This window comes from Mesorhizobium sp. WSM4819 (genome assembly GCF_055811215.1).
The window spans coordinates 1-113,482 of record NZ_JBVVQO010000015.1; the positions used below are offsets into that span (position 1 = coordinate 1).

Below are 113,482 nucleotides of genomic sequence, written 5' to 3' on the forward strand. Positions count from 1 at the left end.
AAGCCTTTCGGATCACGTGAGGGTCAATCGGATCGCCCTCCAGTGCTGACAGGCAGAGGGTCCACGCCTTGTGCCAGCGAGGTCCTCTCCGGGTCCACGTCTTGAGCTGCTCAAGGGCTGCCCTCGCATTATTGCAGCCATGCCTGGCACCTGCCGTTTCAGTCTTCACGAACACCGGAGGGACGAACCAAAGGGTCGCCATGATATCTCCTACTCAGGCGAGAGATATACGCTCGCCTCCTTGGCCGCCGCCTCAAAGGCTTCACGGCCCTCTTGGGGCGACACTACGTCAACGCTTGATTGGACCGCTTTCGTCCATCTTGGCCCCTTTGTGTCCCACGCCACAGTTCCTCGGGCGGCTCGCTCGACGGCTGACCCCATGGCGAATGACCGGACGGTCGCCTTCACTTAGACAGGGGGAGAAAACCAGAGAAGATGAGGGGCAAATTAGGGGGTGCTCAGATGTTGGTAGAGGGCGAGGACAACTGGCGCCGTAGATTGGACGGCGACTACTCGCCTGCATCGGAAGTCCCGCCGCACCTTTCGGCACGGGCCTATCAGGTGCGGCCCCAAGGAGTCGGTAAACCGCAATTTAGTATGCGCTTAATTAGTTCCGATTTTAACGAATCGTTGACCGCGCTGTCCCAAAATAGGACGGCGCGGTCACCCCAAGGGCTGCGCAGGCGGCTCCGGCAATTCGCCACCCCGCGCTACTGTCGGAGCCGCTATCACACTCGCCAAAATACCAGCAATGGTTGAATCAACTGTTACCGCACGTGCTTTCCGGTGCGTGTTCCCAGTCGTTAGACTTTGATGGAACGGGGCCTCGCCTCGTCCGGCCCTCCTGCCTTCATGGAAACTCAAGGCGCTATAGAAAATACCTGCCAGCGAGGGCGTACCACGCCAAGCCCAACATTGAGAGCACATACAGAACCAGGAACGGCACCACGGACGGAACCACGGACGGAACCACGGACGGATGGCTGTCGAGGGCGGCGTCAGCTTCTTCCCATTCCTCAACCAGATTGCGATCCCGCCTGGCCTCCTTGACCGCCAAACCGTCCGGCCCAATTTTACCCTCGGTCTCTCTCGAAATTCTTTTCTTGATATCGGCTAGGATCACTGGATCCTCGGGCAGGTTGCCCGGAAACCACTCAGGAAGTTTGTCGCCATCGTTCTTGTCCATGGCGCCAACAATGTTCTCTGCCTCACTTATGTTCCAAGCTTCTAATGTAAATTTTGACCAAGACCCGACCCCAACGGCGCGGGAAGGGAAAGGGCGGCTGTCGGGGAGCGACACAATCAACCGTCAACCAGCCACCCAGACAAGCAGTGCGACGCCGATGGCGTAAGGAACCAGAACAACTGCCACCGCGACCCAAAAAGCCTGGATCTGCCAAAGCGGCCACTTCGCTGAGAAGTTGCTTCATGCCCGCGAAACGCGCACTTGCGCCCCTGGTGTTCCGTGCGAGTAATAAAGTCCGCGCCTCTGGCGGAGAGCGCGGGCCCCGATCGGTGCATCTCCGATCTGCAGCAATCTTGAGAGGGAACCAAGACCATACTGCACGTCCCGAACTTCCGGCCATATGTTCCCCTTGCAGGCTCACCAGTTCGCCAATTCCGGATTTCACTTCGCTGAGAGGCGCGGCTTGAGCCGCAAGAGCTGCGGTCGCTGATCTCAGCTCGGGTCATGCGGCCTTCCGCTTCTGCGCTTCCCGCGGCCAGTGCTTGGCAGCCGCTGGCGTAATTAGGCGCCACGGACTCCCTCGTGCTTAGCTTCTTGATCAGCCGCCGCTGCTTCCAATTCAAGCCGCGCCAAATGGGCTTTGATCTCCTCAGGCTCGGCGTGCTCCAGCCCGACGACATTGTTCCTCGTTTCCTTCAATGCAACGATGATCTCGTCGAGCTTCGCATGGATGGCAGCGGTGTCGCGGTAACCCTGGATCAGTACGACCCCGGTAATCACTATCGCAGCTACAGAAAGCGCATAGGTGATTACGTTTGTTAGCCCAAACGGAACCATCGCAGTGCAGGCTATCATCGCGGCGATCAGCACATAGAAGCCAGGCGGACGGGACAGAAAGTCGGCGATCACAAAGAGAAATCGGTTCATGCGAATCCCCCAACAAACCACGTAATCCCGATTGGGGCTGCATTTCGGGTGCCCGTCAAGGCGCCCTGCTGATGGCCATATTCGTCGTCACGCCATCCTGATCTGCGGCGGGCCAGATTCTGCCTGTTGCCTGCAGAGCGTGGAACCACGGCAGACGCGCGGCGTTTGGCGTTCTCACAGGAGAGAAGTCATGCCCGACAACGATGAGGAATTCAAAAGCAAGTTTTGGGATTCGATCCGTTCCGACATGACGGCAATGATCGGCGTCCCGGGCGTCCACCCTCGACCGATGACAGCGCAGTTCGATGGTGACCGCAACGTTATATACTTCTTCACAGCGAAGGACACCGACTTGGCCGAGGCCGTTGCATCTGCAAAGGAAGCAACACTGGTCTACACCGCCAAGGGACACGACCTGTTCGCCACCGTCGAAGGCACACTGAGGATCGACGATGATCGGGCAGTCATCGACCGATTGTGGAATCGCTTCGTCGCCGCTTGGTTCGAAGGAGGCAAGGAAGATCCAAAACTCTGCTTACTCAGGTTCGATCCTGCGGACGCCGAAATCTGGAAAGATGCATCGAGCATCGTCGCCGGGGTGAAACTTTTCCTTGGGATGGGCGACCCGAAAGCGGACTACAGGGACAGCGTGGCACAGGTTCGCATGAAGTAACCGGGCCTCTAGAACGGGACCTAGGCGAGGAGTGCGCGGCGTTCCTTTTCACTGCCGACCGTGAGCAGCCATTCATGCAGCGCACCATTCGGCAACAGCTTTCACGTGTCTGCGGACAGGGAGTGGTCCGAGGGAGGAGTGAGGATAGTGGTCGAAGTGCCAAACGTCGCTTCCGCACGGTAGCGAGTGGCTGCACCTACACGTTCTAAATCGTCGGGCTCCAACAGGATGTCTTTCTCGGGTAGCTTAGGCGCCCTGTCCGGAGAAAGGCGTGTCGCTCATCCTCGCAGGATGGCAAGGAGCGCCGGGCCACTCGCTGGCAACAATGCCTATCACGACTGACTTAGACGTATCCTGTTTTCAGTGTGGGTAGAAAGACTCCCAGTGAGCGGCGCAATCTCTTCCTCTCCCCAGTTGGCTTTGGTGGCTATGATAGGCAGCATCGGCAGATTTGATTCCTCTGCGGATAACCGTCCCTCTTTGAGCGCCGTAATCTCGTCATCGCGTCTTTCGATGCGGCTTTCCAGATTGGCGATGCGCTCGGTCAAAAGTAGCGCCCGACAAGGAGCCTCCTCCTGCAAAAAGGACGGCGAACGTAGCAAAAGCTATTGGGTTCGCCAGCACCAGAGCCGAGTTGATTTGTAGAAAATCGATTAGGTCCTGCATCCTTCACATCCTTTCAGTTCCTCGGAAGCTTATGAATCTCCAGCCGAACCGGCCCTCCCCGCTCGCAACTCGTGCAGAAAAGTGCCCTTTCGACCGTGCTGAACAGCGCGTCCCTGCCGTAGCGCCTGATGAGGGCCGGCGCCTTTACCACCGCATGGTGCGAGCAGTTTCTGCACCAGGCGCGTAACGTGTGCCATCCGCGGAGATCACCCAGCGATACGTCCAGCCCGGCATGTATACTGCCCTCAACGATGGTCTGCGGCGGCACTGTCGGCTCGCCGGGGGTGATGATCTTTTCCACCACATGCCGGCTGTTGTAGTGGATCAGGAGCATGCCGGGTCGACGCCGGATGGCGGTTTGCCAGGCCGCTTGGCTGACAAATGAGTCCGGCGATCGACAGATGGTCTCGACAAGCGCTTTCTCCTCGCGGTCCCAAACCTCGATCCGGAAATTGTCCTCCGCTGTTGTTGCCATGGCTAGGGTCGCGCCTTATGCCAGCCACGAGAAAAGCCACTCGAGACCGCTGCCCGCGACAAGGCAAGCTCGCGCTCGAGTTCGGCATTCCGGACAAGCACGTTCAGCAGGGCAATCACGGCATCGCCTCCTGCCGCAGCTATGGCCTGCTGGGCAACCAGTTCCAATTCAGAAATAGCTTTCCCGGCTGGCGCGTTTTGGCGCTTTCCCATAGCCCATCCTGCTCTGATGCATCTGAATAAGGAACATATTCCTCGTCAGTCAAGGCGGTCAAGCGTGGCATAATGCTGCGAGAGCTGTGGGGCGATGTTTAACGCCAGGATCGAAAGAAGCAGCAAAACAGCTGCTCGATCTCAACCTGGATGGCCAACTGCAGTTCTATCGGGTGAGTCGGGACGTAAACGCGACCGTCAAAGACGAGAAATCGAACCACAGCCAGCACATGATCGATCCGATAGCACTGCTATGAGCGAAGAACTGATCCGCGTCCCCGTTGTAATGGAGCCCGTCACGCGCCCTGGCATTCAACACCATCGGTGCGAGCATACCGGCTGCGGCAAGAATGCAGGATGGGGATTTGCCAGGCCGAGGCAGACGCCGCACTGGTTCTGTTTCGAACACCGCGGCGAAGGGAGCGGTATCTTTGACGAGGAAAGCAACCGCGATGTATCCTGTGAGATGACTTCAAATCCACTCGTTTCCAAACTTGAGTACGGTACCACGCTGAGCGATGAGGACCGCGCGCGGCTGGAAAAGCTTTGCGAGCACACGGTAGAGGTTTCGGCGCGCAAATCTATCATCGAAGAGGGAGATAAGCCCGACAATGTGCATCTCGTTATGGAAGGTCTGGGCTGCCGCTACACGCTGCTGGAGAACGGCAATCGTTCTATAACGGCGTTGCTGCTTCCGGGAGACTTCTGCAACCTGCATGTCGCTATCCTTGGTCAGATGGATCACGGCATCGCAACGTTGGCGTCGTCTCGCATTGTGAAAATTCCCCGGGCAACGATCGAAGACTTGATCAACAACCCGCGGATCGTGCGAGCTCTATGGTGGTCGACTCTGGTTGACGAGGGAACGATGCGCGCATGGCTGGTCGGCTCGGGCCGCAGGCAGGCCAATCGCCAGATGGCGCATCTTTTTTGCGAATTGCTGGCACGCCTGGAGGCGGTCGGCCTTGCCGACGAAGGAAAATTCGACTTTCCCGTCACGCAGGAGGATCTCGGGGATATACTTGGAGCTTCAACTGTGCACGTGAACAAAACGCTCAAGGCACTGCGGGAGAATGGGCTTGTCCTTTTCGATGGCAAGCGTGTGACGATACCCGATCCGACCAGACTGGCCGAGTTTGCCGAATTCGACCCCTTATATCTACATCTGAGAAAACGCCACACCCAAGAGACCGTCGCGCCTTCGGCGTACTTAGCGGATCGTGCGTGAATCCCACGACTTGAGATGCCCGCGGTCATAGCACCTAGCAAGGTCGAGACGCAGCTCGCGATCGCGCGCGCAATGATCCAGGCCGGCCGGCCGTTTTAGGTGCGTGATAGTCGACTGCAGGGAAAGCCTAGATCACGGCGCAAGAGACGCGCTTCTCTCAGGATCGAGGCACGATCAAGCCCGATCAGCGATGCAATGTCTACGTGCGGCGGATCAGCCTTCTTCGCCGAGCTCCTGAAAGCCCTTTTGAATGGCTTCGATCAGCATCGCTGTCGAGTAGGGTTTCTGAACCCACCCGAGTGGTCTTGCCGCTTCGGCCCGAAGCTTTACGTCGCGGTCAGCGTGCGCGGTCGCAAAGACGCATCGTATACCGTAATCCCGGTATAGTTCCAACGCCGTATCTATTCCGTCCAGCTTGCCAAGCAAGCGGATATCCATCAGGGCAATCGCAGGCCGAGCCGAACGCGCAATTGTGATGGCCTCCTCGGCTGTGCTGGCTATCCCAGCCAGCACGAACCCGGCGTCGCTGAGGCCTGCCTCGACGTCAAGCGCAATCAGGTAGTCGTCTTCGACGATCATTATAGATGGCTTGCCGGAAAATCTCGCTTCTGAACCGATCTCATCTTCTCTGGAGAAGACCAACCGAGGTCTGAAAGTCCCGCTGGAATCCCCCGTTCGGCTCGTCTCAAATATTGCCGTTCTTGACTTCAATGCCGTTCTCCCCCGGGGCCTGAGAAAAAATCACCACGCAGCGAGACGGATCTCGTGCCACTTCCAACGTTCCACGAATCTGTCGCGCCAAACCCTGAACGAGCCGCAAGCCCGACGAGGAATGACGCACGGCACCCAGATCGAAACCTGGACCTTCATCCTCGACCGTCAACACCTGCTTTCGACCATTCTGCCTAATGCCAACCCGAATGGTCGCGCTTGCCTTGGCCGTTGATCCATGTTTGACCGCGTTGATCAAAAGCTCATTGACGATAAGGGCAAGCGGCATCGCGATATCGTTCGGCAATTGGATGGGATCGGCGTTGCAAACTAATTGAATGTCCGCTGGAAACATGAGCTTCGCGGTTTCGCAGATCGCCTTGAGGAACAGCGGTGCGCTGAAATTGGAGGCGTCTGGCGTGTCATACAGTACGCGTTGGGCCGCAGCCATGGTTGCGACCCGTTTGCTTGCCTCCTCCAGCGTCTTGCGGGCTTCGGAATTTTGGCTCTCTCTCGCCGCCACCGAAAGCAAGGACCTCAACATCATCATGTTGTTTTTAACGCGATGGTTGAGTTCGTTGAGCAGGACTCGCTGTTGTGTTTCGGCTTGCTTGCGCTCGCTTACGTCGACAAGCATGTTAATGCCGCCAATGATTTTGCCAGCGGCATCACGCATCGGCGTCGGATAAGGAATGAACGGAATCCGGGTGCCGTCCGGCCGCTCGGCGATCGCCTCAACTCCCCGAACCGGTCGCCCTTCGCGAAGGGAAACAGCCATTGGGCACTGGTCGTGAGGAAGCGGCGTTCCATCAGGCCAATAAAGCTTCCAAGTGACGCACCATTGATCACTGCCGATCACCGGTGTGCGGCCCGCGAGGTGCACCGCGGCTTCATTGAAATATGTGATCTTGCCGTGCTGATCGGTTGTATAGATTGCAGCGGGGATGGCGGCGAGCAAATCCTGAAGGTGGCGTTGACTGTCGCGCACCTTTGCTTCGGCGATTTTTTGCTCAGTTATATCCCGAGCAATTTTGGAAGCACCCACGATACGGCCCGTTGCATCTCGCACCGGCGATATTGTGAGAGAAATATCCACCAGGGACCCGTCCTTGCGGCGCCGGATCGTTTCAAAATGATCGACAAGCTCACCGTTGCGTATGCGACCCAGAATTAAGGGTTCCTCCGCCCGTCGGTCCTGGGGGATGATTATTGTAATGGGCTTGCCTACTACCTCGGAGGCTGAATAGCCGAACAGGCGCTCAGCACCCTGATTCCACGTTAATATGATTCCATTTAAATCCTTGCTGACGATCGCGTCATGGGAAGACTCCACGATCGCCGCCAGCCTTTGAGCGGCATTTTCGCCCTTTATGCGCTCAATGCCGAAACCGAGCTGACGAGCGATGGTTCGGGCCACTTCAATCTGCTCTTCCGAATAATTCTGCGGCTGATCGAAGTAGGCCATGAACTTGCCGAGGAGTCTTCCACCTTCCATAATCGGAACGAAGCAGACCGCGCCTATACCTTCAGCCCGGATTGCCTGTTTTAACTGTTCCGGAAAATCCGCTTTCTCTGCATCGCCGACACAGATGGGCTGCGGATTTTGGCTCTCCGTTGACCAAGGCGAGTGTCCTTCTACCGCTACGCGATAAGTCTCCGATAGGCCGCGCCAGGCCTCAAACCTCATGTGTCCGTTGCTATCTAACAGCAGTATCGAAGCACGCTGGCATTGAAGCGCGCGTTGGATTGCATCGAGCGCCGGCTCATACATGTCCTCTCGCGTGCGTGCATGCTGCAGCATTTCGGTGAATTGATGTATCGCGGCCTGTTGCTCGGCCCGTTTGGCAAGAGCTGCCTCAATCCGCTTGCGCTCGCTGATATCGTGCTGCACCCGTACGGCATAGCGAAACTGCCCGTTGCCGTCGTGAACGCTTGAGGAATTCACAACAGCCCAAACAATTGACCCATTCTTGCAGACAAACCGCTTTTCCATCGTGTAGCTGTCAATTTCGCCAGCCACTTGCCGTCGATACTTCTCGCGATCTGCTTCAACGTCGGCGGGAAAGGTGCGATCGAAAATGGATCGTCCAATCAGCTCTTCCGGTGTGTAGCCCAATAGTTTGCATAGATGGGAATTTACCCGCAACAACTGGCCTTCGGCGTCTGCTTCCACGATTCCTGTGCCAGCGTTCTCATAAGTGATGGCAAGTCGCTGCTCCTGTTCGCGCATCAGCTCTTGCGCCTTGACCTTTTCGGTCACATCGATGGTGATACAACGCGTATTGAGGAAGCGGTCGCCTGCTGCGCGAACGTTGGATGTTATTTCTACCCAGCGGATCGAACCATTTTTGGCGCGCAGCCGTGCGCGGTAGTGTTGAATTTGCTCCCGCCGGGCAAAGCGGTTCAATATGTCTTCGATCGCTTCCGAATCCGCATGAAATTCGCGAATGTTGCGGCCTACATATTCCTCGGCCCTATATCCTAAAGTTTCCAGCTCTGCACGATTGGCGCGCAGAATGGTCCCGTCTTTCCCCACCAAGTGGAGTGCGAGTGCGGCATTCTCGAAGAAATCTTCGAACTCATTGGTGAGGAAGGGATCATCCGAAGCCTGGAATTCGCAGCCCCTCTCGTCCAAGAGCGATCCTGCTTCACCAAGATCATCAGGAAAAAACCCCTGTTTCATGTATTGCCTTACTCCCAAGCGATCAGGAATGTTCGGAGCCAAGAAAAGTTCCCAGAAACTCGGCCTTCGAGTAGTCCCAGGCTGTTGCGAAATGTACAGCTTATCTAGACTCGGGAGCACGACGCCCGAGCAACTCCGGAGAGATTGCGCCTGCGGCAATCGGCCTCCTTATGTTGAGGTGTCCGTCGGCATTGAGGAGCGTGTTTCTTTCGCCGCCGCCCCTCGCGGTCTGCAGGCCGGCGCGCTGGCAAGCAGCTGGCCTCCACCATCGAAGATGACACCGTGGAGGCCATCGCCTGCCGCCTCAATTCCGGAGAGGCAAGTAGGCACCGGATGATCGAGGTCGGCACTGGATTATCGACGGGCTGGCGGAATGCGCCGCGTATCGGCAGACTCTCAGGGGAAATCGTGCGTGGAAGTGATACCACTTAATAACGAACTCAGCCCCGCCAACGACAGTTGGCGGGGCTTCTCGATTAAATTCGGTTGTTGTTCAGGGCGCGGTCACGCTCGATTTCATCGGCAGTATAGTCCTCGGCGGCGGCGTCAAACCCGGTCCAACCGGCCGCCTCATAGTCCCTGCGGCGTTCGGCTAAGTCGACCGATCTGGATTGATTGAGGATTTGCTCGGCGCTCGGCACAAGCTCGTCCGCAACTTTGGCCGTAACCAAAGTCCCGCCACGGCGGACGCCCTCTGCGTAAACATGGGCATCGCTTTCGGGCACGCCGGAATCCGTGAGTGCTCCGATGATCCCTCCGGCAGCACCGCCGACCGCAGCGCCAGCAAGTGCCCCCGCGGCTGTGGCAGCAAGCCATCCCGCCGCGACCACCGGTCCGACGCCTGGAATGGCCATGATGCCCAGCCCTGTCAACAATCCGCCGGTGCCACCTACCACTGCTCCGACTCCCGCGCCACTGGCGGCATCCTCACCGGCCTCGGAGCGATCGTCATCGTACCAATCGTTAGAATTGCTTGCCACGATGCTGATATCGGCAGCCGGGACTCCCGTTGCTTCCAATTCACCGACGGCTTTGGAGGCGTCGTCGTAGTTGTCGAACAGTCCAGTTACTGTTTTCATCTCGGTCTCTCCCTTGAAATGTTCAGTTGCTGCCGGCAATGACGTTGCCTTGGAAGTCGAGCGCCACTGCGGTGTTTTTCCCATCCTTGCTCGCCTGACCGCGCCAGATGCCATGGTCATCCTTGGTGAGCTTGGATACGTTCGAATAACCTGCATCCTGGATGCGACTCTTGGCCTGGTCCTCGGTAAAGCTATTGGCGCCGGGAATAGGAGCGGCGGCATTGGGCGTGTCCGTCGGTTTGACAGCCGGCGTTGTTGAACTCGTTGCCGAGGAAGGGTCGGTGCCGATTGTTGTGGCGATCTTTTCGATCATTTCCTTGTGCATTTTGAGCGTCGGCAGTGTCTCCTCGGCGAACGCTTTAAGCGGAGCGTTGTCGCCGTCTTTCGCATATTCCTCGAACAAGGAAACCGCGTCGGCATGAGCGCTACGCTGCATCTCGACGTAAGACTGATCGAGCGGTGCGTTGCCGTCCTGAAGTTTCTGCAAATCGGTCCGATGGGGGGCGTCCAGATCGGCGGGGATCTGCAGCTTCTGCTCGCCTGCAATCGACTCTAGCTTGGCGTTAGCCGCACCGTGGTCGTCGATCATCTTTTGTGCGAAGTCCTTGACGTTTTGGGCACTTACCTTGTCTTGGGCGACCTTGCTTGAATCAACCTCGAACATCCCGCCGACAGCGGCCTTGGTGACGAAATCCTGCGCTTTTTCCGCCGTGAAGGCGGGCGTTGCGAATGCGATAGCAGTAGCGGTGGCCAAGCAGGCCAAGTAACTCGTTTTCATGAAATCTGTCCTTTTAAGCACGGCTGTGCGATCGCGGACTAACTACGGCACACGGGCTTTGTTCCGACGAAAAAGCGATATAGCGGGAAAGATTGGATCAAGGTGATCGGCATGCCTGCCTGAAAAGCTAGCGCATCTGCAGCCCCTGCTAGGTTTTCTCGCCGTTCCGGGTTGTCTTCGCTTTTGATGCCGGCGCCGCAGGAAGAGCAGCCTTCAGTCGCTGCTCCCGGAGCCGAGCTGTCTTTGCGTCTCGTGCCGTGCGCTCGACCTCGATCAATTCCCGCGCAGCATCTGACGTGCGCTCCTTTCTGTCTTGTTTTTCTTTATCGGTGAAGGTTTGCCTTTCCCGCATTGTTGTCCTCTTCTGACGGAACGGCGCGGTGTTGCCGCCCCGAACGATTGTCGCCCATATCGTGTTCCATCCGGACGACAAAAAAGCCCGCCGCACTTTTCAGCACGGCGGGCTGTGCTCCCAGTCGCTTAGATCATTCGATGACTTTGACGATCTTGCGTGTGCCCGGGTCAACGACAACTGTCCGGCTGTCGACGACAACGGTGCGTTGGTGTTGGGGACTTCATGAAGTTCGACAGTCTCGGGCAGGGTTGAGCCGAGATTGAGCTCCACTCCAGGGATTTTGACTGATGCGAGCGGCTGCTGTTTCACGTATTCCCTAATGACCGTCTCCTGTTCAGGCGCGATGACAACGTCCTGAGCGATAGCGGTGCCGATACCTGCCAGCAGCAGAAATCCCGCGGCGAAAGTGGAAAGATGCATTCTCATAAGTGCCTCCCTGCCGGCAGTTCATTGCGATGGCCAAAACTGCTTTCCACCAGCCGACAACCCTGTCGAGGAATGCAAGGGGCAAGATTGCACGCCGGCTCCGCCGGTCGACCAGGTCCGGCGACTGAAGCATCAGCCGAACACCCCAACTACGAAGGTGATCGCAGATTCGTGGAGAAGGTTGGATTTCAGGTCCTCTCCCTCCGCCATCTGCCGTTGATATATCTAAGTGGGGTAGCTTACGCGATCAGGCTTGACGCTCTGCCCTGCCGCGCGATGCTGAGTACGGCTTGGGGGATCATTTGCTTACCCGCGGTGGGGGGAACATGACTCCTGAGTTCTTTGGGAGTTGGCTGCTCCAAGTAGCCGTGATGCTTTGCGTCGTTGCGGGATCGGCAATGACCATCGTTGCGGTTCGCACTGGATGGAGCTCCATTGGTTTCGTGATGATCGGCTTTGCCAAGGCGAGGCCGATACGAGTACATGCTGTCATCGATGGTCGAGAAGATCCTGACCACGTATCTGCGGGAAAAGGGCTACCTGCCGAAAGGCGCAGCAGAATAGCTATGCTCGTCACCGTCAGCCGGGAGGAGTGTAGAGCGGCTCTCTGCATCGATGAACCAAGCACTGGCCATCGAGCGTCGGCACAAACCCTACCGCCGGGATTTCCGACCAGTCGCACGCATTGCTGTACCGGCGGACGTAGAGGGCATAGGTGTTCGGGCCGGTGGTCAGCACCGCCGAGCCATGGCTCTGGATTAGCGCCTGCGTCTGTTGGCAGGTCATGGCGCGGGTGTCCGGCCTGGCCTGGGCGAGGGTTGTGAAGGCAAGCGTGACCGCTGCCGAGGTCAACGCAATCCGGCGAATGGACATGACGAGACTCCCATGATGAGCCATTTGGTAGACAAACTCGCATGTCGCAGGGCAGCTGTGCAATGGCGGCCTCCAAATCGGAATTTCCGGACTGGAGCAAACCGCCCGCCCCGTGCGAATTGACGGCGTGCCGCTGGAACTCGCAACCAAGGTTTCGATTGCATCAGCTTTAATTCTCAGCCAAGTGGAGCACGCCCCCGAAGGCTCGCCAGGCCCAGCGACCTCCTCCGCAACCAAAGCCGCAGGGCCGCCCCGCTCCGCCAGTCCGGCTAGAGCTTCCCTTTGAACCGATCTCCATTCAAGGGGCTGGGCAGCCACATCACAGGCGAACGAATCCTATAAGCGGCAGATGATCGGAGGCGACCCGCGAAAGCGGCGTGTCATGGGCTTCGACGGATGAGATCATTCCGTGTCGATTTGCCATGATCCGGTCGAGCGACAGCAGCGGCAGACTCGATGGAAAGGTGGGGACGGCCGGTGGCGCGGGACCGAAAGTCGTGTGCAGCGTATTCAGCGCGGAACGGTTTCCGAGTCGCCATTCGTTCAAATCGCCGAGCAGCAGTGTTGGTTTTTCGTCCGGTCTGTTCATGATTTCGAGCACGACACGGGCCTGTTCGGAGCGCGATCGGCGCAGCAAGCCGAGATGGGCGGCGATAATGCGCAGAGTTCGTTTCTCGTCCAGATCGATTTCGGCAACCAGGGCTCCGCGCGGCTCCAACCCCGGGAGCTTTATCTGATGGACATTGCGAACGATGCCCCGCTTGAAAAGCAGAACGTTGCCGTGCCAGCCGTGTCCTTTGCCGTTTCCGGACACCGGCACCGGCACCAGGCCTGTTTCCAATTCGAGACGCAGCAGATCCAGAAGGCCGGCACGATCTCCAAAGCGATTGTCCGCTTCCTGCAACGCAATGACATCCGGGCCGATTTCCCGGATGACGCGAACGATTCGTTCGGGATCGAACTTTCTGTCGACGCCCACGCATTTGTGAACGTTGTAAGATGCGACCAGAGTCCCCGCAGGGCGTGTCCCTTCGGACGGCGCAGCCTTCGCCTTCTGCTTCTTTCTGTCGCGAATGGATTTGAGCACACTTGCAGGAAAGCTCTGTCCAGTTCTTTGCATGAGTCTGCTGCTCGTCCTCACTACCTTCAAGACTTAGCTTTGTCTCACTCAAACAGGATCTGCAATCGCTGCTTCCTGCCCTGACGAGATGCGGCGCTCGAAAGGAGCGATGGCTGCGTCGCCCGAATTGCCGCGGGCAGAACGAGAAAGCCTCTAAAGGTAGGGCGATCCCAGCCACAACACTCGGTCGAACAGGCGAACGATGAATGGCCGGGCTCTCAAGGTTTCGATCGTTACAGACGTGGCGGAGGCGATTGCCGATCCGATCCGCGCTTCAATCTCCGCGACAAAGCCTGCATCAAGAACCTCTACATCAATTTCAAAATTCAGCCGCAGGGACCGGGCGTCAAGATTGGAGGATCCTATAAAAGCCCAAACTCCATCGACCGACAGCAGCTTCGAATGATCGAACGAGCCCTGCGTGCGCCATACGCGGCAATAGTGCTTCAGGACCTGATCGAATTGCGCCGTCATCGCCCGGTCGATAAGGAAAAGATTGTTCATCGCCGGTACCACGATGTCGATCTCGACGCCTCGCCTGGCTGCGGTCGTCAGCGCGCTGATCAGTTCCCGATCCGGCAGGAAATAGGGCGACATGATGCGGATCGATTTGCGGGCGACGGAAAATGCCCCGATCAGCAAGTTGTGGTTCGTTTCGATGCTGGCATCCGGCCCGGATGCAACCGCCCGCGCCAGCATCGGTTGACCGGGAGCCGCGGGAAGCGTGGCCACTTGCCAGGTGTCGCCTTTCAGGAGTTCGCCGCTCACGAAGCGCCAATCTTCGGCGGCAACCGAAAAAAGGTCCGCTACGACCGGCCCGGTGACCTGAAAATGCGTGTCCCTCGCGCTGGAGGAGCCGGCGAACTCGGCTGAGAATCCCTTTCGGATGTTCATCCCTCCGGTGAACGCAATCGTGCCGTCGACGACCAGGATCTTCCGGTGCGTTCTGAGGTTGGCGTAGGGAAGACGCAGGCCCATGACAATGTTGCCGTTGAAGAGGTCTGCTGTGATTCCTGCCTCTCGCAGGCGCCCAAGAATGCTGGGGACGGAGTAACGCGCCCCGACGGCATCGATCAGCACGCGAACGCTGACACCCCGCTGGACGGCTCCGGCGAGAGATTCCACGAAAAGCCGCCCGACATCGTCATTGTCGAAGATGTAGGTCTCGAGCAGGATAGCGCGTTGAGCACCATCAATCGCTCGGCACATTGCGGCATAGGCCTCGTCACCTGTCTCCAATATCGCAATCGCGTTTCCCGAGGTCAGGGCAAGCCGGGCCACCCTGTCGCCCAATGTCTTCAGGCCGGTGAAGCGTTGGCCGTACCGCTCAGCAATCAATTCCTCGGCAGCAAAGTTGCGCTCATGTTTTGCGGAAGCCGCCTCGCTGGAAGGGGGCCGCATGGCGCTGATCGTGGCACGACGGATGCGGTTTATGCCGGCAACGGCGTAGATGATCGCGCCGAGGAATGGCGACAGGAACATCACGCCGACCCAACCTGTGGCGGCGCGGACGTCTTCCTTCGTCATTATGGCGTGGACGATGCCGATGGCCGCCATCAGCACCGAAATGATCGCGAGGATCTGGGGCCAATGAGTCATTAAGGTCTGCAACATCGCCAAGACTATCCAGCGAGCGGTTGCAGAACGCAATGCAACTCATTCCCGGCGTTGATACTCAACAGACCCAGAGCGAAGAGCGCTGTCTCCTATGGTGGTAATCTTGCACGATCCACAAATCGGTGAGGACGCCCCATGAGCAGCGATCAGGGCCATTGGAGCCGTACCTGGCTCGTAAACCCCCGCAACTCGGGAGTCGGCTTCTTCGAATTATTTGGCCTTCAGCCATGTGTTCGACAGTCCGCTCCTGTAGCGGCTGTCGGCACGCTTCGAGATGATTCCCTTGAGCCCGATCTTCTCGACGGTGCGGAAGAGCGCCAGCGCACTGCCCTCGAAGTGCTCACTGTATTGGATCTTGCCGAGGCCAGGCTCAACCAGTTGCCATAGCGCCTGCTTGCGCTGCAGTAGCGGCAAGGAGACTAGATCGCGGCCGTCGAGATGGAGGATATCGAAAGTGACGAACACCAGCCGGCTCGGCTCGTTCCAGATCGCGGCTTCCAGCGCAGGGCAATCGGAAGCGCCCTGCTCGCCGGGAACAATGACTTCGCCGTCGAGAATGGCAGTCCGGCATGGCAGATCGACGGCTAGTGCAATGGGCCAGTATTTCGGGGTCCAGTCACGGCCGTTCTTGCTGTAAAGACGCACGCCGGCATTATCGATGATGATCTGGGTTCGATAGCCGTCGAGATTGGCCTCGTGGACCCAGCCCTCATCTTCAGGCGGCCGCTCGACCCGAGTCGGGATTTGCGGCGGAAGAAACTCCAGCCGGCCGCCATTGACCTTGGCACGCTTACTCAATGACGCCACCTTGGGCCGCGCGGCGGCGGCTAATCGGCACAGGCAGCACGACATCACCCCAACATGATGCCTGCCACCTGTGCCGAGCCCCCGCCAAGCCGCCGAGCCCCCGCCAAGCATTGCAAGCATCTACGCACGAGCCCGATCTGTCGTTGGCTTTGCATCCTAATACTTATCCCGGCGTACATATCTTGCTCGGCGCGGCGCTCTTGCACCGTTCCCGACCGGCTAATTGCTGTCCGGGATCGCCGCCAGCCTACGCAGCCCTTTGCTGGTGAGATAATCCGGGCTAGAGCGGTTCGTCATTTCAAGGAACCGCAGAACCGCTCTATCTCTTTGTTTCTTGACTTGGCAAGCATACGACGCGCGGTCTCAACAAGTGTCTTATGCTGCGTAGTTGCAATGTATGCTCCGCTGTGATGCGCGGCGACATCGATGAACAGTCGGTTGATAAATCGGGGATCGGCTATAATTGATGGCGCGGTGAACGCGACACGAAAATAAAATATTCTGGTTCATGAGGCGGCGGATCTTCCCCGCCCTGCTTTAAGCCCGCCCCACTTCAACCATTCCCGATCTGTACTCAGCTTCCGAGCGCTTTGAGCCAATGTTCAAAGGAAGAGGCCTCCTCGTGTCCGGCATGCGAAACAGAGTGGGCGGGGCGCGGTAACACCACGGAGCTTCGGACTTCGCGGGGGCTGTAGCCGAATTCCTTGCTAAAAGCTCGGCTGAAATTAGCCGCTGAACTAAACCCGACGGCTACGGCAATATTAACAATGCGCCGGCTGTCCGCCGGATCGCTAAGCGCAACATGGGCTGCCAGAAGTCGGCGACTTTGTATGTAGTGGAGAACACCACCGCTCGGTTCGAACAACTGATAAAGTCGAGTACGCGAGACGCCGAGCGCCCGGCACATTGAATCCGGCGTCAGATGAGCCGCATCCAGATTGTTGTGGACGTATCGACGGGCTCGCTCCATCAGCGCGACACTCACCAATTGTTCGGTGGCCGCGGCATGTTCCGCCGGGGGCGAGAGGCAGGCAATGATCATGCTGCGTGTTGCGTGCACGATGCGGGGCAGATCGTCAGCCGTGAGACTGCGCAGTCTTGCTTCGATGTTCTTGAGGTAGTCGAGCAAAAGGTTGGCAAAGTTGCCGGACAGAATTGAATTATTCTTTGCGTCCAGGGTTGCCGCCGAATCGGCGAACAAATCACGCGGCAAATAGAGAAAGAGACTTTGGGATTCCGTTGCCCTCCCCCGAAACGGGTAGCCAAGCGATCTAATCTCGAATTTGCCCGGCTGGTTTTCCGCTACGCGGCGATCGACCTCCGTCCACGACCGGCCAGTATGCGGCAAAGCGATATACCAGTGATCGATCGAGCTGGACCGAAGCTTCGCAGCAGAACGCATATAACTATGTGCCGGTGCGCGCTGTTGAACGATCAGCATGCCACCGAGGTTCCAGGCCGTGTGGTCGGCGGGAAAGCCATCGTCGAGCGATTTGTCATCCGGCAACTTGATCTCGACAAGCGGAGCCATATGCGCCTGCCAAGCGACGAATTGATCTTCTGGCGCCAGTTCGAGCGTCGAAAAGGGCAAAGGTTCGAGCGCCGGCGCAAGTGACGGGGCAGCCTCATTGTCAGGTTGAGCTTCGCGCGGCCAACGACGTCGATCGCGCTCAAGCGCCTGCCTCGCAAGCGCCTTGTCCTGCCTCTTAGCGTCCATCGCGTAGTGCCGTATCCGATTCCGGTATGCCCATCGCCACCGCAATCATGTCGTGTATCACAGCCATCTGGCAAGACCAGCTGAACGCGAGTCCACAGAGCGCCATCACGCTGGGTTACAGCAAGAAATGCATTCCGAGATAAGTTTCTGGATGCGACGATAACGACACTCTTCAACCTAGCGCGTATAGAGTCTGGCACGGTGAAAGCGTAGTTGAAGAGACAACGAAATGAACGCAAAGCTCAAAGCAGAAGCTCGTCGCAAGATAATTCTTGATGGATATTTTAATAATGAACCTTTGAAAGATATTGCAGCCAAGGTCGGATGCTCACTGGCGAGTTTGAAAGTCACCGCCAGTAGACTCGGTTGCACTCGAGCTCCGAAAGACGCGGCGGAATTTCGGCGAGGATTTCATGTCCCAGAACAAAAACTGCGGGATTACCGACAACTTATGATTGCTGGACAGTATAGAGCTCGCGAGTGCGCGCTGATCTTGGGACTATTGAAAGGCCAATAATCAGTCAGCGAGCAAACTTATTCCAATCACGCCTCAGCGGTTCATCGGCAAAAAAAGTCCGCCGCAAACACTGGCAACAGGCCCTGAAAGGTTCGCACAGATGCCGCGTCGGCGTTTCAATCGCACCTGCCTCAGCCCTCATGATCTGGCTATTTGCGAACACGTGTTCGATCAGGTTTGCGCAGATGAACACATGGACTCTTCAAGCCGGGATGCCGAGGCCTTAGCGGTGGCGATTGTCGCAATCTTCCGAAACATTACGACCAAGGAGCGCGAACTGCTGGATGAATTGAGGTCTCTTCGTCTCTCAAAGGGCGCAGAGAAGGCGCACTAGCTTGGCGGCTTTCCCTGACGAATTGTTCGCGTTAGCCCAGCCGGATTGGCATCTGCATTGCCCCATTGAGTCCCACCAGAGTGTAGCAACAGCGCTTGCGAAGGAGATGGAAATGGGTTTAGCCCAAGACTTGTCTGATGTTGCGCTCACATTCGATTGTCCGGATTGCTCGCATCCGGCGGTAAGGAAGGGCTCTGCGCTAAGAACGATCGCGCACTTCAGATGCGACGGGTGCAACGCCAAGGTACGGATCACCTATCCGCAGAAGCTGGCGATCTTCGAAAAGTACAGGTCATTAGCCGCCCAAGGGGCATTGCGATAAGACGATCCGGAAACGCGTCGCCAATGGCGGTGACGCGGACCAGATGCAAAAGGTCGATGCCCTGGTGGGTCTCGCTAAAGAAATGGCCCACCGGCAACTGGCCGGGTTAGAAAGCCCGGCAGATAAAGCGTGGTCGTGGTTGTGGTCGTGGAGGTCTCGCCCGAAGTTCCGCTCGTCGTCTGGGCAAAGGAAGGGCCGGCGGAAGGCGCCAACACGGCCGAGGTCAGAACGATTCGTTTCGTATTCCTTTCTCCTGTCTTAAGCGCACGACGCGCTCACAAACCAGCATGCAGACTGAAGGAATGTTCCACTGATGGGGCTCACCCTCGGAATCGTTCCGCGTGCCAGTGGATCTTGCCGTCAGGCCAGCGTGATCGTGAGATCCTCGCTTACTCGAACATGATCCGAGAGGTTCCTCTTTCTGCGATCGACATTCTCCGAGCTTCTTGGATCCGCTCGGCCTGTTGTTTGGTATAGGGACCCATCGGCCGGGTCTTTTCATGGCCGCGGCGAACCCGACAGTACCAGTGGCCGCTGTCAGAGAAGATCTCAACCGAGGTCGGTGCATCGTTGGCCGCCGCCTTGGCGACTTCGCTGATGAATTTCACGACCTTTGAATGGTGCCGGGCGGGTGCAACCGTGCGCAAACCACTGGTGACGCTAAGTTCCTGCTGCACTGGGGACATGGTCGAACTCCTGTCGGTCATTTGCTTGCGCTCCCTCCCACCGGCGCTGCGCAGCATTCAGCGCAGAGCTGGGTGGATAATCTCGAAGCCTATTGCTCTGACTAGCTATCTAGCAAACGAAATTGATTGACATTTAAACGCAATTTTTATGCTATATGTTTTATGGACATTGAACTCGCCCGGACTTTCATCGAGATCGTTTCGACAGGGAGTTTCATTCGGGCATCGGAGCGCTTGAATGTCGCCCAGACGACCGTAAGCGCACGGATTCGCAACCTCGAGCAGCAATTGGGCCGCGCGCTTTTTGTTCGCCACAAAGGCGGAGCTTCTCTCACCCCGGCCGGTGAGCAATTTCTGCGCCACGCCCCGATGTTCGTCCAACTATGGCAACGCACCCTTCACCAGGTTGCCGTGCCCCCGGGACGTCGAGCTGTTCTGACGGTCGGCAGCGAAGTCAGCCTAGCGCAACCTCTTCTGCTCGATTGGGTCCGATGGATGCGCGGGCCGCTTCAGGACATTGCACTTCGAGTACACGTCGATGTGCCGAAGGATTTGATCAATCAGGTCGCGTCAGGAATGGTCGACTTGGCTATCATGTACGCGCCCCCCCACAGACCGGGTTTGAAGATCGATCTGCTTCTGGAGGAAAAACTCGTCCTCGTGACGACCAATTCCGAAGCGCGCCTCCTGGACGAATCCGATTATGTTTATATGGATTGGGGGCCGGATTTTGAACTTCACCACGGGATGAATTTCCCGAGTGCTGCGCCGGATCTTTCTTTCGATCTCGGTCCGCTCGCACTGAGCTATGTTCTTGCGACTGGCGGCTCCGGATATTTCAGGATGAGTTCTGTGCGGCCTCACATGGGGGCCGGCCGGCTGCACCTTGTGCCTGAAATGCCGCAGTTCTCCTATCCGGTTTACGCGGTGCAATCCGCAAGTGCGGACGAGAGCGTGGTAGGTCCTGCCCTGGCAGGATTGCATTCCGTCGCGAGCGCCGACATCAAATTGTAGGAGTTGTTGGGTGTCTAAAGGTCCGCTTGGATTGACGGGAACAGAAGGTCGACCGTTGTTCCAATCCCTCGCTCACTCTTTATCCGGATCCGACCACCAACCATTTGCGCCAATGCCTGCACTTGCAACATCCCTATCCCGGTGCCCTTCTCACCCTTCGTCGTGAAGAAAGGATCGAACACCTTTCGCAAGACTTCCGGAGCCATGCCGCAACCACCGTCCTTGACGCGAACGCATGCGTAGGTTTCGGGCCCGGGCAGGTCAGGCGTCGGGGCCGTCTGCACCAATCGCTCAGTGGTGACGCGGATCTCCCCGCCACTTGGCATCGCATCTCGTGCGTTCATTACGAGATTAAGCACTGCAGAGTCGAACAGCGCCGGGTCGATCAAGCAGTTCGGGATATCGGAACCAAGCTCCAGCTTGACGCGGACATCGGGGCCTGCGCCATATCTCAGGAAAGGCTCAAAAGACCTGAGGAATTCATTCAAATTGCCAGCGTGGATTTCGAGTTCCTGATGTTTTGCGAAGGCCAGTACCAGTGACGTCAGTTCGATACCTCGATCGATTCCCTGCCGCGCTGCAGCAATGTAGGTCCTCGCGCTTTCGGGCTCCTCGGCTCTTATTTCGGCAAGCCTCAGGCCGGATCCGATGACTGCCAGGAGGTTTCTGAAATCATGGGCAATACCGCCAGTCATCTCGCCTAAGGCGGCAAGCCGATGTGTGGCACGCTCACGTTGTTGGGCTGCGGCCCGAGCACCGAGAGGCATATCTACCTGACGCTCGTCGCGCTTCGCTCGTGTTTCATTATCGTATGGAAACGCGCTGCCGGTCATGATGGTCGCCCCTATCAATCATTGACGACAAACAGGAAACTCGGGCTCCCATTCGCATCGTCGTTTGGGTTCTCCTGTTGCTGGTGTCATGCATCCTGCACGCATGCCTAGGCGCGCCGCACGATCCCTTTCGTCATGATGTCTTCGACCATCGGAAAGGCCTTGACGGCCTCTTCCGGTAGGTCTCCCTTCGCTCCGGTTAGCTCCGTCCAGTCATGCGCCTCGGGCTTGCCGACGACGATACGACCGACCATTCCAGCATGCTCATGCGGAATGCAGTAATAGTCATAGACCCCCTGCTCGGTGAAAGTAACCGAAAAGCTTTCGTTGGGCAGTAGATAGTCAGAATCCCAAGATTTTGCCGCTTTGGGCATGCGGAGCGGCCGCTCGAAGTTTGTGGGATTGTATGCCGTCGTCGTGTGCGAATTGCCGGGATTGAGATTGGTCCAGCGGATCGTCTGTCCTGGTTTGATCAGAATGCCTATCGGGTCGAACCAGACGTGTGAACCGTCGTCGCGCCCTTGCATCTTGACTTCGATCATCTCGCCACCCAACACGGCCAGAGAAGAGAGGGAAAGGGCGGCGGCGAGCCCGCCGCCAGCGCCCAGTATCTCACGACGCGTCAGTGTCATTTGGCGACCTGTGCCTCGTCAGCCGCCGAAACATGCCACAGCACGACATGGACATGCGGCTCTTCTACCCCCGGATGGCCGGCATTGTAGTAGACGTCCACATGGTCGACATTGCCGCCGGGTGAAGCGAGGTCGTCAAAACGCTTGTCCGGATTGAGGTCTTTGATCGGCAGCATGTAAATCGTGCTGACAAGCTCGCCATCGTGGTCATAGGCAAGGAATGGTCCGGCAGGCAATGTCGTCGGATCGACGAAAAGTTGGCCCATGCCCGGCAGGAAGTCGGGCAGTTTCACACGCTTGCTGACCTGTTCGTAAGGAGCGGCTGGCGGAGCTTTGGTGACCTCATTCGCCGCCATGGCGCAAAGCGAACTGCCCACTGTCAAGGCAACTGCGAGGACGAGTTTTTTCATCACGGCATCTCCTGGTTGAAATAAAAATTGCGACGGCTGAAGATCTGGAAGTCCGTCTAAAAATTCGATTTTCACTTTCTGACACAACATGTTCGCGCCCAGCTAGCAAGCAGGAGACTGTTCTGTTCGTCAAACGAAAATAACTGGCATTTAAAAGCATTATTTCTGCTAGTCAGGCCCATACCTGTTTTGCTTGATTTCAAAAAATCTTCCACTACCTCTGAATTGCTATGAATATTTTCAGCCTCAATTTCCGGCGGGAGCCTAAACGCCTCAAACGGGCCATCAGCCCGGACGCGAGAGAGTTCGCGTCCGGGACAGCCAGCCTCATCTCCACTCCTCAGTCCACTGAGAATTCTGTCCTGCTTGACCAGTGCGGCTGAACGCTCATTTGCGATCGCGTCTGGATCGACACGGAGGTTGACCCTGATGATCTCCCCCATCCTGTCAGAAGAAGACATTTCGCTTGATCTTGTGACGAAGGGAAAGCAATCAGCCTTGTCAAAAATTGCGATCAGGATTGCTCGGAGAAATGGGCTTGACGAGCAGATGGTTATCCGTGGTCTTTTCGACCGTGAGTGTCTCGGCTCGACGGGCACCGGTCGTGGCGTCGCCATCCCCCACGCTCTGCTCGGTATGATCTCTTCGCCTGCCGCGTCTTTGACACGTTTGGCTCAGCCTATCGATTTCGACGGCCCGGACGACGATCCCGTCGACCTCATTTACACTATACTTTGGCCGGCCTCTGCCACGTCCGCCTTCCTCCCTGCCCTTTCCCAAATATGCCGGCTGCTTCGGGCATCTCAGGTTCGGGCGCTGCTCCGACAGGCACGGACATCCGATGAGGCGTTGGCGATTCTCGAAGCTAAGCCGGTTCCGGCAATTTCCACCAATTTGCATACTTGCTGCTTCGAGCCTGGCGTTCTGGTGTCCAGGCACCTGAGCAATGCCTAGTCAGATGGCCCTGCTCGACCAGCGCCTTCAGTTGGTCCTTGATCGTGTTGCGGCTCGCGCCGCTGACCCTCGCGGTCTCGGCCACCGTAGCCCGGCCATGCTCACTCGCCAGTTCGAGGATCGGGACCGATGACTCCGGCAGCGCAGCGAGCATGACCTGCTCGCGCTCCATCTTCTTCTCGAGGTGCTGTTTTTGGCGCTGCAAGGCCCGCAGGTAGAACTCCAGCCATGGGTTCCAGTCCGGCGCATCCATCCGGATCGTCCCCTGCGTCCGCCGAAGCGACAGGTAATAACTTCCTTGTTCTGCTCGATCACGCTCTCCAGCGAGCTTGTAGGGCACGTAGGCATAGCCCGCGCGCAGCAGCAGCGTCGTCAGGTGATGCCGCCATGGCCGTTTGTCCACCTGTTTCCATCCAATTGTCGTTCTGCGCAACGCTCCTAACAGAGGATGGCCGGAAGGGGCCGTAGCGTAATCCAAGCGCACCTCCGCGCACATCGCTGGCAAGCATCGCACAGCGCGGAATCGCCAGATATACAGTAAGCGTTTGTTAGCCTTGCGCTTTGTGAGTTGTGGCCTTTCTGTTCCAAACTCCGTTTCTAACCTCCACAAACGATGAAGCTCGGCCATCGTGCCGCGCTGCTCAGTCTCCTTTGACACGTGCGGTGAACGGCGAGCGACCGCACCCCTAAAGTTTGGAAAGACTGCTCCAGAACAAAGACTGCTCCAGATTGGTATCGAGTTCGTGGCGTCGCCCGCGCATGCGGGTTGCGCCGACGTATCTTGCACGGCAAGCTGCCTCGAAGCACTCCAGCGATCGCACGTGGCCGCTCCAATGAGGCTATTCTGGATCTTCAGGTTCTGGCGTTCCTTCTCAGCCGCTGGCTTGCTGATCGGAACACTCTTCTTTGCGGCCTCGCTCACCCCTTCCCTGCTTCCACGCACCTTTGTAACGCAAGGCGTTCTATCCGGATGCTCTTTCGCGGCCGGATATGGGCTTGGCGTGTTCGGGCGCTGGCTGGCCGACTACCTGGAGTTGCCCAAGCCCACCGGCCGCATCTTGCGGGCCATCAAACTCGTCGCTGCGGCCACCTGCATCCTGGTTGCCGTGGCGTTTCTCTGGCAGGCTTCGGAATGGCAAAATTCGATCCGGCAGCTCATGAGGCTCGAGCCGGTAGACACTGCGCACCCCCTGAAGGTCGGTCTGATCGCGTTGCTGACCTTCGTGCTCTTGATCCTCTTGGCGCGATTGTTTCAGGTCACGTTCCTGTTCATCTCGCGAATGCTTGGCCGGATCGTGCCGAAACGCGTGTCATACGTGATCGGCATTGCCGCTGCGGCTGCGTTATTCTGGACGGTGGTCAACGGCGTTTTCTTCAGGTTTGCGCTCCATGCCGCGGATTCGTCCTTCCAGGCATTCGATGAGCTGATCGAGCCCGAGACCCAACAGCCGGCCGACCCCAGCAAGACCGGAAGCGATTCCTCGCTGATCGAGTGGGATGAGCTAGGAAGGGCGGGACGGGAGTTCATCGCGACCGGACCGACGAGCAAGGGTTTAGGCTCGTTCCTGGGGATGGATGCGCGTGAGCCGATCCGCGTCTATGTCGGATTGCGGTCTGCGGAGACAGCCGAGGAGCGCGCAAAGCTCGCCCTCGAGGAGCTCAAGCGCGTCGGCGGATTCGATCGCTCGGTGCTGATCGTGGTGATGCCAACAGGCACCGGTTGGATAGACCCTGCTGCAATGGACACCGTCGAATATCTCCACGGCGGCGACGTCGCGAGCGTCGCCATGCAGTATTCGTATCTCACAAGCTGGCTGTCCCTCCTGGTCGAGCCCGGCTATGGCGCCGAGGCAGCTCGCGCCCTGTTTGCGGAAGTCTATGCGCATTGGACCACGCTTCCCAAGGAAAGGCGCCCCAGGCTCTATTTGCATGGGCTGAGCCTTGGCGCCTTAAGCTCCGAGCAATCCGCCGAGTTGTTCGAAGTGATCGGCGACCCGTATCAGGGGGCACTTTGGAGCGGTCCGCCATTTCCGAGCAGGATCTGGCGTTCCGTCACCGACGACCGCGAGCGAGGATCGCCAGCCTGGCTGCCACGCTTCAGGGACGGGTCGTATGTGCGGTTCACGAGCCAGGAGAACGGCCTGGCGATCCCGGACGCACATTGGGGACCGATGCGGATCGTCTATCTTCAATATGCGAGCGACCCGGTGACGTTCTTCGACTACCGGTCCCTGTACCGACAGCCGGAATGGATGGCGGGGCCGCGCGGTTCCGACGTGTCTCCCGAGCTCAAATGGTATCCGGTCGTGACGCTTCTCCAACTCACCGTCGACATGGCGATGGCCACAACGGCCCCGATGGGGCACGGGCATGTGTATGCGCCGGAGCATTACATCGATGCCTGGATCGAAGTAACTGACGTTGGGGGATGGACCGCGGAGCAGATCGACCGGCTGAAGCTGGAATTTTCGCGACGGCGGTGAAGGGGCGCGGCTGGCGAAGGCCAAGCGCCTGGGCGTATGCCGTTCACGACCATCCCAGGCGTTCGAAGGCGGTGAAGCCTCACGGCACGGCAGCGAAAAACAAGAACACTGCGAAGATGACCAGGTGTACGATGCCCTGAAGCACCGTGGTCCGGCCGGTACCCAACGTGATCACGCTGACGATCAGCGTCAGCGTCAGCAGGACCTGGTCCTTCTCGTGCAGACCGAGCTCTAGCGGCTGGCCAAGCACTATCGAAACGAGCGCAACTGCGGGAATGGTCAGGCCGATTGCCGCCAGTATCGACCCCAACGCCAGGTTCAGACTGGTCTACAGTCGGTTGGCCCGGGCCGCTCTAAGCGCTGCCAGTAGTTCCGGAAGCAGCACCACCGCCGCAATTACGATCCCCACCACGGCTTTTGGCACCCCGAGCCGGGCGATTCCCGCCTCCACCGTTGGCGTCAGGGATTTCGCAAGCGCCACGACCGCAACGAGGCAGACGAGCAGCAATCCTGCGCTGATGGCTGCCGTCCGGTTGGAGGGCGGCGACGCGTGCGCCTCCTCATCGCCCGCCTCAGCCGGCAGAAAGTAGTCGCGGTGCCGCACGGTCTGGACGAAGACGAATGAACCATAGAGAACCAGCGAGACCATGCCCACGAAGACAAGCTGCGACGTGCTGAACATCGGACCGACTGAGGTCGCGACGACGTTTGGCACAACCAGCGTCAGTGTGGTGAGCGCGGCCAGGACGGCCAAGGCGGCGCTCGCTCCCTGGAGCTGAAATCCCTGTTCGTGATGGCGCACGCCGCCCCACAGCAGGCACAGGCCGACGATGCCGTTCATCACGATCATGACAGCGGCGAACACCGTGTCGCGCGCCAGCCCCGCTTTTTCGACCGGAGCAGAGATCATCACCGAGACGATTAGTGCCACTTCGATAACCGTGACGGCAACGGCCAGCACAAGCGTGCCGAAGGGCTCGCCGGTGCGGTGCGCGACGATCTCAGCGTGGTATACGGCTGCAAAAACTGTGGCGATCAGGACCGCTCCCGCCACGGCAGCAATGAAGCCCCCGGTGCCTGCAAAGAATGTCGTCAACAGGATAGCCCAGGCCACTGCTGGCCAAGTCCATGCCCACCAGGGAGTTTGTGCTGCAGCCATGCCGACAAGACCTCATCGTTCTGCAGGTGAGGCTAGCACACTCCAGGGTCTCTGGAGACAAACTTCCGACCGCTTGCAGTTTCTGAGCCCAGACGGCTCGCTTACGTTGGGCCAGCTGTTGTAATCTGTTCGTCATCAGTGGCGTGCCCCATGTAAATGAGCGCGCCCCGGGGGATCAGATGATCGATTTCGATGCTCAGCAGGTGCTGCACGTGCGCCCGTTTCTATCGGTCACCGCAGGCGTCGTTGTGCTCTTCGCCGGCAAGGCGCTCAACCAGCGTTCCGCGGTCCTGCGCAAGTACAACATCCCGGAACCGGTGGCCGGAGGCCTTCTTTTCTCCGTTGCGATCGGGCTGGTCTATCTCTTCTCCGGCATCAAGGTCGATTTCGACTTGACGGCGCGCGATATCCTGCTCGTCTACTTCTTCACCGTGATCGGCCTCAACGCCAATGTCGGCGATCTCGCAAGGGGCGGCAGGCCGCTGGCGATGCTGCTGGCGGTCACCGTGGCTTTCATGCTGGTGGCGAACGTGGTCGGCATTGGCGCAGCCGGCATCCTTGGGCTGGACCCGTCTGTCGGGCTGCTTGCCGCCAGCATCTCGATGACCGGAGGGCACGGCACCGCGATCGCCTGGGCGCCTGTCATCGCCGAGACGCGCGGCGTCGCCAACGCCATGGAAATCGGCATCGTCTGCGCGACGATGGGGCTCGTCCTGGCGAGCCTCGCCGGCGGGCCCGTCGCCCGCTACCTTATCCAGCGCAATCGGCTCGAGGCGCAGCCGGAACCGTCGTATGACGTGGGCGTGAGCGCGGACGCCGAGCTTCCTGAGATCGACTACTTCTCTTTCCTGCACGCGATCCTGGCCATCCATGTCGCCGGCATCATCGGCATCATCGGCCACTCGTGGCTCGAGAGCGTCGGGGTGAAGCTGCCACTCTTCCTGCCCTGCCTTGCCGCCGGGATCGTGCTCTCGAACCTCGTGCCCCGCGTGCTGCCGGACGGCGTCTGGCCGAGCCGGACAGCGGCGCTGGCGCTGATCGCCGAGGTGTCGCTCGGCGTGTTCCTCGCGATGTCGCTGATGAGCATGAAGCTGTGGACGCTGACCGACCTTGCCGGTCCGCTCTCGGTGCTGCTCGCGCTGCAGCTGGTCCTGGCGGTGCTGTTTGCGGTCTATATCTGCTTCCCAGCGCTCGGGCGGAATTACGACGCGGCGGTGGCGACGGCCGGCTTCATCGGCTTCGGCCTCGGCGCGACGCCGACCGCAATGGCCAACATGACCGCCGTGACCCAGCGTCACGGGCCTTCGCACGTGGCGTTCCTCGTCGTGCCGCTGGTCGGCGCGTTCTTCATCGACATCGCCAACGCCATTGTGATCAAGCTGTTCCTCGCGGCGCTTTGATAGCCCGCGAGGCAGCGATACCGCTGATCCAGGCCAGCAGGGTGACCTGTCCGCTGGCGATGTCGTAGCCGGCCGGCACGACCTTCAGCTTGCCCCCTTGACCGCCTCGGCGATGATGGGGAGGCTTGGCTGAGCCGGGCGCCCGGGTTGCTGCTCAGCCTTTCTCAGTGCCCGGAGAGGACAAGCGTCTGTACCGGAAGGAGCAGCGCCTGAATTCGAAGGATGACGGCGTGCACGACCCCGACCGTGTCTATGACGTGGAAAAACAGCCATTTCGAGGTGCTCAGTCCTTCTTCGGACAGCCGGTCGTGATTGTTGGTATACGCATTGGCAATACAGCTGCTTCCCGGCGGAACGCCTTCGAACCCACCCTGGAAAAGCGGTTCCAGAAAGACGGTGATCGTCCCGGGCCTGATCACTTGCTGAGCGTCGATCAGTTGATCCGACGCGCGCACTTGGCCGGTTGCGATAAGACCCTGCACCTCGGTCACAACCATCGGGATGATGGTCATCGGCATGGAGATGCAGGTGGCCTCGGCAACCATGCCTACCTTCATGACCTGCGCCTCCAACTGGCCGAAGCCCGCCACAAGCGCCCGCCTGCCTGCCTTCGCGGGAACCAGCACTCCCGCGGGCCGCAAGATAGGATTGACTATATCTCCCTTGCGTAGCGTGAACTGCTCAAGCGTTCCGTCCACTCCCGCATAGACGACCGTCTTGTCCAGTTCGACCTGCGCCTGGGCAAGTGCAGCCTCGGCGCTGGCCTTCTGCGCCGGCAGTACCGAAGCGATCTGGGCTTCGACGGACTGCTTGCTGGCCAGGACGGCAGACACCGCGGCTAGGCGACCATCGACGATATTCTGAAGTTTCTCGATCTCCCGTTGCGCAACCGTACCGGAGTTTCGCCTCTGAAGTTCGGTTCTGGTCGCGAGTTCGTCCACGGCCTGCTGATAGGCGCTCCGCGCTTCCTGGATCCGGGCATCGGCCGTCACCAACTCGGTCTTCGCCAACACCAGCGCCGCATCTATCTCCGACACACGCAGCCGCGCAGTTTCAAGCGCGGCTTTCTGGGTCGAACTGTCGAGCTTGAAGAGCCGCTGTCCCGATTTCACCTTTTCCCCGAGACCCACATAGACCTCTTCAACGCGGCCGGAGCCTTCGGGAAGAATGGGCACCGTGCGAAAGAAAGAAACGGCGCTGGATGTCGATGGATGGTAATAAAGGATCAGCGTCAGGAGTACGATGGTGAGTCCCAGGCAGGCGGTTATGCCATAACGGAGTTCATACCACACCGAATAGAGCGTGATCTCACGTCCGATCTTCTTTCCCTGGACAAAACGCCGGACGAGAAAATCGGGCAGGATCGTCACGACTGAGCATAGCAGTAACTCGATCATGGCCGGCGCTCCTCGTTTGCTGGAACCCGGTGTTGGTCATCGGGCGGCGTGGATGGAGCCTCGAACTCCACAACCCGCACCTGGGATAATGGCGCGTCGTTCACCGACAGCGGCGATCCCGCAGCAATTGCTTCCGGCGCAGATGCTGCAGGTGCGGGCGCCTGGCGCCTGTCGGCGGCCATCCTGGCAAGCGATTCAGCCATGGTGGACAACGGCGTCCAGAAGTCGGGAATGGGAACGATCGCAAGCAGCAATGCCGCAACCCAGAACACATTGATGTGAGTGAACAGCGCGAGCAACGCCAGAACCGCCACCAACTGAAACTGGACCTGGCTGGCCCCATGCGCGATGCGCTCAGGCAGCGAATGGAGCCAGAAATACAGGCTGCCAAGCATCATGAGCAGCACGATGATGAATATTACCGTTCCGGTGAAGAGAACATCGGTCTCTCCCGGAGCCACAATAAACCCCGGCAGATGATGGGGTGCTAGGGGATGCATCGCTTCGGACATTGCCATCACTCCAAAATATCAGGCGCTGCCTGATGATCGCCGCTTCCTGTTCGCCACCCTGTGCGGTCTGGGCGGCTTTCTGCTGGGCGCCGCCCGACGACGGACTGGTGGCCGGGCTTGGCCATGAATGAGAAGCTCAGTTCCATACGACCTCTTCTGCCACAGCGCAGGGTTTTGCCGATCGACTCGAAAATAACCCGGCTTTTGATCCATTTCTCTCAGTCGGCCACGACTTGCCACGTATCGTTCGGATTGAAGCGTTCGATGTATGTCACGATGGCGTCCGTTGCTGGCCCGAGATCGGTCTCGTAGACGACGCCGTGCTGGTTGACGGCGAAGGTTTTTGCGCCTGTCTCGCCATATTTGGCCGGCCAGGCGATAAGGCCAAAGCCGGCGATCATGTTGCCGTTTATGACGTAGTCGTAGGCGCCGCCGGCGATCTGGTCGCCCTGGCCGGTCAGGATCTTGTATTTGTAGCCGAAATAGCCTTCGCCCTTGGCCGCGTCCTCGAGCTCGGCCTGATCGATATTGCCGCCAGCCGGGCTCTCGCCGTTGATGTCGTCTGTCGGCCAGTAGAGTCCGTCGATCGCGCCTTCCGAGCTGATCAGCTTCTGCGCGAACTCCTCCACGCCATCCTCGTCGCGGTCCCGCGACGCATAGTCCTCTTGCGCATCGACATAGGCGCGCATCGTCTCGATCGCGGTGAGCTCGTTTTCGCCGACATACCGGTTCACGATCTCTTCGAGCCCGGCATAGGTGTCGAAAGCCCACTTGCCGTCCTCGCCCTTGACGAGCGGAAACGGCAGCGGCCACAGCTTGTCGCCGATCTGCAGCGTGCGGCGGTCACCCTCGCCATCGAGGACAAGCTGCTTGGCCACACCCTCCTTGATCGCCGCCAGCGTCTCCTCCGCGTTCTCGTCAGCTTTCAGCTTTTCCGCATCGAGGCCGAGAAGGGTCGCAACCGAACCGTTGCCGGCGTCTTTCAGGGCCTGCTTGAATGCATCGACCGCTGCCTCGGGCGTATCGAAGACGGGCGGGTCGGCGGCGGCCGCAAAGGCGGTGATCTCCGGCGCGTCCGGCGCATCCTGTGCAGATGCTGGCTGCGAGACAGCGAAGCCCACTGCAAGCGCCACGGCGCAGACAGAGCCGAGAAGGATCGTATGCAAAAGTCCCGTGTGACGGGTGGTGCTGAACATCTGTATCATGATCCGGTCCTCCCGTTCCGTTAACGCCGGCGTCCGCCGCCGCCGCGCTTGATCTGCTTGTGGCCGCCACCACGGCTGCCGCCACCCATCGATTGGTGGCCGCGGTTGGAGCTGACCTTGGTCACCTTTCCGCGATCGACGTTGCCAAGCCCCGAAGGCTTCTTCGGCCGATTGTCGACCCTTGCCGCCGGTTTCGGCTTGCCGGCCGGGCGGTTGACCTTTGCCGGTTTGGCGGTTGGGCGGTTGGCGGTCGGGCGGTCGGCGACGGCGGGCCTGGCTTCTGGGCGTTTGACGTTCGGCCTGTTGCCCGGCCTGTTTGCCGCCTGACCGCCCTGGCCCTTCAGCCCGTCGAGCGTGCTCTTGCGGATGTCTCTCGTTGCGGCCGTCTTGCCCGGCGCCCTATTGGCGAGCTTGTCGTTCTTCTTGATGTCGCGGGCGCGGTCGCGGATTGCGTTGTCGCCGTTCTTTTCGATCCGGTTCTTGATATTGTTCCGGTCGAACTTGGTGAACTGGTCGCGGTCGATCTTGATCTTGTTGCGGTCGATGTTCTTCCAGTCGACGTCGTTCAAGTTGATCTTGCCGCTGAAGTCGCGGTTGTTGAAGCAATTGTTGCAATCGATATTGATGTCGTTGCCGTTCCAGCGGCCGCCCCATACGCCCCAGTCGTTCCAGTCGACGGCGGCGGCCCAGATGGCGCCGGTCACCGCCCCGGCGAAAAAGGTCGCTCCCGGATACCAGTAATAGGGGTAAGGATCGGGATAATAGCGGATCGGTTCCCACACGTAACCCGGCTCATAAAACATCTGCGGCGGATATTGCGGGACGTAGATCACTTCGGAGCTCGCCGACTTGATGACAAAATTGTCGTTCTCCTTGACCACCTGGATCTTGTCGTCGGTCTTGATCACGCCCTTGGCGACTGCCTCGTCGCGCAGCTGCTGGATGGCAACCAGCACGTCCTTCTGCTGGTAGGCAATGGCGTCGCCGAGCGTCTGCGTCCATTCGAGGTCGTCGCTCATCATCTTGACGATGCCCGGATAATTGAGCAGCGAAACCACGGAGCCGTCCCAGCTCTCCTTCGGCTTCAGGCCCTTGTCCTTCTCGTACCGCTCGAGAAAGCGCGCCGCCTCGACGATCTCCAGCGGATAAAGCGCTGCCGCGGTGATCACCGCGATCAGTTCGTCCGGATAGAGCGCAATCCGCGCAACCAGGACCTCCATCTCGTCGGCGCTCAGCGGCTCCGGCGAAGTCGTCGCATCACCCGAAGCGGCAGCCGCCGCGACCTGTTCTTGTGCAAGGACAGGATGCGCCGAGCCAAGCCCGGCAAGCAGCAGCGCCAGCGCCGCAGCGCCGACCTTCAACATGTCATTGCCCGTCATGCTTCGATCCTCCCTGCTTGTCGTCGTCCCGGCAGGCCTTTGCGCCGGGCGGCTTTTTTGGAAATGGGAACGTCACCACGCCGCGGAGAGCAACGACAGTGGCAAGAAAGGCCTTCAACTCATCTCCTCCTGGCCGGCAGAAAGGGCTTTGAGGGCCGGCGCCAACGAGGACGCCTGTCCGCAGGCTGAAACGATGCGCCAATAGGCCCTGCTGCACCAGCGACTCTATGTAATTTACGTCGAACGCGAGCAGCCAAATGCGGGCGCCCGCACAATTGGCGGTGAGCGGAAAACTGCACCTCGCCGGTGCCTACTCTGGATCCAATGCTCGACATATCGCGCCGAGACTGCGTGCAATGCAGCGGAAACCCAAATGGCACGTCGACGTATCGATCGGCTGCGCCATTCGGGCGGCCGGGCGGTAGCGCCGGCAATAGTTGGGCGCGCAAAGATGCGAGCCGCCTTTCATCACCTTGCGCGGGATTCTGATCTGCGGCTGCCGTGGATCGAGGCTGTCGTCCCGTTTGGCACCGCGGGGGTTGTCAACCGTGCAGCACGGGCTGTCGATCTTGCCGTGTTCCTGGTACCAGTCCGTGGTCCACTGCCAGACATTGCCAGCCATGTCGTAGAGGCCGTAGCCGTTGGCGGCAAAGGAGGCGACGGGTGACGTCCCCTCGTAGCCGTCCTCGCAGAGATTCTGCCATGGGAACTCGCCTTGCCAGGTATTGGCCATGTGTCGGCCATCGGGCGCCATTTCATCGCCCCAGACAAATTCGGCCGCGTCGAGCCCGCCCCGCGCCGCGAATTCCCACTCAGCCTCGGTGGGCAATTCCTTGCCCGCCCACGATGCGTAGGCTTCGGCGTCCTCAAAGTTCACATGCACGACCGGATGGTCGGCCAGCCGCTTGATCGAACTCGCCGGCCCGCGCGGATGGCGCCAATTGGCGCCGCGCACGTAGACCCACCAATTGTAGTGGTCGCGAAGGTCGACACGCTGTTTGGCCTTGCTGAACACCACGGACGATGGCGCCAGCATGTCCGGCTTCGCTCCGGGATAATCATCGGGATTTACGGGACGTTCGGCCGAGGTGACGTAACCAGTTGCGTCGACGAAGCGAGCGAACTCGCGGTTGGTGACGGGGCAGGCGTCCATCCAGAAGCCGCCCACTGCCACCCTATGCGCCGGCGCCTCTTCGGGATAGTGCTTGTCCGATCCCATGAGGAATGTACCGCCGGGAATCCACACCATGTTCAGGATTGGCTCTTCGACCTGTGTAGATTGAGCCTGGTGTTCCACAACTTGGCGCATCGTCTTGCTCCGAATCCTTACTTCTCGAAGGCGAACACCCGATTCCAATCCTTCTTCATATCGATAACCGTCCAACCAGAATCGGCTGCGGCGTCGAGACCCTTGTCGAGATGGCCGATGTGCGACTCGCGGTCGTAGGCCCATTCCCGCTCACCGTCGGTGTGGTGCACATAAAGGCAAAAGTGCGGGCCAGGTCCCGAGCATGTCCATTGCAGCATCTGCAGGTCGCCGTCCGAATTGCCGAACGCCGCGATGGGCCGGCGACCGATGTGCTGGTGGATGCCGACAGGCTTGCCCGCCTTGTCGTCAATGAAGTTGATTTCCGGCAACTTCATGAGCAGTGGCACCCCGTCGCGCATCTCAAAACTGGTCTTGCCACTGCTGCCAACGATCTGCTCGGGTGGAATGCCGTAAACGTCTTCGCTGAAGACCCGCATGAAATCGATCCCGCCGCCTGATACGATGAAAGTCTTGAAGCCGTTGGCCCGCAGATAGCTCAACACCTCCAGCATCGGCTGGTAGGCCATCTCCGTGTAAGGCCGGCCGGTCTTCGGATGCTTGGCGCTGGCAACCCAATCGCGGACGATCTGATCGAATTCCTCCGTCGTCATGCCGGAATGCGTGGCCATGACGATCTGCATGATGGCCGGCTCGCCGCCAGCAAGTGCTGCTTTCACGTCGCCCCTCAGCAAAGAGGCAAACGGCTCCTTCTCCTTCCACTCCGGATGTTGCGGGGCGAGCGCTTTGATCCGATCGAGCGCGAATAGGAGTTGGAAGTAGAGCGGCTGTTCGCCCCACAGCGTCCCGTCATTGTCGAAAACAGCGACGCGCTCTGCTTCGGGCACGAAGTCCGCCGCGCCTTCAGCGGTCACGCGGTCGACGAACGCGACGATGGCCTGCTTGGCCTGGACATCATTCCAGGAAGGTAGCTGATCGGCGCCCTGCGCAGTGGCAGAGCCTGCGGCCCCCAGCAACAGGAGGATGGACACCAGGTAGCGCTTCGCGGCGCAAGCAAGATTGGTCATGATCTGATGTCTCCTCTGCGTCGCGCTCATCCGGAGCGCCATCATCAAAAAGCGATCACTGGTAAGGGTGATCGCTCGGGTTCGTTGGACCTGACTCTCTCGCGGTAGCTGCCAGACCGGCTGACCGAGGTCCGTCGCGGCGTTCGAGCAGCAGGGTCCAGAGCCTGCCTTCGCCAAGGGCGACATTCAGTTCCCTGGACGCCAAATAGGGGATCAATATCAGCAGCATGATCAGGCTTGTCGCCAGCGTCTGCGGCAGCTTGGCGCCTCCGAACTCGGCGAGCGAGGCGGCGACCGATCGCCCATGAATCAAACCGACGACGACTTCCTCGATGACCGAGAGAACGAGAAGCAGGATCAGATAGAGCAAGGCCTTGTAGGCTATGACGTAGGCGATTCTGCCTGCTCCGCGCCGGTCACCCAATCGGATCATTTGACCGAGCATTATGAACTTCGCCAGGATCAGTGCCTTGATGGCCGCCAGGCCTGATGGCAGATAGCTGATGCCCTCCTCGCCAAGGATCGCTGCCTTGTAGAGAATGAGCGCACCAAAGCAGACGAATAGATACAAAGACAGGAGCGCGTACTCGCGCAATTCGTTCTTTGCCCGCTGAGCAATGGTCTCGGTCGAGGGATTGTTGTTCGCGACGGCCATTGACCTGCTTCCGAGTTGGCTTGGAGGCCGCGCCTGCCGATAGTGCGAGCGCGGCCTGTTCAGAGCGAAGACTCAGTGTCTGCCACCCTCCTGCAGTTTCGCCAGGACCTGGTCGAGCGCGAAGCTGCCGGGGCTCTGCCGCGGCGGGAACTCGACATAGGTCTGCAGGTGTTTGGCGACATAAGCCTGCGCCGGCACGAGCGCGAAGGCGTGCTCGACACGCCATCTGTCATATTCCCCGGCGTCCGTCTGCGCCCGTTCGAACGGGTCACCCTTGATGTCGAAGAGCTTCGGGAACCGCAGCGGAATCAGCGGATTCTCCCACACGGCAAGCCCCTCCTCGCGCTGCTCGAGGAAGACCATCTTCCAGCGTTCGTAACGCAAGGCGGCGAGATTGCCGTCATCGGTCCAGTAGAAGTATTCGTGGCGCTTGCCTTCGCCTTCGCCAGCCAGCACATCGCGTTGGTTGTAGCCATCCAGATGCACCTTGAAGCTCTTGCCAGCGGCTTCGTATCCGCTCAACAGCTTGGCCGTCACGTCTGGCTCGCCTGCGGCGGCGACAAGCGTTGGCACGAAGTCTTCATGTGACGTTATGTGATTGATTTCGGTTCCGGGCTTGATGACGCCGGGCCAGCGCATCATGCACGGCACGCGGTAGCCACCTTCCCAGTTTGTGTTCTTCTCGCCTTTGAAAGGCGTGGTGCCGCCGTCCGGCCACGAGAAAACCTCCGCACCGTTGTCGGTCGTCCAAAGGACGATGGTGTTGTCGGCGATGCCGAGGTCATCGAGCTTGCCCAGAAGCTGGCCAACCATGCCGTCCATCTCCACCATGGCGTCCGCATAGATGCCCAAGCCGGTTTTGCCCTTCGAGGCCTCCTTGAGAAACGTGTAGATGTGGGTCCGGGTCGAATTGAACCAGCAGAAGAACGGCTTCCCGTCGGCGTTCGAGCGGTCGATGAAGTTGAGCGCGCTGCCGAGGAACTCTTCGTCTACGGTTTCCATGCGCTTCTTCGTCAGCGGACCGGTGTCCTCGATCTCCTGTTTGCCCACCCGCCCGAAGCGCGGATCCTCGGTAGGATCGTCGGTTGCACTGGCCTTGCATTTCATCACGCCGCGTGGACCGAACTTGGCCTTGAACTCGGGGTTCTTCGGGTAGTCGGGATGCTCCGGCTCGTCCTCGGCATTGAGGTGATAGAGATTGCCGAAGAATTCATCGAAGCCGTGAACGGTGGGCAGATGCTCGTTGCGGTCGCCGAGATGGTTCTTGCCGAATTGCCCGGTAACATAGCCCTGCGGCTTGAGCAGTTCCGCAAGTGTCGGGTCCTTCTCCGACAGCCCTTCCTTGGCACCCGGCAGGCCTACCTTCAGCAGGCCGGTGCGGAAGCAGGATTGGCCGGTAATGAATGCGGCGCGCCCGGCTGTGCAGGACTGCTGGGCGTAGTGGTCGGTGAAGATCGCCCCCTCTTTGGCGATGCGATCGATGTTCGGCGTGCGATAGCCCATCATCCCCCGGTTGTAGGCGCTGAGGTTCCAATAACCGACGTCATCGCCGAAAATGACGAGGATGTTGGGTTTTGCACCCGCTGCTTGAGCTTTCGCGCTCGTGGCTATTCCGGATGCGACAGCTGAAATGGCAAGCACAGATCCTCCGGTCAGCAAAATGTCGCGCCGGTTCGGTTGTCGGTCTGGATTCGCCTGCTTGTCACTCATCTGACGTCCTCCTTTGCCTGTACCGCTTTCCAAAATGAGCCGGGTTTTCGGTTCCTTGGCGAGAAAAACATGCTCCGCGTTCTGTCGATGAGACGAAACTCGTGGCAGGACGGTTCAACCATGCCCTCGACAAAATCGTCCTTCGTGAGGTTCGCCTATTGCCGCTCGGGGCGGAAGGTAATTAACGGTAACCTACGGGCAAAATCCGCTCGGTTGCATCGAAAGCGGGGCTATCCAGGATACGGTCGAGCTCGACGGACAAATGACCGTAGGGAGATCCAATTCCCGGCGCCGATATATCGCGCCATAGCCTTGGGTTGGATCGGGAAGACATTGCGGGTTCTTTGGGAACCGCTGCCACAGGCGTGTCAATCCTCGGCCATCGGCGGATACAGCTTCACCAAGCAACAGTTCGTCTACGTAACTTACATACCGATACTGGCACCATCAAAAAGACTATGCGCATTCTAGCGCATAAGGAATGGCGCTATGGCAGCAAACGGCAAAACTCCTGGCAGGGAGCAGTGATATTCGGCGGCAAGCGACGCCTGCCGCATGCCGAACTTGCGATCCGCAAATGAGGCATTCCGCGACAGTAGGGTGTGGACGGTCGACACCGACTTCTCCTTCAGTGAAGCGACGGCGCAGCCTGGGTGGATGCCATGGCCGGTTTCGTGGAAACTATTCGGTCAGGCCCGAGGTCGACCGGTGGGGCTCGTCGGCGCCGGCGAAGACCGACATCGACTGGGATGTCGCCGGGGCGATCGGCTATCGTTTCAACGATCGCACCTCATCGGTCATCGGGTACCGGGCACTGGGCGTCGACTACAGCAACGACGACGGTTTCCTCGATGTCGTGCAGCAAGGTCCGATTCTGGGACTCGTTGTCCGGTTTTATGGGCACAAAGAGTCCGATGGATTTTGACTGCGCCCTTAACTTGCAGCGACTCTGCCCGGAGACGTAGCATGCAGCCAGAACAGGGCCCATAAAAGGGGCGAGGAGCCAATATGTGCAGCTGCGGCATTCAAAACTCGAGGCACTCATGAATTACAAGCTACGGCTCGGGTTCCTGCCAGTTGTCGTCGTGCTCTTGCTAGCGCTCTTGCAAGGAACTTCGCTAGCTCAACAGCCCTCCCCCGACCTTCCGCCCGAAAAGGCAAAGCAGTTCCTCGAGCTTTTGTCCGATCCGCAACTAAAGGCATGGCTCGAGGGAAAGATTCCAGCGGCCACGGACGAGCCCGGCCTGTCCATTTCCGAGGACATCTTGAGCGTGGAGACGGGTATTCGTGCCCGTATCGGTGCGCTCGGCGCCGCGATCCCGCGCCTGCCGGAAGAATTTTCGCGAGCCGCCGAAATTGTCTCGCATGACGTGAACTCCGGCAGGCCAGGGCTGGTCATGGGCATCCTGGCGGTCCTGATCGCGGTCGGTTTCGGAGCCGAGTGGGCGGTCCGACGAGCGCTCGCCAGGACGATGAGCGCGGTTGCTCAGGAAGACGCCGGACAAGCGGTCCTCTTCGAGACTGTCGCCCTGCTGACTTTTGCTCTCGCCAGCGCCGGTTCGTTCCTGGCACTCGGATGGCCACCCTTGCTCCGCAGGATCATTCTGACCCTGCTTCTTGCGTTCATCGCGTTCCGTATCGTTCGCGCGGCAGCCCGATTGCTGTTTGCGTTCGGCGGTGCGACAAGCGCCCCCTCGGACAAGCCGACTCGGCTTTTCGAAAGTGAGGCTTCGACCCATTTCTGGCGGTGGCGTGTCAGCCTTGTGGCCGGGTTCCTGTTGTTCGGCTGGGCCATCGCCAGCCTCATGCCTGGCTTGGGCTTCTCTCAAGAGGCTGCGGAGCTCGCCGCCTTCCTGTTCGGGCTTGGCGTTCTGGCGACCGCAATCGAGGTCGTCTGGCAACGGCCCGACGGGCGAGGCTCTCTGGTCAAGCAATGGTTTCTCACCTTGTCCCTGATCGTGCTCTGGATGGCTTGGGTCGCCGGCCTGCTCGGCGTCCTGTGGCTTGGGATTTTCGCCCTGGTGCTGCCGACAGCCTTGCGCGGCGTCGGCGCCGCGGCACAGGCCTTCGCCGGCAGGTCGAAGCGCAGCGGCGCGATGGGCGTCGCACTCAACGTGCTCATTGTCAGGGGCGCCAGGGCGGTGGTCATTGCCGCGGCAGTCGCATGGCTTGCCTATATCTGGCGGATCAGGGCCGCGAGCCTCGCCGGCAGCGAAAGCGCCGGCTTCCTGATAACCGGGCTGCTCCACGGCATCATCATTCTGCTGATCGCCGACCTGCTCTGGCAACTGTTGAAGGCCTTGATCGAATATCGCATGAACCTCGCGCAGGCGGATGGGAGCAGCGCCGACCAGCTGGCCCGCAGCGGCCGGCTGCGCACGCTGTTGCCGATATTCCGCAACGCCCTTGCCGTGTTCATAGCCGCGGTCACCGTGCTAACGATCCTCGCTGGGCTCGGCGTGAAGATACTCCCGCTGATTGCCGGCGCCGGCATCTTCGGCATCGCCATCGGCTTCGGCTCGCAGACCCTGGTCAAGGACGTGCTGAGCGGCGTGTTCTACATGATGGACGACGCCTTCCGGGTCGGTGAATACATCCAGAGCGGCAGCTACAAAGGCACGGTCGAATCCTTCAGCCTGCGGTCGGTGCGTCTGCGGCATCATCGCGGCCCCATCTATACCGTCCCGTTCGGTGAACTCGGGGCGGTCCAGAACATGAGCAGGGATTGGGTGATGGACAAGATCACGATCGGCGTGACCTATGATTCCGACGTGGACCTGGCGCGCAAGCTGATCAAGAAGATAGGCCAGGAGCTGGCGGCAGACCCGGAATTTGCGGCTGACACGATCGAGCCGCTCAAGATGCAAGGCATCGACAATTTCGGGGACTACGCGATCGTTCTCAGGATGAAGCTGATGACAAAGCCCGGGACCCAATTCGGCATCAAGCGGCGCGCCTTCATGATGATCAAGAAGGCCTTCGAGGAGAACGGTATCAAGATCGCGGTTCCCACCGTTCACGTCGAGGGTGGCGGGGAGACTGCGGCCGCTGCTCATCAGGCAAACCAAATCCTGAAAAAGAGCAAGGCCCCCTTGGAGGCGGTGAGCGACACGCCATAGAGCTGCGCGGTCCTGTCCACGTCATCCGAACTCGGCCTGACCTTTCTGAGAAAGGCATGAAGCGGGGCGAGCATCCACCCACGGGTCAGAGCCTTCCTGCGGATCGGATCGCTGCTCGGATTTCATTGTACCCATGGGGTCGCTCCACGCCCGCTACATGAACATTGAATCAAAGCGCTCAATGCTCCAGAACGCTGATCGTCCCGATGACATAGGCTGAGGCGACAACCGCCTGCCGCGGCAATTCATAAACGCGCTGGACTAGATGAATGGCGACCAGCACAACGGCAATAAATATCAGCTGGCTAAGTTCGACGCCGACGTTGAATGAGAAGAGCGCCAGCGGGACCATGGGATCCGCGCCCCATGGCCAACCGTATCCACTTGTCACGGGACGAGTTCGATCTCGCCCGGCTTCCAGGTCTTGTCGAACCATGGCTGCAGCGGACCATAGAGGCGAAGAAGAACGTTCCAGCCCTTGCCGGGAACTGTCTGGATCCAGTTGGCCCCATGGCCTTCCGGCGCCGTCGGGCCGAACCAGACATCGACCGAGGAGTCCGCGTTGATCACAATGTCTTTCTTGTCGCTGCCGATGCTAGGGAATTGCTGGTCCGTCTGCAGCATCGAACGCGTCTGATTGTCATACAAGACGAACGACCAGAAATTCTTTGCCGGAATGTTTGGCGGCAGATGCACCTTATAGGTCTTGCCGCCATCGAACGGCTTGCCGTCCTTGTCGGTCGTGGCGCCTGCGTACTGCGAACCGATGCCGACGCGCTTTATCGCCATGGCCGGCGTGATGCCCGTCGCATAGTAGTGGAACAGGACACGGGCATCCAGATAGCGAACGCCGGGCTGCAGAAGGAACTCGTAGCTGCCGCCGACAAAGCCGGTGAACCAGGCACTGTCCGGATAGTAGTAGGCGTCCTTCATACGAGTCTTGAAGGTAATGGTGCGCGCTGTCGCATTGCCGACGGCCACGGCTTCAGTGAGGATCTTCTTCATCCTCTCGTCGGGTGCGAAGGGTTTGCCTTTTACAATGCCGATTGCGGCGAGTTGTCCGAGCACTTCCGGGTGATAGGCCTCATTCGGCTCGTATTGGACGATGTTGTTCACTTCCTCGTAGAAATGGAAATCATTGGCATGGATGGTGTTGTACTCCTTGCCAGACGTATTGATGATTTTCATTGGCGGCGGATTGCCGACGTCCGAAAGAGGATACACCTTGGCGAATTTCCTGGTATTTTCGACCGCAGTTGCGGTGCTGCCATTTTCGAGGAAGCCACGCCAGAAGAACAGGTTCCCGTAGGTCGACGTCCGCAATACGAAATAACCTTCGGGGATCTCGCCCTCGTAGCCCGGCGGCAAGAGCAGGTATTTTCCACCCTTGCCCTTGTCCGGACCGGCATTGCCGACATCGCCGACATATTGGAACCAGTGATTGTCGATCATGCCCAGGATATTGGGCGGCGTCTCGATGACCAGCGGACCGGCCTTGGTGTCCAGCCACATCAGATTGTAGATGCTTTCGGTGTTGCCGGTCAGAAACAACGAATGCGAGTCCATGAGGTTTTCGAAGATCAGAATGGTCTGGTTGTTGTCGGCGCCCTGACTGGCAAGGCCAACCCGCATAGCTTCAACCGATGCGCCGGGCATGGCGTTGAGGAAGGCGTCGACGCCGCGCATGAAATCGAGATTGTCGTAAAGCTTCTCCGAAGTGGCGTCATCCGGGAAGCCGTCGAAAAAGTTCAGCTTGCCAAGCCTGGTGTCCAAACTCTCCGGCGTGATGATCGAATCCGGTATCGGCGTCGTCATTTTCATCTTGGGCGCTTCGGCGGACGCAGCGGTTAGGCCCATCAGCACTACCGAAACGGTGGCGCAAAGCAGTCTCGTCGTGCGTGCAGCGGTCGCAGTAGAGCCGGCCAATTTCAGGTAGTGTTTCATGGCTTTTCATCCTTCACAGTGGCTCAGGCCGCGGGGCGGCCGGTCTTCTCATTTTTTCGGGAACAGAAGCGTCCGGTCCATCAACCGACGGATCGGGAACCGACGCGCTGCCGCTGAAAATGCTTTTTCTGCCTTTTGACCCGATACCCGCTGGCATTGCGCCACGTTATCAGGGCAACCTAGGCTCGGCACTCGTGACGTGCCAGCCGCAGTATGTAAGTTACGTGGACCACCCCGTAACTGACGAAGAAACGAGGCGGCGGCGGGTCGAAAACCTCAACACGCGAGGGTACGGTGATCCGGGCGGATGCCTCCGCAGGAAGAAAGTTCAATCCCCTGCGGAAGACTGTCGTGCCCAACTCCATCGGATCGCCAACGGCATACCGGGTGCCCCTCGTCCCCAAGGCCAGCGCTTGACCGCGCGTTTGCCTTGGGAAAGCGGTCGAGCGATTTCCTAAGAATGCGAATGCCCTGGGCCTTGCTGGCTCATATCACCATCGACTAAGTGCGATTCATGTTTCCGGCTGACCCGCCTCGTCGCCGGCGGTCGGTCGTGCCCTGGCCATCGCCCGGCACGCGGTGGAGTTGGATCCCCGCAATGTGTGCGCTCTGCACGCCGAAATGTCCGCTCTTTATCAACAAGGAATTCAGGGCGAGAGCCGTCGCGACAACTGGCGAAAGGCCTGATGGTGCTCCACCAAACCAGAACCACAGCAAACGCAGCTGCAAATAGGACAAACGTCTGATGCGAAACCGGCTGAAGAGCGCGATGACGGTGGCGAGGCCGAACAAGATGAAAAGGACGCCGGCCACTGCGGCCCAGGCAGTCAGGATTGCGACGGCTAGCGAAAGGATAATGGCAAGCGAGATCCGAGCGATGCGACGCATTCATCCCCCTTTTTAGCCAGACGAAACCGTGGCAACGTTCCTGCGGACGCGGCTGACTCTCTCCGTCATCGGCTTCAGTGCTGCCGCCTTTGGCTTCCACGAAGGATTATTGCTTGCAATCTTTGGTGGACGCAGCGGAGCCAACGCATTCCTTGCCAGTAGTCGATTTCTGGCTGGTCCGGGAACCCGTCAAGGCGCCGATGTGATTGCCCAAATTTTCTCTGCTGTTTTGATCGACCGCTGCAACAGGTGCGGCAATCACCAACCCTGCCGCGCTGCCCGCCGCTGCCGCCACACCGGTCGTTGCGTGAATGATCGTGTCGCCGAGGCCTATCCTGTTGTCGGTCAACGTCTGGCCGCCGGCCATACGCGCCCCAATCAGTTGCACGACCTGCGGTGACGAGGCGAACTTGCCGTGATGCAAAGGATCTCCGGATTTGACTTTCGTCAGATCGATGACGGTTATGTTGTTGCTGGCGAGATCTTCCCTGTATGGAGCTTGTTCCGGATCAATCGATCCGAGCCGGGGGATATCGCCCCAGACCCGTCGCGAAACTTTGAGCGCGCGATCGTCCTGCGAGACAAAGAGGGTGAACTGCGGGTGCTGGTTGCCCATGTCGGCAATCTGAGTGCGAAACACATCGACGTCGACGTCTGGCGCGGCCAGCATGACGTTCTTGAACTTTTTCGGAAGGCCGCCATTGCGGATGGCCATCTGGCGCAAGCCTTCCAGCGCAAGCCAGTTGCCCATCGAATGGGCGAGGATCGAAACTTCCTTTATCTGGGGATCGCGTGCAAGGTATTGGAACAGCAGTTCAAGCGCATTTCGCGTGTAGTTGGTGCTTTCACGATCGTAGCCATACGCCAGCGCACTGCCTCGGGAGGGCCAGGTGACCAGGATCGGGACGCTCTGCGTGTCCGTGTCCTTTGCGATCTGCGCAAAGCGATAGACCGCGTCTTCAAAGCGATTGTTGAATCCGTGAATAAAGACGAGGACACTGTGATCCGGGCTCTTCCTGACCGAGGCGCTAAGCCACCCCTTCGCTGTCTCGAGCGTCAATTCCTGGGCCTGCACGACGGCGAAATCAGTCGCCGGGTTGGACGGCAGCTTCTTGGGCCATGCGACCTCTCCAACCTTGCGGACCGATGGCGGAGGGATCGACACCGTGATTTCGGCGAACGAGGGGGCCAGTCCGCGCTCGCCCGTATACATTTGTGCCGGATTGGAGGAACGACTGCGTGTCGTTGCGACCAGCATCTCCACCTTGCTGGAGGACGGCGAGGTATCGGCCACGGGCAGCAGCACATTCGTCGGACGGGACGCGCACCCCCACAGCAGGCCAACCAACGCCGATGCCAACAAGACGTTGCTGATACGCCTGACTTTGGACGGGCTCACGAAACAGTTCCCCAAAACTCTTCTCCCGTTCGAAGCCGTCCCAGGCTCAGATATAATCAGAACCGAAACCTGGCGCCGATGATTGGTCCCTGCATTGCTATGTCAAACACAAATCGGTCGTCGTCGTAGTCTACGGCAAGGTAGCGATAGCCTGCTTCCAGCGTGACCCAATCACTGTACCGGTATTGAAGCGTGCCCTGCACTTGCCAATCGAGTTCGGCGCCAAGGCCGAAGCCACCGACATCCGCCTCGCCATGGAGTCCGAATCCGTTGCCGAGAGCAACGTCGCCGGCCACGCCAATAATGGGGTCCACCCAGGTCTTGCTGCCGCTGGCCTCCCTTACGGCGAGAGGGCCAGTAACGGTCAGATCAGCATCGAGGTGCCAGAGCCGTCCGCCGGCCAGAACGTCCAAGGTCGCGGTGCCATTGTCGAAGACCCGATAGGAGCCGCCGAAGGTCCAAACCACCGTGTCCATGTTCGCTTCGGCCGAGAAAAGAGCCAACGGGCCGGGCGACGTGCCATCGGCCTCGAGTCCCAGGTATATGAAGTCGGTGAACAGTGCGTAGCGGCCATTGCGCGCCTCACCGGCAAGCATGACCGGCGGGGGAGACCAATCGATGTGGTCAAAGATCTGGCCGAAATCGACGTCGATATCTACCGGCGACAGGCCCCTGACGCCGACCCTGCCCTTCATGCCTGCCATCCAGAAATAGGGTTCTGCGGTGAAGGTCCAGGCCGGCACGGCTTCAGCAGGCACGGGCGCGGCTTCAGGAAGTTGCGTCGCAGCGTCAGCAGCGATCGCCGGCACCGCAAACAGCGCTGCCGCTGTTCCCGCCGAAGCCAACACGAGAGCTCGGATGATTCCCATATCGAAGTCCCCTCTAATTCCGTCTTTTACTTCATGTCCGATGCGATCGCGCCCGCAGCGACAACATATATCTATTCGCGCCGCTCAGCTAATGGATATCGGTTTCCGATCGTCTCTCATGTCGACAGCGGTTCATTTTGTTGCTGTCACGGACGAACAGTGCCGGGCCTACTTCGGGAACAGCAGTCCCGTGCGCAATCGAGCCCGTCGGGTCCGCTATCGGGGCTTACCGTGACGACAAGCAGGGCCGGGAGCACGGCTGCTATAATTTGTGGAGGTCGATTGCCAGACAGAAATTCCAAGCCAGCCTCCGCTTAATTCTGGCGTGGCGGCCAAGGAATGACGTGCGGTTTCCGGGCGGCATCCGCGCGCAGCACAGCTCCGACCTCCCCAACCAACCGATCCACCAGTTCCTGCCATTCGGCTCGTCTGGACTCGCGCAATGCCGGCGGCACCTTGTCGATCCTCAAGAGCGCCAGCTCCGCTTCTGCAAGTTCCTCGCACATATCCTGAAAGCCCTCACTTCGGCCCAACAGCCGATGGATCGCCAATTCAAATTGCGGGAACCGACGAACCGCCGCCGAGACCGCTCTTTGTCTATCAGCCGGTTCGTCGTCCATCCTCATGGCGCAAATTCGTGTTTTTCCGAAACCACCGTAGCCTATCGCAGGGAGGCGGCTGCGGAATGTAAGTTACGTGGGCGACAGGGTAATTTCTGAACATCCATAGCGGTCGGCACCAAGCCTAAAATCGCAAATTCAAATTGCGCTGCCGGCGAGGCCGCCTAACTCTTTGATCCGTTGTCATCCGCCGGTGCATTGCGCGAACCGTCGCCGTGGTCCCAGCGTTATCCGTTCAGACTACTGAGAGTATTGCAAGAACAGGCTCGCGGTTATAAATTGCGCAGCGAGGGTAACCGGCGAAAAAAGAAATATAACTGGGAGTGGTCACCCCCAGAACGTCAGGTGAGGGAACCAAGGTGATCCGGGCGGAACCAGCCATAGGGAGGGAGCATGGGCTCGCCCCAGAGGATTGTCGTGCCCAGCTTGCCCTGATCCTCAACAGCGCGGACTTCGATGCAACCGGTCGCGAGCGCCGCTTCCTCAGCCATGTGGTGGAGGAGACGCTGGCGGGTCGCGGTGATCGTATCAAGGCCTATTCGATCGCAGTCGAAGTGTTCGGCCGTGACATGTCCTTCGACCCGCAGACGGATCCGATTGTCCGGATCGAGGCTGGCCACCTCCGGCGCGGGCTCGAACGATACTACCTGACTGCCGGACACGACGATCCTATTCTCATCACGATCCCGAAAGGCGGTTACGTTCCAACGTTCTCGGTGCGATCGCCCCTCGAGACCATTGAGCCGGATTTGCCTGTCGACCGAGCAGAGAAAGTCTCGCCCCCTGCTCGATGGATGAAGGCATCATGGCTGACGGTGGCTCTTGCGGCAATCGTCGCGGCATTGGCTGTTCTGGCATTGGGATTGGCGAGGAGCGATGTTCGCCCGACTTCGCCTGAGATCCCGCGACTGCTGGTCGAGACGTTTGACGACCTTTCAGGAACGGAAGCCTCCAGGGCGATTGCGAGCGGATTGAGGCAGGAAGTCGTCAGCCAGCTTTCCAAGTTCAAGGATATCGTGGTCGTGGAGTCGGCCGCAAAGGGGGAGGATCCATCGATCTCGCCGGCAAGATTTGTCCTGGCCGGAAGCGTGAACCTGTCGACCGATGCCTTCCGGCTTCGGGTCCGGCTGCTCAACCGGGCGGACAACTCGGTTCTGTGGGCAGAAAGCTATGATGGCGGGCTGAAAGTGGCGCAGCTTGTGGAAGTCCAGACGGACATCGCGCGTAATGTGTCATCGAGCCTGGCCCAGGCATATGGCGTCATCTTCCAGGCAGACGCCAATCTCCACGTCGTCAATCCGCCCGACGATTGGGCCGCCTACTCTTGCACGCTTTCTTTCTACGCATATCGGGTCGGTGTCGATGCAGAAAGCCGGTCATCGGTGCGCGGGTGCCTTGAGAAGGCAGTGGATCGCTTTCCGACCTACGCCACCGCCTGGGGTCTTCTCTCGCTAATCTACATAGATGACTACCGATTCGAGTTTTCAGCCGACCCCGAAGAGTCCGCCGCTGCGCTCGATCGCGCCTTGGCGGCGGCAAGGCGATCTGTGGGGCTTGATCCTGTCAACATCCGGGGACGCCAGGCCGAAATGGTTGCGCTTTATTTCCACAAGGAGATCGATGCCGCATTGAAAGTGGGCAAGCAGACTTTGACCATCAACCCGAACGACACCGAGTTTATGGGTGAATATGGAGAGCGCCTGGCGGTTTCTGGAAATTGGCATGACGGATGCCAGTTGATAGCGGAGGCGCGTCAGAAGAACCCGGGGTCAGGCTACTATGACGTGGATCTGGCTCTTTGCTCGTATTTCAGCGGGGATTATACGCAGGCAGCCATGTGGATCAACAAATCGCCATTTCCGTCGAATCCGATCTATCATCTGCTTGCCGCTGCTGTTTTCGGCGAGGGAGGATACAAAATCGCGGCTGATCGCGAGGTCGCATGGCTGAACCAAAATCAACCTGATTTGGTGAAGAACATCCGCCAGGTGGTTTCGGCGCGGTTGGCCCGTTCGCAAGATGTCGAGTTTTTCCTCGGCTCGCTAAGGAAAGCGGGCCTTGGCATCGCAGGCGACTAAGAAGTCAACGGCGCCCGCCCCTCACCTGCCCGGCGGCGAAGCCGGCATCAAAAACATCGAGATCTGGATGGACGAAAGGGTTCGTTCGAATGATGCTATTGCGTTGTTTTGAGCGCAGGTTTTGCTCAGCCAGCACAGCGCCTCCTCTTAAGCACGCTGGCGGTCTTGGCCCGGCGGCCTGCTGACAGTCCCCCAATAGAGCTGTCGGGCCACTCGAACTTGCTCAATGGAAGGCGCGGACTTCCAGGATTAGAACCAACAGGCACATCAGAGGCATCATCTTTGGCGAGGTGCCGCGTCATTGAGCACTTGCCAATGAAGGATAATGGCTGAAAACGCAAAAAAAGCCCCGCCGCTCCTTTTGCGAAGCGGCGGGCCCCCCACTCGCCCCGCATTGCTGCCCATGAAATTGCGGTGCCAGACGTGTTGACCCATTGCGGCGCACCTTTTGATGCCGGGACAGCCTGTTCGCAGTTGAGAGGGGCTGTATCGAGCGGGTCGATGGCGTATCGACTTTTTTGCCGCAAACGGTTTCGCGCCGGAACGCTTGCTCTTCTGGATGGTTGGTTGGGACAGGAGATGCAGGTGTGGCCAAGAAGCTGTCAATCGCCGAAACGTTGCGACGAACCTCTGACCAACTGAAGAGGATCCGGAAACACGTCGCCAATGGCGGTCATGTGGACCAGATGCAAGAGGTCGACGCCTTGGTGGGCCTCGCCAAAGAAGTGGCCGACCGGCAGCTGGCCGGGTATGAAAGCCCGGCGGATGAAAACGATGGCTCTGTGCAAGACAATGACGATGCAAAAGACTGAGCGTTGTCGACCGGCTCCTGACATTCCGCGATAACGGAATTACTTGATTTGCCAAGATCGATACTATCCAGCGGTGGCGGACCCCCCAATCCGCCTGGCCGGCGCCGTCAAGCGTTCTTACCCCACGCCCCCCAAGCGGCGCCGGCCGCTCGGCTGCGCACCCTCGTGTCAGGCCCAGTGTCAGGCCCGAGGGCATGCTTTTGCGCAACATGCATTGGACCAGCAGACGCGCGGGTTTGACGGGTTTTTTCTGCAACTTGCGGCGATCTGTACACGCGCCACGCAATCGGGAGATTCCCATCGCTCTCGGCGGCCTTTAATACCCGATCTGCGATATCGCAGCGGATAATGGGATCGTCCGCTATATGATCCATTGGATTCTGTGGATTCTGTTTGAAAAACATCTCCGGCCCCGCGCTTGGCGCTGAGAATGCTCAACGGATACCGCTTTGAACAGTCGTCAAATGACGACCACAGACGAATTTATACGTCATACCACGAAGGCCACCTTGGCGTAATCGCAAGGAGCCGAGACGCGGATCCTGCCGTTGGTCTGTGCAACAGAAGCTTGCAGCCGGGAACAACCACTCGACGGTTCGCGTTTGTGCAAAGGCCCGCTTCTTTTGCACGGGCAGCGAGCCTTGAAGGTTCGCAATGCCGCACCGGCGTTTCAATCGCACCCGCCTCAGCCCTCACGATCTGGCTATTTGTGAACGCGTGTACGATCAGGTTTGCGCAGATGAACACATCGACCCTTTGAGCCGGGATGCCGAGGCCTTGGCGGTGATGATTGTCGCAATCTTCCGAAACATTACGACCAGTGAGCGCGAACTGCTGGAGGAGGTCAGGTCGCTTCGTCGTCCAAAGGGCGCAGAACAGGCGCGCTAGCTTGGCGGCTTTCCCTGACGAATCGTTCTTGTCCCGCTTTGGCACAGCCGGATTGGCATCGTAATTGCCTTTTGAGTCTCGCCAGAGTGTAGCCACAGCGCTTGCGAAGGAGATGGAAATGGGTTTGGCCGAAGACCTGTCTGATGTTGCCCTCACATTCGCTTGTCCGGATTGCTCGCATCCGGCGGTAAGGAAGGGCTCTGCGCTGAAAACGATCGCCCACTTCAGATGCGGCGGGTGCAACGCCAAGGTGCGGATCACTTATCCGCAGAAACTGGCGATCTTCGAAAAGCACAAGCTATTGACTGCGCATGGGGCATGGCAATAACTCAACGCTGCTTATGCGGTTAAGAGCCAGGTTCGACTTCCCTGTGATTCCAAAGGGTTTTGGCGAATTGATGAATTGATTTGGAAGATGATAGGATCCCCGATCGCCCGGAGACAACTTGGCCGAGCATGGCTGCGCCATGAACTTATTTGACGGAGGCCGAACGCCATGGTTGAACCGCAGCTCCCATCGCCTGCAAGGGCCTCCGATCGTATTCAACTCCAGGTGGTTTGAATTTGACCACGGCAATTGAGGACATTTTTCGGCCGCTTGCATTAACCGCGCGGTTGCTTGTCCAGTGTTGGCCGCAGCTATTGCTTGTCGGCTGCCTGGGCATGATCGCTCGTGGTCTGCTGCTTCAGGGCGCCGTGACGATCGGCCTGCAATTCCCGCTGGGCGGAATGGTCATGCTGTCGCTGGTGGTCCTCGCCAAGCTGACGGTGCTGGTCATGATGTTCGTGGTGCTCCGGCCGCATATGCCGGCGGTGGCGGCACTGAGGCAAAAAGCCAAAAAGACAGTGGACGAAATGAAACGGGAGCCGGTCCTGGCGATTACCGCCGCTGCGATCCTGCCGTTCTTCGCCTATTACGCCGCCTGGGGTTTTCTTGGCGATACGGTTCGCGAATATTCGCGCATGGCGCTCGCCCAGGCCGAGTTCGGCAAGAGCGTCGACATCTTCGCCATTCTTCAGTCAAGCGGCGTGGCGCTGTCGATCGTCATATGCTGGCTGGTGCGTTTTGCCGCCAAGCGACTGGATGCGCGCGCGTCTCACCCCTACTGGCGGCTGCTGATCGTGGCGACGGACGCAACCTGGGTCTTCATCGGCCTTTATGCGCTCGGCGTATGGAAGGACCAGTTCATCCGCTGGCTTGGCGCAGGCGCCGTTCTGCAACAACTCAGTCTCGATTTGCTTGCGCCGGTAAGTCAGGCGGCCGCGGCCGGCCAGTTCGTTCCCGTGGAGTTCCGGCCGCTTCCCTTCGGCGAGCAGCTTCAGAATCTGTTCTTTTTCGCGTTGCTGCCGATTGTCTGGCTGGTGATGGCAGCGATCATCAACGGCTATGAGCTTTCCGCGCCGGCCGCTTCCGGTCCTGCGCCATCCCAAGCGACCTCCTGGCAGAAGTGGCTGAAGGATTTCGCGTCTCACTTCGTTGGCGGTTACCGCAGCCGCTATTCGCCGGTCTGGACCTGCGTCAAGCTGACGCTCAGTGCCGGCCTGGCCACGCTTGTCACCTTCGTCATTGCTTATCAGGCCATCTCCTGGGCCGGCGCCTGGACATGGTATGGACTGACGAGGCTGATCGGAGCGCACGATCTCGCGACCTGGCAGATCTTCGCCGATGCCATCAGCCTGTTCATCGGCAGCCCAAGCGAACTCGACGGCGGAATCCTGCTCGACGCGGTCCGGGTCGCGCTGCTTGCAGCCGTGCTCGAGACCGCGGTCGCCATGGCTGGCGCAGACAATGGCGTCAGGTCCGCGGCTCGCCGACGTTGAGATGCCTCGGCAGCGCCGAGTAGAGGGCGATCGACAGCCTGAGGCCGCTCGCCGCAGGTGGGATCGAAAAACTGGCAGCCATCCGTGCCGGTTTGCCGGGCTCCGTCGCCGCGAATGCCATGCCGCCGCACTGGGACCGTTGCTCGGCCTCCGGATACTGCTTCCTGACCACCGGATCGGCAAACAGGGTTGGCCGCCATTCGCGACCGCTCCCATCGGAAAGCCGCACCTCGCAAGGTACCGAGCCGAGCGCTTTCGGGTCGGCAGCGAGAGCTTCGAATTCGGCAAGCACGACGGCGCTTCCCGCGCTGCCTGCCAGTCTGGTGAAGCGTGTCACGGTCCAGCTGGCGCCGGCATAGTCGATCGGCTGTCCCAGGCTCGCAGATAGCGGCTGGCGCAGATGTTGAGAGCGCCAGTCCTTGATGCTTCCCCACGTCTGCACGGCCAACGCGGCAGGCAGTGCGACCACCAGCGCCATCGTGCTCAGCCAGTAGCCTCGCCGCGTTGACCTCACCTTTGCGGGAGAACTGTCCATGGCGGCCTTTCTTCGTTGCGGCGTAAGGTGATCGCCGGCTCGATGTCCTTGCCGGAAATAGTCGTGGCGATGCGGATCTCGTCGTCGAGCGGCAGCAATTTTGTAGGTGCGACCACGACGGTCCCGCCGGCGACAGCATCCTCCGGCACTTCGAACACCAGAAGGACCCGGCGTGGCAGCCCGGGCTGGTAGACATCGCCCGGCATCATTTCGATCGTCGCCCACAAGCGGTCGGTCAGGACATAACGGATGCCGCTGCGGCTCAGCCACTCGCCCGATGTGAGACCCAGGGACTTGAATTTCGCTTCGGCCTCGCATTCGACCACAACCCATACGCCGGAACTCGTGTAGGTCTTTGACTTGCCGAAGGTCTCGACGTTGAGAACACGCGCCACCCTGGCGCTGTCCAGCGAAAGCGCGAAGGCGCGGGCCTCCACACGCTTGTTCATGCCGCCCGAAGCGACTATCGGCGATGTAATGTCGCTGTACAGCGGACGCGTATGCTGCATGCCGTAGAGCACGGCGGCAGCCAACAGCAGCGCCAGCGCCGAACGCAACATGCGTATCATGGCGCCTTCTCCACCGGCAGATCGACCGTCGCAACGGGATCACGTTCGAACCACCCGCTTGCACCGTAGACATTGTCGCGCAACTTGTAGATCTGGCCGGTGACGGTGATCGTCACCTTGTCGGGCACGGGCACACCGGCCGGCCACTCCCAGGCCATGGTCAGGCGTTCCGGCATGTTGGGATTGAAATATCCCGCCAGGTACTTGTCACGCTCGAGATAAACCGTTGGCATCGGCAGCTTTTGCGCCGGCGCGCTGAGCGTGACGACGCGATGGAGCACGTTGTTGGGAGTGGCGGAACGGTTCACCACATCCATATCCACCATCACAAGCTGCACGGGCCGCGATGGCGGAACGCCTGTCGGCGGAACGGTTCCGACACGTGCCGTTCGCAAGGTCACAAACCAGCGACCGGCATCGATTTGCTGGCCCGCCTGCACAACCGGCGTCCTTGGCGGGTGGGCAGCTTCGTAGAGCGTCATTGAAAACGAGATTGCCGATGCGGCCAGCCCGCCCAGGCCTGCAATCAGAAAAGCATACAGCCGTTGCCGTATTGTCGTTCGTGTCGGTTCCGTCATGCGCCGCGCGGTATGCGATGGTCCTCGGGCCAGCCTTATACGATGCGAAAATGATTTGTTACAACAGCAGTGGCAGGCATCTCCAAAAGGGTTCAGCGCAGGCCACCAGCCGCGCAATCGGATCGTGGCCCGCCCGGCCAGTGTTCAATCTCCGCGGCTGACGCCAAGAGCGGCATTAAGTCCGATGGGCTCGCCTAAACCATTCGGCCCCACACCATTCGATAGAGGCGCCGGGCTCGGCTCGGCGCCCCCTCACCTCTTCACTTATCCGACCACACCGCCAGCTCGTAGCCGTCGGGATCGGAGAAGTGGAAGCGGCGGCCGCCCGGGAAGGAATAGGCGGGCTTGACGATCTTTCCGCCGGCTTCCTCGACATGGCGCTGGGTCTCGTCGAGCTTATCAGCATAAAGGATCACCAGCGGCCCGCCTGCCGCCTTGCCCTGGCCGCCCAGAGCGAAGCCGCCGGTCAGGCGGCCGTCGTTGAACTCGCAATAGCTCGGCCCGTAGTCCTTGAAGGACCAGCCGAAGGCCTTTCCGTAGAAGTCGCGCGAGCGCGCGATGTCGCTGACGGAAAACTCGACATAATCGATGCGCTTGTCGTTGCTGGAGTTGGCCATGATCTTCTCCTTTCGCGATTTGTGGACGCTCAGCGTTCGAACATTGCCTTCATGGTGTTGAGGTCGCGCTGCACGGCCTCGGCGTCGGCAGCGAATATCTCCTGCGTCATGTCCGGCGTCCTCAACAGCACGAACATGACCTCCGCGCCGGTCCCATTGGCAACCACGCGCACCGCATTGCGGGTTTCCTTGCCATCGGCAAAGACGATGTGATCGAGGACGCCGTATTCGTTTGGCCGGGAGAAGCGGATGCGGATGGGCCGGCCGTCGGGGTCCTCCGCAGTCCATTCCTCGCCCGACCTTTCGAAGCGCCTGCCGAGGCCTGCTGCCCAGCGCTGGAAATTCTCAGGGATGGAGGCGAAGTCGTAGACTTCGCGCCAGTCCCGGTCGATGGACACGGTGATGATGCGGGATTTGTAGATCGTCATATCTGCCTCCTTTCAACGAAGGCAGACTAGGCGGAGTTGGCGGTGGCGTATTGAACGAAACGGCCAGCTCAGGCGCCGAGCTGCCACAAAACCGTCGCCGGCGAGAATCCCGACAGGCGCCGCACCTCGCGCGTCAGATGCGCCTGGTCGGAATAGCCCGCCTCGAATGCAAGATCGGCCAGGCGCGGCCCGGCAGACTGCCGCGCCAAGTTCAGGAACCGCTGGAAGCGGAGAATGCGGTCGAGCGTCTTCGGGCCATAGCCGAAAGCCTCCTGGCAGCGGCGGCGCAGCGTTCGCGGGCTGACGTCGAGCCGGTCGAGGATCACCGCCATGCCCGGACCGGCGGATTCGGTTTTCAGCGCGTTGAAGGCAAATCCCATGTCCGCAGGCGGCGGCTCGACATCCGGCGCAAGCCTGCAGAGTGCCGCTTGCATCGCCCGCATCCGCTCCATCGTCGAGGACGCCTCGCCAATTTTTTCGGCGATTTCGCGCGCCAGCGCTCCCCAGAAGTGGCTGAGCGCCACCCGGCCGCCGACGATTTCCGACATCGGCAGGCCGAGCCACCGGCTTGCCGCACCCGGTCGGAAGCGGGCGCCGATCACCGTAGAGCCAGGTGTCAGCGCAGAGAGGGCAACCGCCACGTCGGGGCCTGCCACGACCAGATCGCCGTCGATCCAGGTGATGTCGACGCAGCCGTCGGGGACCACGGCCGACAGGCTCGCCGCGTCCGGTCGCAATGCCGCGTCCGCTCGCAATGAATTGGACCAGGCACACTGGAAATGCCCTTCGAGTGCGGCCGCAGGATCGAACTCGCGGTATTCCCCGATTGCCCCGGAAAGGATTGGTGCCCCGGAAAGGACGGGTGTGTTGTCGTCAGACGTCACGAGCCTCTCCTGTGAGGAACACTTTAGGCATCGTACTCTTCGGTCCCCGAAATCTATTGCGGTGGCGGTGCGCTTCAACCCTCCTCTGCGCTTCAATCCCTCGTTTGAGGCCTGCACTGTGAACTGGCGTCTGCGGTGCAATGCGTCCTGACGACCGGGGCGTCGTTCGATTGGCAGCTTTCACCGGCTGCTGGCGATGTCGCCCGCGATAGGCAGTTTGCCGTCTTTATCGCCATGGAGCCTTGACGCACGGGAACCATACACGTTAGGGCGTCCGGGCACGAACGATTGGCGACCAAGCAAGGAAATTCCAGCTGATGGAAATTTTTACCGCCGCCGGCCTCGCGGCCCTGCTCCAGGTCATTGCCATCGACCTTGTGCTTGCCGGCGACAATGCCATCGTCATCGGCCTTGCTGCGGCGGGCCTGCCGTCGGATCAGCGCAAGAAGGCGATTCTCGTCGGCATTGCGGCGGCCACCGTCCTTCGCATCTTCTTCGCTCTGATCACCCAGTGGCTTCTCACCATCGGCCCCATTCTCCTCATAGCCGGCGGCCTGCTGCTGCTTTGGGTGTGCTGGAAGATGTGGCGCGAGTTGCGTGTTAGCTACGAGCAGGAACATGACGCGACGGAAGCGTTGTCGAATGTCGATTATGACAAAAGCGGGACGATTGGCGGCAAGGGGCCGCGCAAGACCTTCGCTCAGGCAGCCTGGCAGATCGTCATTGCCGACGTTTCGATGTCTCTCGACAACGTCCTTGCAGTCGCCGGCGCGGCGATGGACCATCCGACGGTCCTGATCATCGGCTTGGCGCTGTCGATTGCGCTGATGGGCTTCGCCGCTTCGTTTGTCGCTCGCCTCCTGCATAAGTACCGCTGGATCGCCTATATCGGCCTGGTGATCATTTTCTATGTCGCCGTGAAGATGCTTCTGGATGGTGCTGTGCAGCAGTGGCCCGAACAGTTTGCGTTCTTGGCGCCCTGGTTCGGGCCGGGCGGTCATTGAAACCTGAGCAGTGCCGGTCTTAGCAGTGCAGGCGCGCCCGAGGCGCTAAGCCATTCGTCGGTTTGCCTGATTGAGGAACTATGCTATTGCGCCGTGCAAATTGAGCTTCTGCGAAAGTTCAAAAGATCAACACGCATCGAGACTTCCGGGCCGGGCCTAAGGGTTTCCGGCCCGCGTCCATTGGAAACCGCAAATGTCCGCCCCTCGCGTCAGTTTCGTCAGCCTTGGATGCCCGAAAGCCCTCGTGGACTCGGAGCGCATCATCACCCGCCTGCGCGCGGAGGGCTATGAGATCGCGCGCAAGCATGACGGCGCCGATCTGGTCGTCGTCAACACCTGCGGCTTTCTCGATTCGGCTCGCGATGAATCGCTCAACGCCATCGGCTCCGCCCTTTCGGAGAACGGCAGGGTCATCGTCACCGGCTGTCTCGGCGCCGAACCGGACGTCATCCGCGAAAAACATCCCAACGTTCTCGCCATCACCGGTCCGCAGGCCTACGAGAGCGTGATGGCTGCCGTGCATGAAGCCGCGCCCCCGAGCCACGATCCCTATGTCGACCTTTTGCCGCCGCAAGGCGTCAAGCTCACGCCGCGCCACTATGCCTATCTCAAGATTTCGGAGGGCTGCAACAACCGCTGCACCTTCTGCATCATCCCGGCGCTGCGCGGCGATCTCGTCTCGCGGCCGGCGGCCGACGTGCTGCGCGAGGCCGAGAAACTGGCCAAGGCCGGCGTCAAGGAAATCCTGGTCATCTCGCAGGACACCAGCGCCTACGGCATCGACATCAAATACCAGACCAGCATGTTCGGCGATCGCGAAGTGCGGGCCAAATTCCTCGATCTGTCGGAGGAACTCGGCAAGTTCGGCGTCTGGGTACGCATGCACTATGTCTACCCCTACCCGCATGTCGCCGATATTATCCCGCTGATGGCCGAAGGAAAGATCCTTCCCTATCTGGACATCCCGTTCCAGCACGCCTCGCCGCGAGTGCTGAAGAACATGCGCCGGCCCGCCCATGGCGAAAAGACGCTCGACCGTATTCGCGGCTGGCGCGAAATCTGTCCGGATCTGGCGATCCGCTCCACCTTCATCGTCGGCTTCCCCGGCGAGACGGACGACGATTTCGAGATGCTGCTCGACTGGCTGGACGAAGCCAGGATCGACCGCGCCGGCTGCTTCAAATACGAGCCGGTCAGGGGCGCCCGCTCCAACGACCTCGGCCTCGAACAGGTTCCGCAGGAAATCAAGGAGGCGCGCTGGCACCGTTTCATGCAGCGCCAGCAGAAGATCTCGGCGACGCAACTCGCCAGGAAGGTCGGCAAGCGTCTGCCAGTGCTGATCGACGAGGCGCATGGCACCTCGGCGAAGGGCCGCACCAAATACGACGCACCCGAAATCGACGGCTCGGTGCATATCCAGTCGCGGCGTCCGTTGCGCGCCGGCGATGTCGTCACCGTCAAGATCGACCGTGCCGACGCTTACGATCTTTACGGCTCAGCGGTCTGACCGCATCGCGCACTACGGCGCCGCGTCCTTTCGGGCGGCAAAGGACGCCGCATAACACCTGATTTTGCGCATGGCCCTTCCGGAAATCGATCCCGATTTCGGGCTCTTGCTATGCTAAACGAAAGGGCGCCGCACGGCGCCCTTCCTGTCAAGATTTTGGCCCAGCTTGCGCTTACTGCGGCAGCTTGTCGTCGACGCCCTTGACGTAGAAGTTCATGCCGAGCAGCGTCGGGTCGTCGGCGACCTCGCCTTCCTTCAGCCACGGCGTGCCGTCCTGCTTGGCGATCGGCCCGGTGAACGGGTTCCATCCTTCGACGATCTTCTTCTCGGTGGCTTCCGCCATCGCCTTCACGTCGTCGGGCATGTTGGTGTAAGGGGCCATTTTAACGGCGCCGTCCTTGATGCCCAGCCAGACATTGCCGGGTTTCCATGTGCCGTCGAGCGCGGCCTTCACCCGGCCGATATAGTACGGGCCCCAATCGTCGACGATCGAGGTCAACTGCGCCTTGGGGGCGAACTTGATCATGTCAGAAGACTGGCCGAAGCCCTGCAGTCCGCGCTCTTCGGCGACTTGCAGGGCAGCGGTCGAGTCGGTGTGCTGGACGATGATGTCGGCACCCTGGTCGAACAGAGCCTTGGCGGCATCGGCTTCCTTGCCCGGATCGAACCATGAATTGATCCAGACGATCTTCGCCTTGAAATCCGGCTTGATCGACTGGGCGCCGAGCATGAAGGAATTGATACCCATCACCACCTCGGGAATCGGGAACGAAACGATGTAGCCGGCGACGCCCGACTTCGATTGCTTGGCGGCGATCTGGCCGAGGATGTAGCGGCCTTCGTAGAAGCGTGCGTTGTAGATGCCAAGGTTTTCTGATGTCTTGTAGCCGGTCGCGTGTTCGAACATCACGTCGGGGAATTTTTTGGCGACCTTTACTTCGGGGTCCATGAAGCCGAAGGACGTGCCGAAAATGATCTTGCATCCTTCGCGCGCCAGGCGCTCGAAGGCACGATCGGCATCGGGACCCTCGGAGACGTTCTCCAGATAAGCGGTTTCGACCTTGTCGCCGAGCGCCTTCTCCACTTCCAGGCGGCCCTGGTCATGCTGGTACGAATAGCCGAAATCGCCAATCGGTCCGGTATAGACCCAACAGGCTTTCAGCTTTTCCTGCGCTTCGGCGGTCGCCGCCAGCGACAATGCCGCCGCCGCGGTCATCAGCGCAATAAGCAGTTTTTTCATCGTGTTACCTCTCTGAGTTAAGCCTTGGAGCTTCCCGTTTGTCTTTTTATCGTCAGCGATCCGGAACGAATGGCTGCCCCAAGGAAGCCGGTGTGTTCATCATCGTCAAACGCTTGTTGCGCGAGATTAGAACGAGAACCACGATGGTTGCCAGATAGGGCAACGAAGAAAGCAGTTGCGAGGGAACCGGAATGCCAAAAGCCTGTGCATGAAGCTGGCCGATCCAGACCGCGCCGAAGATATAGGCGCCCGCCAGCACCCGCCATGGCCGCCATGATGCGAACACGACCAGCGCCAGCGCGATCCAGCCGCGTCCGGCGGTCATGTTCTCCACCCATTGCGGCGTATAGACCAGCGACAGGTGCCCTCCGGCAAGGCCCGCACAGGCGCCGCCGAAGATCACCGCCAGGTAGCGGTAGCGGATGACCTCGATGCCAAGCGCATGGGCCGATGTGTGGCTGTCGCCGATCGAGCGCAGCGTCAGCCCGGTGCGGGTCTTGAACAGGAACCACATGACGGCGGCGGTCAATGCAATCGAGATGTAGAAGATCGGGTCCTGGCCGAACAGCAACCTGCCGATGACGGGCATCGCCGTCAGGCCGGGAATGTCGAGGTTTGGCAGCCTCGCGCCGGGCTGGCCGACAAAGCTGGTGCCCATCATGCCGGAAAGCCCCAGGCCGAGCAGTGTCAGCGACAGGCCGGTCGCCACCTGGTTGGTGGCCAGCGACAAGGTCATGACGGCGAACAGCAGTGAAAACACCGCACCCAGGGCGATCGCCGCCAACAACCCGATCCATGGCGATCCGGTGAGATAGCCGGCGCCGAAACCGCCGACCGCCCCCATGATCATCATGCCTTCGACGCCGAGATTGAGCACGCCGGAACGTTCGACCACCAGCTCGCCAATCGCCGCGATCAGCAAAGGCGTCGCCGCGGTTGCGATGGTCAAAAGAATGTTGACGGTGATGTCCATCAGCGGGCCTCCTCCAGCTTCGGCGCGGCTTCAAGCGTCGGCGCAGCCAGGCCGATTAGACGAATGCGGTAGTGAATGAGCGTGTCGCAGCCGAGCACGAAGAACAGGAGCATGCCCTGGAACACGCGCGCCACCTTGTCGGAGATGCCGAGCGCGCTTTGCACCGCCTCGCCGCCAAGATAGGTCAGCGCCAGCACCAGGCCCGCCGCGACAATGCCTAATGGATTGAGCCGGCCGAGGAACGCCACGATGATGGCGGCAAAGCCGTAGCCGGGCGAAATCACCGGCTGCAGCTGGCCGATGGCGCCGGAGACTTCGGAGATGCCGGCAAGTCCAGCCAGTGCCCCCGACAGCATGAAGGCGAAGAACACCATCCGGTTGATGCCGAAGCCGGCGAAGCGCCCTGCCCTGGGGCTTGAGCCGAGCACGCGGACCTCAAAGCCTTTCAGCATGCGGCTCATCAGGATCCAGACCAGCACCGCCGCGACCAGCGCGAACACGAAACCCCAATTGGCACGGCCGGAGGCCGGCATCAGTTCCGGCAATATCGCCGAGTCGTTGAACTGTATCGTCTGCGGGAAATTGAAACCCTTCGGATCGCGCCACGGCCCGCGCACCAACCAGTCGAGGAACAGCTGCGCGACATAGACCAGCATCAGGCTGGTCAGGATCTCGTTGGTGTTGAAGCGCGCCTTGAGCAGGGCGGGAATGGCGGCGTAGGCGGCACCGCCGACCATGCCGAACAGCAGCATCAGCGGCAGCACCAGAGGCCCTTCAAACTGTGGAAACAGCACCGGAACGCTCGAGCCGACGATGCCGCCCAGGATGAACTGGCCTTCCGCGCCGATGTTCCAGATGTTGGCTCTGTAGCAGACCGACAGGCCTACCCCGATCAGGATGAGCGGTGCCGCCTTGATCGCCAGCTCATGCAGCTGCCAGACCTGACTGACAGGCTCGAGGAAGTAGATCTGGAACGCCTTCAAGGGATTGACGCCAAGCAGCGCGAACAGGATGGCGCCGGCAATGATCGTCAGCACGAATGCAATGAAGGGCGACAGCGCCGAGAACAGCATCGAGCGCTGCGGCCGTTTGACGAGTTCGAGGCGCATCATGACGTCTCCAGAGCGTGTTCGGCGTGGCCCGGCTCGGCCCCGCCCATTAGCAGTCCGATCTTTTCGAACGTCGCCTCGGCGATCGGCAAAGGCTTCGACAATTCGCCATTGTGCATCACCGCGATCGCGTCGGATATCTCGAACAATTCGTCGAGATCCTGGCTGATGACCAGCACTGCCGAGCCGCTGCGCGCCAATTCGATAAGCGTTTGCCTGATATGGGCGGCCGCACCGGCGTCGACGCCCCAGGTCGGCTGATTGACGACCATGACGCTTGGCCTGCGGTCGAGTTCGCGGCCGACGATGAATTTCTGCAGATTGCCGCCTGAAAGCGCTGCCGCCTCCGGGTCCGCAGCGCTCTTGCGCACATCCATCGCCTTGATGATGCGTTGGGCAGCGGCATAGATCGCATCGCTTTTGACCATTCCGCCGGCGCCGACAAACACCTTGCCGTCCGTGGCATGGCGCGACAGCAGCAGGTTTTCCGAAAGCTTCATGCGCGGTGCTGCACCGTGGCCGAGCCGCTCTTCCGGCACGAAGGCAGCGCCCATCAGCCGCCTGCCGGTGATGCTGAGGCCGCCGGCGTCCTTGCCGCGGATGCGTACCGAGGCGGCATCCTGCTGCGGCACCTCGCCGGAAACGGATTCGAAGAACTCGCCCTGGCCGTTGCCGGCGACGCCTGCAATGCCGATCACTTCGCCGGCGCGTACGGTCAGGTTGATGTTTCTGAGCGGGATCGAGAACGGCGTTGCCGGCTTGCGGCTGAGCGCGCGGATTTCAAGCAGCGGCTGCGCGGTCTCGATACCCTGGGCCGGCGCGCGCACCACGGCCTGCACGTCGTTGCCGACCATCATGCGGGCCAGCGATGCCGCGGTTTCCTTGCGCGGATTGCAATGGCCAACCACCTTGCCGTGGCGCAGCACGGTGGCGCGGTCGCAGATACGCTTGACCTCTTCCAGCCGGTGCGAAATGTAGAGGATGGACTTTCCTTCCGAGCGCAGCCGTTCGAGCGTCTCGAACAGCTTGTCGGCTTCCTGCGGCGTCAGCACCGAGGTCGGCTCGTCGAGGATGATGAGTTGCGGCGTCTGCAGCAGACAGCGGATGATCTCGATACGCTGGCGCTCACCGACCGAGAGGTCGCCGACCAGCGATTGCGGATCGAGCGGCAGGCCGTAGCTATAGGAAAGCGCCCTCGCCTTCGCGGCAATCGTGCTGATCGGCGAACCGTCGTCCAGCGACAGCGCGATGTTCTCGGCCGCAGTCAGTGCCTCGAACAGCGAAAAATGCTGGAACACCATGCCGATGCCAAGCTTCTTCGCAAAGCCGGGATTGGTGATCGTGACCGCCTGGCCGTTCCAGAAAATCTCGCCCGAATTGGGCTCCAGCGTTCCGAACAGCATTTTGACGAGCGTCGACTTGCCGGCGCCGTTCTCGCCGAGCAACGCATGGATTTCGCCTTTTGCGACGGTGAGATCGATATCGTCGCACGCTGTCAGTGTGCCGAACGTCTTGGTAAGGCCACGAACCTCAAGCAGGTTGGCGTCGTCCTGATTTGCACTCACAGTGCCTCCCATCTGGTTTGCCAGATATGTTCTGTGTTCCCGCAGGCATGGTATGCGCGGCCTGCTGTCGTCGCAAAGCGGCACCCGTCTTGAAAGAGCTTCAAGAATTTCAGCGGAAACCTAACGCATCGGCCCGAAAATCGAAATCGATTTTCGGAAAGCACGATGCGTGGATTCAAAATGTCAGAGCGTGCTTTTGTGCGTCCAAGTGGACGCACGTCGCTCAAAGCGATGGCAAGGCTCAGGGGACAAGAATGGTTGTCCCGGTCGTCCTGCGGCCTTCGAGGTCGGAATGCGCCCTGCCGGCATCCTGGAGCGCGTAACGCTGATTGATCTTGATCTTGACCGCGCCGCTGAGCACGATTTCGAACAGCGCGGCGGCGGACGCCTCCAGGTCTTCGCGCCTGGCGTTGTAGACGAACAGCGTCGGACGGGTTGCAAACAGCGAACCTTTCTGCGCCAGCAATGACATGCTGAACGGCGGGACCGGTCCCGACGATTGACCGAAGCTGGCGAACATGCCGAGCGGCCTCAGGCAGTCGAGCGAGGCCGGAAAGGTGTCGTTGCCGACCGAATCATAGACGACGTCGCACTTCTTGCCGCCGGTGATGGCGAGGACGCCGGCGACGAAGTCCTGCTCGCGGTAGTTGATGACGTGGTCGAAGCCATGCGCCCTGGCGAGCTCGATCTTGTCGGCGGAGCTGGCGGTGCCGATCACGGTTGCGCCAAGATGCTTGGCCCATTGGCCGAGGATCAGCCCGACACCGCCGGCCGCCGCGTGAAACAGGATCGTGTCGCCCGCCTTCACCTTGAAGGTACGGCGCAGCAGATATTCCGCCGTCATCCCTTTCAGCATCATGGCGGCCGCCTGTTCGTCGCTGATACCGTCCGGCACCTTGACGACGCGATCGGCCGCGATCACGCGCTGCTCGGCATAGGCGCCAGTCGTCACGGCGTAGGCGATGCGATCGCCCGGCTTCAGCCAGTCGATATCCGCGCCCACTTCCACGACCACCCCGGCCGCCTCGCTGCCGGGTATCAGCGGGAAACCGCCTGGCGGCGGGTAAAGGCCGGAGCGATGATAGACGTCGATGAAATTGAGGCCGATCGCCGTGTGCCTGACCAGGATTTGCCCCGAGCCGGGTTGGCCCGGATCGGCGTCCTCACAGGTCAGGACCTCCGGACCGCCATGGGCGTGGATGCGTATTGCTTTGGACATTGATGAGGCTCTCTTGGGACCAGACTCTATGGGATCAGGTTTTCTTGGCGCCGAGCGTTGGAAAGAGCTGCATGATACCGCCGATGCATGCGAGGTAAAGTCCGGTGACCGTGATGCCGATCTTGGTGAAGACACTCACCTGCTCGCCCAGGACGCCGATCTGGTCGTAGAAGGCGGCAAGAGCTGCCTGCGCCAGCGCCAGCGCTCCGAAAGCGCACCATAGCAGCGTCATGCCAAGGTTGATCGGTCGCAGCCGCGCCACCCGCACCGGGTGGATGAAATTGATCGGCACAAAGGTCAGGATGCCGGCCACCACGACCACGGCGAAGGAAACCCATTGTCCCGGCTCGATGACGAACAGCGTGAACACCACCATGTTCCAGACCACGGGAAACCCCTTGAAGAAATTTTCCTTGGTCTTCATCCCGGTGTCGGCATAGTAGATCGCGCTCGACACGACGATGATCGCCGCCGACAGGAACGACAGGCCCTCACCCATGAAGCCGCGCTGGTAAAGCGCGAAGGCCGGTATCAGCACATAGGTGACGTAATCGATGATGTTGTCGAGGAGTTCGCCCGACCACGTCGGCAGGATTTCCTTGACCTCGAGCTTCCTGGCGATCGGCCCGTCGATGCCGTCGACGAACAGCGCCAGCCCCAGCCACCAGAACATCGCCGTCCAGCGCTGCTCGCTCGCCGCAACCAGCGACAGGAACGCCAGGAACGAGCCCGATGCGGTCAGCAGATGGACCGAAAATGCGCGCGCCTGCGGCCATGTGACTTTCTTCTTCGGCCTCGGAATCTTGTCGGCGATTTTCCTGGCCGCGATTTTTCCGGCCGTAATTTTTCTGGCCGTTGTTTTTTTGCTCACGGGCCCCGCCAGTCCAGCTTGCAGATTTCGGCCGAGCGGCCGGCAAAATTCCAGTTGCGACCGAAGGCCCGCATCTTGCTCTTGTCGGACCTGGCGACGATGATTTCCGGTGCGATCCAGTACTCCGAATTGCTGATCACCGTATCCTTGTCGCGGTCCTTGCCGGAAATCGGCGTCACCGCTCCATCGATGATCTTCGGGATCTGGAAGATCCGCGTCCTGTCGCGCGTCTCATAAGTGATCGGCGCCTGCTCGACGCCGAGGAACTTTCCTACCAGGATGGAGAGCAGCGAGGTGGTCCCGCCAGCCTTGCCGGTGAAAATCCTGGTCAGCGCCTTTACTGCGTAGACTGAGGCGCGCTTGTCGATGAACAGTCCGGCGGTCCAGTTGCCGCGGCTCATATAGCCGGGGATTTCCATGACCAGCCCAAGATTGAGGCCGGACAGCTCGACCTCGCCGAAATGGCCGGCATCGATGCGGAACCCCGCCCAGGTCTGGCAATAGCCCTCGGTCGGCGGATGACTGCCGAGAGACAGCACGCAAGGACAAAAAACCGTGCAATTGCAGGAGAGCACCAACTCTCCTTTCATTGCCCAGCCTTGATCCGCCATAGAATTCTCTCCCTATGCCGAGACTACTAGCAGGGCGGTTGCCCAGACAAGCAGTATCGCACCGGCGATCCGGGTTGGCAGCCTGCCCGCCGTCTGTTTTTCGATCAGGGTGAACAGGCCGATCAACGCCAACCAGAACACGTTCATCACACCGACGGCGAACATCACCAGCATCAGCGCCCAGCAGCAGCCGAGGCACCAGACACCCTGCTCCATGCCGAGCCGGAAAATGCGGCCGGGCCTCGCGCTCCAGTTCGAAAACAGGATCGAGAACGGGCTTTTGCATTTTGTCAGGCAGGCTTCCTTCAGGCCGCTGAACTGGTAGAGGCCAGCAACCAGAAGCGCAGCCGCTCCTGTCGCTCCGACCACCGGATCGAGCATCTGCACAGATGAGGCGAAGGCGTGAACGATGAGCGTCAGCGCCGCAAACACTGCCGACGCAGCCAACCAAACGCTGAGGTAACCGGCGACCAGGATCAGCGGATGGACGACCGCTTCGCCCTTGATCCGCGCGGTATCGGCAATCTCGCAATAGGTGCGGATCATCGGCGCCGCCGAAGGCAGCATGGTGGCGACCGCCATCAGGAACCACATGACGATGAGCGCTCCGGCCTGCGCGCCGACGCCCCCGTCGAGCGGCGCAGGTGCAAGACAAACACTGAAGAAGCGCTCGAGAAGATCCGGCAGCGGCAGCCCCGGCAGGTACCTGAGCATCGTGTCGCCGGGTGCATCGATACCCGGAACCCGGCTTTCGGCGCCACGTATGGCCACGGCGCCAAGCAGCAGCCAGGCCAGGACGACGGCTGCGCCCAAAACGATGTTCACCGCCAGTCGAGGATTGCGCGAGACGCTCGCCGCTGCGCGGCCGAAACGGTCGAGATGACTGAAATCGTGGTCTTCGGCGGTCATGGCAATCGAATGGGCCGAATCGCCGCGTTGATCAAGCTGCATGATCTGATCTATATGCTCATCAGGTCGGACCGACCGCCTCGCATCGCAACCGGGAAGCCGAATTGGACCGTCGGGAAACAGCACGGATACTGGTGGCCGGCAGTGGCCCGGCAGGGCTGATTGCAGCGCTTGGTTTCGCAGACGCCGGCTTTCCCGTGACGCTCGTCGGTCCCGAGGCAAATGGCCAGGACGGCCGCACGACGGCCTTGATGAACCCGGCCCTGAAGATCCTCGAACGGTTGGGCGTGCTCGATGCGGTGAGGTCCCAGGGCGCACCGCTGAAGGTGATGCGCATCGTCGATGCAACCAGCCGGCTGATCCGCAGCCCGGTGGTCATTTTCCGCGCCAGCGAAATCGGCGAGGAGCAGTTCGGACTGAATTTACCCAACAGTGCGCTCAACCCCGCACTTGCCCGTGTTGTTGCCGCCCATTCCGGCATCGAATGGCGAAAAGCGATGGTAGAGACCTGGCGCCTCGAGGGCGACCATGCGCATGCGATCCTGTCTGACGGCAGCGAGATCACGGCATCGCTGGCCGTCGCTGCCGATGGCCGTCTGTCGCCGGCCCGCGAGGCTGCCGGCATCTCGACGTCGGCGCGGTCCTATCCGCAGGCGGCATTGGTTCTCAATTTCGGCCACCGCAGCGACCACGCGTTCACTTCGACCGAGTTCCACACCGAGACCGGCCCGTTCACCCAGGTTCCCCTGCCCGGCAACCGGTCGAGCCTTGTCTGGGTGGTAGAGCCGGAAACGGCGAAGGAACTCGCCGCACTGGACGACGCGGCGCTTTCGATGCGGGTCGAACAGCGGATGCAATCGATGCTGGGCCGGGTTTCCGTCGAACCCGGGCGGCAGGTCTACCAGCTTTCCGGCGTGACGCCGCGGTGCTTCGCGCGCAACCGGGTGGCACTTGTCAGCGAAGCCGCCCATGTGTTTCCGCCGATCGGCGCGCAAGGTCTCAACCTTGGTATCAGGGATATCGATGATCTGATTGGAATTACTTGCAAAAACAGGGACGACCCGGGCGCCGTCAAGGCCCTCGCAGCCTATGATTTCAAGCGCCGGCCTGACATCCTGGCGCGCAGCAATGCGGTCAACCTGCTCAACAAGTCGCTGCTCTCGCAGATGCTGCCGGCACAGATGGCGCGCAGTGCTGGCCTTGGCGTGCTCGGCGGATTCGCGCCGCTCCGCGCCTTTTTCATGCGCGAGGGGCTGCGGCCCGGCAGTGGTTTTGCAGCGCTCGCCGGCGGCTTAAGGAAACAGATCCGGCGCTAGCACCGGGCGGGTTGGCCCGTGGCTTGGCAGGGCGTCAAGCGTTGGGCATTGAATTCATGCGGCGTCTGCGCCAAATAGGTCAGGTATCAGCCATAAGTCGGGCTCGATCTTTTGAAGCGTAACGCGTAAATTCAAGGTCTTAGGGAGTCTTTGCGCATTCCAAGGGCGCGGCACTCTAGGACTTAGTGGTGAGTACCATGATGAAAACAGCCAAATTTTCGATCGGACAGGTGGTCCGCCACCGGCTGTTTCCGTTCCGCGGCATCATTTTCGATGTCGACCCGCAATTCGCCAACACCGACGAATGGTACGAGGCGATCCCGGCGGATGTGCGGCCGCGCAAGGACCAGCCCTTCTACCACTTGCTCGCCGAGAATTCGGAAACGGAATACATCGCCTATGTGTCTGAGCAGAACCTGCTCGAGGACCGGTCTGGCGAACCGGTGCGGCATCCGGAGATCGGCGAGATGTTCGACAAGAGGCCGGACGGACGCTACGAGCCGAGACGCCAGTCAAGACATTGACCTGATAAAAATTGCGGGGACCTGACGAAAATCGCGGGGACCTGACGCGATTGCGGGCCTCGTGGGATCAAGAAATGGCCGGACGGAACAAAAAAGCGGGGCATGACCCCGCTTTTTGTTGGCTTGAGAAATTGTCTTGTTTGCCTCAGGACTCAGTTGGCGGTCTTCGCCTTGTCCTGCTCTTCCTTGAGCTTCTTGGCGAAGTCCTGGTTGTTCTTGGCAACGAAATCCTGAAGCTTCTTCTGCCGATCCTCGATGTCCGACTGCTGCAGCGGCGGCCCGTCGAAGGCGCCGCTGAAGCCAGTCAGAGCGACCTTGATCGGGTTCGGCTGGTTCTGGAAATTGACTGAGGTCAGCGTCAGGTTCGAACCCTTCTTGAAGGAATTGATGAGCTGGTCGGTCAGCGGCACTTCCGCCACGCAGCGGTCGGGGAAGCAGATCACATAGTCGAGCTTCTGCGCCTTCGCGGTGTCGATCTGGAGGCCAATGCCGGGAGGAATCAGGCGACCGCTCGGAACCGTCACCTGGAACACCTTGCGGTTTACCTTGCCCTTCAATTCGATCAGGCTGACGCCGGTGACGAGCTGGCCGTTGCCGGCAGTGGTGATGTTCTGGACATTGCAGATGTCGACGTCTTCCTGCTTGGTGCAGGCTTTGAACCAGCCCTGCGGAATCTGCTGTTGCTGCTGCGCAAGAGCAGCGGGAAGCTGTGCGCCCAAAAAGCCGACCGCGCCAGCGGCCATGACCGACAGGCGGTACGCGTTGCTGTTCAGGCTCGTCATATCGTGCACTTCCTCTCAAATGATCCCGGGACCGGCTTCTTCGCGCCGTGTGGTCCAGCTAACTGTTGCCGAAATGAGGCAACAGAATGACTTCGAACGGCGTGTTACACTGCAAGCGGTGCCGAATCCAGCCTGATGTCAGCAATTCTTGAGCTCGCGATTGACCGGGAGGCGGTCGGCTCATGTTAGGGTGCGCTCCGAATCATCACGCCGACCCGGTAAGGAGACGGTCATGGGCCGCGTTCTTGTTTGGCTGATCGCCGCGATCATCACCCTTTCGCCCCAGCCGGCCTTGTCGGAGCCGAAACACGCGATCGCCATGCAGGGCGAGCCGGCGCTGCCGGCCGACTATGCGCATTTCAACTACGTCAAGCCCGATGCGCCGAAGGGCGGCAGCATCACCTATTGCGTCGTTGGCAGCTTCGACAATCTCAACCCTTTCATCCTGAAAAGCCTGCGCACGACGGCACGCGGCATGATCGACAGGATTTTCGGCAATCTCGTCTTCGAGCCGTTGATGCAGCGCAACGACGATGAGGCCTTCAGTCTTTACGGCCTGCTTGCCGACACTGCCGACATGGATCCGGAGCGCAAGAGCATCGAATTCCACCTCGATCCGAGGGCCAAATGGTCTGATGGTCAACCGGTGACTGCGGAAGACGTGCTGTTCACCTACGACGTCTTTACCGAGAAAGGCCGGCCACCCTACAGCGCCCGCATGAGCATGGTCGCCAAACTGGAAAAGACCGGTGACCGCAGCGTGCGCTTTACATTCAACGACAAGGCTAATCGCGAGACTCCGTTGGTTATCGCGATGACGCCGATCGTGCCGAAGCACGCTTTCGACAAGGCGACCTTTGACAGGACCACGCTGAAACCGGTGATCGGCAGCGGCCCCTACACCGTGGCGCATGTGGCGCCTGGCCAGCGCATCGTGTTCAAGCGCAACCCGAATTATTGGGGCAAAGACATCCCCGCCAAGCGCGGTTTCGACAATTACGACCAGATCACCATCGAATATTTCCTCAACGCCAACGCCAAGCTGGAAGCTTTCAAGAAAGGCATCTGCGCTATCGCTGACGACAGCGATCCGGTCAAGCGCGAGCGCGATCTCGACTTCCCGGCCTTCCACAAGGGCGACGTGATCGCAGAAAATTTCGACACCGGCATCCCGCCAGTGGTGACGGGGTTCCTGTTCAACACGCGGCTGCAGAAGTTTTCCAATCCGGTGGTTCGACGCGCGCTCGGCATGCTCTACGACTTCGAATGGGCCAACAAGAACTTGTTTGGCGGCAAGTACATGCGCACCATGAGCTATTGGCAGAATTCCGAGCTGTCGGCACTCGGCCATCCGGCCGACGACAGGGAAAAGGCGCTCCTGGCACCCTACCCGGGTCGTGTGCCGGCCGATGTCATGGACGGCACCTGGCGGCCACCTGTCACCGACGGCTCGGGCCAGGACCGCAGGGTGCTGAAAGCTGCCTTCGACATATTCAAGGGCGCGGGCTATGCCCTGCACGATGGAGTGATGCTCGATCCCGAGGGGAAACCCTTCGGCTTCGAGATCCTGACCGCCTCCCAGAACGAAGAGCGCCTTGCCGCCATCTACCAGCGCACGCTTGCGAAGATCGGCATCGATGTCACCATCCGCAGCCTTGACGGCGACCAGATCCAGTCACGCAAGCAACGTTTCAATTTCGAGGTGCTGATCGGCGCCAGCGGTTTCGAGAACTCGCTGTCGCCGGGCATCGAGCAGTTCGGGCGCTGGGGATCAGCTGCCGCCAATGCCGAAGGGTCGTTCAACCTTGCCGGCGTCGCCGATCCGGCGATAGATGCAGCACTTGAGGCGATGGTCGACGCCCGCAGCCGCGAAGATTATGTTGCCGCCGTCCGGGTCCTCGACAGGTTGTTGATCTCCGGCCACTACATGGTTCCGATGCAGCACAACACGCAGCAATGGCTCGCCTACTGGAGCTATCTGGAACATCCGCGAAAGACCCCCATATCCGGTTATCGACTGCCGACATGGTGGCGCAAGCCGAAGTGACCACTTCGGAACAGGAGATCAAGATGAGCGACGAGAAGTCGATTACCGTCGATGTGGTCTCCGACGTCGTCTGCCCCTGGTGCTTCATCGGCCAGAAGCGGCTCGACAAGGCGATCGCCGCGGCAAACGAGGTCGAGGTGCATATTCGCTGGCGGCCGTTCCAACTCGACCCAACCATCCCGCCCGAAGGCAAGGATCGCCGCGAATACATGATGGCCAAGTTCGGCAGCGACGAACGCGTCCGCGAGATCCACGCCCGCATCGAGCCATTGGGGGAAGCCGAGGGCATCAACTTCGCCTTCGCCGCCATCAAGATTGCGCCCAAAACGCTGGACGCGCACCGCGTCATCCGCTGGGCTGGTGCCGCCGGCGAGGTCACGCAGAACCGGCTGGTGCGACGTCTGTTCCAGTTGAATTTCGAGGAAGGCGCCAATCTCGGCGACCATGCCGTTCTGATCAACGCCGCCCGCGAGGCCGGCATGGATGCGTCCATCGTCGAGACGCTTTTGCCGACGGACGCCGATGTCGAGGCGGTGCGCACCGAAATCGCCACCGCTTCGCGCATGGGTATCACGGGCGTGCCGTGCTTCCTGCTTGAGGGCAAATATGCGGTGATGGGCGCGCAAGACGTTGACACGCTCAGCGACGCCATTCGCCAGGTTGCGGCGGCGAAGGCGCGGGGCGAGTTGGAGAAAGCGACCTGATAGACGCCTTTCCATAAGCGCGTTTGGCCATAGCCGCGTTTGGCGGCATTGCCACAGCAGCCCTCCGGTCACTTTCCGGCTACAGCCAGATCGATTTGGCGACAAGCATGACCAAGCGTCTTTGCGTTGATTCGTCTTCCGCAGCTTAAAAATCGGCCGATCGACCACGCTCTTCCCATAACAAAACTGTGCAAAAGCTTTCCCCTGGGGAAGATGTTGGCGCGCGTATGCATGCACCGGCAACGCATTGAAATCATAAAGATAATGTGCGTCGAGAGCGGCATCGCATGGCGTCGGCCGCTGTTGCTTAATGGCAACGCCGAGGGGTTCAATCCTCCACAGGCCGAGAAAACATAATTGAAAATGATCAATTGGTGTTACTGTCTGTAACAAAACTAGAAGAGGTTTGGGCGGGATTGTGATTCGGGTCGGCAGACCAGAGCGACATTCAATATCGGAAAAATGCCTCCGCGGCGCCGCAAGGTCGCCGCTCCTGACACCGGTTTCCTCGATGCGCAGCTTCTGGGGACTGATGCGGGCCTACTGGTTCTCGGACCGCTGGGTGGAGGCCTGGACGCTGACGCTGGTCATCGCCCTGTTTACCGCGCTCTCCAGCAAGGCCGGTGTCTGGTTCGCCGAAGCATCCGGGGAACTGGTCAACTCGATCGCCTTCTACCACGATGCCGCGAACACCACGCCCCTCGCATCGCTGCTGACCAACGCCGGCGTGCTCGTCCTCCTGGTCGTGCTCAAGGACGCGGGCTTTACCGGCGTCCGCACTTTTGTTTCGGCGACGCTGCATCGCAAATGGCGCGGTTGGCTGGACAGCCGTTTCAACGCAGCGCTTCTCGACAACAATCACACGCATTTCCATGCCCAGCACGGTTCCTCCGGCGCTGCTGCTCCCGACAATATCGACCAGCGCGTCCAGGAATCGATAAAGGACATGACCGGCGGAGCCATTGGCCTCGCCATGGGGGTCATGGCTGTCGCCACATCGCTGTTTTTCGTCGGCCAAAAACTGCTTGAAACCTCGGCAGAGGTGAAAGGGCTGGAGTTCCTCGGCAGCTATGGCAGCGCGGTCCTGGCTTTCCTGGCGGTCGCCATTTACGTGCCGCTGAACACTTGGATCGCGGTGAAGCTCGGCAGGTTGCTGGAACGGCTCAACATCCGGATGCAGCAATCCGAAGGCAGTTATCGCGGCGAGCTGACCACGTTCCTGCGCCGCAGTTTCCACGTCGCCGCCTCCCAGGGCGAGAATGTGCAAAGGACCATGCACGACCGGCTTTATGTCGACATCGACCGCACCTGGGCAAGGCTCAACATCGTCAACACCAGCTATCGTTCTTTCGAGTTGGTCTACACTTTCATCGGCGCCCGCATTGTCGCCTATGCGCCGGGCCTGGTGCCCTACATCCACAATCGTTTCGACCTCAAGGGCTACATAACCGGCTCCGAGATGGTCAACTCGCTCATCGGTCAATGTTCGTGGTTCATCCATGTCATGCCTTCCATTGCGGCGCTGCGCGCCAACAGCCAACGCGTGACCGAACTCGCCAACGCGATCGAAAACGTCCAACACCCGCAGGAATTCTACAGTCTCACCGGCTGTTCCGATTTCCGCTACGACCGTCAGAACCCGGTTTTCGGCTTGACCATCCAGAAACTCGAGCTGACCCACCAGGGCGAGGACGCCACCCCCTTCCTGAGTGCTGCGAATTTGCGCTTCCGGCGTGGCGAGTGGACGTTCCTGAAGGGCGAATCCGGTTGCGGCAAGACATCGCTGATCAAGGCGATCAACGGCCTGTGGCCCTATGGCCGCGGCTCCATCGTCTTCCCGGAAGGGGTCGAAAGTTTCTATGCCGCCCAGGAGGTCAAGCTGCAGCAGGTCTCGCTGAAGCAACTGGTCTGCCTGCCCGGTTCAGAGCGCGATCACACCGACACGCAGGTTGCATCGGCTCTTCACAAAGCCGGCCTTGGCGATTTCATCGAACACATGGCCGATGAAAGCCGTGACGGAATGAGCTGGGACCAGGTGCTTTCGGGCGGCCAGAAACAGAAGCTGGTTGTCGCTCGTATCGTGCTGCAGCAGCCGGGGCTGCTGTTCCTCGACGAGGCGACCGGGGCGCTCGATCCCGAAGGGAAGATCGCTTTCCATCAGGCGATCAAGGACAATTGTCCAGATGTCACGGTGATCTCGATCATGCACGAGGCCGTGCCGCCAAGGTCGCTTTCAGGCGCCGAATTCTACCACAGCATCGTTGCCATCGCGGACGGCGTCGCGACCAAAAAGCCGCTGGCGCCGAGCCTGCCGGTCGAGCTCACCACCATCCTCGCGCATCCCAGGCCGGTCGCGGAAGCAAGGCCGGTCGAGGAAAGATGGCTGCGATTCCCTCGCCGCATCAGACAGAAATAGCGGCGAACAGAATATCGTTGCCCAGTGTCGCATCGGATTGGTGATCTAAAATTGCGCTCGAGTGGCGCTGCACCATTGCAAAGGCGCTCGTGCAGAGCCTGTCTCGCGTGCGAAGCCCGCGCGACCGGTGAAGCCATGACAAGGTAGCGATGCCCATTTCCTGGAGGAGGTCTGAATCGATCGATTTACTCCGAATGGTAGCGTTTGCCATCGGCACGCTAAACCCATTGAGCAGCTGTGCCCCGAACCGGAGGCATGTGAGAATAGCTGAATAGCTTGGGAATGACCGAGGCGTGCCGCGATGGCCACCAGCAACGGTTGCTACCGAATTTGGAGTAGACCCCGCAAGCGGGCATTTGCCCCAGACCTTGGTTATTTCCATTTTCCGGCTTCAGCACGGGGGGATGGTGATGCGCAGATGGAATTCTGGTCTGGCGCTGGCAGAATCGCACCCGACCGCCAATGACGCCCAAAAGGGGCGATGGGAAGGGCGCTTAGCAACAGCCCTGCTCCGGACTTTCGGGACTGTCGTCGTCGGCCTATTCGTCGGCGCGCCTGGTCTAGCTCTGGCGGACGAGGTGCCGGGAGAGTTCTTGGGCAGGTGGAGCACACGATGCAGCGACACAAATGCGCCGAAGATCGAGATGGCCGCGAACAGCATCGCAATCACCGTCGGCGGCAAGACCTACCGATATACCGGGATTAACGCGAGCCGCACTTGGTATGGCGGCGTAAAGGCCGACGGCAACCGCGTCTGGCTCCCGACGAGCAAGCGGCCCGGACGGAAATTCGCCTTCGTAGCTGCCCCGCCCCCCTTTGGAGCTGAGGGCCCTATGGTGCTCGAGGAGGGAGTGCCGGAGGAGTCCGACGAGATCAGGTCCATATTTGGAGCACAATTCCGTCGCTGCAAGCTCGGCCTTCGGGCCTCGGCGCAGCAGCGGCGGATGCAGCCAGATGGGCCAGCGACCATCGCGGCCGGCGACGGTCAGATAGCAAACTGCAGCAGTGGCATCGTAAGGGGCTTGAAACCCGGAGGCGACGGGTTCCTGGCCGTAAGGGCCGGGCCGGGAACAAGCCACCGCATGCTGGACCGCCTTCAAAACGGAGAATCGGTGTGGCTCTGCGACCAGCGCGGCGACTGGGTCGGGATCGTCTACGGCCACGAGGATTGCGGCACCGAAGGCTCGGGATACACCGGATCCTGTCGCGCCGGGTGGGCTCACGGGCGATGGATCAAACTGGTGGCGGGGCCCACGTCCGTCGAGGCCGGGCGGGGACCGAGTTTCGACTGCGCTCGCGCGAGAACACCCCCTGAACAGGCGATTTGCGAATCGGCTGAATTGAGCCAGCTCGACGCGAAAATGTCGGCGGTTTTTGAAGCCGCGCTTTTCGCAACCGTCAACGAGTCGGAAACTGACGCGGCCCGTAGTGCGCAAAGAGATTTTATGGCGCAACGTGATCGCTGTGGTTCCGACAGCGCGTGCCTGACGCAAGCATACAGTGAGCGGCTCTCTGCGCTGGCGGCCGCGGCAAGCCCGGTCCTCGGGCAGGAAGCTGACGCGAGCGGCTCGCCGTCTTCCCAAACCGCCGATCTTGCCGCTCTGCGCAGCCTTCCGGCGGGCATCCAGAGCATAAGCTTCGATGACTTCAATGGTATCCCGTTGTTCGGCCCTGCCGATCGGGCTTCCTTCCCCGTTTTCATGACCCTGGTCAAGCTCGGAACAATGCCTCAGTTTCTTGAGCAGAATGAGTGCACGGTCGTTCGCGCGCTTTTCACCCCTGAGTTCATTGGGCAGTTCGCCCGTCCCTATGAGTGCGCCGGCGACAGGCTCATCTGGCTCGGCGCGGACGAATTCGCCACCGCCGAGGCCAGGCGAAGCTTCCACGACAAGTATGGAAAGATGGTGCTGGCGCTTGCGCCGAAGCTGCCGCTGACCATTGCCTTCGTCGATGACATTGCGCTTGGCCTCTACGACGAGGCGAAGACGGCATTCCCTGTCGGTGGGTACAGCAACCAGTTCGGGTCGATGGGGCAACCCTCGAGCATCGCAGTCGATCTGAGCAGGGATGTCCCCACCTGGCTGAACGTTTCTTTCTTTCCCAATTTCGAGTGGCCGGAGCCATTTCTGCCTATGAAAAGCGCGGGCGCGGCGCGCGATTTCATTGCTGAAGTGAACTCCTGGCCTTATGCGGAACACAACTCTCCCATGCCTGCGGCGACCGGGCAACGTACGGTGCGCCGAGTTACGGTGCTTGAATTTGCTTCCTTCGACCCGAAAACCGCGCGCTTGGAGTTCAGTCTCAAGGCCATCAGCCTCCACAATCTCGATCTGACGCGAAAGCTTTATGATTTCCCGGTGACCAAGCCGATCGACTCTTTCTCATCGGGAGATATCCCCGAACGGCTCGTGGTCGCGTCGCCTGCGCCGCTGGACGAGTTCTATCTTAACCTCAGGATCGTTGGCGAAGCCGGCGAGAACGCGCCCGAAAAGGTATGGGCACGTTTGGTGGAACTGGTCGCGCAGCGCGACAGGGAGTTCTGGAGTCGGCCCGGGAAATCGAAAGAGGTTCTTTCCCACGACAACGCGCGGCGTCCGTTTTTCGGCAACGGTGAGGATGGCGCGGTTTCCATCGCCTTCAAGCGCTGGGCGATAGCCTACGTGGCTGGTTTACCCGACGAAATCGAACTTGTTGGCGACTATACGAATGGAAGCATCGATCGCGACGGGCATTATACTTTTCAAGCGCTGAAAGCCAACGGAGGTCCCGGAATCTACTCCGGTGCTATCGCGGCGATCGGGCTGCAATCCGACCAGGTTGTAAGCGTCGGCGGCTTCGACAATCTGCTTCTCACACTGCCCAATCGGCCTGATTTCTATGTCCTCGACGTGGACGGCGAGACCATGCTTCCGTTTGCTGGCCGCAGGCTGCTGTGGAAAGCCGTTTTCAAGACCGGTCCGCGGCAATCGGTCAGCGCCGAAGCAAGCAAGGCGCTGCTTCTTCATCTCGAGCCGATATCCCTGACTCTGGAGGAGCAAGGCGTCGAGATCGCGCGCCAGACCTTTGAAGCCGTTCCCCGGCTGGATGGCGGCTTTTCGGTTGATGCGCCCGCCTCGCCCGCCGGCGCGGCGCTGTTCGATGCTCCCGTCGCCCTTTCTGGCGGCTTGACCAATACGCTCGTTGCGGCCGCGCTTGATCCGACCCAGGCGGATGACGGCTTCGAGAGGCTGGTCATTCAGCGCTGGCACCTGGAACAGAAAGGTGAGCTGTTTGGCGGTCGGTTCTTCGTCGAAGGCAAGCGCCTTCCTGGCACGGAGGAAGCACGCGCCTTGTTTCCGGATCTCGCTGCTTGGGCCCGCGCCCGCATTCCCGCGTTTCCGATCCGGCTTACAATCAAGGCTGACGTGGAGCGTAGCCCTGGCGTCGAGTTCGCCGGCTGGCAGAGTTTGGCCTGCTTATCCGATGCATTGACACAGGATGACAGATTCCGCGTTGGGAGGGGATTAGGGGCCGCGATCGCTCAGAAGGGGCTCGCGATGAACGGAGTAGGGTCTTGGGGCGTGGAAGACGAGTTGCGCGTGGCGGCTCTTGGCCTTGAGCCGGTGGCATCATCCTTCGTTCATCAGGTCGGCTGTGAAGTTGGTTCCGGGCCTGATGCCGATCCAATGAAGATATTCGCCGTCACGGAAGCTTCCCTGCCGGTACCCCCGCCATTGGGGAAAGCGGAGAAACTGAGCGCTGAGGTCACGCTCCAGATCAACGCCATCGCGCCCGTCGACACCAAGCCAAACTATCTCGACCTCCTGCCCGACGATGTGGCCGCGCACCTGTTTTCGGGAGGGGCATCGAAGGATCAGACACCAGCAGAGACGTTCATCCGCATGGACGCCGATCTTGTCGAAGTCGCCTATCGCGATGCGAGCGGCCGGGAAATCGCCCGGCTGTCAGCCGATCCGGCGGCGACGCTTTCCGGCCTTCTTCGAAAGTTTGAGAAGAAATCCGCCGAAATTCTGCGCAAGCCTGAGGCGGGGGAGGCCTATGGACCCGATATGATCGGCATCCAACTTGGCATATCCTTTGACGAGGCTGAAGCGATCATTCAGAGGCACATGCGGGTTGGGCGGGTACTCACGGGAATGCGCGCCAGTCCGGGTGCCCAGCCGACTGGATCAATCACGCCCGCGACGTCGGGCAAGCTTTTCATTTCGGCCGACGAGCGCGAATTCGTCGCTATCTTCGATGATGCGCCAGCCGTCGAAGGACGAGTACTCGCCGCTTGGCGTCGAATCTATCTGGATCCGGAACAAATGCCGGAGACTGAGGTGATCGAAGGGTTGCGGAGCAAATATGGCACCCCAATCACGAGAACGATCGAGGCCGGCGTGCGCAATTTCTGGTCCACACCTGCTGGCAATGACTGCCAGGGATACTTCGACCATGGCGGCGCGCGTCCCGCTCTTGGCGCCTCCTGGCGCGAGAATGGCGTCCCCGCAAATCTCGCGTTGCCGGATGGTCGCCCGGTACCCGACGCCATGCTGCCGATGGCGATGGTGAACCCGCTCGATCCTTCGAATCAGCAACTCGCCAAATGCGGACCGGTCTTCACCGCCGAGTTCTCCTTCGATGCTTCCCGCAGCGTAAAGGCGGGCTATCCGACTACTGACCGGGATTGGATCGAACAAATTATCAGCGATGTCGGCCCCTATATGAAGGCATTCAGCGCGAGTAGGCTGGCTCTTCAGGGCGACGGGGCAAACGTGCCGGGAAAGGCCCAAACGGGTGCCGCGGTGAAATTCTGAGCGCAGTCGAACCTGAATAACTTTCGGGTCTGTCAAGTATGGCCATTTGGAGGGGCTGTTTGACAATTCAAAATTTGCGGTCGAGTGGCGCTGCACCATTGCCTTGGTGCATAGATGCATCATTGGTGACGATACGGGAAAAACGTCAGGCGCGCTCGCCGTCCCTCACCCGGTAGGTCGGCTTGTACATGGTGACGAGTTCTTCCGCCGCGGTCGGGTGCACGGCCATCGTGCGATCGAAGTCATCCTTGGTCAGCCCGGCCTTCAGCGGAATGCCGAGAAGCTGCGCCATCTCGCCGGCATCAGGCCCGAGGATATGGGCGCCGAGCACCTTTTTCGAGGCGCCGTCGACCACCAGCTTCATCAGCATCATTTCGTCGCGGCCCGACAGCGTGTTGCGCATCGGCCGGAAGCTGGCGCGGTAGACCTCAACGTCGGCAAAACGCTTTATGGCCTCGTCTTCCGACAGGCCGACCGTGCCGATCTCGGGCTGCGAGAATACCGCGGTGGCGATCGTTTCATGGTCGGGCGCGGTCGGGTTGCCCTTGAAGGCGGTCTCGACGAAACACATCGCCTCATGGATCGCCACTGGCGTCAGTTGCACGCGGTTGGTGACGTCACCGATCGCCCAGATGTTGTCGATGCTGGTGCGCGAATATTGATCCACATGGATAGCGCCGGTCCTGGTCATCTCGATGCCGATGCCCTCAAGCCCCATGTTTTCGGTGTTGGGGAGACGCCCGATGGCGAGCATGACCTGATCGACCGTCAGCACTTTGCCGCCGGTGACGACTGCGTCGAGGCGCCCGTCCGGACGCTTCCTGACCCATTCGGATACGGCATGGCAGAGGATTTTTATCCCCTTCTTTTCCATCGTCTCGTGCAGCATGCGCCTGAGATCCATGTCGAAGCGGGAGAGGATCTCCTTGCCGCGATAGACCAGCGTTGTGTCGACGCCGAGGCCGTGAAAGATGTTGGCGAATTCGACGGCAATATAGCCGCCGCCCTCGATCATGATCGCGTCAGGCAATTCCTTGAGATCGAAGGCCTCGTTGGAAAAGATACAATGCTCATGGCCGGGCAGAGCCGGGTGCGGTGCCGGGCGGCCGCCGGTGGCGATGAGAATCTGGTCGGCGGTGACGGTGCGGTCCTCGCCGAGAAGATGCACCGCATGCGGATCGATCAGCATGGCGCGTGACTGAAACGTCTCGCCGCCGGCGCCTTGGACATTTTTCCTGTAGATGGCTTCCAGCCGGCTGATCTCGCGATCCTTGTTGGCAACCAATTTCTGCCAGTCGAAGCTCGCCTGCGGCACGGTCCAGCCGTAACCGGCGGCGTCGGCAAAGTGCTCGGGAAATTGCGAGGCATAGACATAGAGCTTCTTCGGCACGCAGCCGCGGATGACGCAGGTGCCGCCATAGCGGTATTCCTCGGCAATGCCGACGCGCTTGCCGAGTGCCGCCGCCATGCGCGCCGCCCTCACCCCGCCGGAGCCGCCGCCGATGACGAAAAGATCGTAGTCATAGACGGCCATGGCGCGGCTCCTTGCCCTTCAAAAATGTCTGAGACAGGTAGGCTGCAAACCGCCAAAAGAAAAGCCCGGACGCAGCCCATCCTGTCGGACGTGCAACGGAGGCGGGCTTTCCGGTCCAGCAGCGATGACGCCGCCGGAAACAGGCTCAGTTCTTCGGTGCTTCCGGCTGCGTGCCATCAGCAGGAGCCGCGGCATTTGCCGGTGCTGCGGCCTTTGCCGCCGCGGCCAGCGTTTCGCCGACCTGCTGGGCGAGATCGCGAGCGAGGCCGTTCTGCCATATCTCGGCGGCCTTGAGCAGCTCACGCGTCACGGCCTGGCCGCTGTCGAGCAGTTTCTTGCCGGTATCGGAATTGTAGAAAGCGGCGATTTCGGTAAGCTCTTTTTCAGAAAATACCTTGGCATAGGCCAGGGCCGCTTCCTTCTCGAGATCGGCGCGGCGCGAGGCCAGCGCCAGAGCCTTTTCGCTAACCGTTCTGCCGATCAGCTCCTGCATGTCCGGGTTCTTTTGAATAAGCTGCTGCTGAAGCGCGGCGGCGGCCTGCGGCAGGATGTTGTCGAACGGGTCCGTCGCGTCGATCGCCGCGACTGCGGCGCGGGCTGCCTTAAGATGCCCTTCGTTGACGTCCTGCGAGAACGCCGGTGATGAAAACGCAAAGACGGCTGAAGCTGCCAGAATTGCAGAAAAACGGCGAACCCGGTTATGCAACGTCATGATCGGTAGAACTCCCTGGTTTTCGGGCGGCATGGACGGTTTGGACGCCGTCGCCGGCTATGATGGCCGCTGATGCCAGCCCGATGAAAAGACCATGCTCGACCACGCCCGGAATGGCATGGAGAGCATTCGAAAGCGCTCTTGTATCCGGAATGCGGCCAAAAGATGCATCGAGGATAAAATGGCCGCCGTCTGTAACAAAAGGCTGGCTTCCCGTCATCCTCAATGTGACGGGGCCGGAAAGGCCGAGCCTTCCGGCTGCCGCGGCGACCGCGATTTCAGTGGCACGCAGGCCGAACGGGTTGACCTCGATCGGCAGTGGAAAACGGCCGAGCGTCTCGACCATCTTCGAACGGTCGGCAATGACGATCATGCGGGCGGAAGCCGCCGCCACGATCTTTTCGCGCAGCAGCGCACCGCCGCCGCCCTTGATCAATGTCAGCTCCGGATCGATCTCGTCGGCGCCGTCGATGGTAAGGTCGAGCTCGGGCGTTTCTTCGAGCGTCGACAGCGGCACGCCAAGCTCGCCGCAGAGGATGGCGGTGCGCTCCGAGGTCGGCACGCCGATAATGGTAAGTCCGGTGGCGACCTTTTCGGCGAGCAGCCGCACGAACTCGTCGGCCGTCGAGCCGGTGCCGATGCCAAGCCGCATGCCATCGCTGACATGGGCAAGTGCCGCCCGCGCGGCCTCGACCTTCAGTTGCCTCGCATCCATGCTTTGCCCCGGATTTCGCTTGTTTCGGCGCTCCTAGCATCTTTGCCCGTCCGGTCAAAGACTTTGCCCTGTGGATTGCGCTGGCACGGCTTGCCTGGATGGGCTGCAGCGGCTATCGCCTGCCGGCAGCGCAATCGTCACAGGACATGCCATGACCCGACCGATCATCGTGTTCGACCTCGACGGGACGCTGGTCGACACAGCGCCGGACCTGCTCGACAGCCTCAACCACAGCCTTGCCGCCAGCGAACTCGCAGCCGTCGACGAGGCCGGCTTCAAGCGCTTCGTCGGCCATGGCGGCCGGGTGATGATCGAGCGCGCGCACGCCGCGCAGCAGAGATCGCTGGTGGTGGAGGAACACGACCGATTGCTAAAACTGTTCCTCGATCATTACACCGACAACATCCCGGGCAAATCGCGCCCCTACCCCGGCGTCGTCGAGGCGATCGCCCGATTCGAGGCAGCCGGCTATCTCCTGGCCGTCTGCACGAACAAATACGAAGCCAACTCGGTGGCGCTGATCGAGGCGCTCGGCCTGGCGAAGCATTTCGCTGCGATTTGCGGTCAGGACACGTTTGCGTTCCGCAAGCCCGACCCGCGCCATCTGACCGAAACCATTTTGTTGGCCGGCGGCGATCCGCACCGCGCGCTGATGGTCGGTGATTCGCAGACCGACATCGATACGGCGAAGGCGGCCGGCATTCCCGTGGTGGCAGTGGATTTCGGCTACACCGACCGCCATGTGCGCGAATTCGAACCGTCGGCGGTGATCTCGCATTTCGATGCGCTGACGCTTGGTCTGGCCGAACGCCTGATTGCCGCTGCCGGGCACTGAGCGCGACGGCGACCGGACCGCTCCCGGCGGGGTTGCATTCGGTCTTCGTCGGAACGCCAGCACATCGCCTTGACTTCCCCGGCCGGCCTCCCTTATATCGCGGCGCGCTTGGCCTTCGGGCAACGAGCGGGCGATTAGCTCAGCGGGAGAGCACACCCTTCACACGGGTGGGGTCGCAGGTTCAATCCCTGCATCGCCCACCAATACCCGCTTCCCGTACAAAGTTACCATCCGCTTCGGAGCCGCCTACGCTTCGAACTTCCGCCTCATCGCAAGGTTTGCCATGACCCGGTTCATGCGATTCGCCAGGCAGCCGGGGACACATCACAAGGCGCTGTCTACCCTTGGAATCGCTCAAGCTGCACATTGAACGCGGCCGGGAGAAAGTTGACGCAGGATAAAATCGTCCTAGGTGAACTGCTATCTTCAGTGGCCCGCGAACTGACGAGGGGAAATCGCCGTCGACCTGCTGCTCCGATTAGTAAAACTGCGCAATTGCAAATGCGTCCGGCTTCCGCGAACATTGCTGGACCCCATCAAGGGCCCGTAGCGGCCGACCCGAAACTGAGCGCTGGCTTCCCGGCCCGCTGTCCTGGCGGCCTCGCCTTGGATCCAGCCAGCGTCCTTAAGTCAAAAGGGAGGAACATCCGATGAAACTGACAAAACGCCTCACCGGTGTGGTGATCGCGTCGACCTGTCTGTGTGCGCCCGCGCTGGCGCAGACCAAGTTGACCATGTGGTATCACGGCGCCGGCAATGAAGTGGAGTCGCGAATCCTCAACCAGATTATTTCCGACTTCAACACCAGCCAGTCCGACTGGACGGTGACCATCGAGAGCTTCCCCGAGAAGAGCTACAATGATTCCGTCGCGGCGGCGGCCCTGGCGGGCAACCTGCCCGACATCCTGGATGTGGACGGGCCCGTCATGCCCAATTGGGCCTGGGCCGGCTATCTGCAGCCGCTGCCGATCGACGAGAGCGAGTTCGCCGACTTCCTGCCCGGCACCAAAGGTGTGTGGGACGGCAAGCTCTATTCGGTCGGTCTGTGGGACGCGGCGGTGGCGCTTTTTGCACGCCAATCCACGCTGGACGAGTTGGGCTTGCGCACCCCGACCCTCGACAAGCCCTGGTCGAGAGAGGAATTCATGGCCGCGCTCGATGCCGCCAAGGCCTCCGGCAAGTTTGAATTCGCCCTTGATCTCGGCATGAACGACCAGGCCGAGTGGTATTCCTACGCCTTCTCGCCGTTCCTGCAGAGCTTCGGCGGCGACATTGTCGACCGTTCGACCTACAAGACGGCGGAAGGCGCGCTGAACGGCGAGGCTGCGCAGGCGTTTGGCAAGTGGTGGCAAGCGCTGTTTCCCGGAGGCTATGCGCCTGGCACCAGCGAGGACCCGGCCGATCAGCAGACCGGTTTCATCGGCGGCAAGTTCGCCTTCCAGTGGAACGGCAACTGGCGCGCGGTGGCAACGATGGAAGCCGTGGATGACGTCGTCTTCCTTCCAGCCTCCGATTTCGGCGCCGGCAACAAGATCGGCGCGGGATCTTGGCAATTCGGCGTGTCGGCCAAGTCAAAACATCCGGAAGGCGCTGCCGAGTTCATCAAGTTCGCCGCGCAGGACAAGTACCTTGCCGCCTTCTCCGACGGCATCGGCCTGATCCCGCCGACTCCCTCGGCGGCGCAGATGACGAAGAACTACAAGGATGGCGGCCCGCTCGCGGTGTTCTTCGACCTCTCCAAGGCACAAGCCCTGGTGCGCCCGGTCACCCCGGGCTACGTGGTCCAGGCCAAGGTCTTCACCAAGGCACTGGCCGATATCGCCAATGGCGCCGACGTGGCCGACACGCTTGACGCGGCGGTCGACGAGATCGACGCCGACATCGAAAGCAATGGTGGCTACGGTCACCGCTAGTTCTGTCGCGCCGGGGTCCTCGCCAGCCGCGGACTCCACCCTCTCTGGCTTGCTGGGCGGATACCGCAAATGGCGTCGAAACTAACCCTGTCGAACCGGGCGGGCTGGACATTCGCCCTGCCGGGCTTCGCACTCATCTTTACATTCATCGTGCTGCCGTTTTTATTCGCGATCGGTCTGTCATTGACAAATCAGCGGCTGCTGTCACCGAACCCGACCCAGTTCGTCGGGTTGGAAAACTATCAGCAGCTCCTGGGCCTTGCTGTGGTGACCCTCAAGCCAGAGCGCGACGATGCTGGCGAAGTGGTCCGAAACGAGGCCGGCGAAATCCAGTATCCCCGCCTGCGTGAGATCACCCGTAGCGACGACTATCCTCAGTATCGCGGCATGCGCGAGTGGTTTCGCTGGCAGTCCGGCGAAAACGTCATGATCGTCATCGCCAGCGACGTTGTGTTCATGAAGGCGCTGGTAAACACCTTCCTGTTCGTCCTGGTCGTGGCGCCGGTACAGGGCAGCCTCGCTCTGATGCTTGCTTTGCTGATCAACCACAAGGTCAGGGGCATCAACCTGTTCCGGACCATCTACTTCATGCCGGTGGTGGTCTCCATCGTCGTGGTCTCGCTCCTCTGGCGGTTCATCTATGACGGCCAGAACGGGCTGTTGAACAGCATCCTCCAGGCCCTCACCTTCGGCCTCTTCCAGCCCGTCGACTGGCTCGGCAATCCCTCGACGGCGCTGCCCGCAGTCATGGCCATGTCAATCTGGCAGGCCGTCGGCTTCCACATGGTCATCTGGCTGGCGGGGTTGCAGACGATCAGCCCCACGCTCTACGAGGCCGCCGCCATCGAGGGGGCTTCGAGATGGCAGACCTTCCGCTATGTCACCTGGCCCGGCCTGCGCAACACCGCCGTGCTTGTCCTTGTCGTGATCACCATGCAGGGCTTCGCGCTTTTCGCCCAGATCGACGTGATGACCAATGGCGGTCCGCTCGACAGCACCCAGACCCTCGTCTTCCAGGCGGTCGAGCGCGGCTACGGCAAGCAGGACATCTCCGGCGGCTCGACCATCTCGGTCATCCTGTTCGCGATCGTGCTGGCGATCTCACTCATCCAGCGCTGGCTGACACGGGAGCGTTAGGATGGCCTTCGATCCCGACAATTACGGCCTCAGACTGTTCGCCCGCTATCTGGTGCTGTGCCTGATCGCGCTGATCTTCGTCTTTCCGCTCGTGTTCATGATCAACTCGAGCTTCAAGCCGGACAGTCAGCTTCTCGCGGACACTTCCAGCCTGCGTGCATTCCTGCCCGTCGGCGACATCAGCCTCAACAACTATTTCGGTGCGTTCCGGCGGGCGCCTGTCGGCCTGTTCGTCCTAAACTCGGTTCTGGTCACCGGGGTGACCGTCCTTCTCTCGCTGCTGATCTGTTCGCTGGCCGCGTTCTCCTTTGCTTTCCTGCGGTGGAAGGGGCGCGATGTCCTGCTCTCGATCGTCATCGCGACGCTGATCATCCCTTTCGAGACCATCGCTATCCCGCTCCTGCTCCTGGTCTCGAAACTGCCCTGGATCGGGCTTGATGGGCTGCATTGGGGCTGGCTCAATACCTACCGGGTGCAGATCATCCCGTGGATCGCCGACGGACTGACGATCTTCCTGTTCGTGCAGTATTTCAAAGGGCTGCCGGGCGAACTGATCGAGGCAAGCCGGGTGGAGGGCGCGAATTGGTGGCAGGTCTACTATCGCGTCGTCATGCCGCTTTCAGGGCCGGTACTGGCGACTGCCGCCATCCTGAAATTCCTCGTCATGTACAACCAATATCTCTGGCCGCTGATCGTGGTGCAGCAGGAAGGCTATCGCCCGGTCATGGTCGGCCTCGGCTACTTCTTTCAACTCAACGTCGCCTGGGGCGAAGTCATGGCTTATCTCACCCTTATCACCGTCCCGGTGCTGGTCTTCTACCTGTTGCTGCAGCGCGCCTTCATCGCGTCGATCGCCTCGACCGGCGTGAAGGGCTGACTGCATGGCTCTAGCGCTCAAACGCCAGTGGATCTGGGACGGCCGGTCAGCCCCATTCCTCAAGGCCGACCAATCGATCGGAGACCCCGAATTGCCGCACATGAATCAGGAAACGGGAGCCATCGCTCATGGCTGAGGTCTCACTCAAGGGCGTCAAGAAATCCTTCGGTCGCGTCGAAATCATCAAAGGCGTCGATATCCACATCAACGACGGCGAGTTCGTCGTCTTTGTCGGACCGTCGGGCTGCGGGAAGTCCACCTTGCTGCGCATGATCGCCGGACTCGAGGACATCACCGAAGGCACCCTCGAGATCGGAGGCCGGGTGGTCAACCAGCTGCAGCCCAAGCAACGCGGTGTTGCGATGGTGTTCCAGAGCTATGCCATCTTTCCGCACATGACCGTGCGCGAGAACATCGCGTTCGGCCTTACGATCGCGGGCGCTTCCAGGCAGGAAAAGCAGCAGAAGGTGGCCGAGGCCGCACGCATCCTGCAAATGGAACATTTGCTCGACCGCCGGCCAAGTCAGCTTTCGGGCGGCCAGCGCCAGCGCGTCGCCATCGGGCGCGCAATCACCCGGAAACCGGCCGTATTCCTGTTTGACGAGCCGCTCTCCAACCTCGACGCCGCACTGCGCATGGACATGCGCATGGAAATCGGCCGGCTGCGCAGGCAACTGGGCACAACGATGATCTATGTCACCCACGACCAGGTCGAGGCGATGACGCTGGCTGACAGGATCGTCGTGCTGAAGGACGGTCAAGTCATGCAGATCGGAGCGCCGATGGAGCTCTATCACGAGCCGGCCAACAGGTTCGTAGCCGGCTTTCTCGGAGCCCCGTCGATGAATTTCCTGAACGTCGATGTCCTCGCCCTCGATGGCGAAGCGGCAATGGTTGGCAACCAATCCCTGGAGCCGATCAGGGTAGCGACCAGAAGGCGCGCCTTCCGGAAAGACGGCAAGGCCATCCTGGGTGTCCGTCCGCAGCACCTGCGGCCGGTGCAATCTGGAAAAGGCTTGCTGCATGGCATCGTGGCACATGCCGAGCGATTGGGCAGCGAGACGGTCGTGGACCTGACACTTCGCGATAACAGCGAACTCATTGCGGCCTTCAATGAAGACAAGGTTTTTCAACCGGGTGACGCTCTGGAACTCACGTTCGACACGGCCTTGGCCCACCTCTTCCCCGACGAAGGTGAGTTGCAGACGCATTAGCATGAGCAAACGACAATGCGTCGGCGCAATTCGCTTGTGTCCATTCCGGAACCCGGAACAAACCTGCCCGGAACAAACCTGCATGGCCGCGAGTTTCTACTTTTGCGAGAAGCGAGGGAAAGCCATGTTCAGACTTGTTTTGGCGACAGGCGTCGTAGTTCTCTTTTTCGGTGAACCGGCCCTTGCCGCAGACGGAAGTCCGTTGCCGCCGCAGAATGCCAAAAAACTGTCGGAAATAATCGCCAAGGTCGAGCAACGCGACGACTTCCGCTATGTCGACGAGGTCGCCTGGGACAGCGGCGCCTACACCGTTACTTATTACACGACAGACAAGGCGAAGGTCGAAATCAACTATGATCCGGTGACAGCCGAGCCCAAATAGATCGCCGCATCCCTTGGCGGCGCGGCCGGTTCCGGCGCCCGCTCCCCCTGCGTTAGCGTCCTCAGCTCGCCGGCGAGCGCACGGCTTCCGTGCTGTCGAGCGCCTGCTGCAGCCGCGTGTCGCGGTCGTAGACGTCGCTGAAATATTCGACTTTGCCGGACATATCAGGCCAGGCGGTGAAATAGGCGACATAGACCGGGATCCTGCGCGCTACCTTCTCCGTCGCATGTCCGTGCTTCAGCTTCTCCGCGATGTCGTCGACCGAGGTGCCGAGCACCGCCGCCGCCATGCCGCGCGGATCCTGCAGGCGAACGCAGCCATGGCTGAGCGCGCGCATGTCACGCTCGAAAAACGTCTTTTGCGGCGTGTCGTGCATGTAGATGGCGTGCTTGTTGGGGAACAGGATCTTCAGTTCGCCCAGCGCATTGGCCTCGCTCGGCAGCTGGCGCACGCCATAAGGTATTTTTGCGCCATAGGCGCCCCAATTGACCGAGGAGGACGGAATGCGTTTGCCGCGCGCATTGACCACTTCGTAGCCGGCGCGGTCGAGATAGCCGGGATCCCTGCGCAGCCGGGGCAGCATCTCGTTGACGAGGATCGACTGCGGCACGCCCCAATAGGGATGGAAGTCGACCTGCTCGAGTTGATCGTAGAAGAAGGAAGTCTGGTTGGTGGTCTTGCCGATGACGACGCGGGTCTTCAGCTTCTCCTCGCCATTTTCGATATAGGTCGCGGTAAACGCCGGCTGGTTGATGAAGACACGCGGGCTGCCGAGATCGGATGGCAGCCAGCGCAACTCTTCCAGCGCGACCTGCACCTTTTGAATCTTGTCGGCTTTGGACGTCCCGACCAGCGCCGCGACGGTGCGCGGACCGATGACGCCGTCGCCCTTCATGCCAGCCTTTTTCTGGACCGCCTTGATGACCGGCACCAGTTCCGGATCATAGACCTCGCTGGTGGCGAGCCTGGCCAATATCTCGCCATAGGCGCCGCCCATCTCGTCGTCGAGATTGCGCGCGATCTTCGCCAGAAGCTTCGGCAGTTCGGGGCTGCTCTCTTCCGGCTTCAGCAACAGCTTGGGATCGACGACGATCTCGTCGTCGGCGCTGGCCTGAAGTGATTCCAGTTCGACGCGCAGCGCCTGGTATTCGGCGTTCTGCGGATGCCGTGATTCGAGATAGGTGCGCACTTGCTGGGTGCGCGTCAGCGTTTTCAGCACGCCTTCCATGTCGAGCGGCTTGGCCGGGAAATCATAGTAGCCGGTGATGCGATTGGGATCGACGCGGCCACTATGCGCGTCGCGGACATAGCGCAAGACGCGCGCTGACAGCGCCATCTCGAAGCGGACGAGCTGCTTGAGCCGCGCATCGGCGCTGCCGGTCGATGCGCCGGCGGCAGGCACTTCAACCGTATAGTCGGCCGGCATGAGGCCATAGCTGGTCGCCTCGCCAAGCACCCGCACCGCATCTTGCGCGCGACTGTTGGCATTGGCTCCCGTCACCCAGACGAAATCCGGATTGGCCGCGTAATAGGCGACGAGTGCCTTGGCGATGTCCTTCTCGGCGTAGAGCTCGTAATCGTGGAGTCCGGCAATCGCTTCGCGGAAGGCAGCGCCGGTGGCGGACGACGGCTGGAACGCGGCGTCCTGCGGCATTGCCGGCTCCGGCGCTGCCGTCAGCGTCGAGAAGTCGACGCGCACGAGCGGGTCGCTCTTGTAGGTGTAATAGGACGGGCTGCGGATACGAGAGGCAGCGGGCGCCGTGGCATATGGCTTGTATTTCAGCCTCTGCCTCGACGGCGGCAGGGGGAAATCGCCTCGCGGCGAATGCCTGACACCACCGCCGAAGAGTCTCTCGAAAAACCCTTGCGCGTCTGCCTGCGGCACGCCGAAGGCCAGCATTGCCGCGACCGCCGCAAGCGGCATCACGGTTGCCTTGTTTCCGAGGAATTTCATGGAATCACCCGCTCCGGCTGCAGCCGGCTCCCGTTCCGCATCGCTTGACGGTCTCGCCCACCGCATCATGGATGTAGGGCGCGACTACACCGATTCATACTGATTTCGTTAAGCTTTCATAAATTTCAGAACGTCTCTGTTGCAGAACGGTTTCACAACGGTGGCAGCCGAAGCGAATCGGCTCCGTTCCGGCTCCAGCGAATAGCACTGAGGCCGGGCGATGACGCCGCCGGCGATGGGAATCAACTCGACCAGCCGCATTCGGTTGCAAGGAAGCGCTCTTCCTCGAATCGCTCTTCCTTGAAGCGGTCGACTTTTGACACGCAGGTCGAAGCCGCCGGTGTTTAATGCAGCGATACCGGCTGCCGGTGTTCGGCAACGAAGCCGACCGCACGCTCGACCACGCCCTTGTCGGCGAGGATGCGGCGGTGGCCGAGCCCGTCGGCCCAGTACAGCCGCACATGGTCGCCGGCGCCGGCATAGAGCCTTGCATGGTCGGCGGACACTTCGCGGTCGTCCGGCGCATGGATGACCAGCGTTGGCACCGGCGTGCCGGCAAGCTGACGGTCGCCGGTGAATTCGTGCAGCGGTCGCCCGGCGATGCGTTCGACCCGGTCGGCCATGGCGGCCTGCGAGCGTGGGCCGACACTGAGCATGCGGCTGAAATCGTTGAAGATCGCAGGCAGTGAGCTCGGCGCCGCGATCAGCACCAGCCGCCCGGCCCGCAGCGGCGGAATGGCCTTGACCGAACCGGCGACGGCATTGGCGGCGACGGCGCCGCCGAAGGAATGGCCGACGACCGCCACGAACGGGCCGAACCACTCGCCGGTCAGCCGAGCGGCCTCGACAGCGCTGACCAATGTCAGCCGGCGGCCCTGCGATTGGCCGTGGCCCGGCAGGTCGAGCGAGACAACCTTGTAACCGGCGTCACGATAGGCTTCGATCAGCGTGCGCATATATTCGGTGCGCGAACGCCAGCCATGGATGACGAGCACCGTGCCGGCGGCCCGCCTGCCCGGCTCTGGCCTGAATTCATGCACCATGACGCAGCCGTTTTTGGTCTTCAGCCGATGATGGCGCGCCTCGGCCATGAAGCCGGCGGCGCGGTCGACGGCGCGTCGCTCGCCGTCGCTGAGAATTTTGGCGTTCGGCGTGCGGCAGAACAGTTCGAACGCCGCGCGCCCGGTAAGGCGGGGAGCCACATGTTCGGCGGCGGCAAACACGCCCTGGATGACCTTCAATCCAAATGATGCCATAGTGGCGATCCATCCATTCGTTCAAGCGTGAACATAATAGTTCAAACATGAACATTAAACAAGAGCTGCCCTGGGACAACCCGCGTTTTCGCAACTGGGTCGCGGTGGCGCGCGCCTGCCATGTCCTGGAACGCACGCTGGCAGTGAAGCTTGCGCCGCTGGACCTGAAGCCGGCGCAGCTCGACGTGCTGATGAATCTTTACCGCCATCCCGGCATGTCGCAGCACGATCTCGCCCGCCGGCTGCTGGTCGGCCGTTCCAACATCACCATGCTGCTGCCGCAACTCGAGACACGCGGCCTGCTGCGCCGCGAAGGCGATCAGAAGGACAAGCGCGTGCTGCGCCTGACCCTGACCGAAGCCGGCACGGAACTGCTGATGCAGGCGCTGAAGGTTCATATGGCGCTGATCGAGAAAGCGATGAGCCAGTCGACGCCGGAGCAATGCGACATGATCGGCGAGCAGATGCGCAAAATTGCCGACGTGCTCAAGGAAGCGTGACCCCGCTCACCACATCGACTTTTTCGCGCGCTCCGGCCATTCCCTGTCGTAAGCCTCGCCGTCGATGCCTTTCCGGCTGGTGATTTCCAGGATCTTTCCGGGTGTCGGCAGCGACTTCGGGTCGACATGCCTCGCCGGGTTCCACAGTTCCGACCGATGGACGGCGCGAGCGCACTGGAAATATACCGAATCGACATCGATGACCGTGACCGAACGCGCCGGTCGGCCGTCGACGCTGAACGAGGCACACAGCGCGGCATCCGTGGTGATGTGGGCGCGGCCGTTGACGCGCAGCGTGGTGCCGCAGCCTGGGACCAGGAACAACAGGCCGACGCGCGGATCGCGAATGATGTTTTTTAGCGAATCGGCACGGTTGTTGCCGCGCCGGTCCGGCATCATCAGGGTTTTCGGATCATGGATGCGGACGAAGCCGGCGAGATCGCCGCGCGGCGAGCAATCCAGCCCTTCCGGCCCGCTGGTCGCGAGCGCGGCAAAAGGCGAGGCCTCGATGAAGGCGGCGTATTCGGGAATGACATGGTCGAGTTCCTTGACCAGCGACGTCTCGCCGGGCAGCCCATAGAGCGCTTCGAGCTGTTCGACCGTGGTGATCACGGACATGTTTTCGCCTCCGAGCATCCGCAGCCGCTACTCCAATTCCGTGACGTCTTGACGACACGTGCTGCACCTCATTTCGACCGTCTGGAAACGGGTGTCGAACCCCCAATATTAAAGGGTAAGCCACGTTGATAGCACGATCCTGAAACGGAGACGGAAAATGGATAAACCCTTCGATCGGCGACGTACCGCCTTGGAACTTCTCGAAAATATGTTCGAGGCTGAGATGCGCTTCCTGCAATCAGGGTCGGAGAGCCTCGATATCCTTGCCAGCGCGTTTCACGCGGAAGTTGTCGTGCATGAGCCGCAGTCCCTGCCCTATGCCGGCGACTGGAATGGCCTCGACGGCGTTGGCGCCCTTTTTCGCAAGATGCGGGAAATCTGGAGCGACGTGACCGTGGAAAGCCTTCAGGCCGCCCAAAACGATGACATGGTATTCATGAGCTGCACACTTGCACTGACATCGCGGGCCAATGGTGCAACCATCAAACAGCCATTTGCCGAAGTCTTGCGCTTCAAGGATGACCGGCTGATCGAAGGCACGCCGTTTTATTACGACACCAGCGAAATACTGGCGATCCTGCGTTGACCGGAGCGTCCCGCCCGAACCATTCAACGATCGCGGCTCAGCCCCTTCTCTTCCAGCTCGGCGAGATAGGCGGCCCAGCGTGCGTCCTTCTCATGACCCAGCGTATGCAGGTAGTTCCAGGTGAAGATGCCGGTATCGTGGAAATCGTCGAAGGTGATGCGGACGGCATAGTTGCCGACCGGTTCGATCTTCAGGATGGCAACGTTGCGCTTGCCAGGAACGGTCACGCGCTGTTCGGGCGAATGGCCCTGCACTTCGGCGGATGGCGAGGCCACCCGCAGCAGCTCCGCCGGCAGCTCGAACGGCTGATGGCCAGGGAACGTCACGGTTAGCAGCCTGCGGTCCTTCGAGACCCTGAGTTCCTTCGGCGCCGTCATGGTGATAGGTTCCGCATCATCTGTCCTTTCCCTACGCCGCTTCGCGCAGCGGGAAAAGGCCGCTTCGAAACTTCCGACGCGATCCGTCGGCGCGATGTTGCCCAGGATCGAAACTTCTTGTCTTGAATGGCAGGTTGGATCGTATCACATAGCCATATATAACGATGCCGTTCGCAACCACGGGAAACGCACCAGCATGGACATGATCGATCCTTTTGGTCGCACGATCAGCTATCTGCGCGTTTCGGTCACCGACCGCTGCGACTTCCGCTGCACCTATTGCATGGCCGAGGACATGGCGTTCCTTCCCAAGAAGGATTTGCTGTCGCTGGAAGAACTCGACCGGCTATGCACGGTTTTCATCGAAAAGGGCGTCAGGAAACTGCGTCTTACCGGCGGCGAGCCGATGGTGCGCAAGAACATCATGCATCTTGTGCGTCAGATTTCGCGTCATCTCGAAAGCGGCGCTCTGGAAGAATTGACGCTGACCACCAACGGCTCGCAGCTTTCGCGCTTTGCCGCTGAACTCGCCGATTGCGGGGTCAAGCGCATCAACGTCTCGCTGGACACGCTGGATCCGGAAAAATTCCGTCAGATTACCCGCTGGGGCAATCTCGACAAGGTCATGGATGGCATCGAAGCCGCGCAGGCAGCGGGACTGAAGGTGAAGCTCAATGCGGTGGCGCTGAAGGATTTCAATGACGCCGAACTGCCCGAGATGCTGCGCTGGGCGCACGGCCGCGGCATGGAGTTGACCGTCATCGAAACCATGCCGATGGGCGAGATCGACGCCGACCGCACCGACCAGTATCTGCCGCTGTCGCTGCTGCGCGCAGCACTCGAGCGGCAGTTCACGCTGACCGACATCCCCTACAAGACCGGTGGCCCGGCCCGCTACGTCCACGTCGCCGAGACCGGTGGCAGGCTCGGCTTCATCACGCCGATGACGCATAATTTTTGCGAAAGCTGCAACCGCGTCCGGCTGACCTGCACCGGCACGCTCTATATGTGCCTCGGCCAGGAAGATGCCGCCGACCTGCGCGCACCGTTGCGTGCATCCGAAGGCAACGAACTGGTCGCCGACGCCATCGACGAAGCCATTGGCCGCAAGCCGAAGGGCCATGATTTCATCATCGACCGCCGCACCAACCGTCCATCGGTATCGCGGCACATGAGCGTCACCGGCGGCTGATCCTTTTTGGTCGCACCGCCGCAATAGATCCAGCCGCTCTTGCGAGGAGGTTGTAACGAGCCTCCGAAGGCCGTGGACCAGCCCTTTGACGTTGCTGTCTTGCCGCCGGCTGGTAGAGGCTTGATGCAGGACCACAGTGGTAACGCCTTTGCTTTTTTCCCCAAATCTTCGCGGTGCACTGTTCATGGTGGTGGCGATGAGTGGTTTCACTCTCAACGACGCGATCACCAAAGTCGCGTCGGAATCCATGAACATGGCGCAGGTCATGCTGATCCGCGGCGCCTTCGCTTCGCTTTTCGTAGGCCTGCTTGCCTGGCAACGCGGTGCGCTTGCCGTGCCCGGCTCGATGCTGCAGCCGATGGTGGCGATACGCGTGATCGGCGAAGCCGGCGCTACCGCGTCGTTTCTCATCGCCCTTGCCCATCTGCCGATTGCCAATGTCTCGGCCGTGCTGCAGGCGCTGCCGCTGGCGGTGACGATGGGCGCAGCACTTGTGTTCAAGGAAGGCGTCGGCTGGCGGCGCTGGCTGGCTATCGCCATCGGCTTTGCCGGCGTGCTGATCATCGTGCGGCCCGGCTTCGAGGGGTTCAGCATCTATTCGCTGCTGGCGCTGGCCTGTGTCGCCTGTTGTGCGGTGCGTGATCTCGCCACCAAGCGGATACCGCAAGCCATTCCGACATTGCTGGTGTCGACCACCACGGCACTCGCCATGACAATGCTCGGCGCGGCGCTGCTTTTGCCGATGGGCGGGTGGACACCGATGACGGGGGAAAGCACGGCGTTCCTGGCATTGGCGGCAGTGCTCGTGGTCATCGGCTACCAGTTCATCATCATGGCGATGCGGGTGGGCGACATCTCGTTCATCGCGCCGTTCCGCTACACGGCCCTGCTCTGGTCGATCCTGCTTGGCCTGTTCATCTTCGGCGACGTTCCCGACCTGCCGATGATCCTCGGCGCCAGCATCATCGTCTGCTCCGGCCTCTACGCACTTTACCGCGAACGGATCGTCGGCCGGCGCAAGACAGCCGCCGAAAGCGCTGGACCTGATATGGCGCCGGACGGCATATAGGCTTGCCGTTCGCCACGAGTGACCTTGTCCGTGTCGAGGGTCTGTTGCAGAGCATGAAGCCATGATGAGACGCGTCTTCGGTATCACCGGCTGGAAGAATTCCGGCAAGACGACACTGACCGAAAAGCTGGTCGCCGAACTCGTCCGGCGTGGCTGGAAAGTCTCGACGGTAAAACACGCCCATCATGCCTTCGACATCGACAAACCGGGGGCGGACAGTTTTCGCCATAGGCAGGCCGGGGCCACTGAAGTCGCCATCGTGTCGGACAGGCGCTGGGCGCTGATGCATGAATTGCGCGGCGAGGACGAGCCGACGCTGGATGCGATCCTGTCGCGGCTCGGCACCGCCGACATCGTGCTGGTCGAAGGCTACAAGCGCGAGGCGCACAGCAAGATCGAGACGCGGCGGATGGAGGCCAAGGACTGGGCCCCGCTTTCGGCAAATGATCCGCACATCGTCGCCATCGCCGCCGACTTCGCCATAGCCGACGAAAGCCTGCCTGTCTTCGATCTCGACGACACCAGATCGATAGCCGACTTCATCGAGCGCGCGACAGGTTTGACGCGCTGAGGGTACTGCCGAAGAAGCATCGGCCGCCCCCTGTTTCCTCGTTGCCCCCCTGTTTTCCTCGGTTGTTTGCCTGCCGCAACGTCAGCATTGTCCGGCAATGCGAAACCCGCAAGCAACGGTTTTACAGTTGCTTTTTCTTGGGAAAGAATGGGAGTATCGCGCCAGCGGGCGGTCAACAGAACCGCCCACAGAGCCGTTTAGAACGACGGCCGGGGACATACAGAGAGGACTATCATGCGTACTGCACTGCGTATAGCGCTCGCCGCATCGGCGGCGCTGCTGACATTGGGCGTTGCCCAGGCTCAGGAGAAAACCTTGAGGATCGGCTCGGAGGGAGCCTATCCGCCGTTCAACAACCTGACTGCTGATGGCCAGCTCGTGGGCTTCGACATCGATATCGCCAAGGCGCTTTGCGACGAGATGAAGGTGACGTGCACGTTCGTCGCGCAGGATTGGGACGGCATCATCCCGGCGCTTCAGGCCGGCAAGTTCGACGCCATCGTTGCCTCGATGTCGATTACGCCGGAGCGTGCCGAGAAGGTCGACTTCACCAACAAATACTACAACACGCCGCCGGCGATCGCCGCGCCCAAGGAGAGCGATATCAAAGGCGTGACGAAAGAGGACCTGGCCGGCAAGACGATCGGCGTGCAGGCGTCCACCACCCACTTCAATTATTCAACCAAGACTTATGCCGACAGCACAATCAAGCCGTACCCGACCGCGCAGGAATACCAGCTCGATCTCGCCAATGGCCGCGTTGATGCGGTCAACGACGACATCACTGTCATCGAAGGCTGGCTTGCCACGCCGGACGGCGCCTGCTGCAAGCTGATCGGCGCGATCACGCCCGACATCGAGATACATGGTCCGGGCGCGGGCATCGCGGTACGCAAGGGCGATACCGCGTTGGTCAATCAGTTCAATAAGGCGATCGACGCCATCCGCGCCAACGGAAAGTACAAGGAAATCAACGACAAGTACTTCAAGTACGACGTCTACGGCGGCGAGTCCTGATCCTTCCGGGTTGACGGCGAACGGCGGGACATCCCCGCCGTTTGCGCAAGGCGCGGCGCGCCGGGGCTGACGCCGCGCTCTCAAAAAAAGCATAGAGGAGAACAGGCAGGCGGATGCAAAGCGTTTGGACGCTGCTCAGTTGGGGACCCGAAGGCTGGCTCGACGACATCGCCTATGGTGTTTTCATCACCGTTTCGCTTGCAGCCGCGACCCTGCCTCTCGGTCTGGTGATCGGCTTTCTGGTTGCGCTGGCCAAGCAATCCAACGAGCCGTCGCTGCGGCTGGCCGGCAATATCTACACCACGATCTTTCGTGGATTGCCTGAGTTGCTGACCCTGTTCATGATCTTTTACGGCGCGCAAATCGGCATTCAGCAATTGATGCGCCTGTATGACCCGACCGCCGCGGTCGAAGTGAATGCTTTTGTTTCCGGCATGATCGCGCTCGGCGTCGTCTTCTCGTCCTACGCCAGCGAGGTCTTCCTCTCGGCATTCCGCGCCATCCCGAAGGGACAGTATGAGGGCGGCTATTCGGTTGGCCTGTCTGGCTGGCACACGATGCGCCTTGTGGTGCTGCCGCAGCTTATCCGTATCGCGCTGCCGGGTCTTGCCAATCTGTGGCTCATCCTTCTCAAGGATACCGCCCTGGTTTCCGCCATCGGTCTTACCGACATATTGCGGCAAGCAGGCGTCGCCGCCCGCGTCACCAAGCACGCCTTCCTGTTTTTCGGTGTTGCCGCGCTTATTTATCTGCTCCTCGCCATCATATCGTCCTTCGGCATCAATGCGATCGAACGTGCGGTCGGCCGCCAGCAGGTGCAGCGATGAGTGCGGCAGCAGCCGACGTGGCGAGGAAGGTCGAAAAACCGCCAGCAATTCCGCACGGCTGGCCGCGCCAACGTATTCTCGGCTACGCGCTGGTCTGTATGTGGATAGCTTTTCTCGCCGGGATTGCTGCGTACCTCATCGTCGCCTGGAACGGCGAGCTGTTCGCGAAATATGCGCCATCCTATGTGACGGGGCTAGGTGTGACGCTTTTGCTGGTCGCCATCTCGATCGTGCTTGGCGCGGTCCTGTCGGTGCCGATCGCCTATGCCCGCATGTCGAAAAACCGGTTTCTTTCAGGTCTTGCCTACGCCTATGTCTATTTCTTCCGCGGCACGCCGCTGCTGGCCCAGACCTTCCTTGTCTATTACGGCGTAGGCTCGTTCCGGCCGCAGCTCGATATGATTGGCCTCTGGGGTTTTTTCCGGGAGGCGTTCAACTGCGCAATCTTCGCCTTCTCGCTCAATACTGCCGCCTATCAGGCTGAAATCCTGCGCGGCGCGATCGAGAGCGTGCCCAGAGGCCAGTGGGAGGGCGCCGCCTCGCTCGGCCTGCACAAATTGCAGACGATGTGGAAGATCATCCTGCCGCAGGCACTGATCGTGGCGCTGCGTCCCTACGGCAACGAGATCATCCTGATGATCAAGGGCTCGGCGATCGTAGCCATCATCACCGTCTATGATCTGATGGGCATCACCAAGCTCACCTATTCGCGCACTTTCGACTTCCAGTCCTATGTCTGGGCGGCGATCATCTATCTGACCATTGTCGAGATACTCCGCCACGCGGTCGAGTGGATAGAACGGCGCATTACCATACATCTGCACCGCTGACTCCCATAGCTTTGCCTGATCCGCTAAGAAGGCCGGAAAACAGGATTGAAGGGATTCGAAAACATGGCATCGGTGGCATTTCTCGGTCTTGGCGTCATGGGCTATCCAATGGCCGGACATCTCCGGAACAAGGGCGGCCACGACGTCGCCGTCTACAACCGCACCAAGGCAAAGGCCGAGCAATGGGTTGCCCAGCATGGCGGCAGTGTTGCCGACACGCCGGCTGAGGCCGCCGACGGCAAGGACTTTGTCTTTTGCTGCGTTGGCAATGACGATGATTTGCGCGCGGTGACGATCGGAGCCGAGGGTGCGTTCCAGTCGATGGAGAAGGGAGCCATCTTCATCGACAACACCACGGCCTCGGCTGAAGTCGCGCGCGAACTGGCGGAGAAGGCGCAAGTTCGCGGTTTTTCGTTCCTCGACGCACCGGTCTCCGGCGGTCAGGCCGGCGCCGAAAACGGCATCCTGACCGTCATGGTCGGCGGCGAGCAGAAAGCCTTCGAGCAGGCGAAGCCTGTCATCGATGCCTATGCCCGCATGGTCGGGCTGATGGGCCCGGCCGGCTCCGGCCAACTCACCAAGATGATCAACCAGATCTGCATCGCCGGCCTTGTCCAAGGGCTGGCCGAAGGCATTCATTTCGGCAAGAAGGCCGGGCTCGACATCGAAAAGGTCATCGAGGTGATCTCCAAGGGCGCGGCCGGCTCATGGCAGATGGAGAACCGCCACAAGACGATGAATGCCGGCAAATATGATTTCGGCTTCGCCGTCGACTGGATGCGCAAGGATCTCGGCATCTGCCTGGCGGAGGCCGACCGCAATGGCGCCAAGCTGCCGGTGACGGCACTTGTCGACCAGTTCTACAAGGATGTGCAGGGGATGGGCGGCAAACGCTGGGACACGTCTTCGCTGCTGGCGCGATTGGAGAAGTAGGTTTTGTCGTGGCCGAGCTTTCGCCTCACTCCAGCGCCGAGGAGATTGTCGCCCATCTGCGCTCGATCGGCTCGCAGGAGAACCGCCTTGGCATGCTGGGCTACGGCATCAAGATCGAACGTGCGCTCGGAATCTCGCATGGCGTGCAGAGGCAGATTGCCAAGAAAATCAAGCGCAACCATGAGCGTGCCTTCGAACTATGGCAGTCGGGCATAATGGAAGCGCAGTTCATCGCTTCCGTCACAGCCGATCCGAAGCGGTTTTCTGCTGCGGATGCAAGACGATGGGCGGCGACTTTCGACTCGTGGGATATCGTCGACGGCGTCTCCGACCTCTTTGTCGATACAGATTGCTGGAAGGAGCTGATAGAAGAGTTCGCGGCCGACGAACGCGAGTTCGTTCGACGCACGGCTTTTGCCATGATGGCCTGGTCGGTCGTCCACCGGAAGAAGGAGCCAGAGGCGACCTTCCTCGACTTCCTGCCGATCATCGAAGCGCACGCCGCCGATGGCCGCAACTTTGTGAAGAAGGCGGTGAACTGGGCGCTTCGCTCTATCGGCAAGCGATCGGTGAATTTGCACGGCGCTGCCCTTGCCTTGGCACAGAAGCTTGCCGGTTCGACCGACAAGACGGCGCGCTGGATCGGCAAGGACGCTGCACGGGAGCTTTCCGATGCCAAGACGCTCGAGCGGCTCGCCAGGAAAGGCTGACCGGAGCCAGATCCGCTTCACCGAGGTGACGCGATCCACGTGCGCCGATTTCGAGAACCTGTTCGAGCAGCCTGGCGGCCCGAAATATTGCTGGTGCATGGCCTGGCGCCACCTCGAAAACCGCGAGCATGCGTCCAACGATGAGAGGAGACGGGCCATGATGGCGCTCATCGAAGCCGGCACGCCGGTCGGTATCGTCGCCCATGCCGAAGGCAAGAGCGTCGGCTGGTGCTCCGTGGCGCCACGCGAGACCTATCGCAAGCTGTCGCAGGAGCAGGACGACAGCGAGGCAGGCGTCTGGTCGATCGTTTGCTTCTATGTGCCGAGGGCGTCGCGCGGCCGTGGACTGGCAAGCGCCCTGCTTGACGCGGCCATCGATCACGCCTTCGCCAAAGGCGCCAGGACCATCGAGGCCTATCCGGTCGACCAGGCATCGCCGAGCTACCGTTTCATGGGCTTTCGAGAGAAGTTCGTGGCCCGCGGATTCCACGAGATCGGCATGGCCGGCTCGCGCCGGCATGTGATGCGGCTCGAACGTTGACGCTGTCGGCGACGGCAGCTTTACTCCTGTCAAATGGAGAGCACACGGTGAGCAATCGTTTCAAATCGACAGCGGCGCTGGCGGCCGTGCTGATTTCCATAGTGGCGGGCAGCGCTTCCGCCGAAACGGCGCGCATATTCTGGAAGGACCTGCGCCCGGCGACCCAGCCCGCTGCCGAAAGTGTCGGATTGCCGATGGTCGCGGCAAAAATGCCTGACCGTGGCGAGACGCTGTCTGTCAATTTGCGAGACAAGGCCATCCAACTGGCGGGCTACGCGCTGCCGCTCGATCGCGACGGCGATCTCGTCTATCAGTTCCTGCTGGTGCCGTGGACAGGGGCGTGCAGCCACATGCCGACGCCACCGCCCAATCAGATCGTCCTCGTCACGCCCGCCCGCCCCTACATAATGTCGCAAGCCTATCAGCCGGTTGCCGTGACCGGCGCGCTGGAGCCGGGCATGGAGAAAAGTCAGCTCTTCATCCTCGACGGTGTCAGCGTGATCCAGTCGGGTTACACCGTACGCAAGGCGGAGGTGACGGATGTCGATCTCGTGCCGGACACGATCACGCTACCGGCAAACTCGCCATGGAGTTCCCTCAACAAAAAGAAGAACTAAGCGAAAACTCCTCAGGCCGCGTTGGCGCCCGATTCCTTGTCCAGAACCATGTAGTCGAGCGGCATTTCTGTCGTGTATTTGATCTGTTCCATGGCAAACGACGACGAGACGTCGCGGATCTCGATCTTGGCGATCAGCCGCTTGTAGAAGGCGTCGTAAGCAGCGATGTCGGGCACCACCACGCGCAAGAGATAGTCGACGTCGCCGCTCATCCGGTAGAACTCGACCACTTCCGGAAATTCCTGGATGACCTCCGAAAAGCGCCGCAGCCACTCATGGCTGTGCGAATTGGTGCGGATCGACACGAACACGGTGACACGCACATTGACCTTTTCATGATCGAGGATGGCGACGCGCCGCTTGATGACGCCTTCCTCCTCGAGCTTCTGGATGCGCCGCCAGCAGGGCGTGGTCGACAGTCCGACTTTCTTGGCGACATCGGCGACCGCGAGCGTCGCGTCCTCCTGCAAGAGGCGGAGGATTTTTCTGTCAAGGCGGTCCATTTGGGTGCTCCCACGGGATAGATCAGGAATAGATTGGCTATAGTCCTTCTTATTTGGGCTATTCACAAGAAAGAAATTCTGTCAGATGGCGCAAAAGCGAGTGATTTCTTGCTTGCGCGTCAGCCGAGGCGATAGCGGATTTCCGATCTCAGAAACGGCAGCAAATCCATTTCAAACCACGGATTGCGCTTCAGCCAGCCGGTGTTGCGCCACGACGGATGCGGTAGCGGCAGCACTTTCGGGATGGTGGGCGCATCCCAGATGGTGCGCCAATCCATCACCGTCTCGGTCAGCGAGGGCCGGCGCGCGGCGCCCATGTGCCAGGATTGCGCATAGATGCCGATCGTCAGCACCAGATCGATATGCGGCATCAGCGCCATCAGCGGCGCACGCCAGGCCGCTGCACATTCGCGGCGCGGCGGCAGGTCGCCGCCCTTGGCATCCTGGCCGGGAAAGCAAAAGCCCATCGGCACGATGGCGAATTTTGTCGTGTCGTAGAATTCTTCGCTGCTGACGCCCAGCCAGTCCCGCAACCGATCGCCGGAGGCGTCGGTGAACGGCATGCCTGACATATGCACCTTGGTGCCCGGTGCCTGGCTGGCAATCAGGATACGGGCGCTCGACGACGGCCTGAGCACCGGGCGCGGCTCATGCGGCAGCGGCCGGCCGACCGGGTTTTCGACGCAGATTCGGCAGGCGCGCACCCTCGCCGCGAAGTTTTCCAGCTCTTCACTCATGCCTGGGGCCATTCTCAGGCGGCGGCGCTCGGCCGGCTGGAGATCGCCTGATGCCAGCGCAGCACGTTGGCACAGTCTTCCGGCACCTTGATACGCGCCGGCTTCATGAAGTCGATGGCGATCAGCCCGGTGATGTCGGCGATCGAATAGGCGTCGCCGGCAACGAATTCGCGGTTCGCCAGTTCGTCGTCGAGCAGTTTCAGGAATGCAACGGCTTTCGGCTTGTTGGCCTCGCCCCATTCGGGAATTTGCGGGATCTCCCATTCCTTCATCGCCGGATGGACGTGTCGGAACGCAGCGCTGACGCAATTGAGCAAGTTGAGCTCCATCCGTCTCTGCCACATCTCGACCAGCGCTTTGCCGAGCGCGCCGCGGCCGAACAACGCCGGTTCCGGGTGCAGTTCCTCGAAATAGCGGCAGATGGCGACGGATTCGGTGATGACGGTGCCGTCGTCGAGTTCGAGCACCGGCAGGCGCTGCAGCGGGTTGCGCAAACTGACCGGCTGCTCTTTGTGCTCCAGCGCTCCCATGTCGACGGGCACCAGCGGAACCTCAAGCCCCTTTTCAGCGAGGAAGACGCGAACCCGCCGTGGATTGGGCGCCCGGCCGCCGTCGAAGAGTTTCATCCATCCTCCTTTCGCACCGGCCCGACGGCCGGAATCGATTGCCGGAAAGCACGACGCGAAGATTAAAAAAATCTCAGCGCATGGCTTGTGTCGTCCGACTGGACGCACCTCGCTCTGTTGCAACACTATAGGGTTGACCATCACCAGAAGCGAAAAATTTCTCGCAAGCCATCGCCGATCGAAGCCAAGCGACCGTGCTTTCTTTCGACCACTTCGTGATCGCGGCTCTCGCGCCAGTCGTGCGGCTCGTCGAAAGTGCCGGCCCAGATGCCGGCCTTGCCTGATCGGGCAGCGGCCTCCTCGGTTTCAAAATCGCCATAGGCAACTGCCCAGCCGGCCTCGACCTGGGCGCGGTTGAGATCCCTGCCGCCGGCGTTGCAATCGCCGAGCAGCCGGCGGTATCGGTCGCGCTGCCAGCCGGTGCAGGAGACGGGTTTGCCTGCTATCAGACGTACCAGCGACTGCCGCGCCAGCTTGCCGCAGGGATAGCCGGCGCCGTCCTTGCGGCAGATCTGCGAATATTCTGGCGCATCAATGCCGCGCATGCGGATACGCTCGGAACCGAGCGTGATCGTATCGCCGTCATTGACGACGGCGGCACCCTCAGCCTTGCGCGTCTCGATCCGATCAAGGCGCGCCGCCAGAAGGATCAGCAAACCGAGGACAAGCATGGCCAGTGCGTAGTCCACCAGCCGGCGCCAAAGGCTTCGCGGCCGCGGCGGGACGTATCGCAGTCCCGGCCGCCGCGACCACGAACGGCTCATATGGCAAACCGTTGGTTAATCATTCGAACGTAGCTTAACAATTTGAAACCGCTGCCCGCATAAATTGAAGTCTCCATGCCCTCGCAACGTTCGACCACAGCGGACAAGTTTATTGTGGACCGCCGGAAACCCCATCGCAACAGCGATGTGGCGCGCGCGGTGCGCAAGACGCGCGACCGTCTTTCGCAGCAGGCCGGAAATCCTGATTTCGACCGGGAGCTTTTGAAACTCCACGCCCGTGCGATGATAGGCGGCGCGATCATAGTTCCGCTTCTCGTCCTGGCGACCGCCGCGACCGGTCTGTTTGCTGGCGTCGGAAAGGCAATTGGCGTCTGGGCGCTTCTTATACTCATCTGCTACGCCATCGTCGTGTTCATGGCGAGGCGCGTCGACCGAACGGAAGCTGCCGAACTCAACCCGCTGCAAACGCACCGTGATTTCCTGATAGGCCATTTCCTTTGCGGCCTGGGCTGGGCCTGGTTTGCCTGGCTCGGTTGCGACACCTGCCAGGTCGACCAGTTCCAGTTGATCAAGGGTGTGGTGCTGCTGCTTGCCATGGCGGCGACGGCGATCACAGCGTCATCGTTGCGCGGTGCGTTGCTGGCGACTTTCGCCGTTCCGGTGGCCGCCTATGCCTATGCCGGCGCCAGGCAGTGGATGCCGGTCGAGTTGATCATGGCCGGGTTGCTGATTGTCGCGCTGCCCTTCTTCGCCTATGTGGCGCGCCGCCTCAATCGCTCGTCCTTGATGCTGCTCTCGTTCCGCTCCGAAAAGGACGCGCTGATTGCCGAATTGGACACGGCGAAATCGATGTCGGACGAAGCGCGCCGACGGGCGGAGGACGCCAACCTGGCAAAGTCGCGGTTTTTGGCCTCGATGAGTCATGAGTTGCGGACGCCGCTCAACGCCATTCTCGGTTTCTCCGAGGTGATGGCGAACGAGGTGCTCGGACCGATGAGCAATCCGACCTATCGCGACTATGCTCGCGACGTCCATGACTCTGGCCAGCACCTGCTCGACCTGATCAACGAAATCCTCGACCTGTCGCGCATCGAAGCGGGCCGCTACCAGCTCAACGAAGAGCCGATGCTGCTGCTTTCCGTCGTCGAGGATTGCTGTCACATGATGGAGCTGAAGGCGCGCAACAAGGACATCCGCATCGTCCAGGATTTCGAAAACGCCTTGCCGCGCCTGTTCGCCGACGAACGCGCGGTGCGACAGATCGCGCTCAATCTTTTGTCGAACGCCATCAAGTTCACCGGAACTGGCGGCGAGATCCGCGTGCGCGTCGGCTGGACGGCGGGCGGCGGCCAATACTTCTCCGTCAAAGACAATGGGCCCGGCATTCCGGAAGACGAGATTCCGGTCGTGCTGTCCGCCTTCGGCCAGGGCTCCATCGCCATCAAGAGCGCCGAGCAAGGCACCGGGCTTGGCCTGCCGATCGTCCAAAGCCTGCTCGCCATGCATGGCGGCGAGTTCGAACTGCATTCCAAACTGCGCGAAGGCACCGAGGCGATCGCCATCTTTCCGTTGAGCCGGGTGATGGAGGAATTGCCGGCGCTGCCGACCAGGGCCGTTGCTGCGCGCCGGCGATAGACGCTTCCGGCGATAGACGCTTAATGAAGCGCCGCTGCCATGCCCGAGGCGGTGAGCGCAGCGGCTTTGACCAGGCCGGCCGCAAGTGCCGCCCCTGCCCCCTCGCCGTGGCTGACGCCGAGATCGAGCAGCGGGCGCATGCCGAGCCGCTCGGCGGCCCGAGCATGCGCAGGCTCAGGCGACAGGCTGGCGAGCAGGCAATGGTCGAGCGCAGTGGCGTCGGCGGCATGCAGCGCCGCCGCAGCGGCTGTCGCCACCAATCCATCGAGCAGGACGGGGATCTTCTGCGTCCGGGCGGCGAGGATGGCGCCGGCAATCGCTGCGAACTCACGGCCGCCAACCCGGCGCAACGCTTCCAGCGGATCCCTGAGACCTGTGCCGTGGAAGGCTAGCGCGGCAGCGACCACTTCCGCCTTGCGTACCCGCATCGATGCATCGGCGCCCGATCCGGAACCGACCCAATCTGCGCCGCTGCCGCCGAACAGTGCGGCAAGCAAGGCCGCGGCGACGGTGGAATTGCCGACGCCGAGGTCGCCAAGGCAAAGCAGATCGGCGCCGCCGGCGATCGCCTCCATGCCGAAGGCCATGGTGGCGGCACAGCCGCGCTCGTCGAGTGCTGCATCCTCGGTGATGTCGGCGGTTGGAATGTGCAGCGCAAGATCGAAGACTTTCAGCCCGAGATTATTGGCGATGCAGATCTGGTTGATCGCCGCACCGCCGGCCGCGCAAAGCTCGACGGCGTTCGCCGTGGCAGCGACAGGCCGTGGCGAAATGCCGTGGCGAGCGACTCCGTGATTGCCGGCGAAGATCGCCACCAGGGGACGGTTCACTGCCGGCGGCGCGCGGCCGCTCCAGGCGGCCAGCCAAGCCGCGATGTCCTCGATGCGGCCGAGCGAACCCTTGGGCTTGTCGGCCTTGGCAAACAGCTCACGGACGCGGGCTTCGGCTGCCGTGTCGGCCCGTGGCAGGGTCGCCAGAAGATTGCGAAAATCGTCGAAGGGCAGCGCGCTGGTCATGTCGTTGATGATCGTTCCCGGAGTTGGTGAGCGGCATAGCCGCCTTGCTCGGCCGGCACAACTGCCTGCATTGACGCGAAAGCGGCTGCCGGCGGCGCATTCCGGAGGGCTTGCATTGGCGTTGCCGTTACACCATGTGGAGGCGAGACGAGGGATTCCTTGGGAATCCTGAGAGATAAACATGACGGCCATCGAATCCCCATGCGTCCTGGTCTGTTCGATCGATATGAAAACCGGCTTCTGCTTCGGTTGCGGCCGTACGCGCGAGGAAATCGGCGCCTGGATCGAGATGACCCCTGAAATCCGCCGCAGCGTCATGGCCGAGCTGCCGGCCCGGCTGGAAACGGTTGACCGCAGACCGCGCCGCGAGACCCGGCGCACCCGCCTGGCGCGCGAACGCGACGCTCTCTCGTGAGCCACATATGAACCGGGTTTTCTGGGTTTTGATGATCCTGATCGGGGTAGGCGTTGTCCTGCTCATGCTTAACGATTCCGCGGGCAGCACATTCGGCGTCGAGAATGACGATTTCAGCCGGCTGATCTGGCTTGCCGCACTGGTCGCGCTCATCGGCGCCGGCCTGCTCAGATCAGGCAGGCCCTTGGGCACGATGGCCCGCAGCCTGGGCACCTGGGCCGTCATCGTGCTCGCACTGATCGCCGGCTACCAGTACCGTTATGAATTGCAGGATTTCGCCAGCCGGGTAACGGCCGGCCTTGTTCCCGGCAGTCCACTGGCGTTGGGCCTCGACGACGGCCATGCCACGGTGACCCTGGACAAGGCCGGCAATGGCCATTTCGAAGCGCGCATCCTGGTCAACGGCACGCCGGTCCGGGCCGTGGTCGATACCGGCGCAACCAGCACCGTCTTGACCGCGCAGGACGCGCAAGCGGCCGGCTTCAACCCAGCCGCTCTCAATTTCACCATACCGGTTTCCACCGCCAACGGCATGGCGCGCGCCGCAGTCGTGAGAACCGACGAATTGGCGATCGGCGGGATCGTGCGCAAGGACATGCCGGTCATGATCGCCGCGCCCGGCATGCTCGGCCAGAGCCTGCTCGGCATGAATTTCATCGGCTCACTGTCCGGTTTCGACGTGCGCGGCGACCGCATGATCTTGCGCGATTGAACAGTCAGGCGGCTGCGCCGCTCGTAGCGAGCATCTCCGACACTTTGCAAACGCTCGATCTGGGAACTTCAAGGGCAAATCGTGACCCAAAGCCGACCAGAGCAGGACTAGGCTCCGAAGCGATACTCTTTTATCATGGTACAGTTGCCCAGCGCCGGAAACTACCATGGAGCGCAGGCTTGCGGCGATACTTGCCGCTGACATCGTTGGCTACAGCCGCCTTATGGAAGCCGATGAGGCGGATACCCTCGCGCGCCTGAAGAGCACCCGCGAGAACCTGATCGATCCGAAGATCGCCGCTCATAAGGGGCGCATCGTGAAGCTCATGGGCGACGGCGCGCTGATAGAATTCTCCAGCGTGGTCGACGCGGTCGGTTGCGCCGTCGAAATCCAGCGGACGATGGCGGAGTGCAACGCCGAACTGCCGAAGGAAAAACAACTCGAATTTCGCATTGGCGTAAACCTTGGCGATGTGATTGTCGAAGGGCAGGATATCTATGGCGACGGCGTGAATGTCGCAGCGAGACTGGAAGGATTGGCCGAACCGGGGGGCGTCCTTATTTCAGGAACGGCATTCGATCAGGTCGAGAGAAAGCTGGATTTTGAGTTCGAATTCTTGGGTGAACAAAAGCTCAAGAACATAGAAAAACCTATTCGTCTGTATCGGATAGGCCCGCGGGCACGCGCCGCATCCGGAACAGTTCCAGCAAAACGCAAGCGCTATATCGAATGGCGCCGGCCGGCGGTCGCGGCGACGGCGCTGATATTGATCGCCGGAGGTGTAGCACTTTGGAAGGTCGGCGGGGACGGTTCAGGACCGCCGGTCGAGGTGGCCTCCAGGGAAAGAATGGCGCTCCCGCTACCTGACAAGCCATCGATCGCTATATTGCCATTCACCAACATCTCGAGCGACGCCGGCCAGCAGCACTTCGCCGACGGCATGACCGATGACTTGATCACCGACCTTTCCAAGGTTTCCGGCCTCTTCGTGATCGCGCGAAACTCGACATTCGTTTACCGCGGCAAGCCGGTAAAAATCAGCCAGGTCGCCGAAGAACTTGGCGTGCGTTACGTTCTCGAGGGGAGCGTACGGCGAGCCGGCGGGCAGGTGCGTGTCAACGCCCAGCTCATCGATGCCCTCACCGGCGGGCATGTGTGGGCGGACAGGTTCGATGGAAACGTCGCCGATATTTTTGCGGTCCAGGACGTTTTTGTCGCAAAGATCGTCGAAGCGTTGAAGGTGAATCTCACCACCACCGAAAAAACGGAAATTGCCCGCGCCAAGCCGGACAACATTGCAGCCAAGGAAGCTTTCGAAAAGGGTTGGAGCCTTTATCTCCGTTACAACGCAAAGGACACAGCTGCCGCCATCACTTCCTTGAAAAAAGCAACCGAACTTGATCCCGAATATGGGCGAGCTTATGCTGCCCTGGCGCTGGCCTACTTCCGCGTCGTTGAGTCACTCTGGGGTAAAGAACTCGGAAGGGACGAACCATATTTCTGGTGGGGAGCTCACGATTACGCAGAGCTGGCCAAGAAATATCCAACGTCACTGTCTTACACGGTCGAGGCATTGCGGGACGTCTATCAAGGTCTGGCCGACGATGCACGCAGGAATGCCGGTCGAGCAATTGCTTTGGATCCCAACGACCCCGAGGCACACATCGCAACGGCTTGGGCGCTGACGATCTCAGGCGAACCTGCAGAGGCGCTGAATTTCGTCGCGACCGCCATGCGGCTCAACCCGAACTATCCAAGCCACTATGTTCTCGCGCGTGGATTGGCGCTTTTTGCAACGGGCGATCTGAAACAAGCGGCTGAGGTGTTCGGAGAAGGCGTCAGGCGAAACCCAGACGCAACTGCGCTCTTTCTACCTTTCAGTTCCGTGCTGACGCAGCTCGGTCGCCGGGAAGAAGCGAGACAAATACTACTGAAGTTCCGACCGGGTTTAGACCAGAAAGGACTCGAAAACCTTCCCGACACCTTACACCTCTCGTTCAAATGGGATTATGAACACGCAAGCGTCCGGGAGCGCCTGAATGACGGTGTCCGTATCGCTGCGCTGCCGCTGGACGTCACCGTGACGAGCCTGGAAGCAGAGCTTGAGACCGGCAATCCCTTTTCCCAGCAATATGCAGTAAAGCGACTGGGCTGGTTTGGACCAGCGGCATTACAAGCCGTTCCGGCTTTGGTTGAAGCGCTCAAGGTTGAGTATCTCCGCCGGGAGGCCATCGAGGCGCTGGGCAAGATCGGGCCTCCGGCACAAGCTGCGATACCTGCGCTGGTGGCACTCCAGAATGAAGCTCTAATTGGCATTTACGCAAAGAACGCGCTGTCCAAGATCAGAGGCAATTGATGGACCCCAGATGCGCGCCACGGACTTCCGCTTGTGGGCAACTCGGACCTGCTGCGATGTCCGCTCCGGCGCCGCTTCTGGGGGACAGGGAGGCATCAAACGCGTGCAGTCCGCCATCCCAATATATGAGTACACGGCCTAGGCGAACCACCAGCGTTCGGCGATCTTCTGCCCGTCCATCGGCCAGTTCGACGCCACCTCGCCATGGGCGAGAGCCTTGGTGTGGGCTTCGACATAGGAGTTGAAGACCACGTTCACCAGCCCGCCGTCGTCATGCAGCAATTGCTGCATTTCGGCATACATGCCGGCACGCTTGGTATTGTCAGTCTCCGAGCGGGCGGCGGCGAGCAGCTTATTAAAGCGCGGATTTTTCCAGTACGTTTCGTTCCACACCGCTTCCGCCGCATAGGCGGTGGTGAACATCCAGTCGCACGTCGGCCGGCCGGCCCAGTAAGAGGCGAAGAACGGCTTCTTGAGCCAGACATTGTCCCAATAGCCGTCGTTGGGCTCCCTGATCACATTCAGATTGAGCCCGGCCGTCCGGGCATGCTCCTGCCACAGGAGAGCCGAGTCGGTCGCACCCGTGAACGCGGCATCCGCGACCGACAGGTCGAACTGGGTGTTCTCGGCCCCCGCCTTCTTGAGGAGGCTCTTGACCATGTCGGGGTCGTAGACGTGCTTCGGCTGCGGATCGATCGCGAACTTGACGGTCGGTGCGATCGGATTGTCGTTGCCGACGGCGCCGTGGCCGAGAAACACCTTCTGCACGATCTCGTCGCGATTGAGCGAGTATTTGATCGCATTCCGCACATCGGGATTGTCGAAGGGCGCCTTCTGGACATTCATGACATAGACGTAATGGCCGTAGCCCGTCGTCTCCAAGATCGCGAGATCGGGGCTCTGCTTCAGAATGTCGAGCGTCTTCAGGTCGCAGCGATCCATGTAGTGGACCTCGCCGGTGTAGAGCGCGTTGGTGCGCGCCGTTACATCATAGATCGCCAGGCATTCGACACGGTCGAACCAGCCCTTGTCGGATTTGAAGTAGCTAGGGTTCTTGTTGAAGGTGGCGATGACGCCGGGCTCGAATTTCTCGAGCATGTAGGGCCCGGTGCGGATGCCCGACTCCCAGTCGACGCCGCCCTCTTTCGCCGGCAAGACCGGAATGTCCGACATGATGTAGGGGAAGTCGGCATTGCCGCCGTCGAGTTCGAACACCACCGTCTCGGCACCGTCGGCGACGACATTCTTGACCGAAGCCAAGAGCGATTTCATCACCGATTTCGTGCCCTCGATGCTGTGATGCCTGACAGAGGCCACGACATCGTCGGCGGTAACCGTCTTGCCATTGTGAAAGGTGGCTCCTTTCCTCAGTTTGAACACCCACTTCTTGGCGCCGTCTGACGGCTCAAAGCTCTCGGCGAGGTCGGGGACCACGTTGCCCTTGGAATCGATCTCGGTCAGGGCGTTCGACAAGGTTCCAAATAGCGCGGTGCCGGTGAACGGGTTGACGTTGGTACTACCCGGTTCCAGTGTATCGGTGGCGGCGGCATCGCCGATGCCGATCTTCAAGGTGCCGCCCTTCTTGGGCTCGGCGTGCACCGCCTGGACGAACATCGCATTGGCGGCCGTGCCGGCAAGACCGGCGGCGAGCGCCAGCTGAACAAAGTCGCGACGCGAAACCCTGCCTTTTGCGGCAAGCTTGGCGGCCAACGTCAGTTTCGTTTCAAATTCCGTCACAGATGCTCTCTCCCTCGAACGGAAGATCATGCGTGACCCTTGGCGGCCCGAGAGACTTTAGGACGATAGCACAACAGGCATTCCCGAGCTAACGAGGAACCTCGGCAGCGCCCGGTCGGACTCGTGTCCTCTCGCTTGCTCCCGCGCGGACTTGGGCCTCACCAAGGGCGGATGGATCGGTCGATATCCAGTTCGTTGGCTGCGACGGAAAGATTGCCAACTGTATTTCGATTACACCTGGCTGGAGTTACTGGGTTCGCCTCTATCACCCGCGCACGCAAATTTTAGATCGCACATGGGTATTCCCGGAGCCGAAGCTGATGAATTGATATGAGGACATCGAATGTCCGCTCTTCCAAAGCTGCCCTGGAATCGCTTCGCTAATGTCCGTTTCTGGCGCTACTTGCCCGTTCAGGTGGCCGCTACAGTTGATTGCGAGCGACCTTGGGCAGTCTTTCGAAACGAACGCCCAACAGAATCGTCATTTGTTCTCGCTCAGCGTTGTTTGGCGTACCTTCAACGCGACGCCCTCCACATGATCTTGCGCGATTGGACAGTCAGGCGGCTTCCGCGTCTGTCCCGCTAAAATCGACTGCGGCGAAGGCTGCCTTCAGCACATCGGGCCCGGCGCCCGGCCTTGTCGCATCGGTCGAAAGGATCTGCCGGTAACGGCGCGCACCGGGCAGGCCGTGGAACAGGCCGACCATGTGACGGGTGACATGGCCAAGCCGCCCGCCCCGCTCGATGTGGCGTGCCGCATAATCGGCCATGGCATCGATTAGCGCGGCAAAATCGAACGTTTTGGGTGTGTCGCCGTAGAACGCCGCGTCGACGCCTGCCAGAATGCCCGGCGTGTGATAGGCGGCGCGGCCGAGCATGGCGCCGTCGACATGATCAATGTGGTCAAGCGCCTCTTCAAGAGATTGAATGCCGCCGTTGATACCGATGAATTTGTTTGGTTTTTTTGTTTTCAGCCGATACACTCTGTT

General features: G+C 60.6%; 106 protein-coding genes, 1 tRNA gene and 3 pseudogenes (1 of these 110 cut by a window edge). 46 read left to right on the plus strand and 64 right to left on the minus strand.

Going from position 1 to position 113,482, the window contains the following annotated elements:
• The 3 genes from AC0L18_RS15560 to AC0L18_RS15570 form a co-directional block, all read right to left on the minus strand.
• Positions 1-202 (minus strand): DUF982 domain-containing protein (locus tag AC0L18_RS15560; RefSeq protein WP_473493160.1); only part of this gene is annotated, 202 nt, incomplete at its 3' end.
• A gap of 666 nt (positions 203-868) precedes the next feature.
• A complete protein-coding gene (locus AC0L18_RS15565; protein ID WP_473493161.1) occupies positions 869-1,186 on the minus strand; it encodes a hypothetical protein in 318 nt (105 codons plus the stop codon).
• A gap of 561 nt (positions 1,187-1,747) precedes the next feature.
• Positions 1,748-2,113: a low affinity iron permease family protein gene (locus AC0L18_RS15570; protein WP_473493162.1), complete on the minus strand. Its 366-nt coding sequence runs from the start codon at positions 2,111-2,113 to the stop codon at positions 1,748-1,750.
• Between the two features lie 190 nt (positions 2,114-2,303).
• Here AC0L18_RS15570 and AC0L18_RS15575 point away from each other — a divergent pair, with 190 nt between their 5' ends.
• Positions 2,304-2,786, plus strand: a complete 483-nt coding sequence (locus AC0L18_RS15575; protein WP_473493163.1) for a pyridoxamine 5'-phosphate oxidase family protein — start codon at positions 2,304-2,306, stop codon at positions 2,784-2,786.
• A 332-nt stretch (positions 2,787-3,118) separates the two neighbouring features.
• On the opposite strand, the gene AC0L18_RS15580 is transcribed toward AC0L18_RS15575, so the two are convergent.
• Positions 3,119-3,334 (minus strand): hypothetical protein, encoded by a 216-nt coding sequence (locus AC0L18_RS15580; RefSeq protein WP_473493164.1) that lies wholly within the window; start codon positions 3,332-3,334, stop codon positions 3,119-3,121.
• A gap of 131 nt (positions 3,335-3,465) precedes the next feature.
• Positions 3,466-3,927 carry a hypothetical protein gene (locus AC0L18_RS15585; RefSeq protein ID WP_473493165.1) on the minus strand — a complete coding sequence of 154 codons (462 nt, stop codon included), beginning with the start codon at positions 3,925-3,927 and terminating at the stop codon, positions 3,466-3,468.
• A 465-nt stretch (positions 3,928-4,392) separates the two neighbouring features.
• Here AC0L18_RS15585 and AC0L18_RS15590 point away from each other — a divergent pair, with 465 nt between their 5' ends.
• Positions 4,393-5,367: a Crp/Fnr family transcriptional regulator gene (locus AC0L18_RS15590; RefSeq protein WP_473493166.1), complete on the plus strand. Its 975-nt coding sequence runs from the start codon at positions 4,393-4,395 to the stop codon at positions 5,365-5,367.
• Between the two features lie 213 nt (positions 5,368-5,580).
• Here the strand turns inward: AC0L18_RS15590 and AC0L18_RS15595 are convergent, their stop codons facing one another.
• From AC0L18_RS15595 to AC0L18_RS15640, 10 genes and pseudogenes are all read right to left on the minus strand, one after another.
• Entirely contained in the window at positions 5,581-5,946 is a 366-nt protein-coding gene (locus AC0L18_RS15595) for a response regulator (RefSeq protein WP_473493167.1), read from the minus strand.
• 106 nt (positions 5,947-6,052) lie between these two features.
• A complete protein-coding gene (locus AC0L18_RS15600; RefSeq protein ID WP_473493168.1) occupies positions 6,053-8,761 on the minus strand; it encodes a PAS domain S-box protein in 2,709 nt (902 codons plus the stop codon).
• Between the two features lie 476 nt (positions 8,762-9,237).
• Positions 9,238-9,840: a hypothetical protein gene (locus AC0L18_RS15605; protein WP_473493267.1), complete on the minus strand. Its 603-nt coding sequence runs from the start codon at positions 9,838-9,840 to the stop codon at positions 9,238-9,240.
• Positions 9,841-9,862: 22 nt separating this feature from the next.
• Entirely contained in the window at positions 9,863-10,618 is a 756-nt protein-coding gene (locus AC0L18_RS15610; RefSeq protein ID WP_473493169.1) for a DUF4142 domain-containing protein, read from the minus strand.
• 485 nt (positions 10,619-11,103) lie between these two features.
• Positions 11,104-11,399, minus strand: a pseudogene (locus AC0L18_RS15615) (DUF1236 domain-containing protein).
• A gap of 579 nt (positions 11,400-11,978) precedes the next feature.
• A complete protein-coding gene (locus AC0L18_RS15620) occupies positions 11,979-12,272 on the minus strand; it encodes a hypothetical protein (RefSeq protein WP_091591761.1) in 294 nt (97 codons plus the stop codon).
• 319 nt (positions 12,273-12,591) lie between these two features.
• The gene (locus tag AC0L18_RS15625; RefSeq protein ID WP_473493268.1) at positions 12,592-13,392 is read right to left on the minus strand and encodes an endonuclease/exonuclease/phosphatase family protein; all 801 of its coding nucleotides are present in this window, start codon (positions 13,390-13,392) and stop codon (positions 12,592-12,594) included.
• Between the two features lie 153 nt (positions 13,393-13,545).
• Positions 13,546-15,006 (minus strand): phospholipase D-like domain-containing protein, encoded by a 1,461-nt coding sequence (locus AC0L18_RS15630; RefSeq protein WP_473493170.1) that lies wholly within the window; start codon positions 15,004-15,006, stop codon positions 13,546-13,548.
• A 213-nt stretch (positions 15,007-15,219) separates the two neighbouring features.
• Entirely contained in the window at positions 15,220-15,927 is a 708-nt protein-coding gene (locus tag AC0L18_RS15635) for an ATP-dependent DNA ligase (protein ID WP_473493171.1), read from the minus strand.
• 463 nt (positions 15,928-16,390) lie between these two features.
• A complete protein-coding gene (locus AC0L18_RS15640) occupies positions 16,391-17,533 on the minus strand; it encodes a helix-turn-helix domain-containing protein (protein ID WP_473493172.1) in 1,143 nt (380 codons plus the stop codon).
• Positions 17,534-17,762: 229 nt separating this feature from the next.
• On the opposite strand from AC0L18_RS15640, the gene AC0L18_RS15645 reads away from it, so the two are divergent.
• Positions 17,763-18,050, plus strand: coding sequence for a hypothetical protein (locus tag AC0L18_RS15645; protein WP_473493173.1), 288 nt, complete (start codon positions 17,763-17,765; stop codon positions 18,048-18,050).
• A 1,045-nt stretch (positions 18,051-19,095) separates the two neighbouring features.
• Here AC0L18_RS15645 and AC0L18_RS15650 read toward each other — a convergent pair.
• A complete protein-coding gene (locus tag AC0L18_RS15650) occupies positions 19,096-19,413 on the minus strand; it encodes a hypothetical protein (protein WP_139172500.1) in 318 nt (105 codons plus the stop codon).
• Positions 19,414-19,554: 141 nt separating this feature from the next.
• Here AC0L18_RS15650 and AC0L18_RS15655 point away from each other — a divergent pair, with 141 nt between their 5' ends.
• Positions 19,555-20,406, plus strand: a complete 852-nt coding sequence (locus tag AC0L18_RS15655; RefSeq protein ID WP_473493174.1) for a LysR family transcriptional regulator — start codon at positions 19,555-19,557, stop codon at positions 20,404-20,406.
• A 14-nt stretch (positions 20,407-20,420) separates the two neighbouring features.
• On the opposite strand, the gene AC0L18_RS15660 is transcribed toward AC0L18_RS15655, so the two are convergent.
• From AC0L18_RS15660 to AC0L18_RS15675, 4 genes are all read right to left on the minus strand, one after another.
• Entirely contained in the window at positions 20,421-21,239 is an 819-nt protein-coding gene (locus AC0L18_RS15660; protein WP_473493175.1) for an ATP-binding protein, read from the minus strand.
• 107 nt (positions 21,240-21,346) lie between these two features.
• Positions 21,347-21,871, minus strand: coding sequence for a plastocyanin/azurin family copper-binding protein (locus tag AC0L18_RS15665; RefSeq protein ID WP_473493176.1), 525 nt, complete (start codon positions 21,869-21,871; stop codon positions 21,347-21,349).
• On the minus strand, positions 21,868-22,281 hold the full coding sequence (locus AC0L18_RS15670; protein ID WP_287139652.1) for a DUF5602 domain-containing protein: 414 nt from the start codon (positions 22,279-22,281) through the stop codon (positions 21,868-21,870). Before AC0L18_RS15670 ends, AC0L18_RS15665 begins: the two co-directional genes overlap by 4 nt.
• 71 nt (positions 22,282-22,352) lie before the next feature.
• The gene (locus tag AC0L18_RS15675) at positions 22,353-22,742 is read right to left on the minus strand and encodes a hypothetical protein (protein ID WP_473493275.1); all 390 of its coding nucleotides are present in this window, start codon (positions 22,740-22,742) and stop codon (positions 22,353-22,355) included.
• On the opposite strand from AC0L18_RS15675, the gene AC0L18_RS15680 reads away from it, so the two are divergent.
• Positions 22,711-23,235 (plus strand): PTS sugar transporter subunit IIA, encoded by a 525-nt coding sequence (locus tag AC0L18_RS15680; RefSeq protein ID WP_473493177.1) that lies wholly within the window; start codon positions 22,711-22,713, stop codon positions 23,233-23,235. The two genes, AC0L18_RS15675 and AC0L18_RS15680, sit on opposite strands and share 32 nt — an antisense overlap.
• Here AC0L18_RS15680 and AC0L18_RS15685 read toward each other — a convergent pair.
• Positions 23,147-23,713, minus strand: coding sequence for a winged helix-turn-helix transcriptional regulator (locus tag AC0L18_RS15685; protein WP_473493178.1), 567 nt, complete (start codon positions 23,711-23,713; stop codon positions 23,147-23,149). The genes AC0L18_RS15680 and AC0L18_RS15685 overlap by 89 nt on opposite strands.
• Before the next feature lie 355 nt (positions 23,714-24,068).
• On the opposite strand from AC0L18_RS15685, the gene AC0L18_RS15690 reads away from it, so the two are divergent.
• Positions 24,069-25,718 carry an alpha/beta hydrolase gene (locus tag AC0L18_RS15690; protein WP_473493269.1) on the plus strand — a complete coding sequence of 550 codons (1,650 nt, stop codon included), beginning with the start codon at positions 24,069-24,071 and terminating at the stop codon, positions 25,716-25,718.
• Between the two features lie 79 nt (positions 25,719-25,797).
• Here the strand turns inward: AC0L18_RS15690 and AC0L18_RS15695 are convergent.
• Positions 25,798-26,877 (minus strand): annotated as a pseudogene (locus tag AC0L18_RS15695) (calcium:cation antiporter).
• Positions 26,878-27,056: 179 nt separating this feature from the next.
• Between AC0L18_RS15695 and gltS the strand changes: the two are divergent.
• Positions 27,057-28,277 (plus strand): sodium/glutamate symporter, encoded by a 1,221-nt coding sequence (gltS, locus tag AC0L18_RS15700; protein WP_473493179.1) that lies wholly within the window; start codon positions 27,057-27,059, stop codon positions 28,275-28,277.
• Between the two features lie 164 nt (positions 28,278-28,441).
• Here gltS and AC0L18_RS15705 read toward each other — a convergent pair whose 3' ends face one another.
• The 8 genes from AC0L18_RS15705 to AC0L18_RS15740 form a co-directional block, all read right to left on the minus strand.
• A complete protein-coding gene (locus tag AC0L18_RS15705) occupies positions 28,442-29,674 on the minus strand; it encodes an HlyD family secretion protein (RefSeq protein ID WP_473493180.1) in 1,233 nt (410 codons plus the stop codon).
• A complete protein-coding gene (locus tag AC0L18_RS15710) occupies positions 29,671-30,186 on the minus strand; it encodes a hypothetical protein (protein WP_473493181.1) in 516 nt (171 codons plus the stop codon). Before AC0L18_RS15710 ends, AC0L18_RS15705 begins: the two co-directional genes overlap by 4 nt.
• Positions 30,187-30,404: 218 nt before the next feature.
• Positions 30,405-31,391 (minus strand): DUF2950 family protein, encoded by a 987-nt coding sequence (locus AC0L18_RS15715; protein WP_473493182.1) that lies wholly within the window; start codon positions 31,389-31,391, stop codon positions 30,405-30,407.
• A gap of 20 nt (positions 31,392-31,411) precedes the next feature.
• Positions 31,412-32,770 (minus strand): DUF3300 domain-containing protein, encoded by a 1,359-nt coding sequence (locus AC0L18_RS15720; RefSeq protein WP_473493183.1) that lies wholly within the window; start codon positions 32,768-32,770, stop codon positions 31,412-31,414.
• A gap of 310 nt (positions 32,771-33,080) precedes the next feature.
• Positions 33,081-34,079: a formylglycine-generating enzyme family protein gene (locus tag AC0L18_RS15725; RefSeq protein WP_473493184.1), complete on the minus strand. Its 999-nt coding sequence runs from the start codon at positions 34,077-34,079 to the stop codon at positions 33,081-33,083.
• A gap of 17 nt (positions 34,080-34,096) precedes the next feature.
• Complete coding sequence (locus AC0L18_RS15730) at positions 34,097-35,104, minus strand: HAD family hydrolase (protein ID WP_473493185.1); 1,008 nt, start codon at positions 35,102-35,104, stop codon at positions 34,097-34,099.
• 55 nt (positions 35,105-35,159) lie between these two features.
• Positions 35,160-35,759: a hypothetical protein gene (locus tag AC0L18_RS15735; protein ID WP_473493186.1), complete on the minus strand. Its 600-nt coding sequence runs from the start codon at positions 35,757-35,759 to the stop codon at positions 35,160-35,162.
• A 72-nt stretch (positions 35,760-35,831) separates the two neighbouring features.
• Positions 35,832-37,469, minus strand: coding sequence for an arylsulfatase (locus AC0L18_RS15740; protein WP_473493187.1), 1,638 nt, complete (start codon positions 37,467-37,469; stop codon positions 35,832-35,834).
• 635 nt (positions 37,470-38,104) lie between these two features.
• On the opposite strand from AC0L18_RS15740, the pseudogene AC0L18_RS15745 reads away from it, so the two are divergent.
• Together AC0L18_RS15745 and AC0L18_RS15750 are read left to right on the plus strand one after the other, a co-directional pair.
• Positions 38,105-38,394, plus strand: a pseudogene (locus tag AC0L18_RS15745) (hypothetical protein); the annotation flags it as partial.
• Between the two features lie 118 nt (positions 38,395-38,512).
• A complete protein-coding gene (locus AC0L18_RS15750) occupies positions 38,513-40,588 on the plus strand; it encodes a mechanosensitive ion channel domain-containing protein (protein WP_473493188.1) in 2,076 nt (691 codons plus the stop codon).
• 178 nt (positions 40,589-40,766) lie between these two features.
• Here AC0L18_RS15750 and AC0L18_RS15755 read toward each other — a convergent pair whose 3' ends face one another.
• From AC0L18_RS15755 to AC0L18_RS15775, 5 genes are all read right to left on the minus strand, one after another.
• Positions 40,767-40,940 (minus strand): HupE/UreJ family protein, encoded by a 174-nt coding sequence (locus AC0L18_RS15755; RefSeq protein WP_473493189.1) that lies wholly within the window; start codon positions 40,938-40,940, stop codon positions 40,767-40,769.
• A 35-nt stretch (positions 40,941-40,975) separates the two neighbouring features.
• Positions 40,976-42,532, minus strand: coding sequence for a DUF1254 domain-containing protein (locus AC0L18_RS15760; protein ID WP_473493190.1), 1,557 nt, complete (start codon positions 42,530-42,532; stop codon positions 40,976-40,978).
• 994 nt (positions 42,533-43,526) lie between these two features.
• Positions 43,527-44,795 carry an alpha/beta hydrolase gene (locus tag AC0L18_RS15765; RefSeq protein ID WP_473493270.1) on the minus strand — a complete coding sequence of 423 codons (1,269 nt, stop codon included), beginning with the start codon at positions 44,793-44,795 and terminating at the stop codon, positions 43,527-43,529.
• An 80-nt stretch (positions 44,796-44,875) separates the two neighbouring features.
• Positions 44,876-45,688, minus strand: a complete 813-nt coding sequence (locus AC0L18_RS15770; RefSeq protein ID WP_473493191.1) for a porin family protein — start codon at positions 45,686-45,688, stop codon at positions 44,876-44,878.
• A 314-nt stretch (positions 45,689-46,002) separates the two neighbouring features.
• Positions 46,003-46,314: a hypothetical protein gene (locus AC0L18_RS15775; protein ID WP_473493192.1), complete on the minus strand. Its 312-nt coding sequence runs from the start codon at positions 46,312-46,314 to the stop codon at positions 46,003-46,005.
• A gap of 353 nt (positions 46,315-46,667) precedes the next feature.
• Here AC0L18_RS15775 and AC0L18_RS15780 point away from each other — a divergent pair, with 353 nt between their 5' ends.
• From AC0L18_RS15780 to AC0L18_RS15805, 6 genes are all read left to right on the plus strand, one after another.
• The gene (locus AC0L18_RS15780) at positions 46,668-48,386 is read left to right on the plus strand and encodes a hypothetical protein (RefSeq protein ID WP_473493193.1); all 1,719 of its coding nucleotides are present in this window, start codon (positions 46,668-46,670) and stop codon (positions 48,384-48,386) included.
• Positions 48,367-48,498: a hypothetical protein gene (locus tag AC0L18_RS15785; RefSeq protein WP_473493194.1), complete on the plus strand. Its 132-nt coding sequence runs from the start codon at positions 48,367-48,369 to the stop codon at positions 48,496-48,498. The genes AC0L18_RS15780 and AC0L18_RS15785 overlap by 20 nt, the downstream gene beginning before the upstream one ends.
• Positions 48,499-48,973: 475 nt before the next feature.
• Positions 48,974-49,198 (plus strand): hypothetical protein, encoded by a 225-nt coding sequence (locus AC0L18_RS15790; RefSeq protein ID WP_287210538.1) that lies wholly within the window; start codon positions 48,974-48,976, stop codon positions 49,196-49,198.
• A gap of 654 nt (positions 49,199-49,852) precedes the next feature.
• Entirely contained in the window at positions 49,853-50,086 is a 234-nt protein-coding gene (locus AC0L18_RS15795; RefSeq protein ID WP_027151722.1) for a hypothetical protein, read from the plus strand.
• Between the two features lie 118 nt (positions 50,087-50,204).
• Entirely contained in the window at positions 50,205-50,414 is a 210-nt protein-coding gene (locus tag AC0L18_RS15800) for a hypothetical protein (RefSeq protein ID WP_473493195.1), read from the plus strand.
• 335 nt (positions 50,415-50,749) lie between these two features.
• A complete protein-coding gene (locus AC0L18_RS15805; RefSeq protein ID WP_473493196.1) occupies positions 50,750-51,907 on the plus strand; it encodes a hypothetical protein in 1,158 nt (385 codons plus the stop codon).
• On the opposite strand, the gene AC0L18_RS15810 is transcribed toward AC0L18_RS15805, so the two are convergent.
• The 6 genes from AC0L18_RS15810 to AC0L18_RS15835 all read right to left on the minus strand — a co-directional run bounded on the left by AC0L18_RS15810 (position 51,882) and on the right by AC0L18_RS15835 (position 55,518).
• Positions 51,882-52,442: a hypothetical protein gene (locus AC0L18_RS15810; protein WP_473493197.1), complete on the minus strand. Its 561-nt coding sequence runs from the start codon at positions 52,440-52,442 to the stop codon at positions 51,882-51,884. The genes AC0L18_RS15805 and AC0L18_RS15810 overlap by 26 nt on opposite strands.
• Positions 52,418-53,011, minus strand: coding sequence for a hypothetical protein (locus tag AC0L18_RS15815; RefSeq protein WP_473493198.1), 594 nt, complete (start codon positions 53,009-53,011; stop codon positions 52,418-52,420). The genes AC0L18_RS15810 and AC0L18_RS15815 overlap by 25 nt, the downstream gene beginning before the upstream one ends.
• A complete protein-coding gene (locus tag AC0L18_RS15820) occupies positions 53,008-53,451 on the minus strand; it encodes a hypothetical protein (RefSeq protein WP_473493199.1) in 444 nt (147 codons plus the stop codon). The genes AC0L18_RS15815 and AC0L18_RS15820 overlap by 4 nt, the downstream gene beginning before the upstream one ends.
• Positions 53,452-53,849: 398 nt before the next feature.
• Entirely contained in the window at positions 53,850-54,206 is a 357-nt protein-coding gene (locus AC0L18_RS15825) for a VOC family protein (RefSeq protein ID WP_473493200.1), read from the minus strand.
• Between the two features lie 29 nt (positions 54,207-54,235).
• On the minus strand, positions 54,236-54,634 hold the full coding sequence (locus AC0L18_RS15830; RefSeq protein WP_473493201.1) for an SRPBCC family protein: 399 nt from the start codon (positions 54,632-54,634) through the stop codon (positions 54,236-54,238).
• A 68-nt stretch (positions 54,635-54,702) separates the two neighbouring features.
• A complete protein-coding gene (locus AC0L18_RS15835; protein ID WP_473493202.1) occupies positions 54,703-55,518 on the minus strand; it encodes a helix-turn-helix domain-containing protein in 816 nt (271 codons plus the stop codon).
• Positions 55,519-55,835: 317 nt separating this feature from the next.
• On the opposite strand from AC0L18_RS15835, the gene AC0L18_RS15840 reads away from it, so the two are divergent.
• Complete coding sequence (locus tag AC0L18_RS15840) at positions 55,836-56,522, plus strand: TerC family protein (RefSeq protein ID WP_023801832.1); 687 nt, start codon at positions 55,836-55,838, stop codon at positions 56,520-56,522.
• 193 nt (positions 56,523-56,715) lie between these two features.
• Positions 56,716-58,029: a 30S ribosomal protein S12 methylthiotransferase RimO gene (gene rimO / locus AC0L18_RS15845; protein WP_473493203.1), complete on the plus strand. Its 1,314-nt coding sequence runs from the start codon at positions 56,716-56,718 to the stop codon at positions 58,027-58,029.
• Between the two features lie 172 nt (positions 58,030-58,201).
• On the opposite strand, the gene AC0L18_RS15850 is transcribed toward rimO, so the two are convergent.
• The 8 genes from AC0L18_RS15850 to AC0L18_RS15885 form a co-directional block, all read right to left on the minus strand.
• Positions 58,202-59,269 (minus strand): BMP family ABC transporter substrate-binding protein, encoded by a 1,068-nt coding sequence (locus AC0L18_RS15850; protein ID WP_473493204.1) that lies wholly within the window; start codon positions 59,267-59,269, stop codon positions 58,202-58,204.
• 52 nt (positions 59,270-59,321) lie between these two features.
• Entirely contained in the window at positions 59,322-60,242 is a 921-nt protein-coding gene (locus tag AC0L18_RS15855; RefSeq protein ID WP_027151731.1) for an ABC transporter permease, read from the minus strand.
• The gene (locus AC0L18_RS15860) at positions 60,242-61,354 is read right to left on the minus strand and encodes an ABC transporter permease (RefSeq protein ID WP_473493205.1); all 1,113 of its coding nucleotides are present in this window, start codon (positions 61,352-61,354) and stop codon (positions 60,242-60,244) included. Before AC0L18_RS15860 ends, AC0L18_RS15855 begins: the two co-directional genes overlap by 1 nt.
• A complete protein-coding gene (locus tag AC0L18_RS15865; protein ID WP_473493206.1) occupies positions 61,351-62,928 on the minus strand; it encodes an ABC transporter ATP-binding protein in 1,578 nt (525 codons plus the stop codon). Before AC0L18_RS15865 ends, AC0L18_RS15860 begins: the two co-directional genes overlap by 4 nt.
• A 229-nt stretch (positions 62,929-63,157) precedes the next feature.
• Entirely contained in the window at positions 63,158-64,135 is a 978-nt protein-coding gene (locus AC0L18_RS15870; RefSeq protein WP_473493207.1) for a quinone oxidoreductase family protein, read from the minus strand.
• Positions 64,136-64,169: 34 nt separating this feature from the next.
• Positions 64,170-65,006, minus strand: a complete 837-nt coding sequence (pcsA, locus tag AC0L18_RS15875; protein WP_473493208.1) for a phosphatidylcholine synthase — start codon at positions 65,004-65,006, stop codon at positions 64,170-64,172.
• Positions 65,003-65,617 (minus strand): DUF1326 domain-containing protein, encoded by a 615-nt coding sequence (locus AC0L18_RS15880; RefSeq protein ID WP_023801840.1) that lies wholly within the window; start codon positions 65,615-65,617, stop codon positions 65,003-65,005. The genes pcsA and AC0L18_RS15880 overlap by 4 nt, the downstream gene beginning before the upstream one ends.
• A 12-nt stretch (positions 65,618-65,629) precedes the next feature.
• A complete protein-coding gene (locus AC0L18_RS15885) occupies positions 65,630-66,568 on the minus strand; it encodes a DUF2182 domain-containing protein (RefSeq protein WP_473493209.1) in 939 nt (312 codons plus the stop codon).
• 62 nt (positions 66,569-66,630) lie between these two features.
• Between AC0L18_RS15885 and AC0L18_RS15890 the strand changes: the two genes are divergently transcribed.
• Both AC0L18_RS15890 and hspQ read left to right on the plus strand, forming a co-directional pair.
• Positions 66,631-67,842, plus strand: coding sequence for a UbiH/UbiF family hydroxylase (locus tag AC0L18_RS15890; protein WP_473493210.1), 1,212 nt, complete (start codon positions 66,631-66,633; stop codon positions 67,840-67,842).
• Positions 67,843-68,042: 200 nt separating this feature from the next.
• On the plus strand, positions 68,043-68,366 hold the full coding sequence (hspQ, locus tag AC0L18_RS15895) for a heat shock protein HspQ (RefSeq protein WP_023801843.1): 324 nt from the start codon (positions 68,043-68,045) through the stop codon (positions 68,364-68,366).
• A gap of 152 nt (positions 68,367-68,518) precedes the next feature.
• On the opposite strand, the gene AC0L18_RS15900 is transcribed toward hspQ, so the two are convergent.
• Positions 68,519-69,148 carry an invasion associated locus B family protein gene (locus AC0L18_RS15900; RefSeq protein ID WP_473493211.1) on the minus strand — a complete coding sequence of 210 codons (630 nt, stop codon included), beginning with the start codon at positions 69,146-69,148 and terminating at the stop codon, positions 68,519-68,521.
• Positions 69,149-69,380: 232 nt separating this feature from the next.
• Here AC0L18_RS15900 and AC0L18_RS15905 point away from each other — a divergent pair, with 232 nt between their 5' ends.
• From AC0L18_RS15905 to AC0L18_RS15920, 4 genes are all read left to right on the plus strand, one after another.
• Positions 69,381-71,195, plus strand: a complete 1,815-nt coding sequence (locus tag AC0L18_RS15905) for an extracellular solute-binding protein (RefSeq protein ID WP_473493212.1) — start codon at positions 69,381-69,383, stop codon at positions 71,193-71,195.
• A gap of 23 nt (positions 71,196-71,218) precedes the next feature.
• Positions 71,219-71,899 (plus strand): DsbA family oxidoreductase, encoded by a 681-nt coding sequence (locus AC0L18_RS15910; RefSeq protein ID WP_473493213.1) that lies wholly within the window; start codon positions 71,219-71,221, stop codon positions 71,897-71,899.
• 511 nt (positions 71,900-72,410) lie between these two features.
• Positions 72,411-74,315 (plus strand): ABC transporter ATP-binding protein/permease, encoded by a 1,905-nt coding sequence (locus AC0L18_RS15915; protein ID WP_473493214.1) that lies wholly within the window; start codon positions 72,411-72,413, stop codon positions 74,313-74,315.
• Positions 74,316-74,959: 644 nt separating this feature from the next.
• A complete protein-coding gene (locus AC0L18_RS15920; protein ID WP_473493215.1) occupies positions 74,960-79,114 on the plus strand; it encodes a hypothetical protein in 4,155 nt (1,384 codons plus the stop codon).
• Positions 79,115-79,259: 145 nt separating this feature from the next.
• Here AC0L18_RS15920 and gor read toward each other — a convergent pair whose 3' ends face one another.
• The 3 genes from gor to rpiA form a co-directional block, all read right to left on the minus strand.
• The gene (gor, locus tag AC0L18_RS15925; RefSeq protein WP_473493216.1) at positions 79,260-80,648 is read right to left on the minus strand and encodes a glutathione-disulfide reductase; all 1,389 of its coding nucleotides are present in this window, start codon (positions 80,646-80,648) and stop codon (positions 79,260-79,262) included.
• A 145-nt stretch (positions 80,649-80,793) separates the two neighbouring features.
• The gene (locus AC0L18_RS15930) at positions 80,794-81,360 is read right to left on the minus strand and encodes a DUF2059 domain-containing protein (protein WP_473493217.1); all 567 of its coding nucleotides are present in this window, start codon (positions 81,358-81,360) and stop codon (positions 80,794-80,796) included.
• Positions 81,347-82,075: a ribose-5-phosphate isomerase RpiA gene (gene rpiA / locus AC0L18_RS15935; protein ID WP_236373284.1), complete on the minus strand. Its 729-nt coding sequence runs from the start codon at positions 82,073-82,075 to the stop codon at positions 81,347-81,349. Before rpiA ends, AC0L18_RS15930 begins: the two co-directional genes overlap by 14 nt.
• Before the next feature lie 151 nt (positions 82,076-82,226).
• Between rpiA and AC0L18_RS15940 the strand changes: the two genes are divergently transcribed.
• The 7 genes from AC0L18_RS15940 (at position 82,227) to AC0L18_RS15970 (ending at position 88,433) form a co-directional block, all read left to right on the plus strand.
• Complete coding sequence (locus tag AC0L18_RS15940) at positions 82,227-82,910, plus strand: phosphoglycolate phosphatase (protein WP_473493218.1); 684 nt, start codon at positions 82,227-82,229, stop codon at positions 82,908-82,910.
• 128 nt (positions 82,911-83,038) lie between these two features.
• Positions 83,039-83,113, plus strand: a tRNA-Val gene (locus AC0L18_RS15945).
• A 447-nt stretch (positions 83,114-83,560) separates the two neighbouring features.
• The gene (locus AC0L18_RS15950) at positions 83,561-84,823 is read left to right on the plus strand and encodes an ABC transporter substrate-binding protein (RefSeq protein WP_473493219.1); all 1,263 of its coding nucleotides are present in this window, start codon (positions 83,561-83,563) and stop codon (positions 84,821-84,823) included.
• Positions 84,824-84,892: 69 nt separating this feature from the next.
• On the plus strand, positions 84,893-85,960 hold the full coding sequence (locus tag AC0L18_RS15955) for a carbohydrate ABC transporter permease (protein WP_473493220.1): 1,068 nt from the start codon (positions 84,893-84,895) through the stop codon (positions 85,958-85,960).
• Position 85,961: 1 nt separating this feature from the next.
• On the plus strand, positions 85,962-86,837 hold the full coding sequence (locus AC0L18_RS15960; RefSeq protein ID WP_473493221.1) for a carbohydrate ABC transporter permease: 876 nt from the start codon (positions 85,962-85,964) through the stop codon (positions 86,835-86,837).
• 128 nt (positions 86,838-86,965) lie between these two features.
• Complete coding sequence (locus AC0L18_RS15965) at positions 86,966-88,051, plus strand: ABC transporter ATP-binding protein (protein ID WP_473493222.1); 1,086 nt, start codon at positions 86,966-86,968, stop codon at positions 88,049-88,051.
• 124 nt (positions 88,052-88,175) lie between these two features.
• Positions 88,176-88,433, plus strand: coding sequence for a PepSY domain-containing protein (locus AC0L18_RS15970; protein WP_473493223.1), 258 nt, complete (start codon positions 88,176-88,178; stop codon positions 88,431-88,433).
• Positions 88,434-88,494: 61 nt separating this feature from the next.
• On the opposite strand, the gene AC0L18_RS15975 is transcribed toward AC0L18_RS15970, so the two are convergent.
• Both AC0L18_RS15975 and AC0L18_RS15980 read right to left on the minus strand, forming a co-directional pair.
• Positions 88,495-90,387 (minus strand): L,D-transpeptidase family protein, encoded by a 1,893-nt coding sequence (locus AC0L18_RS15975; protein ID WP_473493224.1) that lies wholly within the window; start codon positions 90,385-90,387, stop codon positions 88,495-88,497.
• Positions 90,388-90,731: 344 nt separating this feature from the next.
• Complete coding sequence (locus AC0L18_RS15980; protein WP_473493225.1) at positions 90,732-91,643, minus strand: alpha/beta hydrolase; 912 nt, start codon at positions 91,641-91,643, stop codon at positions 90,732-90,734.
• A 47-nt stretch (positions 91,644-91,690) separates the two neighbouring features.
• Between AC0L18_RS15980 and AC0L18_RS15985 the strand changes: the two genes are divergently transcribed.
• Positions 91,691-92,143: a MarR family winged helix-turn-helix transcriptional regulator gene (locus AC0L18_RS15985; RefSeq protein WP_091590958.1), complete on the plus strand. Its 453-nt coding sequence runs from the start codon at positions 91,691-91,693 to the stop codon at positions 92,141-92,143.
• 6 nt (positions 92,144-92,149) lie between these two features.
• Here the strand turns inward: AC0L18_RS15985 and AC0L18_RS15990 are convergent, their stop codons facing one another.
• Entirely contained in the window at positions 92,150-92,761 is a 612-nt protein-coding gene (locus AC0L18_RS15990; RefSeq protein ID WP_091591738.1) for a pyridoxamine 5'-phosphate oxidase family protein, read from the minus strand.
• A 223-nt stretch (positions 92,762-92,984) separates the two neighbouring features.
• Between AC0L18_RS15990 and AC0L18_RS15995 the strand changes: the two genes are divergently transcribed.
• The gene (locus tag AC0L18_RS15995) at positions 92,985-93,347 is read left to right on the plus strand and encodes a nuclear transport factor 2 family protein (protein ID WP_287227961.1); all 363 of its coding nucleotides are present in this window, start codon (positions 92,985-92,987) and stop codon (positions 93,345-93,347) included.
• Positions 93,348-93,370: 23 nt separating this feature from the next.
• Here the strand turns inward: AC0L18_RS15995 and AC0L18_RS16000 are convergent, their stop codons facing one another.
• Positions 93,371-93,724 carry a gamma-butyrobetaine hydroxylase family protein gene (locus AC0L18_RS16000; RefSeq protein ID WP_023801862.1) on the minus strand — a complete coding sequence of 118 codons (354 nt, stop codon included), beginning with the start codon at positions 93,722-93,724 and terminating at the stop codon, positions 93,371-93,373.
• 196 nt (positions 93,725-93,920) lie between these two features.
• Between AC0L18_RS16000 and moaA the strand changes: the two genes are divergently transcribed.
• The 10 genes from moaA to AC0L18_RS16050 all read left to right on the plus strand — a co-directional run bounded on the left by moaA (position 93,921) and on the right by AC0L18_RS16050 (position 102,031).
• Positions 93,921-94,916 carry a GTP 3',8-cyclase MoaA gene (gene moaA, locus AC0L18_RS16005; protein WP_473493226.1) on the plus strand — a complete coding sequence of 332 codons (996 nt, stop codon included), beginning with the start codon at positions 93,921-93,923 and terminating at the stop codon, positions 94,914-94,916.
• Between the two features lie 148 nt (positions 94,917-95,064).
• Positions 95,065-95,985 carry a DMT family transporter gene (locus AC0L18_RS16010; RefSeq protein ID WP_473493227.1) on the plus strand — a complete coding sequence of 307 codons (921 nt, stop codon included), beginning with the start codon at positions 95,065-95,067 and terminating at the stop codon, positions 95,983-95,985.
• 61 nt (positions 95,986-96,046) lie between these two features.
• Positions 96,047-96,556, plus strand: a complete 510-nt coding sequence (gene mobB, locus AC0L18_RS16015) for a molybdopterin-guanine dinucleotide biosynthesis protein B (RefSeq protein WP_473493228.1) — start codon at positions 96,047-96,049, stop codon at positions 96,554-96,556.
• Positions 96,557-96,790: 234 nt separating this feature from the next.
• A complete protein-coding gene (locus tag AC0L18_RS16020; RefSeq protein WP_473493229.1) occupies positions 96,791-97,573 on the plus strand; it encodes an ABC transporter substrate-binding protein in 783 nt (260 codons plus the stop codon).
• A gap of 113 nt (positions 97,574-97,686) precedes the next feature.
• Positions 97,687-98,400 carry an ABC transporter permease gene (locus tag AC0L18_RS16025; protein WP_287176821.1) on the plus strand — a complete coding sequence of 238 codons (714 nt, stop codon included), beginning with the start codon at positions 97,687-97,689 and terminating at the stop codon, positions 98,398-98,400.
• Positions 98,397-99,230 carry an ABC transporter permease gene (locus AC0L18_RS16030; RefSeq protein ID WP_473493230.1) on the plus strand — a complete coding sequence of 278 codons (834 nt, stop codon included), beginning with the start codon at positions 98,397-98,399 and terminating at the stop codon, positions 99,228-99,230. Before AC0L18_RS16025 ends, AC0L18_RS16030 begins: the two co-directional genes overlap by 4 nt.
• A gap of 63 nt (positions 99,231-99,293) precedes the next feature.
• Complete coding sequence (locus tag AC0L18_RS16035) at positions 99,294-100,163, plus strand: NAD(P)-dependent oxidoreductase (RefSeq protein ID WP_473493271.1); 870 nt, start codon at positions 99,294-99,296, stop codon at positions 100,161-100,163.
• 8 nt (positions 100,164-100,171) lie between these two features.
• Entirely contained in the window at positions 100,172-100,873 is a 702-nt protein-coding gene (locus AC0L18_RS16040) for a DNA alkylation repair protein (protein ID WP_473493231.1), read from the plus strand.
• Positions 100,836-101,414 carry a GNAT family N-acetyltransferase gene (locus tag AC0L18_RS16045; RefSeq protein WP_473493232.1) on the plus strand — a complete coding sequence of 193 codons (579 nt, stop codon included), beginning with the start codon at positions 100,836-100,838 and terminating at the stop codon, positions 101,412-101,414. The genes AC0L18_RS16040 and AC0L18_RS16045 overlap by 38 nt, the downstream gene beginning before the upstream one ends.
• A gap of 47 nt (positions 101,415-101,461) precedes the next feature.
• Complete coding sequence (locus tag AC0L18_RS16050; protein WP_473493272.1) at positions 101,462-102,031, plus strand: DUF3299 domain-containing protein; 570 nt, start codon at positions 101,462-101,464, stop codon at positions 102,029-102,031.
• 11 nt (positions 102,032-102,042) lie between these two features.
• Here AC0L18_RS16050 and AC0L18_RS16055 read toward each other — a convergent pair whose 3' ends face one another.
• The 4 genes from AC0L18_RS16055 to AC0L18_RS16070 all read right to left on the minus strand — a co-directional run bounded on the left by AC0L18_RS16055 (position 102,043) and on the right by AC0L18_RS16070 (position 104,661).
• Positions 102,043-102,534 (minus strand): Lrp/AsnC family transcriptional regulator, encoded by a 492-nt coding sequence (locus AC0L18_RS16055; RefSeq protein ID WP_006333679.1) that lies wholly within the window; start codon positions 102,532-102,534, stop codon positions 102,043-102,045.
• Positions 102,535-102,653: 119 nt separating this feature from the next.
• Positions 102,654-103,271, minus strand: a complete 618-nt coding sequence (locus tag AC0L18_RS16060; protein ID WP_473493233.1) for a uracil-DNA glycosylase family protein — start codon at positions 103,269-103,271, stop codon at positions 102,654-102,656.
• Between the two features lie 14 nt (positions 103,272-103,285).
• Positions 103,286-103,897: a glutathione S-transferase gene (locus tag AC0L18_RS16065; protein ID WP_473493234.1), complete on the minus strand. Its 612-nt coding sequence runs from the start codon at positions 103,895-103,897 to the stop codon at positions 103,286-103,288.
• Positions 103,898-104,037: 140 nt separating this feature from the next.
• Positions 104,038-104,661: a thermonuclease family protein gene (locus AC0L18_RS16070; RefSeq protein ID WP_473493235.1), complete on the minus strand. Its 624-nt coding sequence runs from the start codon at positions 104,659-104,661 to the stop codon at positions 104,038-104,040.
• A 75-nt stretch (positions 104,662-104,736) separates the two neighbouring features.
• Here AC0L18_RS16070 and AC0L18_RS16075 point away from each other — a divergent pair, with 75 nt between their 5' ends.
• Positions 104,737-106,257: an ATP-binding protein gene (locus AC0L18_RS16075; protein WP_473493236.1), complete on the plus strand. Its 1,521-nt coding sequence runs from the start codon at positions 104,737-104,739 to the stop codon at positions 106,255-106,257.
• Between the two features lie 20 nt (positions 106,258-106,277).
• Here AC0L18_RS16075 and AC0L18_RS16080 read toward each other — a convergent pair whose 3' ends face one another.
• Positions 106,278-107,273 (minus strand): nicotinate-nucleotide--dimethylbenzimidazole phosphoribosyltransferase, encoded by a 996-nt coding sequence (locus tag AC0L18_RS16080; protein WP_473493237.1) that lies wholly within the window; start codon positions 107,271-107,273, stop codon positions 106,278-106,280.
• Positions 107,274-107,454: 181 nt separating this feature from the next.
• Here AC0L18_RS16080 and AC0L18_RS16085 point away from each other — a divergent pair, with 181 nt between their 5' ends.
• The 3 genes from AC0L18_RS16085 (at position 107,455) to AC0L18_RS16095 (ending at position 110,756) form a co-directional block, all read left to right on the plus strand.
• On the plus strand, positions 107,455-107,688 hold the full coding sequence (locus tag AC0L18_RS16085; protein WP_473493238.1) for a DUF1289 domain-containing protein: 234 nt from the start codon (positions 107,455-107,457) through the stop codon (positions 107,686-107,688).
• Between the two features lie 7 nt (positions 107,689-107,695).
• Positions 107,696-108,400: a TIGR02281 family clan AA aspartic protease gene (locus AC0L18_RS16090; protein WP_473493239.1), complete on the plus strand. Its 705-nt coding sequence runs from the start codon at positions 107,696-107,698 to the stop codon at positions 108,398-108,400.
• A gap of 166 nt (positions 108,401-108,566) precedes the next feature.
• Positions 108,567-110,756, plus strand: coding sequence for an adenylate/guanylate cyclase domain-containing protein (locus AC0L18_RS16095; RefSeq protein WP_473493240.1), 2,190 nt, complete (start codon positions 108,567-108,569; stop codon positions 110,754-110,756).
• A gap of 138 nt (positions 110,757-110,894) precedes the next feature.
• Here the strand turns inward: AC0L18_RS16095 and AC0L18_RS16100 are convergent, their stop codons facing one another.
• The gene (locus tag AC0L18_RS16100) at positions 110,895-112,493 is read right to left on the minus strand and encodes an ABC transporter substrate-binding protein (protein WP_473493241.1); all 1,599 of its coding nucleotides are present in this window, start codon (positions 112,491-112,493) and stop codon (positions 110,895-110,897) included.
• A 557-nt stretch (positions 112,494-113,050) separates the two neighbouring features.
• A protein-coding gene (gene dusA, locus AC0L18_RS16105) for a tRNA dihydrouridine(20/20a) synthase DusA (RefSeq protein ID WP_473493242.1) crosses the window boundary here: on the minus strand, positions 113,051-113,482 show its final stretch. The gene runs 564 nt beyond the window's last position; only the last 432 of its 996 coding nucleotides appear in the window; its start codon lies off the right edge, out of view — the gene reads right to left on this strand; its stop codon occupies positions 113,051-113,053.

Bases quoted from the DNA above. Each gene is read 5' to 3' on its own strand.
- AC0L18_RS15885 (WP_473493209.1), bottom strand. From the start codon at position 66,568: ATGCAGCTTGATCAACGCGGCGATTCGGCCCATTCGATTGCCATGACC.
- AC0L18_RS15575 (WP_473493163.1), top strand. From the start codon at position 2,304: ATGCCCGACAACGATGAGGAATTCAAAAGCAAGTTTTGGGATTCGATC.
- moaA (WP_473493226.1), top strand. From the start codon at position 93,921: ATGGACATGATCGATCCTTTTGGTCGCACGATCAGCTATCTGCGCGTT.
- AC0L18_RS15585 (WP_473493165.1), bottom strand. From the start codon at position 3,927: ATGGCAACAACAGCGGAGGACAATTTCCGGATCGAGGTTTGGGACCGC.
- AC0L18_RS15775 (WP_473493192.1), bottom strand. From the start codon at position 46,314: ATGAGGATGGACGACGAACCGGCTGATAGACAAAGAGCGGTCTCGGCG.
- AC0L18_RS16025 (WP_287176821.1), top strand. From the start codon at position 97,687: ATGCAAAGCGTTTGGACGCTGCTCAGTTGGGGACCCGAAGGCTGGCTC.
- AC0L18_RS15950 (WP_473493219.1), top strand. From the start codon at position 83,561: ATGAAACTGACAAAACGCCTCACCGGTGTGGTGATCGCGTCGACCTGT.
- AC0L18_RS15635 (WP_473493171.1), bottom strand. From the start codon at position 15,927: ATGCTTGGCGGGGGCTCGGCGGCTTGGCGGGGGCTCGGCACAGGTGGC.
- AC0L18_RS15675 (WP_473493275.1), bottom strand. From the start codon at position 22,742: ATGTCTTCTTCTGACAGGATGGGGGAGATCATCAGGGTCAACCTCCGT.
- AC0L18_RS15690 (WP_473493269.1), top strand. From the start codon at position 24,069: ATGAGGCTATTCTGGATCTTCAGGTTCTGGCGTTCCTTCTCAGCCGCT.
- AC0L18_RS15920 (WP_473493215.1), top strand. From the start codon at position 74,960: ATGGCCGCGAACAGCATCGCAATCACCGTCGGCGGCAAGACCTACCGA.
- AC0L18_RS15650 (WP_139172500.1), bottom strand. From the start codon at position 19,413: ATGACCGACAGGAGTTCGACCATGTCCCCAGTGCAGCAGGAACTTAGC.
- AC0L18_RS15965 (WP_473493222.1), top strand. From the start codon at position 86,966: ATGGCTGAGGTCTCACTCAAGGGCGTCAAGAAATCCTTCGGTCGCGTC.
- AC0L18_RS15810 (WP_473493197.1), bottom strand. From the start codon at position 52,442: ATGGACAGTTCTCCCGCAAAGGTGAGGTCAACGCGGCGAGGCTACTGG.
- AC0L18_RS16065 (WP_473493234.1), bottom strand. From the start codon at position 103,897: ATGAAACTCTTCGACGGCGGCCGGGCGCCCAATCCACGGCGGGTTCGC.
- AC0L18_RS15850 (WP_473493204.1), bottom strand. From the start codon at position 59,269: ATGAAAAAACTGCTTATTGCGCTGATGACCGCGGCGGCGGCATTGTCG.
- AC0L18_RS15995 (WP_287227961.1), top strand. From the start codon at position 92,985: ATGCGCTTCCTGCAATCAGGGTCGGAGAGCCTCGATATCCTTGCCAGC.
- hspQ (WP_023801843.1), top strand. From the start codon at position 68,043: ATGAAAACAGCCAAATTTTCGATCGGACAGGTGGTCCGCCACCGGCTG.
- AC0L18_RS15740 (WP_473493187.1), bottom strand. From the start codon at position 37,469: ATGAGTGACAAGCAGGCGAATCCAGACCGACAACCGAACCGGCGCGAC.
- mobB (WP_473493228.1), top strand. From the start codon at position 96,047: ATGATGAGACGCGTCTTCGGTATCACCGGCTGGAAGAATTCCGGCAAG.
- AC0L18_RS15800 (WP_473493195.1), top strand. From the start codon at position 50,205: ATGGGTTTGGCCGAAGACCTGTCTGATGTTGCCCTCACATTCGCTTGT.
- AC0L18_RS16080 (WP_473493237.1), bottom strand. From the start codon at position 107,273: ATGACCAGCGCGCTGCCCTTCGACGATTTTCGCAATCTTCTGGCGACC.
- AC0L18_RS15680 (WP_473493177.1), top strand. From the start codon at position 22,711: ATGATCTCCCCCATCCTGTCAGAAGAAGACATTTCGCTTGATCTTGTG.
- AC0L18_RS15670 (WP_287139652.1), bottom strand. From the start codon at position 22,281: ATGAAAAAACTCGTCCTCGCAGTTGCCTTGACAGTGGGCAGTTCGCTT.
- AC0L18_RS15915 (WP_473493214.1), top strand. From the start codon at position 72,411: ATGCGCAGCTTCTGGGGACTGATGCGGGCCTACTGGTTCTCGGACCGC.
- AC0L18_RS15940 (WP_473493218.1), top strand. From the start codon at position 82,227: ATGACCCGACCGATCATCGTGTTCGACCTCGACGGGACGCTGGTCGAC.
- AC0L18_RS15570 (WP_473493162.1), bottom strand. From the start codon at position 2,113: ATGAACCGATTTCTCTTTGTGATCGCCGACTTTCTGTCCCGTCCGCCT.
- AC0L18_RS15990 (WP_091591738.1), bottom strand. From the start codon at position 92,761: ATGTCCGTGATCACCACGGTCGAACAGCTCGAAGCGCTCTATGGGCTG.
- AC0L18_RS15600 (WP_473493168.1), bottom strand. From the start codon at position 8,761: ATGAAACAGGGGTTTTTTCCTGATGATCTTGGTGAAGCAGGATCGCTC.
- AC0L18_RS15645 (WP_473493173.1), top strand. From the start codon at position 17,763: ATGAACGCAAAGCTCAAAGCAGAAGCTCGTCGCAAGATAATTCTTGAT.
- AC0L18_RS16030 (WP_473493230.1), top strand. From the start codon at position 98,397: ATGAGTGCGGCAGCAGCCGACGTGGCGAGGAAGGTCGAAAAACCGCCA.
- AC0L18_RS15720 (WP_473493183.1), bottom strand. From the start codon at position 32,770: ATGACGGGCAATGACATGTTGAAGGTCGGCGCTGCGGCGCTGGCGCTG.
- gltS (WP_473493179.1), top strand. From the start codon at position 27,057: ATGATCGATTTCGATGCTCAGCAGGTGCTGCACGTGCGCCCGTTTCTA.
- AC0L18_RS15870 (WP_473493207.1), bottom strand. From the start codon at position 64,135: ATGTCCAAAGCAATACGCATCCACGCCCATGGCGGTCCGGAGGTCCTG.
- AC0L18_RS15565 (WP_473493161.1), bottom strand. From the start codon at position 1,186: ATGGACAAGAACGATGGCGACAAACTTCCTGAGTGGTTTCCGGGCAAC.
- AC0L18_RS15795 (WP_027151722.1), top strand. From the start codon at position 49,853: ATGCCGCACCGGCGTTTCAATCGCACCCGCCTCAGCCCTCACGATCTG.
- AC0L18_RS15905 (WP_473493212.1), top strand. From the start codon at position 69,381: ATGGGCCGCGTTCTTGTTTGGCTGATCGCCGCGATCATCACCCTTTCG.
- AC0L18_RS16095 (WP_473493240.1), top strand. From the start codon at position 108,567: ATGGAGCGCAGGCTTGCGGCGATACTTGCCGCTGACATCGTTGGCTAC.
- AC0L18_RS16045 (WP_473493232.1), top strand. From the start codon at position 100,836: ATGCCAAGACGCTCGAGCGGCTCGCCAGGAAAGGCTGACCGGAGCCAG.
- AC0L18_RS15860 (WP_473493205.1), bottom strand. From the start codon at position 61,354: ATGATGCGCCTCGAACTCGTCAAACGGCCGCAGCGCTCGATGCTGTTC.
- gor (WP_473493216.1), bottom strand. From the start codon at position 80,648: ATGGCCGTCTATGACTACGATCTTTTCGTCATCGGCGGCGGCTCCGGC.
- AC0L18_RS15960 (WP_473493221.1), top strand. From the start codon at position 85,962: ATGGCCTTCGATCCCGACAATTACGGCCTCAGACTGTTCGCCCGCTAT.
- rimO (WP_473493203.1), top strand. From the start codon at position 56,716: ATGTCCGCCCCTCGCGTCAGTTTCGTCAGCCTTGGATGCCCGAAAGCC.
- AC0L18_RS15590 (WP_473493166.1), top strand. From the start codon at position 4,393: ATGAGCGAAGAACTGATCCGCGTCCCCGTTGTAATGGAGCCCGTCACG.
- AC0L18_RS16070 (WP_473493235.1), bottom strand. From the start codon at position 104,661: ATGAGCCGTTCGTGGTCGCGGCGGCCGGGACTGCGATACGTCCCGCCG.
- AC0L18_RS15735 (WP_473493186.1), bottom strand. From the start codon at position 35,759: ATGGCCGTCGCGAACAACAATCCCTCGACCGAGACCATTGCTCAGCGG.
- AC0L18_RS16020 (WP_473493229.1), top strand. From the start codon at position 96,791: ATGCGTACTGCACTGCGTATAGCGCTCGCCGCATCGGCGGCGCTGCTG.
- AC0L18_RS16085 (WP_473493238.1), top strand. From the start codon at position 107,455: ATGACGGCCATCGAATCCCCATGCGTCCTGGTCTGTTCGATCGATATG.
- AC0L18_RS15975 (WP_473493224.1), bottom strand. From the start codon at position 90,387: ATGAAATTCCTCGGAAACAAGGCAACCGTGATGCCGCTTGCGGCGGTC.
- AC0L18_RS15855 (WP_027151731.1), bottom strand. From the start codon at position 60,242: ATGGACATCACCGTCAACATTCTTTTGACCATCGCAACCGCGGCGACG.
- AC0L18_RS15715 (WP_473493182.1), bottom strand. From the start codon at position 31,391: ATGATACAGATGTTCAGCACCACCCGTCACACGGGACTTTTGCATACG.
- AC0L18_RS16035 (WP_473493271.1), top strand. From the start codon at position 99,294: ATGGCATCGGTGGCATTTCTCGGTCTTGGCGTCATGGGCTATCCAATG.
- AC0L18_RS15930 (WP_473493217.1), bottom strand. From the start codon at position 81,360: ATGACGTTGCATAACCGGGTTCGCCGTTTTTCTGCAATTCTGGCAGCT.
- AC0L18_RS16090 (WP_473493239.1), top strand. From the start codon at position 107,696: ATGAACCGGGTTTTCTGGGTTTTGATGATCCTGATCGGGGTAGGCGTT.
- AC0L18_RS15955 (WP_473493220.1), top strand. From the start codon at position 84,893: ATGGCGTCGAAACTAACCCTGTCGAACCGGGCGGGCTGGACATTCGCC.
- AC0L18_RS15985 (WP_091590958.1), top strand. From the start codon at position 91,691: ATGAACATTAAACAAGAGCTGCCCTGGGACAACCCGCGTTTTCGCAAC.
- AC0L18_RS15665 (WP_473493176.1), bottom strand. From the start codon at position 21,871: ATGACACTGACGCGTCGTGAGATACTGGGCGCTGGCGGCGGGCTCGCC.
- AC0L18_RS16000 (WP_023801862.1), bottom strand. From the start codon at position 93,724: ATGACGGCGCCGAAGGAACTCAGGGTCTCGAAGGACCGCAGGCTGCTA.
- AC0L18_RS15655 (WP_473493174.1), top strand. From the start codon at position 19,555: ATGGACATTGAACTCGCCCGGACTTTCATCGAGATCGTTTCGACAGGG.
- AC0L18_RS15900 (WP_473493211.1), bottom strand. From the start codon at position 69,148: ATGACGAGCCTGAACAGCAACGCGTACCGCCTGTCGGTCATGGCCGCT.
- AC0L18_RS15710 (WP_473493181.1), bottom strand. From the start codon at position 30,186: ATGTCCGAAGCGATGCATCCCCTAGCACCCCATCATCTGCCGGGGTTT.
- AC0L18_RS16060 (WP_473493233.1), bottom strand. From the start codon at position 103,271: ATGAGTGAAGAGCTGGAAAACTTCGCGGCGAGGGTGCGCGCCTGCCGA.
- AC0L18_RS15730 (WP_473493185.1), bottom strand. From the start codon at position 35,104: ATGACCAATCTTGCTTGCGCCGCGAAGCGCTACCTGGTGTCCATCCTC.
- AC0L18_RS15660 (WP_473493175.1), bottom strand. From the start codon at position 21,239: ATGACCGGCAGCGCGTTTCCATACGATAATGAAACACGAGCGAAGCGC.
- AC0L18_RS15815 (WP_473493198.1), bottom strand. From the start codon at position 53,011: ATGATACGCATGTTGCGTTCGGCGCTGGCGCTGCTGTTGGCTGCCGCC.
- AC0L18_RS16075 (WP_473493236.1), top strand. From the start codon at position 104,737: ATGCCCTCGCAACGTTCGACCACAGCGGACAAGTTTATTGTGGACCGC.
- AC0L18_RS15705 (WP_473493180.1), bottom strand. From the start codon at position 29,674: ATGATCGAGTTACTGCTATGCTCAGTCGTGACGATCCTGCCCGATTTT.
- AC0L18_RS15805 (WP_473493196.1), top strand. From the start codon at position 50,750: ATGATCGCTCGTGGTCTGCTGCTTCAGGGCGCCGTGACGATCGGCCTG.
- AC0L18_RS15755 (WP_473493189.1), bottom strand. From the start codon at position 40,940: ATGGTCCCGCTGGCGCTCTTCTCATTCAACGTCGGCGTCGAACTTAGC.
- rpiA (WP_236373284.1), bottom strand. From the start codon at position 82,075: ATGGATGCGAGGCAACTGAAGGTCGAGGCCGCGCGGGCGGCACTTGCC.
- AC0L18_RS15605 (WP_473493267.1), bottom strand. From the start codon at position 9,840: ATGAAAACAGTAACTGGACTGTTCGACAACTACGACGACGCCTCCAAA.
- AC0L18_RS15760 (WP_473493190.1), bottom strand. From the start codon at position 42,532: ATGAAACACTACCTGAAATTGGCCGGCTCTACTGCGACCGCTGCACGC.
- AC0L18_RS15750 (WP_473493188.1), top strand. From the start codon at position 38,513: ATGAATTACAAGCTACGGCTCGGGTTCCTGCCAGTTGTCGTCGTGCTC.
- AC0L18_RS15825 (WP_473493200.1), bottom strand. From the start codon at position 54,206: ATGGCCAACTCCAGCAACGACAAGCGCATCGATTATGTCGAGTTTTCC.
- AC0L18_RS15970 (WP_473493223.1), top strand. From the start codon at position 88,176: ATGTTCAGACTTGTTTTGGCGACAGGCGTCGTAGTTCTCTTTTTCGGT.
- AC0L18_RS15595 (WP_473493167.1), bottom strand. From the start codon at position 5,946: ATGATCGTCGAAGACGACTACCTGATTGCGCTTGACGTCGAGGCAGGC.
- AC0L18_RS15840 (WP_023801832.1), top strand. From the start codon at position 55,836: ATGGAAATTTTTACCGCCGCCGGCCTCGCGGCCCTGCTCCAGGTCATT.
- AC0L18_RS16055 (WP_006333679.1), bottom strand. From the start codon at position 102,534: ATGGACCGCCTTGACAGAAAAATCCTCCGCCTCTTGCAGGAGGACGCG.
- AC0L18_RS15620 (WP_091591761.1), bottom strand. From the start codon at position 12,272: ATGTCCATTCGCCGGATTGCGTTGACCTCGGCAGCGGTCACGCTTGCC.
- AC0L18_RS15640 (WP_473493172.1), bottom strand. From the start codon at position 17,533: ATGGACGCTAAGAGGCAGGACAAGGCGCTTGCGAGGCAGGCGCTTGAG.
- AC0L18_RS15770 (WP_473493191.1), bottom strand. From the start codon at position 45,688: ATGGGAATCATCCGAGCTCTCGTGTTGGCTTCGGCGGGAACAGCGGCA.
- AC0L18_RS15865 (WP_473493206.1), bottom strand. From the start codon at position 62,928: ATGGGAGGCACTGTGAGTGCAAATCAGGACGACGCCAACCTGCTTGAG.
- AC0L18_RS15980 (WP_473493225.1), bottom strand. From the start codon at position 91,643: ATGGCATCATTTGGATTGAAGGTCATCCAGGGCGTGTTTGCCGCCGCC.
- AC0L18_RS15625 (WP_473493268.1), bottom strand. From the start codon at position 13,392: ATGCAAAGAACTGGACAGAGCTTTCCTGCAAGTGTGCTCAAATCCATT.
- AC0L18_RS15725 (WP_473493184.1), bottom strand. From the start codon at position 34,079: ATGCGCCAAGTTGTGGAACACCAGGCTCAATCTACACAGGTCGAAGAG.
- AC0L18_RS15910 (WP_473493213.1), top strand. From the start codon at position 71,219: ATGAGCGACGAGAAGTCGATTACCGTCGATGTGGTCTCCGACGTCGTC.
- AC0L18_RS15630 (WP_473493170.1), bottom strand. From the start codon at position 15,006: ATGTTGCAGACCTTAATGACTCATTGGCCCCAGATCCTCGCGATCATT.
- AC0L18_RS15880 (WP_023801840.1), bottom strand. From the start codon at position 65,617: ATGGCGGATCAAGGCTGGGCAATGAAAGGAGAGTTGGTGCTCTCCTGC.
- AC0L18_RS15830 (WP_473493201.1), bottom strand. From the start codon at position 54,634: ATGACGATCTACAAATCCCGCATCATCACCGTGTCCATCGACCGGGAC.
- AC0L18_RS15610 (WP_473493169.1), bottom strand. From the start codon at position 10,618: ATGAAAACGAGTTACTTGGCCTGCTTGGCCACCGCTACTGCTATCGCA.